The sequence below is a fragment of the Rhodococcus sp. NPDC003322 genome, assembly GCF_053589555.1.
Window position 1 is genome coordinate 575,518 of sequence record NZ_JBSFSC010000005.1, and the last position, 105,588, is coordinate 681,105.

General features: G+C 69.7%; 102 protein-coding genes, 1 tRNA gene, 1 rRNA gene, 1 pseudogene and 1 riboswitch (1 of these 106 only partly in view). Of the genes and pseudogenes, 39 read left to right on the forward strand and 66 right to left on the reverse strand.

Going from position 1 to position 105,588, the window contains the following annotated elements:
• The 13 genes from gcvP to ACWDUM_RS22060 all read right to left on the reverse strand — a co-directional run.
• On the reverse strand, positions 1–1,667 hold the 5' portion of the coding sequence (gcvP, locus tag ACWDUM_RS22000; protein WP_450135596.1) for an aminomethyl-transferring glycine dehydrogenase. The gene continues 1,192 nt to the left of window position 1, outside the view; 1,667 of the gene's 2,859 nt are visible here — the first part of the coding sequence; it begins with the start codon at positions 1,665–1,667; its stop codon lies off the left edge, out of view.
• A 158-nt stretch (positions 1,668–1,825) separates the two neighbouring features.
• Positions 1,826–1,922: riboswitch (glycine riboswitch) on the reverse strand.
• A gap of 114 nt (positions 1,923–2,036) precedes the next feature.
• On the reverse strand, positions 2,037–2,576 hold the full coding sequence (locus ACWDUM_RS22005; protein ID WP_450116556.1) for a MerR family transcriptional regulator: 540 nt from the start codon (positions 2,574–2,576) through the stop codon (positions 2,037–2,039).
• A gap of 302 nt (positions 2,577–2,878) precedes the next feature.
• A complete protein-coding gene (locus ACWDUM_RS22010) occupies positions 2,879–3,352 on the reverse strand; it encodes a bifunctional nuclease family protein (RefSeq protein WP_450116522.1) in 474 nt (157 codons plus the stop codon).
• A gap of 98 nt (positions 3,353–3,450) precedes the next feature.
• A complete protein-coding gene (ftsR, locus tag ACWDUM_RS22015; RefSeq protein WP_450116523.1) occupies positions 3,451–4,194 on the reverse strand; it encodes a transcriptional regulator FtsR in 744 nt (247 codons plus the stop codon).
• On the reverse strand, positions 4,194–4,673 hold the full coding sequence (gene garA, locus ACWDUM_RS22020) for a glycogen accumulation regulator GarA (RefSeq protein ID WP_450116524.1): 480 nt from the start codon (positions 4,671–4,673) through the stop codon (positions 4,194–4,196). The genes ftsR and garA overlap by 1 nt, the downstream gene beginning before the upstream one ends.
• Positions 4,674–4,839: 166 nt before the next feature.
• Positions 4,840–5,244: a glycine cleavage system protein GcvH gene (gene gcvH, locus ACWDUM_RS22025; RefSeq protein WP_450116525.1), complete on the reverse strand. Its 405-nt coding sequence runs from the start codon at positions 5,242–5,244 to the stop codon at positions 4,840–4,842.
• Positions 5,245–5,304: 60 nt separating this feature from the next.
• Positions 5,305–6,063, reverse strand: a complete 759-nt coding sequence (locus ACWDUM_RS22030; protein WP_450135597.1) for a DUF881 domain-containing protein — start codon at positions 6,061–6,063, stop codon at positions 5,305–5,307.
• Between the two features lie 15 nt (positions 6,064–6,078).
• On the reverse strand, positions 6,079–6,456 hold the full coding sequence (locus ACWDUM_RS22035; protein ID WP_450116527.1) for a small basic family protein: 378 nt from the start codon (positions 6,454–6,456) through the stop codon (positions 6,079–6,081).
• Positions 6,453–7,337 (reverse strand): DUF881 domain-containing protein, encoded by an 885-nt coding sequence (locus ACWDUM_RS22040; protein ID WP_450116528.1) that lies wholly within the window; start codon positions 7,335–7,337, stop codon positions 6,453–6,455. The genes ACWDUM_RS22035 and ACWDUM_RS22040 overlap by 4 nt, the downstream gene beginning before the upstream one ends.
• A complete protein-coding gene (locus ACWDUM_RS22045) occupies positions 7,334–7,987 on the reverse strand; it encodes a CDP-alcohol phosphatidyltransferase family protein (RefSeq protein ID WP_450116529.1) in 654 nt (217 codons plus the stop codon). Before ACWDUM_RS22045 ends, ACWDUM_RS22040 begins: the two co-directional genes overlap by 4 nt.
• A gap of 102 nt (positions 7,988–8,089) precedes the next feature.
• On the reverse strand, positions 8,090–9,127 hold the full coding sequence (locus tag ACWDUM_RS22050; RefSeq protein WP_450135598.1) for an SMP-30/gluconolactonase/LRE family protein: 1,038 nt from the start codon (positions 9,125–9,127) through the stop codon (positions 8,090–8,092).
• Between the two features lie 18 nt (positions 9,128–9,145).
• Positions 9,146–9,805: an NUDIX hydrolase gene (locus ACWDUM_RS22055; protein ID WP_450116531.1), complete on the reverse strand. Its 660-nt coding sequence runs from the start codon at positions 9,803–9,805 to the stop codon at positions 9,146–9,148.
• Positions 9,806–9,855: 50 nt separating this feature from the next.
• The gene (locus tag ACWDUM_RS22060) at positions 9,856–10,500 is read right to left on the reverse strand and encodes an NUDIX hydrolase (protein WP_450135599.1); all 645 of its coding nucleotides are present in this window, start codon (positions 10,498–10,500) and stop codon (positions 9,856–9,858) included.
• A 107-nt stretch (positions 10,501–10,607) separates the two neighbouring features.
• On the opposite strand from ACWDUM_RS22060, the gene ACWDUM_RS22065 reads away from it, so the two are divergent.
• Positions 10,608–11,447, forward strand: a complete 840-nt coding sequence (locus ACWDUM_RS22065) for an SGNH/GDSL hydrolase family protein (protein ID WP_450135600.1) — start codon at positions 10,608–10,610, stop codon at positions 11,445–11,447.
• An 11-nt stretch (positions 11,448–11,458) separates the two neighbouring features.
• On the opposite strand, the gene thiD is transcribed toward ACWDUM_RS22065, so the two are convergent.
• On the reverse strand, positions 11,459–12,268 hold the full coding sequence (gene thiD, locus ACWDUM_RS22070; RefSeq protein WP_450135601.1) for a bifunctional hydroxymethylpyrimidine kinase/phosphomethylpyrimidine kinase: 810 nt from the start codon (positions 12,266–12,268) through the stop codon (positions 11,459–11,461).
• A 180-nt stretch (positions 12,269–12,448) separates the two neighbouring features.
• Here thiD and ACWDUM_RS22075 point away from each other — a divergent pair, with 180 nt between their 5' ends.
• Together ACWDUM_RS22075 and ACWDUM_RS22080 are read left to right on the forward strand one after the other, a co-directional pair.
• A complete protein-coding gene (locus tag ACWDUM_RS22075) occupies positions 12,449–13,465 on the forward strand; it encodes a Rieske 2Fe-2S domain-containing protein (protein WP_450135602.1) in 1,017 nt (338 codons plus the stop codon).
• Positions 13,462–14,094, forward strand: a complete 633-nt coding sequence (locus ACWDUM_RS22080; protein ID WP_450135603.1) for a cysteine hydrolase — start codon at positions 13,462–13,464, stop codon at positions 14,092–14,094. Before ACWDUM_RS22075 ends, ACWDUM_RS22080 begins: the two co-directional genes overlap by 4 nt.
• Positions 14,095–14,175: 81 nt before the next feature.
• On the opposite strand, the gene ACWDUM_RS22085 is transcribed toward ACWDUM_RS22080, so the two are convergent.
• The 5 genes from ACWDUM_RS22085 to ACWDUM_RS22105 all read right to left on the reverse strand — a co-directional run bounded on the left by ACWDUM_RS22085 (position 14,176) and on the right by ACWDUM_RS22105 (position 19,362).
• On the reverse strand, positions 14,176–14,478 hold the full coding sequence (locus tag ACWDUM_RS22085) for a hypothetical protein (protein ID WP_450116537.1): 303 nt from the start codon (positions 14,476–14,478) through the stop codon (positions 14,176–14,178).
• A gap of 55 nt (positions 14,479–14,533) precedes the next feature.
• Positions 14,534–16,045, reverse strand: a complete 1,512-nt coding sequence (locus tag ACWDUM_RS22090) for a class I adenylate-forming enzyme family protein (protein ID WP_450135604.1) — start codon at positions 16,043–16,045, stop codon at positions 14,534–14,536.
• Between the two features lie 10 nt (positions 16,046–16,055).
• A complete protein-coding gene (locus ACWDUM_RS22095; protein ID WP_450135605.1) occupies positions 16,056–17,609 on the reverse strand; it encodes an aldehyde dehydrogenase family protein in 1,554 nt (517 codons plus the stop codon).
• Positions 17,610–17,620: 11 nt separating this feature from the next.
• Entirely contained in the window at positions 17,621–18,430 is an 810-nt protein-coding gene (locus ACWDUM_RS22100) for an NAD(P)-dependent oxidoreductase (protein WP_450135606.1), read from the reverse strand.
• Positions 18,431–18,573: 143 nt separating this feature from the next.
• On the reverse strand, positions 18,574–19,362 hold the full coding sequence (locus tag ACWDUM_RS22105; protein WP_450135607.1) for a TetR/AcrR family transcriptional regulator: 789 nt from the start codon (positions 19,360–19,362) through the stop codon (positions 18,574–18,576).
• A gap of 165 nt (positions 19,363–19,527) precedes the next feature.
• On the opposite strand from ACWDUM_RS22105, the gene ACWDUM_RS22110 reads away from it, so the two are divergent.
• The 8 genes from ACWDUM_RS22110 to ACWDUM_RS22145 all read left to right on the forward strand — a co-directional run bounded on the left by ACWDUM_RS22110 (position 19,528) and on the right by ACWDUM_RS22145 (position 28,210).
• Entirely contained in the window at positions 19,528–20,394 is an 867-nt protein-coding gene (locus tag ACWDUM_RS22110) for an enoyl-CoA hydratase (RefSeq protein WP_450135608.1), read from the forward strand.
• Positions 20,395–20,461: 67 nt separating this feature from the next.
• A complete protein-coding gene (locus ACWDUM_RS22115) occupies positions 20,462–21,664 on the forward strand; it encodes an amidohydrolase family protein (RefSeq protein WP_450116543.1) in 1,203 nt (400 codons plus the stop codon).
• Between the two features lie 58 nt (positions 21,665–21,722).
• The gene (locus ACWDUM_RS22120; RefSeq protein WP_450135609.1) at positions 21,723–23,393 is read left to right on the forward strand and encodes an AMP-binding protein; all 1,671 of its coding nucleotides are present in this window, start codon (positions 21,723–21,725) and stop codon (positions 23,391–23,393) included.
• A complete protein-coding gene (locus ACWDUM_RS22125; protein ID WP_450135610.1) occupies positions 23,390–24,274 on the forward strand; it encodes an amidohydrolase family protein in 885 nt (294 codons plus the stop codon). The genes ACWDUM_RS22120 and ACWDUM_RS22125 overlap by 4 nt, the downstream gene beginning before the upstream one ends.
• Positions 24,274–25,371, forward strand: a complete 1,098-nt coding sequence (locus ACWDUM_RS22130) for an acyl-CoA dehydrogenase family protein (RefSeq protein WP_450135611.1) — start codon at positions 24,274–24,276, stop codon at positions 25,369–25,371. The genes ACWDUM_RS22125 and ACWDUM_RS22130 overlap by 1 nt, the downstream gene beginning before the upstream one ends.
• An 82-nt stretch (positions 25,372–25,453) precedes the next feature.
• The gene (locus ACWDUM_RS22135) at positions 25,454–26,623 is read left to right on the forward strand and encodes an acyl-CoA dehydrogenase family protein (RefSeq protein WP_450135612.1); all 1,170 of its coding nucleotides are present in this window, start codon (positions 25,454–25,456) and stop codon (positions 26,621–26,623) included.
• Positions 26,624–26,632: 9 nt separating this feature from the next.
• Positions 26,633–27,400, forward strand: coding sequence for an enoyl-CoA hydratase-related protein (locus ACWDUM_RS22140; RefSeq protein ID WP_450135613.1), 768 nt, complete (start codon positions 26,633–26,635; stop codon positions 27,398–27,400).
• A gap of 33 nt (positions 27,401–27,433) precedes the next feature.
• Complete coding sequence (locus ACWDUM_RS22145) at positions 27,434–28,210, forward strand: SDR family NAD(P)-dependent oxidoreductase (RefSeq protein WP_450135614.1); 777 nt, start codon at positions 27,434–27,436, stop codon at positions 28,208–28,210.
• 9 nt (positions 28,211–28,219) lie between these two features.
• Here the strand turns inward: ACWDUM_RS22145 and ACWDUM_RS22150 are convergent, their stop codons facing one another.
• The 4 genes from ACWDUM_RS22150 to ACWDUM_RS22165 all read right to left on the reverse strand — a co-directional run bounded on the left by ACWDUM_RS22150 (position 28,220) and on the right by ACWDUM_RS22165 (position 33,135).
• The gene (locus ACWDUM_RS22150) at positions 28,220–29,764 is read right to left on the reverse strand and encodes a phospholipase C (protein ID WP_450135615.1); all 1,545 of its coding nucleotides are present in this window, start codon (positions 29,762–29,764) and stop codon (positions 28,220–28,222) included.
• Positions 29,765–29,867: 103 nt separating this feature from the next.
• Entirely contained in the window at positions 29,868–31,103 is a 1,236-nt protein-coding gene (locus ACWDUM_RS22155) for a cytochrome P450 (RefSeq protein WP_450135697.1), read from the reverse strand.
• A 44-nt stretch (positions 31,104–31,147) separates the two neighbouring features.
• Positions 31,148–32,332, reverse strand: coding sequence for an acyl-CoA dehydrogenase family protein (locus ACWDUM_RS22160; protein ID WP_450135616.1), 1,185 nt, complete (start codon positions 32,330–32,332; stop codon positions 31,148–31,150).
• Between the two features lie 131 nt (positions 32,333–32,463).
• Positions 32,464–33,135 carry a TetR/AcrR family transcriptional regulator gene (locus ACWDUM_RS22165; protein ID WP_450135617.1) on the reverse strand — a complete coding sequence of 224 codons (672 nt, stop codon included), beginning with the start codon at positions 33,133–33,135 and terminating at the stop codon, positions 32,464–32,466.
• A 295-nt stretch (positions 33,136–33,430) separates the two neighbouring features.
• Here ACWDUM_RS22165 and ACWDUM_RS22170 point away from each other — a divergent pair, with 295 nt between their 5' ends.
• Complete coding sequence (locus ACWDUM_RS22170) at positions 33,431–34,615, forward strand: amidohydrolase family protein (RefSeq protein ID WP_450135698.1); 1,185 nt, start codon at positions 33,431–33,433, stop codon at positions 34,613–34,615.
• 23 nt (positions 34,616–34,638) lie between these two features.
• On the opposite strand, the gene ACWDUM_RS22175 is transcribed toward ACWDUM_RS22170, so the two are convergent.
• Positions 34,639–35,229 carry a TetR/AcrR family transcriptional regulator gene (locus ACWDUM_RS22175; RefSeq protein ID WP_450135618.1) on the reverse strand — a complete coding sequence of 197 codons (591 nt, stop codon included), beginning with the start codon at positions 35,227–35,229 and terminating at the stop codon, positions 34,639–34,641.
• Between the two features lie 277 nt (positions 35,230–35,506).
• Between ACWDUM_RS22175 and ACWDUM_RS22180 the strand changes: the two genes are divergently transcribed.
• Both ACWDUM_RS22180 and ACWDUM_RS22185 read left to right on the forward strand, forming a co-directional pair.
• Positions 35,507–37,003, forward strand: a complete 1,497-nt coding sequence (locus ACWDUM_RS22180) for an acyl-CoA carboxylase subunit beta (RefSeq protein WP_450135619.1) — start codon at positions 35,507–35,509, stop codon at positions 37,001–37,003.
• A gap of 69 nt (positions 37,004–37,072) precedes the next feature.
• Positions 37,073–38,374, forward strand: coding sequence for an amidohydrolase family protein (locus tag ACWDUM_RS22185; protein WP_450135620.1), 1,302 nt, complete (start codon positions 37,073–37,075; stop codon positions 38,372–38,374).
• A 69-nt stretch (positions 38,375–38,443) separates the two neighbouring features.
• Here ACWDUM_RS22185 and ACWDUM_RS22190 read toward each other — a convergent pair whose 3' ends face one another.
• Positions 38,444–39,499: an LLM class F420-dependent oxidoreductase gene (locus tag ACWDUM_RS22190; protein ID WP_450135621.1), complete on the reverse strand. Its 1,056-nt coding sequence runs from the start codon at positions 39,497–39,499 to the stop codon at positions 38,444–38,446.
• A gap of 134 nt (positions 39,500–39,633) precedes the next feature.
• Here ACWDUM_RS22190 and ACWDUM_RS22195 point away from each other — a divergent pair, with 134 nt between their 5' ends.
• Positions 39,634–40,551, forward strand: a complete 918-nt coding sequence (locus ACWDUM_RS22195) for a TIGR03619 family F420-dependent LLM class oxidoreductase (RefSeq protein ID WP_450135622.1) — start codon at positions 39,634–39,636, stop codon at positions 40,549–40,551.
• A gap of 74 nt (positions 40,552–40,625) precedes the next feature.
• On the opposite strand, the gene ACWDUM_RS22200 is transcribed toward ACWDUM_RS22195, so the two are convergent.
• The 4 genes from ACWDUM_RS22200 to ACWDUM_RS22215 all read right to left on the reverse strand — a co-directional run bounded on the left by ACWDUM_RS22200 (position 40,626) and on the right by ACWDUM_RS22215 (position 44,701).
• On the reverse strand, positions 40,626–41,474 hold the full coding sequence (locus ACWDUM_RS22200) for a mycofactocin-coupled SDR family oxidoreductase (protein ID WP_450135623.1): 849 nt from the start codon (positions 41,472–41,474) through the stop codon (positions 40,626–40,628).
• Between the two features lie 24 nt (positions 41,475–41,498).
• Entirely contained in the window at positions 41,499–43,037 is a 1,539-nt protein-coding gene (locus ACWDUM_RS22205) for an aldehyde dehydrogenase family protein (protein ID WP_450135624.1), read from the reverse strand.
• An 87-nt stretch (positions 43,038–43,124) separates the two neighbouring features.
• On the reverse strand, positions 43,125–44,258 hold the full coding sequence (locus ACWDUM_RS22210; RefSeq protein WP_450135625.1) for a thiolase family protein: 1,134 nt from the start codon (positions 44,256–44,258) through the stop codon (positions 43,125–43,127).
• Positions 44,255–44,701, reverse strand: coding sequence for a Zn-ribbon domain-containing OB-fold protein (locus tag ACWDUM_RS22215; RefSeq protein ID WP_450135626.1), 447 nt, complete (start codon positions 44,699–44,701; stop codon positions 44,255–44,257). Before ACWDUM_RS22215 ends, ACWDUM_RS22210 begins: the two co-directional genes overlap by 4 nt.
• 205 nt (positions 44,702–44,906) lie before the next feature.
• On the opposite strand from ACWDUM_RS22215, the gene ACWDUM_RS22220 reads away from it, so the two are divergent.
• Both ACWDUM_RS22220 and ACWDUM_RS22225 read left to right on the forward strand, forming a co-directional pair.
• On the forward strand, positions 44,907–46,127 hold the full coding sequence (locus ACWDUM_RS22220) for a CaiB/BaiF CoA transferase family protein (RefSeq protein ID WP_450135627.1): 1,221 nt from the start codon (positions 44,907–44,909) through the stop codon (positions 46,125–46,127).
• 128 nt (positions 46,128–46,255) lie between these two features.
• On the forward strand, positions 46,256–47,002 hold the full coding sequence (locus tag ACWDUM_RS22225; protein ID WP_450135628.1) for a TetR/AcrR family transcriptional regulator: 747 nt from the start codon (positions 46,256–46,258) through the stop codon (positions 47,000–47,002).
• A gap of 88 nt (positions 47,003–47,090) precedes the next feature.
• Here the strand turns inward: ACWDUM_RS22225 and ACWDUM_RS22230 are convergent, their stop codons facing one another.
• From ACWDUM_RS22230 to ACWDUM_RS22265, 8 genes are all read right to left on the reverse strand, one after another.
• Positions 47,091–48,584, reverse strand: coding sequence for an MCE family protein (locus ACWDUM_RS22230; RefSeq protein WP_450135629.1), 1,494 nt, complete (start codon positions 48,582–48,584; stop codon positions 47,091–47,093).
• The gene (locus tag ACWDUM_RS22235; protein ID WP_450135630.1) at positions 48,581–49,738 is read right to left on the reverse strand and encodes an MCE family protein; all 1,158 of its coding nucleotides are present in this window, start codon (positions 49,736–49,738) and stop codon (positions 48,581–48,583) included. The genes ACWDUM_RS22230 and ACWDUM_RS22235 overlap by 4 nt, the downstream gene beginning before the upstream one ends.
• Complete coding sequence (locus ACWDUM_RS22240; RefSeq protein ID WP_450135699.1) at positions 49,735–50,994, reverse strand: MCE family protein; 1,260 nt, start codon at positions 50,992–50,994, stop codon at positions 49,735–49,737. Before ACWDUM_RS22240 ends, ACWDUM_RS22235 begins: the two co-directional genes overlap by 4 nt.
• 86 nt (positions 50,995–51,080) lie before the next feature.
• Positions 51,081–52,151, reverse strand: coding sequence for an MCE family protein (locus tag ACWDUM_RS22245; RefSeq protein ID WP_450135700.1), 1,071 nt, complete (start codon positions 52,149–52,151; stop codon positions 51,081–51,083).
• An 85-nt stretch (positions 52,152–52,236) separates the two neighbouring features.
• Positions 52,237–53,262 carry an MCE family protein gene (locus ACWDUM_RS22250; RefSeq protein WP_450135631.1) on the reverse strand — a complete coding sequence of 342 codons (1,026 nt, stop codon included), beginning with the start codon at positions 53,260–53,262 and terminating at the stop codon, positions 52,237–52,239.
• Positions 53,259–54,449 carry an MCE family protein gene (locus tag ACWDUM_RS22255; protein WP_450135632.1) on the reverse strand — a complete coding sequence of 397 codons (1,191 nt, stop codon included), beginning with the start codon at positions 54,447–54,449 and terminating at the stop codon, positions 53,259–53,261. The genes ACWDUM_RS22250 and ACWDUM_RS22255 overlap by 4 nt, the downstream gene beginning before the upstream one ends.
• 16 nt (positions 54,450–54,465) lie before the next feature.
• Positions 54,466–55,308, reverse strand: a complete 843-nt coding sequence (locus ACWDUM_RS22260; RefSeq protein WP_450116342.1) for an MlaE family ABC transporter permease — start codon at positions 55,306–55,308, stop codon at positions 54,466–54,468.
• A 14-nt stretch (positions 55,309–55,322) separates the two neighbouring features.
• A complete protein-coding gene (locus ACWDUM_RS22265) occupies positions 55,323–56,087 on the reverse strand; it encodes an MlaE family ABC transporter permease (RefSeq protein ID WP_450116333.1) in 765 nt (254 codons plus the stop codon).
• A gap of 370 nt (positions 56,088–56,457) precedes the next feature.
• Between ACWDUM_RS22265 and ACWDUM_RS22270 the strand changes: the two genes are divergently transcribed.
• The 4 genes from ACWDUM_RS22270 (at position 56,458) to ACWDUM_RS22285 (ending at position 60,812) form a co-directional block, all read left to right on the forward strand.
• Positions 56,458–58,161 carry an acyl-CoA synthetase gene (locus ACWDUM_RS22270; RefSeq protein ID WP_450135633.1) on the forward strand — a complete coding sequence of 568 codons (1,704 nt, stop codon included), beginning with the start codon at positions 56,458–56,460 and terminating at the stop codon, positions 58,159–58,161.
• 58 nt (positions 58,162–58,219) lie between these two features.
• Positions 58,220–58,657, forward strand: coding sequence for a Zn-ribbon domain-containing OB-fold protein (locus ACWDUM_RS22275; protein WP_450135634.1), 438 nt, complete (start codon positions 58,220–58,222; stop codon positions 58,655–58,657).
• Positions 58,654–59,799 carry a thiolase family protein gene (locus ACWDUM_RS22280; RefSeq protein ID WP_450135635.1) on the forward strand — a complete coding sequence of 382 codons (1,146 nt, stop codon included), beginning with the start codon at positions 58,654–58,656 and terminating at the stop codon, positions 59,797–59,799. Before ACWDUM_RS22275 ends, ACWDUM_RS22280 begins: the two co-directional genes overlap by 4 nt.
• 179 nt (positions 59,800–59,978) lie before the next feature.
• Positions 59,979–60,812 (forward strand): class I SAM-dependent methyltransferase, encoded by an 834-nt coding sequence (locus ACWDUM_RS22285; RefSeq protein ID WP_450135636.1) that lies wholly within the window; start codon positions 59,979–59,981, stop codon positions 60,810–60,812.
• Positions 60,813–60,913: 101 nt separating this feature from the next.
• On the opposite strand, the gene ACWDUM_RS22290 is transcribed toward ACWDUM_RS22285, so the two are convergent.
• On the reverse strand, positions 60,914–61,105 hold the full coding sequence (locus ACWDUM_RS22290; protein ID WP_450135637.1) for a ferredoxin: 192 nt from the start codon (positions 61,103–61,105) through the stop codon (positions 60,914–60,916).
• On the reverse strand, positions 61,102–62,307 hold the full coding sequence (locus ACWDUM_RS22295; protein WP_450135638.1) for a cytochrome P450: 1,206 nt from the start codon (positions 62,305–62,307) through the stop codon (positions 61,102–61,104). Before ACWDUM_RS22295 ends, ACWDUM_RS22290 begins: the two co-directional genes overlap by 4 nt.
• 211 nt (positions 62,308–62,518) lie before the next feature.
• On the opposite strand from ACWDUM_RS22295, the gene ACWDUM_RS22300 reads away from it, so the two are divergent.
• The 6 genes from ACWDUM_RS22300 to ACWDUM_RS22325 all read left to right on the forward strand — a co-directional run bounded on the left by ACWDUM_RS22300 (position 62,519) and on the right by ACWDUM_RS22325 (position 66,262).
• Positions 62,519–63,334 (forward strand): coniferyl-alcohol dehydrogenase, encoded by an 816-nt coding sequence (locus tag ACWDUM_RS22300; RefSeq protein WP_450135639.1) that lies wholly within the window; start codon positions 62,519–62,521, stop codon positions 63,332–63,334.
• Between the two features lie 36 nt (positions 63,335–63,370).
• On the forward strand, positions 63,371–64,657 hold the full coding sequence (locus ACWDUM_RS22305; protein ID WP_450116326.1) for a cytochrome P450: 1,287 nt from the start codon (positions 63,371–63,373) through the stop codon (positions 64,655–64,657).
• Between the two features lie 100 nt (positions 64,658–64,757).
• The gene (locus ACWDUM_RS22310) at positions 64,758–65,177 is read left to right on the forward strand and encodes a MarR family winged helix-turn-helix transcriptional regulator (RefSeq protein WP_450135640.1); all 420 of its coding nucleotides are present in this window, start codon (positions 64,758–64,760) and stop codon (positions 65,175–65,177) included.
• Between the two features lie 34 nt (positions 65,178–65,211).
• Positions 65,212–65,667, forward strand: coding sequence for a hypothetical protein (locus ACWDUM_RS22315; protein WP_450135641.1), 456 nt, complete (start codon positions 65,212–65,214; stop codon positions 65,665–65,667).
• Positions 65,664–65,930: a hypothetical protein gene (locus tag ACWDUM_RS22320; protein WP_450135642.1), complete on the forward strand. Its 267-nt coding sequence runs from the start codon at positions 65,664–65,666 to the stop codon at positions 65,928–65,930. The genes ACWDUM_RS22315 and ACWDUM_RS22320 overlap by 4 nt, the downstream gene beginning before the upstream one ends.
• Positions 65,927–66,262, forward strand: a complete 336-nt coding sequence (locus ACWDUM_RS22325; protein WP_450116322.1) for a rhodanese-like domain-containing protein — start codon at positions 65,927–65,929, stop codon at positions 66,260–66,262. Before ACWDUM_RS22320 ends, ACWDUM_RS22325 begins: the two co-directional genes overlap by 4 nt.
• On the opposite strand, the gene ACWDUM_RS22330 is transcribed toward ACWDUM_RS22325, so the two are convergent.
• The 7 genes from ACWDUM_RS22330 to ACWDUM_RS22360 all read right to left on the reverse strand — a co-directional run bounded on the left by ACWDUM_RS22330 (position 66,255) and on the right by ACWDUM_RS22360 (position 72,904).
• Positions 66,255–67,052 carry an SDR family NAD(P)-dependent oxidoreductase gene (locus tag ACWDUM_RS22330; protein ID WP_450135643.1) on the reverse strand — a complete coding sequence of 266 codons (798 nt, stop codon included), beginning with the start codon at positions 67,050–67,052 and terminating at the stop codon, positions 66,255–66,257. The two genes, ACWDUM_RS22325 and ACWDUM_RS22330, sit on opposite strands and share 8 nt — an antisense overlap.
• Positions 67,053–67,082: 30 nt before the next feature.
• A complete protein-coding gene (locus ACWDUM_RS22335) occupies positions 67,083–67,853 on the reverse strand; it encodes an SDR family oxidoreductase (RefSeq protein WP_450116320.1) in 771 nt (256 codons plus the stop codon).
• An 87-nt stretch (positions 67,854–67,940) separates the two neighbouring features.
• Positions 67,941–68,702, reverse strand: a complete 762-nt coding sequence (locus ACWDUM_RS22340) for a crotonase/enoyl-CoA hydratase family protein (protein ID WP_450135644.1) — start codon at positions 68,700–68,702, stop codon at positions 67,941–67,943.
• A 100-nt stretch (positions 68,703–68,802) separates the two neighbouring features.
• Positions 68,803–69,978 (reverse strand): thiolase family protein, encoded by a 1,176-nt coding sequence (locus ACWDUM_RS22345; protein ID WP_450135645.1) that lies wholly within the window; start codon positions 69,976–69,978, stop codon positions 68,803–68,805.
• Positions 69,979–70,098: 120 nt separating this feature from the next.
• Positions 70,099–71,004, reverse strand: a complete 906-nt coding sequence (locus ACWDUM_RS22350) for an enoyl-CoA hydratase/isomerase family protein (protein ID WP_450116317.1) — start codon at positions 71,002–71,004, stop codon at positions 70,099–70,101.
• Entirely contained in the window at positions 71,001–72,242 is a 1,242-nt protein-coding gene (locus tag ACWDUM_RS22355) for a CaiB/BaiF CoA transferase family protein (protein WP_450135646.1), read from the reverse strand. The genes ACWDUM_RS22350 and ACWDUM_RS22355 overlap by 4 nt, the downstream gene beginning before the upstream one ends.
• Entirely contained in the window at positions 72,239–72,904 is a 666-nt protein-coding gene (locus ACWDUM_RS22360) for a PaaI family thioesterase (protein ID WP_450135647.1), read from the reverse strand. Before ACWDUM_RS22360 ends, ACWDUM_RS22355 begins: the two co-directional genes overlap by 4 nt.
• A gap of 151 nt (positions 72,905–73,055) precedes the next feature.
• Between ACWDUM_RS22360 and ACWDUM_RS22365 the strand changes: the two genes are divergently transcribed.
• The 11 genes and pseudogenes from ACWDUM_RS22365 (at position 73,056) to ACWDUM_RS22415 (ending at position 85,595) form a co-directional block, all read left to right on the forward strand.
• A complete protein-coding gene (locus ACWDUM_RS22365) occupies positions 73,056–73,892 on the forward strand; it encodes an enoyl-CoA hydratase/isomerase family protein (RefSeq protein ID WP_450135648.1) in 837 nt (278 codons plus the stop codon).
• A gap of 80 nt (positions 73,893–73,972) precedes the next feature.
• On the forward strand, positions 73,973–74,776 hold the full coding sequence (locus ACWDUM_RS22370; RefSeq protein WP_450135649.1) for an enoyl-CoA hydratase/isomerase family protein: 804 nt from the start codon (positions 73,973–73,975) through the stop codon (positions 74,774–74,776).
• Between the two features lie 125 nt (positions 74,777–74,901).
• Entirely contained in the window at positions 74,902–75,702 is an 801-nt protein-coding gene (locus tag ACWDUM_RS22375; RefSeq protein ID WP_450135701.1) for an enoyl-CoA hydratase/isomerase family protein, read from the forward strand.
• Positions 75,703–75,719: 17 nt separating this feature from the next.
• Positions 75,720–77,270, forward strand: coding sequence for a class I adenylate-forming enzyme family protein (locus ACWDUM_RS22380; protein WP_450135702.1), 1,551 nt, complete (start codon positions 75,720–75,722; stop codon positions 77,268–77,270).
• Positions 77,260–77,937: pseudogene (locus ACWDUM_RS22385) on the forward strand (AMP-binding protein); the annotation flags it as partial. The gene ACWDUM_RS22380 and the pseudogene ACWDUM_RS22385, both read left to right, overlap by 11 nt.
• A 120-nt stretch (positions 77,938–78,057) precedes the next feature.
• A complete protein-coding gene (locus ACWDUM_RS22390) occupies positions 78,058–79,737 on the forward strand; it encodes a class I adenylate-forming enzyme family protein (RefSeq protein ID WP_450135703.1) in 1,680 nt (559 codons plus the stop codon).
• On the forward strand, positions 79,734–80,861 hold the full coding sequence (locus ACWDUM_RS22395) for an NDMA-dependent alcohol dehydrogenase (RefSeq protein ID WP_450116311.1): 1,128 nt from the start codon (positions 79,734–79,736) through the stop codon (positions 80,859–80,861). The genes ACWDUM_RS22390 and ACWDUM_RS22395 overlap by 4 nt, the downstream gene beginning before the upstream one ends.
• A 138-nt stretch (positions 80,862–80,999) precedes the next feature.
• Entirely contained in the window at positions 81,000–81,821 is an 822-nt protein-coding gene (locus ACWDUM_RS22400) for a mycofactocin-coupled SDR family oxidoreductase (protein WP_450135650.1), read from the forward strand.
• Positions 81,822–81,839: 18 nt separating this feature from the next.
• Positions 81,840–83,339 (forward strand): class I adenylate-forming enzyme family protein, encoded by a 1,500-nt coding sequence (locus tag ACWDUM_RS22405; RefSeq protein ID WP_450135651.1) that lies wholly within the window; start codon positions 81,840–81,842, stop codon positions 83,337–83,339.
• Between the two features lie 67 nt (positions 83,340–83,406).
• Positions 83,407–84,024, forward strand: a complete 618-nt coding sequence (locus ACWDUM_RS22410; protein ID WP_450135652.1) for a TetR/AcrR family transcriptional regulator — start codon at positions 83,407–83,409, stop codon at positions 84,022–84,024.
• The gene (locus ACWDUM_RS22415) at positions 84,021–85,595 is read left to right on the forward strand and encodes an MDR family MFS transporter (protein ID WP_450135653.1); all 1,575 of its coding nucleotides are present in this window, start codon (positions 84,021–84,023) and stop codon (positions 85,593–85,595) included. Before ACWDUM_RS22410 ends, ACWDUM_RS22415 begins: the two co-directional genes overlap by 4 nt.
• Before the next feature lie 69 nt (positions 85,596–85,664).
• Here the strand turns inward: ACWDUM_RS22415 and ACWDUM_RS22420 are convergent.
• From ACWDUM_RS22420 to ACWDUM_RS22455, 8 genes are all read right to left on the reverse strand, one after another.
• Positions 85,665–85,738, reverse strand: a tRNA-Pro gene (locus tag ACWDUM_RS22420).
• Between the two features lie 164 nt (positions 85,739–85,902).
• Entirely contained in the window at positions 85,903–87,339 is a 1,437-nt protein-coding gene (gene der / locus ACWDUM_RS22425; protein ID WP_450135654.1) for a ribosome biogenesis GTPase Der, read from the reverse strand.
• Positions 87,336–87,998, reverse strand: a complete 663-nt coding sequence (cmk, locus tag ACWDUM_RS22430) for a (d)CMP kinase (protein ID WP_450135704.1) — start codon at positions 87,996–87,998, stop codon at positions 87,336–87,338. The genes der and cmk overlap by 4 nt, the downstream gene beginning before the upstream one ends.
• Positions 87,999–88,030: 32 nt before the next feature.
• Positions 88,031–89,065 carry a pseudouridine synthase gene (locus ACWDUM_RS22435; RefSeq protein ID WP_450116305.1) on the reverse strand — a complete coding sequence of 345 codons (1,035 nt, stop codon included), beginning with the start codon at positions 89,063–89,065 and terminating at the stop codon, positions 88,031–88,033.
• 81 nt (positions 89,066–89,146) lie between these two features.
• On the reverse strand, positions 89,147–89,932 hold the full coding sequence (gene scpB, locus ACWDUM_RS22440) for an SMC-Scp complex subunit ScpB (RefSeq protein WP_450135655.1): 786 nt from the start codon (positions 89,930–89,932) through the stop codon (positions 89,147–89,149).
• Positions 89,929–90,765: a segregation and condensation protein A gene (locus ACWDUM_RS22445; RefSeq protein WP_450116303.1), complete on the reverse strand. Its 837-nt coding sequence runs from the start codon at positions 90,763–90,765 to the stop codon at positions 89,929–89,931. The genes scpB and ACWDUM_RS22445 overlap by 4 nt, the downstream gene beginning before the upstream one ends.
• A complete protein-coding gene (locus ACWDUM_RS22450; protein WP_450116302.1) occupies positions 90,766–91,731 on the reverse strand; it encodes a ParA family protein in 966 nt (321 codons plus the stop codon).
• 109 nt (positions 91,732–91,840) lie between these two features.
• Positions 91,841–92,251, reverse strand: a complete 411-nt coding sequence (locus ACWDUM_RS22455) for a hypothetical protein (RefSeq protein ID WP_450135656.1) — start codon at positions 92,249–92,251, stop codon at positions 91,841–91,843.
• 274 nt (positions 92,252–92,525) lie between these two features.
• On the opposite strand from ACWDUM_RS22455, the gene ACWDUM_RS22460 reads away from it, so the two are divergent.
• Positions 92,526–93,320, forward strand: coding sequence for a potassium channel family protein (locus tag ACWDUM_RS22460; RefSeq protein ID WP_450135705.1), 795 nt, complete (start codon positions 92,526–92,528; stop codon positions 93,318–93,320).
• A gap of 37 nt (positions 93,321–93,357) precedes the next feature.
• On the opposite strand, the gene xerD is transcribed toward ACWDUM_RS22460, so the two are convergent.
• The 12 genes from xerD to rrf form a co-directional block, all read right to left on the reverse strand.
• Complete coding sequence (gene xerD, locus ACWDUM_RS22465) at positions 93,358–94,281, reverse strand: site-specific tyrosine recombinase XerD (protein ID WP_450116300.1); 924 nt, start codon at positions 94,279–94,281, stop codon at positions 93,358–93,360.
• Between the two features lies 1 nt (position 94,282).
• Complete coding sequence (locus ACWDUM_RS22470) at positions 94,283–94,924, reverse strand: NUDIX domain-containing protein (RefSeq protein WP_450116299.1); 642 nt, start codon at positions 94,922–94,924, stop codon at positions 94,283–94,285.
• Positions 94,925–94,931: 7 nt separating this feature from the next.
• Positions 94,932–96,677, reverse strand: a complete 1,746-nt coding sequence (locus ACWDUM_RS22475; protein ID WP_450135657.1) for a CTP synthase — start codon at positions 96,675–96,677, stop codon at positions 94,932–94,934.
• 148 nt (positions 96,678–96,825) lie between these two features.
• Positions 96,826–97,770 (reverse strand): copper transporter, encoded by a 945-nt coding sequence (locus ACWDUM_RS22480; protein ID WP_450135658.1) that lies wholly within the window; start codon positions 97,768–97,770, stop codon positions 96,826–96,828.
• On the reverse strand, positions 97,767–98,951 hold the full coding sequence (steA, locus tag ACWDUM_RS22485; protein ID WP_450116296.1) for a putative cytokinetic ring protein SteA: 1,185 nt from the start codon (positions 98,949–98,951) through the stop codon (positions 97,767–97,769). The genes ACWDUM_RS22480 and steA overlap by 4 nt, the downstream gene beginning before the upstream one ends.
• 134 nt (positions 98,952–99,085) lie before the next feature.
• Complete coding sequence (recN, locus tag ACWDUM_RS22490) at positions 99,086–100,861, reverse strand: DNA repair protein RecN (protein ID WP_450135659.1); 1,776 nt, start codon at positions 100,859–100,861, stop codon at positions 99,086–99,088.
• Positions 100,851–101,795, reverse strand: coding sequence for an NAD kinase (locus ACWDUM_RS22495; protein ID WP_450135706.1), 945 nt, complete (start codon positions 101,793–101,795; stop codon positions 100,851–100,853). The genes recN and ACWDUM_RS22495 overlap by 11 nt, the downstream gene beginning before the upstream one ends.
• Before the next feature lie 161 nt (positions 101,796–101,956).
• Positions 101,957–102,772: a TlyA family RNA methyltransferase gene (locus ACWDUM_RS22500; protein WP_450135660.1), complete on the reverse strand. Its 816-nt coding sequence runs from the start codon at positions 102,770–102,772 to the stop codon at positions 101,957–101,959.
• Between the two features lies 1 nt (position 102,773).
• Positions 102,774–102,989: a hypothetical protein gene (locus tag ACWDUM_RS22505; protein ID WP_450116292.1), complete on the reverse strand. Its 216-nt coding sequence runs from the start codon at positions 102,987–102,989 to the stop codon at positions 102,774–102,776.
• 84 nt (positions 102,990–103,073) lie between these two features.
• A complete protein-coding gene (locus ACWDUM_RS22510) occupies positions 103,074–104,033 on the reverse strand; it encodes an HAD-IIA family hydrolase (RefSeq protein WP_450135661.1) in 960 nt (319 codons plus the stop codon).
• Positions 104,034–104,038: 5 nt separating this feature from the next.
• On the reverse strand, positions 104,039–105,415 hold the full coding sequence (locus ACWDUM_RS22515) for a tetratricopeptide repeat protein (protein ID WP_450135662.1): 1,377 nt from the start codon (positions 105,413–105,415) through the stop codon (positions 104,039–104,041).
• Between the two features lie 87 nt (positions 105,416–105,502).
• Positions 105,503–105,588, reverse strand: a 5S ribosomal RNA gene (rrf, locus tag ACWDUM_RS22520); the annotation flags it as partial.

The following is a 105,588-nucleotide window of genomic DNA, read 5'->3' on the forward strand; positions in this document are numbered from 1 at the left end:
ATCGACGACAACCACGACTCGAGGTCCGCGACGATCTGCCGGATGCCGGGGGTGTCGTCGGCGGGCGCGAACGGGTGCAGACCGTTGAATTGCGGCCAGGTGATGGCCTCCATCTCGGCGGCCGCGTTGAGCTTCATGGTGCACGAGCCGAGCGGGATCATGCTGCGGTCGAGGGCAATGTCCTTGTCGGAGAGCTTGCGCAGGTAGCGCATCATCGCGGTCTCGGTGCGGTGGCTGGTGAACGCCGGGTGGGTGAGGAACTCCGTGGTCCGGGCCAACGGGGCGGGCAACGATTCCGGTGCGTCCGCGGTGAGGTCACCCGCGACCCCGAACGCGGCGAGGACCGACTGCAGGTGCGCGGTCGTGGTCGCTTCGTCGCACGCGACGGCGACGTGGTCGGCGTCGACGAGGCGCAGGTTCACGTTCCAGCCCTTGGCCGTCGAGACGACGTCGGCGGCGCGACCGGGAACGCGGGCGAGGACGGTGTCGAAGAACGCCTCGTGCACGACCTCGACACCACCGGCACGCAGACCGGCCGCCAGGCTGCCGGCGGCGGCGTTGACGCGCCGCGCGATCGCGGTCAGCCCCTCGGCGCCGTGGTAGCTCGCGTACATCGCGGCGACGACGGCGAGCAGCACCTGCGCGGTGCAGATGTTGGAGGTGGCCTTCTCGCGGCGGATGTGCTGCTCGCGGGTCTGCAGTGCCAGCCGGTACGCCTTGTCGCCGTCCGCGTCGACGGACACGCCGACCAGCCGGCCGGGCAGCTGCCGGGCGTGCTTGGAGTGCACGGCGAGGTAGCCGGCGTGTGGGCCACCGAAGCCCATCGGGACACCGAAGCGCTGGGTGGTGCCGAAGCAGGCGTCCGCGCCCATCTCCCCGGGCGGGGTGAGCAGCGTCAGCGCGAGCAGGTCGGCGCCGACCGCGACGAGCGCGCCGCGCTCGTGCGCGGCGGCGATGAGGGACGAGTGGTCGACGACCCGGCCGGACGCGCCGGGCAGCTGCGCGAGCACGCCGAAGAACTCGCCGTCGGGCAGGCCCTGGGTGAGATCTGCCTCGACGAGTTCGATACCGAGCGGGGTGGCCCGGGTCTCGAGGACGGCCCGGGTCTGCGGGAACAGGTCCGTGTCGATCACGAACCGCGCGGACTTCGACCTGCCCGCGCGCCGCAGCAGCGTCATCGCCTCGGCCGCGGCGGTGGCCTCGTCGAGCATCGACGAGTTCGCCACCTCCATCCCGGTCAGGTCGGAGACCATCGTCTGGAAGTTCAGCAGCGCCTCGAGGCGGCCCTGGCTGATCTCCGGCTGGTAGGGCGTGTACGCGGTGTACCAGGCGGGATTTTCGATCAGGTTCCGCACCAGCACCGGCGGGGTGAGGGTGTCGTGGTAGCCCAGACCGATCATCGACGTTGCGACGGTGTTGCGCTGCGCGAGCGCGGTCAGCTCGGCGAGCACCTCGTGCTCAGACACCGGTGAGGGCAGCGCGTCGAGGCCGGTGCTCACCCCGTCGGTGACCGCGTCGAGAATGCTGGCGGGGACCGCCTTACCCGCGAGGGCGTCGAGGTCGTCGACACCGATCACGTGCAGGATCCGGCCGAGTTCGGCGTCGTCCGGTCCGATGTGACGCGCCGCGAACGCGGCACTGTCAAAGGCGCTGGTCTGGTCGTGCAAGGCAACTCCCGCGGTGAAGGATCAGAGGGCACACCGTTCGGTGCGTTCCTCCCCCTCTGTCGCCTGCTCGTCAGAGCGCCTGAGAGATTCGGGTCGGCGGGGTGACCGTCCCTTTCCCCGTGGGCGGGTGGGTGCTCCCACCGCTTTCCAGAGGCGCCGGTGCCCGCACGGTCCCTGTTGCCTGAGAGATTGACGGGGAGGTGCTGCTCCTTCGGCGTCCGGACAGGTGCTCCGGAACTCTCCCGTACGGCGACGACGCACCCTGAATTCTAGGCGACGTTCGCCGAAACGCCGATGCCGCGGCGCCGCAGTGTGGCGAGCGCCACGCACGCCGGAAGCCCCCGGAAACCCCGGGGGCCCACCTGCGGGTCAGCCGATCTTGCGGCTGCCCCGGGTGCGGCGACGGGACGCGAGTTCGTCCTCCGGGCTCTGCTCGCTCTCGCCGCCGTCGGCACGCTCGGCCGGGAAGTCGGCGATGGTGCCGGTCAGCTCCCGCATCGCGCCGCTGACGGCGATGCCGAACACACCCTGACCGCCCTGCAGCAGGTCCACGACCTCCTCCGGTGAGGTGCACTCGTAGACGGTCGTGCCGTCCGAGAAGAGGGTGATCTTCGCGAGGTCCGCGACACCGCGCTTGCGCAGGTGATCGACCGCGACCCGGATGTTCTGCAACGAGATGCCGGTGTCGAGCAGGCGCTTGACGATCTTGAGGACCAGGATGTCCTTGAACGAGTACAAACGCTGACTTCCCGAACCGGCCGCGCCGCGGATCGAGGGCACCACCAGCGAGGTGCGGGCCCAGTAGTCGAGCTGCCGGTACGTGATGCCGGCAATCTGGCACGCGATCGGGACGCGGTAGCCGACCAGCTCGTCGGGGACGGAGTCGTCGGGGAACAGTCCCGGCTGCACGTCGTCGACCTCGACGGCCGGCGCCTGGGCATCGACGCGCTGACGATCATTCGCGTCCTGCGGCTGATCTACCACTGACTGCTCCCTCTCACACGCAAATCCAAACCGTGGATTCATCGAAAAGCGTACGCCCACGTTGCTCAGTGGGCGTCCCGATGAATCACATGGTGCGTATTCATGACGGCCAGACGGTATGGGCCGACGGTCACACGGTCAACGCAACACGCCCAAAGCGATCCAAGCTTAGCTTGAAAATAGCTGGATTTGTGCAGGTGAGATGCTATCGATACCTGTGTCGAGACCTATCCGTCGGTGGCCTTGAAGTCGTCCGGGGAGACCGACTCGAGGAACTCCTTGAACTTCTCGACCTCGTCCTCGCGTTCGTCCGGCATCACCAGACCCGCCTCGGCGAGGACCGATTCCTCCGCGTAGATCGGCACCCCGGCCCGCAGTGCGATGGCCACCGAATCGGACGGCCGCGCCGAAACCGTGATGTTCCGGTCGAACACCAGGTCCGCGTAGAAGGTGCCCTCCTGCAGGTCCACGATCCGCACCTCGAGCAACCGGTGACCGAGCGCACCGATCAGGGTCGTGATGAGGTCGTGGGTCAGGGGCCGAGCCGGCTCGACACCCTGCTGTTCGAGGACGATCGCGGTCGCCTCGGTCTGACCGATCCAGATCGGCAGGTACCGGTCGCCGTCCGCCTCGCGGAGCAACAGCACGGGCGAGTTCTGCGGCTGCTCGACGCGGATTCCGATCACACGCATCTCACTCATCGCGCTCGCCTTCCGTGAAATCTGTTGCTTCGACCGATTCTATGCCGATGCGACGCACCGCGCCGATACCGATTCGGCGAGCCGCACCGCGCCGACGATCAGCGATCCAGTGCGCCTCGGACGGCGGACTTCACCAGGCAGGTGTGCAGGGTCAGCGACAGTGCGGCGAGCTCGCGGACCATCTCCTCGGCCCGGTCCCGCGCACCCGCGTCGCGCCCCTTCGCGACCGGCCCGGCGATCTGCGCGACGAGCCCCGCCTCTCGGTCGGCGGCGAGCTTGAACGCCCGCAGATGCCGCACCTCGAGGCCGAACCCCGACATCGCCTTCGCGGTGCGGGCGAGGGTGACCGCGTCCTCGTCGAAGAACCCCGCCGACCCGGGCACGATCAATCCGGCCCGGATCAGCTCGGTGAGGAAACCCTCGTCGACGCCGGACCTGGCCAGCAGGTCGGTCCGGCTGATCCGGACCTCCCGGTCGGGTCGGAACTCCTCGGGCGAGACCTCGCCGGGGGCCACCGCCAGCACCCGCGGACGCCGCGGCGCGGCGTCCGGGGCGCCGACGACGGCGACACCGCTGTCGATGGCCTCGAGCTGTTCCTTGATCACCTTGAGCGGCAGGTACTGGTCACGCTGCGCGGTGAGTACGTAACGCAACCGCTCGCAGTCGGCGATCGAGAACCGCCGGTATCCCGACGGTGTGCGTTCCGGACTGATCAGGCCCTCCGCCTCCAGGAAGCGGATCTTCGAGATCGTGACGTCCGGGAACTCGGGGCGGAGCCGATCGAGGACGGAGCCGATCGACATCCCGCCCGCACCCTGGCTCCGCTGCCCGACCGCGGTCATCAGCTACCCGCACCCGCAGGCGAGTCACCGGCCGCGCCGCGAGGACCGGTCAGGAAGACCAGGCGGAACTTGCCGATCTGCACCTCGTCGCCGTTGGCCAGCGTCGCCGAGTCCACCGGCTCGCGGTTGACGTAGGTGCCGTTGAGGCTGCCGACGTCGACGACCTGGAACTCGTGCTGCTCGCGGCGGAACTCGGCGTGCCTGCGGGAGACGGTGACGTCGTCGAGGAAGATGTCACTGTCCGGGTGCCGTCCCGCCGACGTGGTCGGGTGGTCCAGCAGGAACCGCGATCCGGCGTTCGGCCCGCGCTTGACGACCAGCAGGGCGGAGCCGGCGGGCAGACCCTCGACACCGGAGACGGCCTGCTCGGTCGGCGCGGCCGTGGCGCCGTCCAGTTCGCTGAGGAAATCCGCTCGGAAAACCGACGTGGTCTCCGCGGGCGTCTCCCCGTAGACCGCGTCGCTGTCGTTGTCGCTCACCGTTTCTCCTCCTCAGTCCGATCGATTCGGGACTCCCCGAACAAATCTGTAGACACAATCACAACCGATCCGGATCTGCGCCCCGACACGGCGAATGCCCTTCCCCACGACCGTACCCTGCTGATGCCGGTCCGCGTAGGCGCTCTCGCCATGGGGCGCGTCGGGGTTAACCCCCGGCTACCTCCTGGTATGCGGCCGCGTCGAGCATCCCGGCCAGCGCAGCGTCCAGAGCCGCCTCGTCGGCGACCTCGAGATCGACCAGCCAGCCGTCACCGTACGGCGCAGAGTTGACCAGCTCCGGGCTGGCCTCCAGGTTCTCGTTCGCCGCAACAACTTTCGCGGTCAGGGGCGCGTAGATGTCGGACACGCTCTTGGTCGACTCGACCTCGCCGAAGGAATCTCCGGCCGCCACCTCTTCGTCGACGGCGGGCAGTTGCACGAAGACGACGTCCCCGAGCTGGGACTGCGCGAAATCGGTGATGCCGACCCGTACGGTGGTCGATCCCGTCCGCTGCACCCATTCGTGCTCGGCCGTGTAACGCAGTTCGGCCGGGATGTTGGTGTCGCTCACCGTGTGGTCCTTTCGACGAGTGTCCGACGCCGTACAGAAGATCTGTGCGACAGCGGAACTTCAGTTTCCGGGCTGAGCGTATTGGCGAGGTTTCGCCTCTCGCAAGGCGGCGATCGTGACCTGCCCCGATTGTTCGACCGACACCCGGCCACCGCTGCGCGCGACGGTGTCCACGACACCACCCGGGATGTTCAGTGCGGCAGCGAGGGTCGGCGGGTCGCCGATCGCGGTGACGACGTACGGCGCGGCCAGCGCAGTGCCGTCGAGCTGCAGGTTCCCGGCCGTACCACTGACCCAGGAGTTGACGCCGACCCGGATCGGCGCGCCCTCGGCGCCCCGCACCTCGATCGCCTCGGCCCCCGCCGCCCGCAGCTCCTGAACCATGTCCAACATCACTTCCGAACCCACCCCGGAGGCGGGGTCGGTGACGGTCAGGACCACCCCGGGTCCGGTCGCCGCCGCCGCGCCGACCTGAATCGACAGGGCGGTCAGCCGGGCGTTCGCCTCCGCCAACGCGGCGTCGGAGCCGCCACCGCTGCGCTGCAGTGTCGAAAGGGTCTCCTGCAGCGAGGTGATCTCCTGCCGCAGCGCGGCCTCGCGCTGATTCAGGTTGTCGAGGATCACCAGCAGGTCCGCGGGGCGCGCCGAGTCCAGGGTGTCCCCCGACCCGGTGTCGCGGACCTGGGTGGCGATCGCGATGCCGAGCGCCGCCATCAGCAGCAGCGCCAGGAGTCCGAACACCACCTTCGATCGCCGCGCCGCGGCCGGTGTCGCGGTGTGCCACTCGTGCCTGCCCTCGGTCGCCACCTCAGTCCTCACCTCTCACGTCGACCCTCACGCCCCGAAGAGCCTGCGGCGCAAGGCCGCCGCGTTGCCGAAGATCCGGATGCCGAGCACAACGACGATCGCGGTCGAGAGCTGCGTTCCGACTCCGAGCTGATCACCGAGCCAGACGATCAGCGCCGCCACCAGCACGTTGAACACGAACGAGACGACGAACACCTTCGCGTCGAAGATCTCGTCGAGATACGCACGCAGACCACCGAACACGGCGTCCAGCGCCGCGACCACGGCGATCGGCAGGTACGGCTGGATCGCGTCCGGAACCTGCGGCCGGAACACGACGCCGGCCACGATGCCCACGATCAGTGCGAGCACCCCGTAGATCGCATAGCCGTTCTTGGCCACCTGCAGAGGTTTGACCGACTTCACTGACCCCTCACCTCTCGTGCACTGCGAATCTCCCTGGCCGTCGCGGCCGGGAGGCTGATCTCGTCGTCCTCGGCGACGTCGAATCCGGCACCGTACAGCTGCGCCACCCCGGACATCCGGAGGTAGGCGTCACTGACGACGAACCCGGTCTGCAACCTGGCCGGCGATCCGATCGCCGACACCACGTACGGCGACGGCACCGGCTGGTTGTCGACGAGCATCGCCCCGCCGGCCTGCCGGATCGTCACCCCGGGCCCGACCCGCACGTTCCCGACCGCGACCGCCTCGGCGCCGGCGCCCCACAGCCCGTTCACCACCGCCTGCAGGTCACGGTCGATGATCACCGGCTTCGCGCCTCCACCGGGACGGGAGCGGTCCGACAGGTCCGGCCGGGCGGCCGGGTCGGTCAGGGTGACGGTGATCCCGGGCCCGTGCACCGGGCCGAGCGCCGCGTCCTGTTCGAGGGCGGCGATCCGGCCCAGGACGGCGGCGCCCTGCGCGTCCCCGGCGAGCGCCTGGGTGCGCGCGGCGTCGGTGCGCGCGGTCAGGTCGTCCCGGGTGTTGGTGAGGTCGGTGCCGCGCGTTTCCGCCGCATCGACCTGAGTGAGGATGTCGCGGCGCACCTGCTCGGTGCCGGGGGCCCGGTCGGCCGCCTCGGCGAAGGCGATTCCGAAGATCAGGCCGAGAACCAGTGCGCCGCCCGCGCACCACACCCCGGCCCGCAGCGGCCGGTGCAGTGAGTGGCCGCGGGCGCGGTCCTCGGCGGCCGCGGCGTAGCCGGGGTCGAGCCCCTCCGCGAGCAGAGCCGTCAGCAGGGACGGCGTCGGATTGCGGCGCACCTGCGAGACCTCGGGCGTCACCGGAACGCCGCTGTCGTTCATGGTGATTCGACTCCCCGCCCGGCGCCGGCCACGACCGGCGTCACCTCACGGGCGACATTCCGGGCCGCCAGCAGGTACAGCAGCCCCGTCCACACGTAAAGTCCCGTCCCCCACGCGAGCAGCGCGTACCCCCAGGCGTGCGCGAAGGGCGCGACGGCCCAGTCGCCCTGGGCGGCGAGCACGAGCGGCAGTGCGATCATCAGCGCGAACGTCGCGGCCTTGCCCAGGTACAGCACCGATGGCGGCGGCAGGCCGCGGCGGCGATAGATCTGCAGCGTCGCGGCGAGCACGAGGTCGCGCCCGATGAGCAGCGCCGTCACCCACCACGGGATCATCCCGCGGATCGAGAAGGCCAGCAGGGTGGTGACCACGTACAGCCGGTCGACCAGCGGGTCGAGCAGCGCGCCGAGCTTCGAGGTCTGGTTCAGCAGCCTCGCCAGCTTGCCGTCGGCCCAGTCCGTGAAACCGCTGAGGATCAGGATCGCCAACGCCCAACCGTCCGCGTGCGGCACGAGCAACAGGTAGGCGAACAGCGGCACGCCGATCAACCGCACCACACTGAGCAGGTTCGGCACGGTCAGCACCCGGTCGGTCACGACCGGCTCGGCCGCCGCATCCGCCTGCCCGCGTGGCAGGTCTCCGCTGTCCATGTCACTCCCACAGTCACTCGCCGCTTCGCCGACGTCCCGATTCCCCCGGGGCTGGTTCACCGGGGACTGGTTCACGGGGCCGGGACGATCCGCTAAAGACTGTCACACGGGCGGGCGGGGTGCCGGGATGCGGGCCACCCCGTCGGCGGTGAGGCTGCCCAGATACAGCGACCCGCCCGACTCCCGCACACCGGTCACCGGCGAATAGCCGCCCTCGGGGCCGCGCAGGTTGTGCCGGATGCTCCCGCGGGCGTCGAGGCCGAGGACCCACGCTCGCCGCTCGGGATCCGGCTGCACCCGGTCCGGCAGGTTCGCTGCGAGGATCCGCAACGCGGGGTAGGGCGCCATCAGGTCGAGCAGGCGCATCCGGGGACTGTAGAGCGCCACCCAGAAGATGCCCGCGTCGGTCTGGGAGGTCACGTTGTCGGGCAGGCCGGGCAGGTTCTCGACCCAGGTCGACACCCGCCCCGCCGAGGGGCCGGTCAGGTCGACCCGACGGATCGCGTAGCCCCCGGTCTCGGCGACCAGGACGTACGACTCGTCGGCGGCGAGACCCACCCCGTTCGCGAACTGCAGGCCGTCGGCGAGCAGGTCCGTGTCGCCGGTGGCCGGGTCGAAGCGGATCAGCCGGCCGGTGCCGCGATGTTCGAGGACGTCGAGCCGGTGTTCGGGGATGGTGAACTTCGCGGACGAATCGGTGAAGTAGACCACGCCGTCCCGTCCGACGGCGGAGTTGTTGCACGCGATCAGCGGTTTGCCGACCGCGCGGTCCGTCAGTGTCTCGACCCGGCCCCGGTCGTCGACCCGCAGGACGCCACGCTCGGCGTCGCACACCAGGTACCGACCGTCCGCGAGGATCTCGATGCCCAGCGGGCGGCCGCCGGTGTCGGCGACCCGTGCGACGCGGCCGGGGCCGTCGTAGCGCCAGACGGCGCCGTCGACGGTGCCCGTGACGAGCCTGCCCTCGTGATCGACGGCCACGTCCTCCGGCCCCGCCGTGCCGGGTGTCGGCCACCGCTCGAGGTCGTCGAATTCCGGTGCCGGATCGGGGATCTCACGGGGCGGCCTCGGCGCCCGCCACGCGACGGGGTCGACGCCGGTTCGGTCGAGTCGGGCAAGGACGTCGCGTGCGAATCCCATGCACCCACGGTAATCGGGTCAGCGCGCCGCGAAGTCGGGTTGCGCATATCCGGCCACCCGGGTGTCACGGCCGTGGATGGCGACCTCCCGGAACTGGTGGATGATCGCGGCGGTCGGGGCGTGCATGGCGCCGCCGCGGAACGGCCAGCGCAGCATGGGCAGGGCGTCGGCCGGTGCGTCCGGCACCGGTTCCAGCAGCGGGTCGACGTCGACCTCGGCCATCGTCACCTCGAACACCGACGCGACCTCGTCCGGGTTCGGGGTGATCGGGCCGGGGAGCCCACCGACCCACACCACGACGGGGGTGATGACGTATCCGGACCGCGTCACGTAGTCGTCGAGGAGGCCGAGAACGCTCTCGGCGGGCGCCTGGACACCCAGTTCCTCGGCGAGTTCCCTGACCGCGGCCTGCTGCGGCGACTCCCCCGGATCGACCCCGCCGCCCGGAAGCGCGAACTGGCCTGCGTGCGCCCGCATCTTCGGGGGCCTCCGGGTGAGCAGCAGTCGCGCGCCTGCGCTGTCGGTGATCACGGCCAGCGCGACGGCGGCCCGTCGTCCACCGGTGTCCGGAGCGGCGATCCGGTCGAACGCCGCGACCCGGGCGGCACACCCCTCTCGGGTCAGGGCGGGCCCGTCGCCCGCCGTTCGTCCGTCGCCCTGTGGGATGCTCGCGTCCATCAGCCGACGGTAACCCCGAGACGGTGACATCCGCTCACCCGGCGCGCGTGTCATCGCGCCGCGAAGTCCGGCTGGGTGAACGCGGCGACCCTGGTGTCGCGACCGTGCAGGGCGACCTCCCGGAACTGGTGGATGATCGCCGCGGTCGGCGCGAAGAGTTGCTCGCCGCGGAACGGCCACCGGAACAGCGCCTCGGTCTCACCGGGCAGCGGTCGCCGCACCGGCTCGGTGTCCAGTTCGGCCTCGGTCACCTCGAACACCATCGCCACCTCGTCCGGGTTGGGCCGCAGCGGCGCGGTGAGCGCGCCGACCCACACCACGACGGGGGTCATCACGTACCCGGACCTGGTGACGAAGTCGTCGAGGACACCGAGCACCGCGTCCTCGCCCACCGCCACCCCGAGTTCCTCTTCGAGTTCGCGCAGCGCCGCCTGCTCGGGCGTCTCGCCGGGATCGATGCCGCCGCCGGGCAGCGCGAACTGTCCAGGGTGAGCGCGCATCCTGCTCGGCCGCAGTGTCAGCAGCAGGACCGGGCCGTCCGCGCGGTCGACGACCGCGAGGGCGACCGCGGCACGGCGGTCACCGGTGTCGGGCGCGGTACGGACCTCGAACCGCTGCAGCGCGTTCGCGCACCGGTCCCTGGTCAGCCCTGGCCGGGTGTCGTCCACTGCCGATCTCGCCGCGTTCGCCGTCATCGGTCGACAGTAGCCGGGCGGGACGCTTCGTCCGCCCGTTCCGCGGGCCGGGCAACGGGGGTACGTTGACTGTGCATCGCTCGTCGCCTCACGGAACCGAGATCGCAATGAAATCGGTTGCGGCGTTCGTCGCCGCCCTCGTCCTCGCCGGGATGCCCCTCGCCCGGGCCGACACCCCGTCGCCGCCCGCGGTGTACGTGGCGCTCGGCGACTCGTTCTCGGCCGGTCCCGGCATCGCGCCGAATCTCGCGGTGACCGGCTGTCTGCAGTCCGCGGTGAACTATCCGCACCTCGTCGCCGCGGCATTGCACGCCGCCGCGTTCCGGGACGTCACGTGCAGCGGGGCCACCACCGGCGACCTCTGGCAGAGCCAGTCCCCTTCGCGCCCGGCACAATTCGATGCACTCACCCCGGACACCACCCTCGTCACGGTCGGCGTCGGAGCCAATGACGTCGGCCTGGTGCCGCTCGCGGTGGGATGCCTGAATTTCGGGCCGCCGCCGTACGGCCGGTCGTGCGCGGCCGCGCGCACCCCCGACGGCGCCGACAGCCACGCGGAGCGAGCCGACCGGCTCGCCGCGACGTATGCGGCCGTGATCGGCGAGATCCGGAGCCGAGCCCCGCGGGCGCGGGTCCTGCTGGTCGGATACCCCACCGCGATCCGGCCGGGCGGCTGCCCGGGGATCCAGCCGGTGTGGCCGGTCGACGCCGACTACCTCGAGTCGCTGATCGTCCGGCTGAACGCGGCGATGGCGACCGGCGCCACGAACGCCACGTTCGTCGATCTCTTCCCGTCCACTCGCGGCCACGACGTGTGCGCGCCACCGCAGCAGCGCTGGATCGAGGGCGCGGTCCCGACCTCGGTCGCGGCGCCGATTCCGCTGCACCCGAACGCCGCCGGTCACGAAAATGCGGCGGCGCAGGTGCTCACGGCCGCGGCCCGCTGACGAACGGTCGCTCAGGCGAGGGCGTCGACGTACGCGCCCTGCCACACCGTGTCGAACGGGGTGCGCGCCGAGACCCGGCCTGTGATTCCGGCGGTGACGAATTCCTTGGCGAACTCGACCGCGGACGCCACCTCGACACCCTTGGCGAGTTCGGCGGTGATCGCGGCGGCGAGCGTGCACCCGGCCCCGGAGACCCGCTCCTGCCCGACCTTGGGGGCCCGCAGGACGGTCACCTCGGTGCCGTCGAAGAGCACGTCGACGGCGTCGTCGCCGGCCAGCTCGACGCCGCCCTTGGCGATCACGTAGCGCGGTCCGAGGTCGTGGATGCGGCGCGCCGCCTCGATGAGTTCGTCGACGGAGCCGATGGCGTCCATACCCGCAAGCGTGCGGGCCTCGAACAGGTTGGGTGTGACGACGGTGGCCAGCGGCAGAATCTGCTCACGCAGTGCAGTGTCGGTGTCGAGGGCTGCACCGGGCTCCTGACCCTTGCAGATCAGGACCGGGTCGAGCACGACGTGCCGCCAGGACTGCCGACGTAAACCGTCCGCGACGACCTCGATGGTGGCCGGGGTGCCGAGCATGCCGATCTTGACGACGTCGAGGTCGTGCGCGGCGGTCGCGGCCTCGATCTGGTCGGCGATGACCTCCGGTGCGATCGGAACGAACCGGTGCGCCCACCCCGCCTTCGGATCGAAGGACACGATGCAGGTGATGGTGCCGACCCCGTAGACACCGAGTTCCTGGAAGGTCTTCAGGTCGACCTGGAGACCCGCTCCGCCGGTGGCTTCCGAACCGGCGATGACATAGGCGAGGTCGACCACGAATGCTCCTTCGAGAACGAGTACGGCTGCGACTGGAGACAACCCGGGGGTCGCAGCGTTCGAGGATAGTCGCGCTCCGTTCTCCCGCAGGCGGGAGGTCCGGCGGCCGCACTCGACATCCCGCTATCGTAAGTATTACCGTATGTCCAACTACAACGATGTCGATCGGGAGGCGTGCGCGTGAAGGTTCCGTTCACCTGGAAGGTCACGGGATGGTTCGTGATCGGGTGGTCCGCCGAGTTCCCCACCGGCGAATCACGGGCTCTGCACTACTTCGGCGAGGACCTGGTCGCCTATCGGGACGAGGCAGGCGATCTGCATGTGATGACGGCCCACTGCAAACACCTGGGTGCTCATCTCGGCCACGGCGGCAAGGTCGTCGGCGACTGCATCGAGTGCCCGTTCCACGGATGGCGCTGGGGCCCGGACGGCTCGAACAAGTACATCCCCTACCAGCCGGACCGCCCCAATCGCACGCAGAAACTGCGCGTGTACCCGGTCGAGGAGCAGCACGGTGTGGTGTTCATGTGGTATCAGCCCCAGGGTGGAGCGCCGCAGTGGAAACTCCCCGACATCTTCACCAAGTTCCCGGAGTTCGAGAGCGGCCCGGACTCGTACTACCGGCCGTTCCCCGAGTTCTCCCGGCGCGCCGAACGGGAGCCGGTGCACCCGCAGGTCGTCGCGGAGAACGGCCCGGACAGTTCGCACTTCCGCTACGTGCACGGCGCGTCGGTGACCCCGGTGTGCCTGGACTGGGCAGCGGTCGACAACGAGTGGCGCTTCCTGACCGGGTGGCCGGATGCCCGCAGTGACGATCCCGACACGATGGCGTTGCGCATTCACAGCCACTTCTCCGGGCTGGGATTCGCGATGAGCGTCTTCGAGGGCGCCCAGAACCACCGGCTCATCTTCGCGTGCACACCCGTCGACGACGAGGTGTCCGATCTCTTCTACTCGATCTGGTGGCCACGCGTTCCCGGCGACGTCTCCGACGTTCCCCCCGAGGAGGTGCGCGCCGAGGTGGAGCGGCGGTTCCTGGTCACCGTGTTCGAGGACCTCGACATCTGGCGGTACCAGGTCTACGTGGAGAAGCCGCCACTGGCCGCCGTTGACGCCAAGCCCTATCGGGCCATGCGGGAGTGGGCCAAGCAGTTCTACGAGGTGGAACCCGAGCCCGCCGTGGCGAGCGCCCCGTGAGCCCGGCGCGCCCGGGCGTGACGGATCTGGTCACACCGGGCCACACCGCACTGGTCACGCAGGAGTGCCAGTGCGCGGTGGTCGGCCCGGACGCCGGCCTGCCCGCCCTCGCGGTGGAGGCCCGCCGGGAGGCCCTGCCGAACATCGCCCGCCTGCTGCCCGCGGCACGGGCCGCGGGCGTGCAGGTGGTGCACTGTCTGGTGCAGCGCCGGGCCGACGGCCGCGGTTCCAACACCAACGCGGCCCTTTTCGACATCGGGCGGGCGGGGGTCGACATCGAGCCGGGCGGCGCGGGAGCGTCGCTGCTCCCCGAGTTCGGCCCCGATCCGAGCGATCTCGTGCTCACCAGGACGCACGGTCTCGGCCCGATGGGCGGGACCGATCTCGACGCGGTCCTGCGCAACCTCGGGGTGTCGACGATCGTGGCGGTGGGGGTGTCCCTCAACGTCGCGATCCCGAACCTGGTGATGGACGCGGTGAATGCCGCCTATCGGGTCGTGGTGCCTCGTGACGCGGTCGCGGGTGTTCCGGCCGACTACGGGCACGCGGTTCTCGACAACACCCTGGCGGTGCTCGCGACACTCACGACGACCGACGATCTGGTGCGCACCTGGCGGGGCGGTTCCTGACCGGTGCGGCGGCGCGCCACGCGAGCGCCGAGACATCGCCGCGGATGCACCCGGCGGCCGGGGCATCCGCGGCGGCGCTCGTCAGTCGCTCGCCGGCAGCGCCTTCGCCGCCTTCAACTGCATCGGCGTCTCACCGACCGTGAGCGTGCCGTCACCCGGCTTCGTCACCAGGACCTCCGCCCCGGACTCGTCGACGTAGCGCTTGCCGAGGGCGTTGCCGGCGCGCAGGTGCTCGTCGATCGTCGCGCCGGCCGTCTTCGCCTCGCCGACCGCGACCATCGGGCTCCCACCGCACCGCAGGTCGTCGAACCGGTCCGTCGACCTGATCACGATCACCTGGGTGTCACAGACCTGGCTCTCGAATCGGGTACCGCTCTTGATCATCTCTCGCCTCCTGTGGTCATCTCTCGTGGTTCCGGGATGTGGTGCTTCCGCGGGCTCAGACCGGGGTCACGTCCGGCTCGGCCGAGCGCAACTCGTCGACCAGGGCACGGCGCAACACCTTTCCGGTGTCGGTGGTGGGCAACTCGGCGCGGAAGACCACCCGGTCCGGGGTGCGTGATCCCCGCAGTCGCTCGCGAACCCAGGTGCGCAGGGCCTCGGTGTCGGGTTCGACCGGCCCGGCGGGGACCACCACCGCGACGATGATCTGCCCCCACTGCTCGTCGTCGAGGCCGAGAACGGTGACGTCGCGGACGTCCGGGTGGTCGACGAGGACGTTCTCGATCTCGGCCGGTGCGATGTTCTCGCCGCCGCGGATGATCGTGTCGTCGGCGCGGCCGACGACATACAGGTACCCGTCCGCGTCCACTCTGGCGTGATCCCGGGTCGGGAACCAACCGTCCGCGTCGAGGACGGAGCCGATGCCCGTGTAGCGGCCCGACACCTGGGATCCTCGGACGAACAGTTCCCCCACCTCGCCGGCGCCGAGCACGGTTCCGTTCTCGGCCCGGATCTGCAGTTCCACACCGGGAACCGCGCGGCCCACCGATCCGAGGCGGGCGGCCAACGCGGGATCGGATCCCGCACTGCGGTGGTCGTCCGGTGTCAGAACCGCGATGGTCGACGACGTCTCGGTCAGTCCGTATGCGTTGACGAGCCCGACCTCGGGCAGCAGGTCCATCGTGCGACGCACCAGTGGCAACGGCACCCGGGATCCGCCGTACGCGAGGGTCCGCAGCGACGGCAACCCCGTGGGATCGTGCTCGAGTGCGGTGACGATGCGGTCGAGCATGGTGGGGACGACGGTTGCGCTGGTGACCTGCTCGCCTCGGACCAGCCGGACCCAGTCCGCTGCGTCGAATCGCCTCTGGTACACCATGGTTCGGCCGGCGTAGAGGTTCGACAGCGAGGCCCCGACACCCGCGATGTGGTACGGCGGGACGCAGATGAGCGCAGCGTCGCCGGGTTCGGCGGAAGCGAAGTCGACCGTACCCATGACGTAGCTGGTGAGGTTGCTGTGACTGAGTTCGACCGCCTTGGGCTGCGAGGTGGTGCCGGAGGTGAACAGCACGACCGCGGGCCGCTCCGGATCGACCGGCACCGCCTCGGCATTCGGCGCGTCGGCGGCCCTCGTGGCAGCGAGGAATTCGTCGGTGTCGATGATTCGCGCGTCAACGCCACCGAGGACCTCGCGGTACTCGCGGTCGGCGACGACCAGCGGCGAGGGCAGACGTTCGATCAGTTCGCACAGTCCGCGCTCGCCGAGCCGGTAGTTCAGCGGGGTCAGGGCGAGGCCGGCGCGCGCGGCCGCGAACAGCAGCACCGGAAGCACCGTTCCGCCGGTGCCGACGTGCACGACGTGCCGCACACCGGTGGACGCGATCAGCGCCGCGCCGCGGTCGGCCATCGCGTTCAGTTCCGCGACAGTCGTGCGGTCGCCGTCGCTGGACACCGCAATCCGGCCGGGATCCAGGTCGGCGGACATCTCGAGGAGCAACGAAATACTCACGGGCACAACCTCACTGCAGATGGTCGGTGAACACGGTGGAGTCACCGCGCCCGGCGGGGCGGATGGTGCGGCGGGCCCGAGCGAGCCGCCAGGCGACGCGCAGTCGCGCCGTCCACACCGCGGCTGATGCCCCGGAGCGCATGGCCCGGCCGAACGGCGGGACGGCGCTTCCGGTGGTCACCATGAACGGCAGATCGCTGGCGACGACGGTCCGGTGGTGGGTGAAGGTGTCGAACCCGGCCTTGCCGTGGTAGGCGCCCATGCCACTGTTGCCGACCCCACCGAAGGGCGCGCCGGCCGGCACCATCTGCAGGCCGAACTCGTTGCGCGCGACGCCGCCGCTGCGAGTCCGGTCCACGAAGCGCCGGAACTCGGTTCCGTCCGGACCGAACCAGTAGGCGACGAGGGGTGCAGGCCGGGCGTTGACATGGGCGATCGTCTCGTCGACGGAACGGTACGGCAGCACCACCAGCACCGGGCCGAAGACCTCCTCGTGGGCGATGGCCATCGAGTCGTCCACGCCGCGCACGATGGTGGGCGCGATCTTGCGTCGGTCACGGTCCGGCAGCACCTCACCGGCCGGAGCGGCGGTGTCCACGCGCGCCCCTCGTGCGCGGGCGTCCTCGACGAGTCCGATGACACGGTCGAAGTTCGCGATGTTCACGCTGGCGGGGTACTCGTCGTTGTCGACGACCGTGGGGAACACCTCGCCGAAGGTGCGCAGTGCCTCCGCGACGAACGCGTCGACGGCAGCTTCCGGCACCAGGACGTAGTCGGGGCAGATGCACACCTGTCCGCCGTTGACCATGCGCGCCCGCGCGATTCGGGAGGCGGATCGGGTGATGTCCGCGTCCGGCGCGACGACGACCGGGTTCTTTCCGCCCAGTTCCAGGGTGACGGGGACCAGGTTCTCGGCGGCCGCCCGCTGCACCAGCCGGCCCACCCGAGGAGAGCCGGTGAAGAAGAGGTGGTCGAAGGGCAGGGCCGCGAACTCGGCCGCCACCCGCGCGTCGCCGGTGACCACGGCGAGCTCGGAGTCGTCGAAGTAGCGCGGCGCCAGGGAGGCGAACAGTTCCGCGGTGTGTTCGGTGACCTCGGACATCTTGATCATCACCCGGTTGCCTGCGGCCAGCGCGGCCGCGGCGGGCAGCACCACCAGGTGCAGCGGGAAGTTCCAGGAACCAACGATGCCGACCACGCCGAGCGGGGTGGGCCGGACCCGGGCCCGCAGCCCGACCGGGCCTGCGGCCCGCATGTGCGTCTCGTCGCGCATCCACCGCGGCAGGTGGGAGCGGGTGTGTTCGATCACCGACAGCATCCCGATGATCTCGGTGAACAGCGTCCCGGTCCGTGACCGGCTGCCGAAGTCGGCGACCAGGGCCTCGACGAAGGCGTCCGCGTTGTCGAGGACGAGGGCGACCAGCCGGTCCATGCGGTGGCGGCGCACCGCGAGTGTGGGCGGACCTTCGGCCAGGAAGGCGCCCCGCTGACGTTCGAGGATCGGGCGCAGAGTGGTGGCACCGTCGCGTTCTGCGGTGACGGTCCGTTTGTCGGTGGTGGTCATGATTCCGCCGATCAGGAGAGGGACAGCGGACCGTCGGCAACGACGGTCCGCAACCAGCCGAGCTCCACTCCTGCGTCGTCGGCGGCGTCCACGCAGGCCGCGACGTCCTTTCGCAGGAATGGGCCGGCGACCTTGCCGAACTTCTCCAGGCTGCCGAGCAGCCGGACCGAGGAGGATGCATGGCTGCGTCCGCTGCAGACGGTGAGCGCGTCGAGGAACGCCGCGTCCTCGACGCCCAGTCGCGCGCCGAGATCGAGTGCGGCCGCGACGAGTTGGGCGTTTCCGGCGAAGAGCAGGTTGTTGACGAGCTTGAGGGACAGTGCGGTGCCGAGGCCGCCGGTGTGGATGACGTTGCTGCTGTAGGCCTCGAGTACCTTCTGGGCGCGCTCGGCGGCCGCGGTGTCCCCGCCGAGAAGGACCGTCAACCGGCCCTCCGCGATGTCCTCGGCGGAACCGCTGATCGGGCCGTCGAGCAGGACCGGACCGTCCGGATGCTGCGCCGCCAGCCCGGTCACCGTGCCGATGTTGCCGGTGGTGTGGGACACCACCACCGCACCCGGTTCGGCATTGGCGAGAATCCCGTCGGGCCCGCCTGCCACGTCCAGGAGTTGCTCGTCGGAGAAGAGGCAGGCGATGACGATGTCACTGCGCCGGGCCAACTCTGCCGGGCTGTCGACAAGCGCCACACCGCGAGCACCGAGCCGTTCCCGCACCTCCGGTCGCCGCGCGTAGAGGTTCACCTCGTGCCCCGCATCCAGGAGCCGAACAACCATCGGCTCCCCCATCTGACCTGCTCCGACGAAACCGATCGTCTCCGCCACCGCTGCTCCCCTCACTGCTCCGGCCGTGGCTGTCCACCACGGCAACAGTCGGCACCACCCCTCGCGCCCAGATGCCGAATTACTTACCGTAAGCCAGACCGTAACAGACCGGGAGGCGGCGCGGAACGGTTCACCGGACTGGCTCAGGCGCGCACACCCACCCGACCCCGAACCGGCCCGCTCGGCGCCCCCTGCGCACCGAGCAGACCGGCAGCACGGTCGAGGATGCAGACGAGTCCGTACTCGAAGTTCCGATCGTCCGGCGCGGCGCCGGTCCGCCCCTGCGCCGCAGCTTCGGCGAGCAGCGGTGTGCCCTCCGGCGTGATGTCGAGATCGTCGTAGTACGCGTGCGAGTCGGGGTCCGCCTCCTTCGCCTTGTCGCCGAGCCGGGTGAGCACGACCGAACCGCGCACGTGCAACTGGACCGCCGCGACGGTGTCGAAGGCGTCCGCCAGCGACAGGCCGGCGTCGACCAGATCGGCGACGATCGTCTCGATGTAGCGGGCACCCAGCTGGCCGTGGACGGGACTGAGCGTCGAGCGGATCAGGATCAGGTCGATCAGGATCGGGTTCGCCAGGAAGGTGGCGCGCATGCCGCGAGCGAAGCCGGTCAGCACCCGACGCCAGCCCCCCACGTCGGAGGCCGCACCATCGCCGGCCAGAGCCGGGGCCACACTCAGGTACTGACGGACGGCCCGCTCGGTCATCGCGTTGAGAAGGTCGTCCTTCTTGCGGAAGTACCAGTAGATGCTGGTCACCCCGACGCCGAGGTGCTTGCCCAGCATCGGCATGCTCAGGTTGTCGATCGACACCCGCTCGGCGAGCTCGAACGCGCCCGCGATGATGTCGTCCGGGTCGATCGAACCCCGTTCCCGGCGTTGCCTTTTCGGCGGCCGGCTCTGCCGCGCCGACCCGGAATCACGCTTGACCATACTCTTCACACCTCCGCCGCGCCGTCGTGTCCGGCACGTAACATGCAGTTACCGTAAACCATACGGCATAACCTTCGGCACAATCTCGGGGGACGCGTCGACACCCCTCCCCGAGGCCGCCGGAATTGCTTGCGGAATGCTCTACCGATAGGTATACAGTAGGGCATGGCCGAACGAGCTGGGAATACCCCGCGCCAGGGCGCGGGAGACGGCGACGCGGTGCTCTACGACCGCACGGACGGCGGCGTCGCGGTGTTGACCCTGAACCGGCCCGAGCGCCTCAATTCCTGGGGACGCGACATCGCCGCCGCGTTCTACGCCGCCGTCGACCGGGCCGAGGCCGATCCCGACGTCCGCGTGCTCCTGGTCACCGGGAAGGGCCGCGCGTTCTGCGCGGGCGCCGACATGGGGTCGTCCACCGACATCGGCGACGCGTTCGAGTCGGACGCACCGGTCGACGTCACGGCCCTGATGGGCGACCGGCCCCCGCACTTCCTGACCTCGGTACACAAGCCGGTGGTGGCCGCGATCAACGGCCCGTGCGTGGGCATCGGCCTGACCTACGCGCTGATGTGCGACGTCCGGTTCGCCGCCGACGGGGCCAAGTTCGCCGCCCCGTTCGCCAGGCGCGGACTGATCGCCGAGCACGGCATCGCCTGGATACTCCCCCGGCTCGCCGGATGGGGCGTCGCACTGGACCTACTGCTCAGCGGACGCACCTTCCTCGCCCGCGAGGCAGCCGACCTCGGCCTTGTCGCGGCGGTGCTCCCGCCCGAGGATCTGTTCGACCACGCCCTCCGGTACTGCGAGGACATGGCCGCGAACTGTTCGCCCGCCTCCCTGCGGTGGATCAAGGACCAGGCATACGCGGTGACTTCCGGTGACGCGGAGGACGCGACCACCCGCGCCGCCGAACTGATGGCCGAGTCGCTGACCCGTCCCGACGTGATCGAGGGCGTGACCGCGTTCCTCGCCAAACGGCCCCCGGCGTTCCCGCCCCTGGATGTCCGGAAGGCGCGGGCCGGGCGGTGATCCCGCACTGCCCGCCCCACCCACACGACCAGAAGACACACGACGTGCCGAACCGAAGGAGGAGACCGTGACCGCACTCGACTACCGCGCGATCGACGTCGACAACCACTACTACGAGCCCATCGACGCGTTCACCCGCCACCTCGACCGGAAGTTCACCCGGCGTGGCGTGCAGATGCTGAAGGAGGGCAAGCACACCGTCGCGGTGATCGGGGACCGCGTCAATCGTTTCATCCCGAACCCGACCTTCGATCCGATCATCGTCCCGGGCTGCCTCGACCCGTTCTTCCGCGGCGAGATCCCCGACGGCATGGACCGGTCGACGATGATGCAGGTCGAGGAACTCGAACTGCGACCCGAGTACCAGAACCGCGACGCCCGCGTGAACGTCCTCGACAAGCAGGACATCGAGACGGTGTTCATGTTCCCGACCTTCGGCTGCGGGGTCGAGCAGGCCCTGCGCCACGACATCGACGCCACCATGGCATCGCTGCACGCCTTCAACCTCTGGCTCGACGAGGACTGGGGCTTCGACCGGGCCGACCACCGGGTGTACACGGCGCCGATGATCTCGCTCGCCGACCCGGTCGCCGCGCTCGCCGAGGTCGACTCGGTGATCGCGAAGGGCGCACGCCTGGTGCACATCCGGCCGGCCCCCGTGCCCGGTGCGAGCAAACCACGCTCGCTCGGCCACCCGTCCCACGACCCGGTCTGGGCACGCCTGGCGGAGGCCGGTGTCCCGGTCGCCTTCCACCTCGGCGACAGCGGCTACCTCAAACTGTCGGCGATGTGGGGCGGCAAGGAGAACTTCGAGGGCTTCGGCACGGTGGACCCCTTCGACAAGATCGTCACCGACGACCGTGCCATCCACGACACCATCGCGTCGCTGATCGTCCACGGCGTCTTCAACCGGCACCCGAACCTGCGGGTGGCGAGCATCGAGAACGGCTCGGAGTGGGTGCATCGCCTCGCCAAGCGGCTGACCAAGCTGGCGAACCAGTATCCGAAGTCCTTCCCCAACGACCCGGTCGAGCAGCTCCGCCATCACGTCTGGGTCGCGCCGTACTACGAGGAGGACGTCAATGCCCTCGCCGACCGCATCGGGGTGGACCGGATCCTGTTCGGTTCGGACTGGCCGCACGGTGAGGGTCTGGAGAACCCGACCTCGTACGTCGGCGATCTGGCCGGACTCGACGACGCCGCGATCCGGAAAGTGATGCGCGACAACGCCGTCGAGTACCTCGGTCTTCCCGTCCGCAGCGCCGCGTAGCCGCCGTGCACCCCAATCGAGCGCCCCTCACGACAGTCGGCGGGAAGGGCGGACCACGGTGACCGAATGGACGCTGGGCGACATCCTCGATGTCGTCGCCGATGCGGTTCCGGACCGGACGATGACGGTCTGCGGCGGCCGCCGCAGCACCTTCGCGGAGGTCCGGGATCGCACCCGACGGCTGGGGAATTTCCTGGCCGACCAGGGGTTCGGCCGGCACGACGGCCCCGATACCGGGAACAGCGAGACCCCGAACGACGCGGCCCCGAACAACTGGGAGTGCGCCCAGGACCGGATCGCCCTGGTCATGCGCAACGACCTCTATCCGGACGTGATGATCGGATGCCTCAAGGCCCGGGTGGTTCCGGTGAACGTGAACCGGCACTACACGGCGGGCGAGATCCGGGATCTGCTCGAGTACGTGGGCCCACGCGGCATCGTCTACCACCGCTCGCTCGGCGGCTCGCTGCGGGAGGCCGTCGACGCGGTGCGTCCGGACCTGCTCGTCGCCGTCGACGACGGCAGCGTCGACGAACTCCTGCCGGGTTCGATCACCCTCGACGAGGCCCTCGCCCTCGGCGATCCGGACCGGGTGATCCCCACCAGCCCGGACGACCTGGTGATGATGTGCACCGGCGGAACGACCGGACGGCCGAAGGGCGTGTTGTGGAGACAGAGTGACATGTACGTCGCGGCCATGTCCGGAGACGACCACTCGGCACAGACGCTGCGCGACATCGCCACCTCGGGTGGCCAGGTGTGGTTCGCGGTCTCGCCCCTGCTGCACGCCGCCGGTGTGTGGACCGCGCTCGCCGGGGTCCTGGGCGGCCAGACGGTCGTCCTCTACGACGACCGGGAACCCTTCGACGCCCGCACGGTGCTCGAGACGATCGAGCGCGAGCGGGTGTTCCTGATGACGATGGTCGGGGACGCCTACGCGGGTCCCCTGGTGGAGCAGATGCGTTCCGGCCGGTACGACCTGACGTCACTGTTCGCGATCGGAACCGGCGGGGCCGCCACCAATCCGGTCCACAAGCAGGCGATCATCGACCACCTGCCGCAGGTGACCGTCATCGACGGATACGGATCCTCGGAGACCGGCGGGCTCGGGTTCGGCAACACCGGCCAGGCGTCGCGGGCCGAGACGTTCCTGCCCAGGCCCGGCGGCACCGTGGTGTCGAAGGACCGCCGCCGTTTCCTCGCCCCTGGCGAGGACGAGATCGGCTGGGCGGCCCGGACCGGACGCATTCCGCTCGGCTACTACGGGGATCGCGAGGCCACCGAGCGCACCTTCCCCGTGATCGACGGCCGGCGCGTCGCGGTGCCGGGCGACCGCGCGACGCTGGACGCCGACGGCACGATCCGGCTGATCGGACGCGATTCCCTGGTGATCAACACCGGCGGCGAGAAGGTGTTCGTGGAGGAGGTCGAGGAGGTCCTGCGCACCCATCCCGAGGTCGCCGACGCACTGGTGGTCGGCCGCCCGAGCGTGCGATGGGGGCAGGAGGTCGTCGCCCTGGTGCAGCGTGCGCCGGGTGGCGGGGTCGACGACACCGACCTGCGAGCGCAGTGCAGGACCCGCCTCGCCGCCTACAAGGTACCGAAGGCCGTGTTCTTCGTCGATGCGGTCGGCAGGCTCGGCAACGGGAAGCCGGACTATCGGTGGGCCCGGGACACCGTTGCCGCCATGACCGATGAATCCACCTCTCTCACAACGGAGATCGCATGAGCCACGCGAGCGGAGATCGCCCCGGGCACCGTGTCATCGACTGCCTCGTGAACGTCCACTTCGGTGAGACCGAGCAGCAGCCGGGCTGGATGGTCGCGGTGCGGGACAACTACTTCAAGGGCCCCAAGTCGATGTTCGCCCCGGTCGACCTTGCCGAACTGATCGACGAGATGGACGAGCAGGGCGTGCAGCGCGCCATCCTGATGGACTCGCTGACCAAGCCGTCGACCACGGCACGCAAGTTCGTCGAGGCACACCCGGACCGGTTCGCCCTGGCGCTGGGGGGCCCCAATCTGCTCCGCCCGGTCCCAACGCTGCGCGAGCTGGCCGCGGTGGCGGCCGATCTCCCGGTGGCCTACGCCGCTGTCGGACCGAGCTTCTGGGGCGACGGACAGTACCCGCCGAGCGACGCGGTCTACTACCCGCTGTACGCGAAATGCGCCGAACTCGGACTGCCGCTCTGCATCAACACCGGCATCCCGGGCCCGCCGATCCCGGGCGAGGTGCAGAACCCGATCCACCTGGACCGGGTGTGCGTGCGGTTCCCCGAACTGAAGCTGTGCATGATCCACGGCGCCGATCCCTGGTGGGACGTCGCGATCCGGCTCCTGATCAAGTATCCGAACCTGCGGCTGATGACCTCCGCCTGGTCACCCAAGCGGCTGCCGGAGTCGTTGCTGCACTTCATGCGCAGCCGGGGCGCGGGCAAGGTCATCTTCGGGTCGGACTGGCCGGTCCTGCCGATGCGCCGGGTGATCCCGGAGGCCGCGGCACTCGACCTTCCGGACGAGGTGCGCGACCGCTACCTGTACGAGAACGCCCACGAATTCTTCTTCGACCAGCACGCGCCGGCAGGCGCGCACGACACAGGAGTGAAGTGATGGACCGGTACGAATTGCGCCGTGAGGACTACAGCCTCACGTCGGACCACACCGACCTGCAGGCCGCATACGTGAAGTTCTTCCAGACGTACAGCCCGATCGAGGTGGTCCGCGCGGCCGAGGCCACCGGGTTCGACAAGGGCCTGTGGGAACGACTGGCCGGCACCGGCGCCATGTCGATGGCGGTTCCGGAGTCCGCGGGCGGCGACGGCGCCACCCTGGTCGACCTGACGCTGGTCGCCGAGGAGATCGGGCGCAGCCTCGCGCCGGTTCCGTGGACCGACCACGTCACCGCGACCCGGCTGCTGGCCCGTCTCGGCGACGGCTCGCTCCTCTCGGCGGAGGCCGTGGGCGGCGCCGAACCGGTGGCGCTCGACGTGAGTGCCACCGGAGCACCGGGCCCACGGCTGGTGCCGGCGGGCGCGGTCGCCGACCACGTGGTCACCCTCGACGGTGACCAGGTGGTCCGCCTCGGTTTCGCGACGCGACCGGCACACGTGGACAACCTCGGCCGGCTGCCGCTCGCCTGGGTCGATCCCGCCGACGCCACCACCCGGGAGGTCGTCGCAGCCGGCCCCGAGGCCGTGCGGGCCTTCGAACGTGCCGTCGACGAATGGCGGTTGCTCACCGCGTCGGCCCTGGTCGGCCTCGTCGAGCAGACGATGCGGATCGCCGCCGAGTTCGCCACCACCCGCTACACCTTCGGGGTCCCGATCTCGACGTTGCAGGGCATCTCGCATCCCCTCGCAAACATGGCGATCACCGTCGAGGGCGGCCGAAACCTGGTCCGCAAGGCCGCCTGGTACCTCGAGTACGAGCCACGGGTGCGCCCCGAACTGGCGGCAGCGGCCTTCGTGTTCATGACCGACGAGGCCAGTCGCGCGGCCACGATGGCCGTGCACGTCCAGGGCGGTCTCGGCGTGTCGACGGAGTCGGCCGCGACCTCCTACCTGGTGCGGGCGCGCGGGTGGACCCTCGCCGGCGGCGATCCCGCCGCCGCGGCCCGCCGCGTCGCCGAACTCGTCGTCGCTCGCGACGGTGCCGAACCCGTCGCTCGCGACGGTGCCGAACTCGTCGCTCGCGACGGTGCGGCGTAGCGCCCGACCGATCCTCGGGCCGCCGAACCACTCCCCCGAATCACTCCCCCGAATCACTCCCCCGAATCACCAAGGACGACAGATGGATTTCTCACGGGTCGAGCTGTCCAAGGAACATCACGACTTCCTCGAGGAGGTCCGCTCGTTCCTCGCGACACACGTGACCGACGAGGTGCGCCGCCGCGACCGCGAGACCGGCGACAACTTCGACGAGGGCGTGCACCTGGCGATGGGCGCCGCGGGCTACCTCGAGCGCGAGTACCGCTCGGAGACCGAGGGCGGTTTCGACCGGATCCAGCGCCGGATCTGGGAACAGGAGAAGCGGCGCGTGCACGTGCCGTGGGTGACCTGGGGTACGACCTCGATCGTGGCGCGGTCGGTGGAGCGATTCGGCGGCCCGGAACTGCGCGAGGAGGTGCTGCCCGGCGTCTTCAGCGGCCACGTGCGCCTGTGCCTGGGCTACACCGAACCCGAAGGCGGCTCGGACGTCGCGACCTGCAAGACCCGCGCCGTCCGGGACCGCGACAGCTGGGTGATCAACGGCTCCAAGATGTTCACCACCGGCGCGCACAACAGCCGGTACGTCTTCCTCATCACCAACACCGACCCGGACGCGCGCAAGCACAAGAGCCTGACCATGTTCCTGGTCCCGCTGGACACCCCGGGCATCGAGATCCAGGGCCTGCGCACCGTCGACGGTGACCGCACCAACATCACCTACTACAGCGACATCCGGGTCGACGACAGGTATCGGCTCGGCGAGGTCAACGAGGGCTGGGCCGTGCTGCGCGGCCCGCTGGACACCGAGCACGGCGTCGTCGACGCCGACACCGACGGACTGCAGGACGTGTCGATCCTCCAGCACCAGGGCCTGGAGATGGCGGCGGTCGTGGACCGCGCCGCGGGTCTGCTGGGCCTGCCCGATCCGGCGGGCCGCCGGGGCCTCGACGACAGCTCGGTCGCCCAGCGGTTCGGCCGATCCGCCGCCCGCGTCGAGGCCGCGCTCGCGACTCCGAACATGTACGGCCGGGTGGCACTGGCCCAGGCGATGCGGGACGTGGCCCCGGACCTGATGGACGTGCTCGGCACCGCGGCACTGCTGCCGATCGACGCCGAGGGTGCCGCCGACGCCGGCGGCGCCGAGCACCTCTACCGCTGGGCGCCGCTGTGCGGCATCTACGGCGGCACGCTCGAGGTCTTCCGGAACATGATCGCCCAGCACGCGCTCGGCCTCGGTCGAGCGCACTACTGAGGATCGCCGATGAGCGTCCGGGTGCAGCGCGACGGGTCGGTGCTGGTGGTCACGCTCGACCGCCCCGACCGGCACAACGCCCTCGACTCGGCGACGGTGACCGGCCTGGGCCTGGCGCTGGCCGCCGCGGAGTCCGACGACGCCGTGGCGGCCGTCGTGCTCACGGGAGCCGGCGAACGCACCTTCTGTTCCGGTCTGGACCTCGAGGAGTTCGCCCGGACCCGTTCGGCGCCGCGGGCCACCGACGGCCCGGGCCTGGCGACGCTGCTGAACCGGACGTACCCGAAGCCGCTGATCGCCGCCGCCAACGGCAGCGCCTTCGCCGCGGGCCTCGAGCTCCTGCTCGCCTGCGACCTGGTGGTCGCCGCCGAGCACGCCGAGTTCGGGATCCCCGAGGTCCGGCGCGGCCTCGTCGCCGCGGGCGGCGGCATCGTCCACCTGGCCCGTCGGCTGCCCCTGGCGATCGCCCTGGAGATGGGGCTGACCGGCGCCTCGCTCGACGCCGCCCGCGCCTGCGCGCTCGGACTGGTGAACCGCGTGGTGCCGGCCGCCGAGGTCGGCGCGGAGGCTCTCCGGTTGGCGCGCGCGGTCGCCGCGAACGCGCCGCTCGCGGTCCGGTTCACCAAGGAACACATGTACGGCGCCCTCGACAGCACCCCGGACGAGGCGCGGCGGGCGATCCAGCAGGGTCTGACCGCGATCGTGTCGAGCGCCGACGCCGCGGAGGGCGCCCGCGCGTTCGCCGAGCGGCGCCCGCCCGTCTGGGCGGGCCGATGATCACCTGCACCAGCGTCGAAAGGTCCTGAACCAGTGAAGAGCCCGTTGGACATGTTCGATCTCACCGGCCGGGTCGCGCTGGTGACCGGATCGACGCGCGGCTTGGGCCGAGCGATCGTCGAGGGATTCGCCGGCGCCGGGGCGTCGGTGGTGGTGAGCGGCCGTGACCAGGAGCGGTGCGACGAGGCCGCCGCGGCGGTCCGGGACGCCACCGGGGCCGCGGCGTTCGGTGTGGCCTGGCATGCGGGAGACTGGGACGGCGGGCAGGACGTGGTCGACCGGATCGTCGACCGGTTCGGCCGGATCGACGTGCTGGTGAACAACGCGGGCATCAACCCGGCCGGTCAGAGCGCCGCCGACGTGTCGCTTCCGTTGTGGCGCAAGGTGTTCAGCGTCAACGTCGAAGGTCCCCTGCGGATGAGCCAGTGCGTCGCGCCGGTGATGCGGGAGGGCGGCGGGGGCAGCATCGTGAACATCGCCTCGATGTCGGCCTACGCCTCGGACTCCACGTCCGTCGCGTACGGCGCCTCGAAGGCCGCTCTCAAGCACCTGACCGTGACGATGTCGCGCGAGTGGGCACCCTGGCGGGTCCGGGTGAATCTGCTCAGCCCCGGGCCGTTCGCGACCGACATGATGCGCGGCGCCGAACGGCACAAGCCCGGCTTCATCGCATCGATCGCCCGGTCGATCCCCCAGGACCGGGTCGCCGACGTCTCCGAGATCGTCGGTCCCGCGCTGTACCTGGCGAGCGACGCGTCGTCCTATGTCACCGGCGACGACATCATGGTCAGCGGCGGCATGCGCAAGTGACGTCGGGCCCTAGGTCGTGACCGGGCCGGACGGCGCAGGGCGCGTGCCGGGTTCCTGGGTCGGTATCCGGTTCGGCGGCACCGGGTAGGGAAACCCCTTGCCGAAGCTGCCTGCCGCCATGTTCGGCCCGCACTGCGCGATCGCGTTCTGCGCTCCGGGACGCGGGTCGGCCAGCGCCGGCTTGCCCACGTCCGGCGGGGCGGCGAAGTTGAAAGCCGAGGTCATGTCGCCGACGGTGGCGCGCCGCCAGGGCGTGAGGTTCGGTACCGGCGCACCGAACCGTGTCTCCAGCAGCCGCAACTGGGAGGTGTGGTCGAACACCTCCGAGGCGATCAGCCCGCCACGGCTGTACGGCGACACGACCAGTGCGGGAACGCGATAGCCCAGCCCGATCGGTCCCGCGACGCCATTCGCTGATGACACGGAATCCAGTGGAACGGTCAGGAACTCCCCGGGCGTCCCCGGCGGGGGCGTCGGCGGCGTGACGTGATCGAAGAAGCCGCCGTGCTCGTCGTACGAGATGATCAGTGCGGTCTTCGCCCAGACGTCCGGGTTCGACGTGAGGATGTCCAGCAGTTCCACGAACCCGGCGGCGCCGAATGCCGGCGGCAGTGCCGGATGCTCACAGTTGAGCAGGGACGGAATCACCCACGACACCGCGGGCAGGGTTCCGGCCGCCACATCGGCTCGGAAGTCGTGCGGATAGGTGGGTGCGATGCCTTTCCGCGCCAGTGCGGAATTGGGGTCCCGAGCCTGCGTGAAGCAGCCCATCATCCCGTCCAGCGCGACCGAGGAGGCCGGGCCGAGGTCCCTGTTGTTGTAGATCTTCCAGCTCACGCCGGCCTCTTCGAGGCTCTCCGGGTACGTCTTCCACGAGTAGACGAACTTCGGGATCACCGTCGGTGTCTCCACGAGCGGTCCACCGGCCAGCCCGTCCGGATCGATGGTTCCGCTCATCCAGTACAGCCGATTGGGGTCGGTCGGGCCGAGAACGGAGCAGTGGTAGTTGTCGCACAGCGTGAACGCGTCGGCGAGTTGGTGGTGGATGGGAATGTCGGCCCTGGTGTAGTGGCCCATCGCCGCCGCGGCGTTGCCGACCCCAACCGAGGCGATGGACATCGGCATCCACCGGTCGTTGGCTCCGTTGTTCCACGCCTGGTGCGTGCCCGCCCACGAGTGGTCGGGATCGTTGATGCACTCGCCGTCCAGGGACGTGCCCCGTGTCGTGTCGAGACGGAACGGATTGACGAATCCGTTCGGGTCCTCGCCGCGTCCGGGCGAGTAGCCGTACTGATTCCACGCCGCCGACGGTTCGTCGAATCCCCGTCCGCCCGAGAGGGTGCCGAAGTAGTGGTCGTACGAGCGGTTCTCCTGCATGAGCAGGACGAAGTGTTCGATGTCGTTCAGCGATCCGCGGCCGCCGCCGGACAGGTCGTGGGCCTTCGCGATGATGGGTCCGGCCCACGAGCTGAGCATCGCGACCGAACCCACGGCGGTCGCCCTGGCGAGGAATTCGCGACGGGTCAGACCAGCGAACGGGCTTCCGTGCACCATGTCGAGATGCTCGCACGCGCAGTCGCGGCCCGCAAACCGAAGAGCCGGAAACTTCTTTGGCGCGCAAAGGGTTCGGTCCGAACAGTCCGATTCGGGCCGGCCCTCAACGGAGAGTGAACCTTGTCGGGAGATGCTTGAGGCCGCCGACGAAGGTGGTCGAGGTCAGCTCGGGCTCCCCGGTCAGCTCGATGTCGTCGAGGCGGGGCAGCAGTTCGGTGAAGAAGCTCGCAATCTCCATCCGGGCCAGTGCGGCTCCGAGGCAGAAGTGCACGCCGAATCCGAAGGCCACATGCTTGTTCGGCCTCCTGGTGATGTCGAACCGGAACGGGTTGGTGAAGATCTCCTCGTCCCGGTTGGCGGACGCGTAGGACAGGAGCACCGACTCACCGGCCGCGATGGGCACGCCACGTACCTCGGTGTCCGCGGACGCGGTTCGCATGAATGCCTTGACCGGCGTGACCCACCGGATCATCTCCTCCACGGCGGACGACATGAGTCCAGGTTCTGCCTGCAGTAGCCGGCGCTGGTCGGGATGGTCGATCAGGGCACGCATGCCACCGGAGATGGTCGAGCTGGTTGTGTCGTGGCCGGCGGTGGCGATGATCGCGTAATAGGACACGATGTCGATGTCGCCCAGCAGTTCGCCGTCGATCTTCGCGTTGGCGATGGTGGAGGCCAGGTCCGAGGTCGGCGTCTCGCGCCGGGACGCCGTGAGTGCGGTGAAGTACGCGAACATGTCCAGCAGCCCGGCCATCTGCTCCTCGGGGCTCGCGCTGCGCTGCATCTCCGCGTCCTCCGAGCCGACGAGCTCCTGGGTGAGCTTCAGCATCCGGGGGAAGTCGTCCTCGGGCAGACCGAGCAGCGACATGATCACGTACAGCGGGTAGTTGACCGCGATCTCCTGCACGAAGTCGCATTCGCCGCCGGTGTCGCGCAGCCGGTCGACGTGGATCCGCGCGAGTTCGTCCACCCGGACCTTCATCTCGCGCAGCGCCTTCGGAGTGAACCAGTCGGCGGCGACGGCACGCATCAGTCGGTGCTCGGGGTCGTCCATGTGGATCAGCGTCCGGATCTGCGCCTGTTCCTGCAGTTCGTCCTGCTCGGCGCGCATCAGCACCGGCCGGGGTGAGTTGGTGAACAGCTCGTTGGCCCGTTCGACCGCCATCACGTCGTCGTGCTTGGTGATCGCGTGGAAAGGCCGGTAGGCGGGCGCCTCGACCCGTGCAACGGGGTCGTGGGCGCGCAGGTACGCAAGTGCCCGGTGCAGTCGGTCCTCGTCCGCGTACGCGGTGGGGTCGGCGACGGTCAGTGCGGCCGACAGCCCCTCCGCGGCGTTCACTTCTTCCGCCGGCGACGCGACGGGATCGTTGGTGGTCGGCGTGCTCACTGTCGGCTCCCTGGGAATGTGGCGCGTCCGAGTCCGAGGACGTGCTGGGCGATCATGTTCCGGAACACGTCGACGGTCCCGCCGTAGATGCCGACCAGCGGCGCCCAGCGGTACAGGTGTTCGGTGGCTCCGTCATCGGCGGCGCCGTCCGCGCCCGAGGTCAGTGCGGCCGCCGGGCCGAGGGCGTCCATCAGCTCGGGGACGCTCTCACGCATGGTTTGCGCGATCGCGACCCGGCCGAAGATGCCGGGTGTGCTCAGTGCGGCCTCGATCCGCGCGTGGGCCCGGCCGAGGCGCGCGGCGGTCGCCGCGTCGTCCAGCGGCCGGTGACCGTCCGGACCGGGGCGGGACGCGACACCAACGGCACCGTCGGCGGCCGCAGCCATCCTCACCCCGAAGTTGGTCATGGTGGTGATGTCGGACAGTCCGGGCGAGTCGGCCTCCGCCGCACCGTGTTCCGCCGCGAGCGGCCCCATCAGTACCTGCCACCCACCGTCCACCTCTCCTAGGCGGTACCGGTCGGCGAGCCGGATGCCCTCGTAGAAGGTGATGTTGGTGCGTTCGCCGTCGACGGTGCGCAGGCCGTCGACACGGAGACCCGGTGTGTCCGTGGGCACCAGGAACATCGTCAGGTTCCGGTGCCTGCGCCCGTCGGGATTCGTGTTGGTCAGCAGGAAGATGTACCGGCTGTTCTGCGCGCCGGTGGTGAACATCTTCTGTCCCGTGATCACCCAGTCGTCGCCGTCCCGGACTGCGCGGGTACGGACCGTCGCAATGTCGGAGCCGCCCTCGGGCTCGGTGTATCCCATCGCGAACAGGATCTCTCCGGCGTAGACACCGGAGAGGACCTCGTCGAGCAGTTCGGGAGATCCGAACTGACGCACCGCTTGCAGGATCATGACGGTCGCGCCCCAGTTCTCCATGGGCAGGTGGGCGCGGCGCCGTTCGAGATCCCAGATTCGACGTCGGATCTGCGGGTATCCGCCCTCACCCGGGCTCAGGGTCTCGGGTTCGAGCCAGCCCTGTGCGCCGAGCGCACGGTGCACCTCCTCGATGTGGCCGTCGCCGGTCGCGAGTTCGGCGTGTAACCGTTCCTCGGTCACGTGCGCGGAGAGGAACGCGCGCGCCCGATCACGGAACTCGCGATCGGGCGGTGCCAGGTCGACCAGGGAGAAGTCCATACTGCTCCGTCCACGTCCGACGCCGCCGAGGCATGGATTGGGCTCGTGAAACTACGGCGTTTTCTTACAGTGAGCCTTACCGTACCGCTCTCCGGTCATGCCGACAAGACGCGGCCACCGATCGTGCTCCCTCAGCTCGACTCGACGGAACCGCTTGCATTCCAGTCCATCCCGGCAGGGACCGCCATCCGGTGGATCATTTCGACGACCAGGTCGACCATCTCCCCTGCCGCGACCGCGACCGTCTGCGAGGCCGCCGCATACCAGGCCCGATCGAGCAGGCCCAGGGCCGCAACCCCGACCACCTCGGGTGAGTGCACCGCCTCCGCCGAGTTCGCGGAACTGCCCAGCAGCGCCTGCCCGAGAATCCACGCCACCCGGGTCTGCATGCGGGTGTTGCCGATCCGGAAGTCGTCGTCGTCCGGCGCGGAGACCGTGGCCGACATCGCGAAGGCGCCGTGCCGATCCATGTACGCGAAGTACGCCTCGACGAATCGGCGAACATCCTCGATCCGACGCGGTTCGGGGAAGTCGTTCCACAGGGCGAGGACCGCGCGCAGGTCCCGGTACGCATTGTCGCCGAGCACCCCGAAGATCTCGCGCTTGTCCTTGAAGTAGGTGTAGAAGCCGGCGCGGGAGATCCCGCACGCATCGGTGATCGCACCCACGGCCGTGCCGGCGTAGCCGCGTTCGAGGAACAGCTGACGGCCGGCGTCGAGGATGGCCGCCCGGGTGCGCTCGGCCCTGCCCCCAGGCTCGGACATACCGGGCTCGGGCATGCCGGATCCGATGGCGTGACTCATGACCGAAGCATACTTGACAGAAGTGTCAAAACACTGGGTTCAGTGTTGTCTTTGACTGAAAATCAGCTTGTCACAGCCGTTGACAGTTGTGTCAAGTCATGTCAGCCTGAGGGGGCGGACACGGCCACGCCCCGCGTCCCCGAGCACCTTTCGAAACTCCGGATCCCACACCCCACACGTCACGCAAACCGACGTGTCGCACAGGAGAATTCCGTTGACCCAGATCCCCACTCCGTCCCAGTCCGCCGGTCCGTCCCAGTTCACTGCGGCGCCGATCTTCGACGCAGACCAGCACATGTACGAGACCGCGGAGTCGCTGACCAGGTACCTGCCAGAGCGCTACTCGCAGGCCGTGCAGTTCGTGACCGTCGGCCGCCACACCCGCATCGCCATAAACGGCCGGATCACGGACTTCATCCCGAATCCGACCTTCGACCGCGTCGCCGCCCCCGGCGCTCACGAGAAGTTCTTCGCCGGCGAGAACGTCGAGGGCCTGACGTTGCGCGAGATGCAGGGCAAGGCGATCGAGGCACCCGCGGCAACCCGCAATCCGGAGGACCGGCTCGCCGAGCTCGACCGGCAGGGCGTCCGGGAGGCCCTCGTCTACCCCACCCTGGCCAGCCTTGTCGAACACTCGGCCGCCGACGATCCCGAGCTCACCGTCGCGATCATCCACGCGCTCAACCGCTGGATGCTCGAGCACTGGACCTACGCCTACCGCGACCGCGTCTTCAGCACACCGATCATCAACTGCTCCGAGGTGGACGCCGCCCGACGTGAACTGGCGTTCGTGCTCGAGAACGGTGCGCGTGCGGTGCTGATCAAGCCGGCTCCGGTCAAGGGTCTGCACGGCTGGCGCTCTCCCGCGCTGCCCGAGTTCGACCCGTTCTGGCGCGAGGTGGAGGAGGCGGGACTGCCCGTCGTGCTGCACGCCAGCCAGCCCCCGCTCACCGAGTACGTGAACATGTGGGAACCCCCGCACACGACGAACTTCATGGCGATGAGCGCCTTCCGCTGGCTCGCCCTGGGCCACCGCGAGATCTCGGACATGATCGGCAGCCTGATCTGCCACGGCACCCTCACCCGGTTCCCGAAGCTGCGCGTCGCCAGTGTCGAGAACGGCAGTTCCTGGATCCATCCGCTGTTCCACGATCTCGAGGATCTGACCCGCAAGATGCCGCAGAACTTCGAGGAGAACCCACTGGAGGTCTTCCGCCGGAACATCTGGGTGAGCCCGTTCTGGGAGGGCTCGGTGTCCGACGTCGTCGACACGGTCGGCTGGGACCGAGTGCTCTTCGGATCGGACTACCCGCACCCCGAGGGCCTTCCGGAGCCGAAGGGCTACTGGAGGTACGCCGAGGGCATGGACGAGCGCCGGACCTACGACTTCATGGGCGACAACGCCCGGCGCTTCATGGGTCTGCCGATCGCCAATCCCGATCCCGGGGCCGTGCGTCCGCCCGCCGTTGCCGCGCACTGACCCGAACCCCGCCGGGGGCCCGCTCAGGGCGGCGCGTCGGAGCTACCGGCAGAGGCTCCGTCCGAGCAGATCCGGACCCCGGCCAGGATCCAGCCGATGGTCATCGCCAGGTTGCCCGCCATCCCGGCCGCCTCCTCGGAGACCTCGGGCGCCGGGTCGCGCATCGCGCGCACCTCGACGATCGCGTGGTTGACCGTGACGTTGGCGAGCGAGCGGCAGCACTCGACCGCGATGTCCCGCGGAATTCCTTCACGCAGAGCCACTTTGACGAGCTCGTTGACATAGTCCACGATGACACGCCGGTCGGCGAAGGTCATCAGCTCGGTCAGGAAGGGGTGTTCGCGCAGTGTCTCCCGCAGGGCCAGGCACCACTGCAGCGCCGTCTCGTCCCAGCTCTCGCACTGGCGGAACTCGAAGGTCAACTGCGAGAAGTGCCGGGCGACCAACGCGCGGATCAGCGCGTCCCGGTTCCCGACCTGCTGGTACAGGGTGCGGGTGGAGATCCTCAGGTCCGCGGCGAGACGGCGGATGCCGAGGGCGTCGACACCCTCGGCGTCGAGCAGTTCGAGAGCCCGGTCGAGAATCGCCTCCGCCGGGATCAGCGGTTTCGCCATCGCTCGGTTATACCGCACGTGGCGACGCCGGCGGCCCCCGTCCAGCGTCCGCCTCTCCGAATCACCCTTCACGACAACCGATCCGGACCGTGTCCGCCAGAGGCCACCCTTGTGCCCGCGTCGCGGCCCTGGTACAACCACGGTAAAACCACACCGTTTTCTCAATCCCGAACCCGCCGGAACACCGTGCCACCGGATCGACGGGATCCGCGTGTCACCGGCCACCGGCACCGCCGGATCACACCGTGGTCCGCTCCCCTCGTGAGGAAGGGCGATCGTGAGCAACGCGCACACCTGGGACGACACCCTCGACGACCTGAACCACCGGCGCCGCCGCAGCTACGAGATGGGCGGACCGGAACGGGTCGCGAAACACCACGCGAAGGGCAAACTCGACGCCCGCGCGCGGATCGACCATCTCCTCGACGACGGGTCTTTCCAGGAGTTCGGCACCCTGGTCGGCGGCGACGTGCCGGCGGACGCCCTGGTCGCCGGATCCGGCCTGATCGACGGACGGCCGGTGCTCGTCGGCGCCGAGGACTTCACCACGATGGCCGGAACCATCGCCCCGGGCAGCAATTCCAAGCGTTACCGCCTCGCCGAACTCGCCGTTCGCACCAAGTCACCGCTGATCATGCTGCTCGAGGGGGCGGGCTTCCGTCCGACCGGAAGCCACTACGGGCGCACCCCCACCGACCTGCTGGCACAGGCGCGCTGCTCCGGCAAGGTGCCCACGATCGCCGCGGTGCTCGGACCGTCGGCGGGTCACGGCGCACTGGTCGCGCCGGTCAGTGACTTCTCGGTGATGAGCAGGCAGGGGGCCATCTTCACCGCCGGCCCGCCGGTGGTCCGGGAGTCGACCGGCGAGGAGGTCACCAAGGAGGATCTCGGCGGACCGGGGGTGGCGCTGCCGAGCGGCGTGATCCACAACCTGGCCGAGGACGACGCCGCGGCCCTGGACACGATCCGCCGGTACCTGTCGTACTTCCCGTCGAGCGCCTGGTCGTACCCGCCGTCCTTCCTGGCCGACGAGGACGCCGCCCCGCGCGAGACGCCGGAGTTGCTCGACATCGTCTCGCGGGACAACCGTTCCGTGTACGACATGCACACCGTGATCGACGCGGTCTTCGACACCCCGGACTGGCTGGAGATCCAGCCCGAGTTCGGCCGCGCGGTGATCTGCGGACTCGCGCACCTGGGCGGGCACCCGGTGGCGGTGGTGGCCAACCAGCCGACCGTCCTCGCCGGCTCGATCGATTCGGATGCCGCCGACAAGGCCGCCCATTTCATCACCGTGGCCGACGCGTTCCACCTGCCGATCGTGTTCCTCACCGACAACCCGGGCATGCTGCCCGGCAGCGACTCCGAGCGGGCAGGCGTGCTGCGCAGCGGCGCCCGGATGTTTGCCGCGCAGACCTGCGCGACGACCCTGAAACTGCACCTGACGCTGCGCAAGGCCTACGGCTTCGGCTCGATGGTGATGTCCCTGCTCGGGTACGACGACCAGGTCGCCACCTTCGCCTACCCCGGTGCCACCATGGGCGCGATGAGCGCGGCGGCGTTGAGTCTGTCCTCGAAGGCCGAGGACGACGTCGCCGCCTCCCTGCGGGAGATGGAGCTGCAGGCGTCGTACTTCTCGGCCGAGCACATGGGCTTCGACGAGATGATCTCCCCGGTCGAGACCCGGAACCGCCTGCTGGCCGCCCTGCAGCGGGGCCTCTACAGCAGGCAGGCGGCCGCCGAACCGGTGGCCCGCACGGTCATCACGCCGTAACGCCTTCCCCGGCACCACCAGAAGCGTTATCGTAAGGTCTACAGTATTGGACTCGCGAAGGAGCTCAGTGTGGACAAGAACGACATGATCCTGATCAGCGTCGACGACCACATCATCGAACCGCCGGACATGTTCGAAAACCACCTGGCGGCCAAGTACAAGGACGACGCCCCCCGCCTGGTCCACATGGAGAACGGCACCGACGTCTGGAAGTTCCGTGACCGGGTCATCCCCAATGTGGCCCTCAACGCGGTCGCCGGCCGCCCCAAGGAGGAGTACGGCCTCGAACCCGAGGGACTCGACGAGATCCGTCCCGGCTGCTACGACGTCCACGAGCGGGTCAAGGACATGAACGCGGGCGGCGTGCTCGCATCGATGAACTTCCCGTCCTTCCCAGGTTTCGCGGCGCGCCTGTTCGCCACCGAGGACAGCGACTTCTCCCTGGCACTGGTGCAGGCCTACAACGACTGGCACATCGACGAGTGGTGCGGGGCCTACCCGGGCCGGTTCATCCCGATGGCGCTGCCGGTGATCTGGGATGCCGAACTCTGCGCGCAGGAGGTGCGCCGGGTCGCGAAGAAGGGCGTCCACTCGCTCACCTTCTCCGAGAACCCCGCCGCGCTCGGCTACCCGAGCTTCCACGACGAGTACTGGAATCCGCTGTGGAAGGCCCTCGTCGACACCGACACCGTGCTCAGCGTTCACATCGGCTCGTCCGGCCGGCTGTCCATCCCGTCGACCGACTCGCCGCCGGACGTGATGATCACCCTCCAGCCGATGAACATCGTCTCGGCGGCGTCCGACCTCCTGTGGTCGCGCCCGGTCAAGGACCACCCCGACCTGAAGATCGCGCTCTCCGAGGGCGGCACCGGGTGGATCCCCTATTTCCTCGAGCGGGTCGACCGGACCTTCGAGATGCACTCGACGTGGACGCTGCAGGACTTCGGCGGCAAGCTTCCGAGCGAGGTCTTCCGGGAGCACTTCCTCACCTGCTTCATCAGCGATCCGCTCGGCGTGGCTCTGAGGCACCGCATCGGCATCGACAACATCGCGTGGGAGATGGACTACCCACACAGCGACTCGATGTGGCCGGGAGGGCCCGAGGAACTCGGCGAGGTCATGAATGCCGAGTCCGTACCGAAGGACGAGGTCGACAAGATGACCCACCTGAACGCGATGCGCTGGTACAGCTTCGACCCGTTCAGCCACATCCCGCGGGAGCAGGCCACCGTCGGCGCCCTGCGCGCGGCGGCCGCGGGCCACGACATCAGCGTGCAGGCCCGCAGCCACCACCAGACGGACGCCGCGGACAAGGTTGCCGCGTTCCAGACCCAGATCCGGGCCGCCGTGGGCCACAGCGCGTCCAAATAGCAGCGGAGCCGCGGACACAGCACCTGAGGAGCGGCGGCCGGTCCGAGACAGGACCGGCCGCCGCCTCGTTCAGCGCAGGCCGGCGAGGATCCTGTCGATTGCACTGTCGGACAGCGACTTCGGCAGACTGGGGACCACGCGATCGTAGAGCCCCTCGCAGCGCCGGCGCAGCAGCGCGGGAATCTCGTCGACCGGACCCACGACAGCGATGGTCGCCAGTATGTCGTCGTCGATCAGCCCGGCCATGGCCTCCCAGCCGCCCTGCTTCGAGAGGGCGTGCAGCTCGGCGTGCAGGTCGCCCCAGCCGTGCAGGTCGAGCACGCCGCGGTACGCGGGGGTCGAGCCGTAGAACGCGATCTGGCTGCGCACCGACGCCGCGGCCGCCGCGTACTCGGCCTCATCCTCGCCGGTCACCACGAACACCGGTCCGGCCAGCTCGAACTCGTCGCGTGTCCGACCGGAGCGCTCGAGCCCGCCGTCGACCGTCGGGCGGGTCACCTCCTCGAGGTACCGCCGTGTGCCGAAGGGGTGCACGAGCAGCCCGTCGGCGATCTCGCCGCACAGCCCGGTCATCGCCTCGCCCACGGCCGCAAGCAGGATGCGTGGCGACGGCTGGGCGGACGGCTCGGGAGTGAACATCGGCGTCATGATCTTGTGGGTGTAGTACTCCCCCTCGAAGTGCAGCGGCGTCCCGTCCCGCCAGCAGTCCCAGATCGCGTGCAGCGCTTCGACGAATTCGCGCATCCTGCCGACCGGCCGGCTCCACGGCATGGAGAAGCGCTTCTCGATGTGCGGTCGGATCTGCGTCCCGAGGCCGAGACAGAAGCGGCCCCGGGAGTAGTCCTGCAGGTCCCAGGCCAATCCGGCGATCGTCATCGGATTGCGGGCGAACGCGACGGCGATGTTGGTACCCAGGCTCAGGCGCTCGGTGTGCTCGGCGGTCAGGACCAGCGGCAGGAAGGGATCGTGGTTGGTCTCCCCCACCCAGCACCCGTCGTAACCCCGCCGCTCGAGTTCCACGGCCTTCGCGGGCACCTCCGCCAATCGGTTCGGGATTCCTCCGTCGATCCGGAGTGTGCGCGGGGCGCTCGTCTCCGCCTCGGTTCCGGCCAGGTCCGTGCTCATGGCTCGCCTTCTTCCGTATGTCTGCCGCAATGCGTCGCGGCTTCTTACTGTAGGTATTACCGTATGTCACCACAGCCTGTTGGCCTCGGGCCCACTTCGAGTGTCCCCGGCCCCAGATACGAAAGGTCCGAGCGTTGAGATACGTCCTCGAATACCCCAGCGAACTGCCCTCGGCGCCGGACGATTTCCTGCGTCCCGACGTCATCCGCGCGGTGGCCACGGCCGCGGAGTCGGCCGGATTCTCGGCGGTCGCCCTCAGCGAGCATCCCGCCCCCTCGCTCAAGTGGCGACGGAACGGCGGGCACAACACGCTCGACCCGGTGGCGGCGCTCGCGTTCGCCGCGGCGGTCACCACCTCGATCCGGCTGATGACGAACCTGTACGTGCTGCCCTTCCGCAACCCGTACCTGTCCGCGAAGGCCCTCGGCAGTCTGGACATCGTCTCCGACGGTCGCCTGATCGCCGGTGTCGGCGCGGGCTACCTGCGGTCGGAGTTCTCGGCCGTCGGCGTCGATTTCGATGGCCGTGCGGAACTGTTCGACGAGGCGCTGGCGGCCCTGCACGCCATCTGGACCGACCCGCAGACCCCGGTCAGCGGAAAGGGATTCGCCGCCACCGGCCCGTTGTGGCTGCAGGGGGCGCACCAGCGGCCGCGTCCGCCCGTCTGGATCGGTGGGAACTCTGACGCCGCGCTGCGCCGGGTCGTCGAGTTCGGCAACGGCTGGATGCCACTGATCACGGACCGGGCGATGGCCGCCGCCATCCGTACCCCGGCCATCGAGAACGCGGACCGTTTCAGCGAGCGACTGGGCCGGTTGCGCTCCGCCCTCGAGGCCGCCGGACGCGATCCGGAGACCATCGACGTCCAGGTGGTGTGCCCACCCGTCGACTTCGGTGACGCCGACTCGGTGCGCGCCGCCCGCGACTTCCTCCGGGACATGTCCGAGCGGGGCGCGACCTGGGCGGTCATCCACGCCGACGGGTCCACCCCGCGGGCCGCACTGGACTTCGTCGAGACGTTCGGCCGCCGGTTCGTCGACGACACGCCGTAACGGGTACGGACCGTTCGGGTTCGCTGCCCTCCACCCGAACGAGCGGCCCGAACGGTCCGTACCCGTCCCGAGGCCTACCCCTTCCAGGGCACGTTCTTGACGTACCCGCCGGCGTCGATGCGCAACTGGGTGCCGGTGATGAACTTCGACGCATCGCAGGCCAGGAAGACGACCGCGTCGGAGACGTCCTGCGGCGAGATGTACGGCACCGGCATCGCCTGCATCGCGGGGAACGCCAGCTCCGCCTCCTCGCGGGTGGGTGCCTCCAGGTCGGGCCGGAACACCTTGTACATGCCCTCGTTGTGCAGCATGTCGGTGTCCACGTTGGTCGGGTGCACGGCATTGACGCGAATCATCCTGCGTGCCAACTGGATCGACAGATCGTTGACGTAGCGGGCGACCATCTGCTTGGCCAGGCTGTAGGCGGATCCGCCCGGACCCTGGTTCGTCGCACTGCCCAGCTGGGCGGCGAGCGAGCCGGTCGCGATGATCGAGGAGCCCTCCTTCAGGTGCGGCAGGCTGCCCTGGATGACGTTGAACACGCCGCCGAGGTCGGTGTCGATGGTGTCCGACCAGGACTGCAGCGTCTGGCCCTTGCCCATCGGGCAGATGCCCGCGTTGGCCACCACGATGTCGAGCCCACCGAGTTCCTCGACGCCTTTCGCGATCGCCTTCCAGACGGCGCCGCGCTCACGCACGTCGACGATCGCGGTGTGCACCCGCACACCCTCCTTCTCGATCAGCCGGGCGGTCTCGTCGAGATCCTCCGGGCGGGCCAGTGGATAGGTGTTGCCGTCGAGGTCCGCGCAGATGTCGAGGGCGATGATGCTCGCCCCTTCCGCGGCGAGGTTCACCGCGTGCGAACGTCCCTGGCCTCGTGCCGCTCCCGAGACGACCGCGATCTTGTTGTCGAGCTTTCCCACCTGTTCCGCCTTTCTGTGACGAGGTCACCGCCTGGGTGTCCGCCAGCCGATGGTCTTGGTTTCCGTGTACTGCGCGAATCCCTCGATGCCGCACTGACGTCCGAGGCCGCTGTTCTTGTAGCCGCCGAACGGCGCGTCGGCGCCGTAGAACATGCCGCCGTTGACGCCGAAGGAACCGGTCCGGATCCGCCGGGCGAACGCCATTCCACGCTCGTTCGACCCCGACATCACCGCGCCGGCGAGACCGAAGGCGCTGTCGTTGGCGATGCGTACCGCGTCCTCGTCGTCGTCGAACGGCACCACCACGAGGACGGGGCCGAAGACCTCGTCCTGTGCGATCGCCGCGCCGTTGTCGACGCCGACCACGACCGTCGGCGTCACGAAGTGGCCGCCGGACAGGTGCGCGGGCAGCCCGGTCGCGGGTCCGCCCCCGGTGGTGATCTCCGCGCCCTCGCTGCGGGCCCGGTCGATCATCTCCAGCACCCGCTGCTGCGCGCGGGCGTTGATCAGCGGCCCGACGAAGGTGCCCGGGTCGGCGGGATCGCCGACGGGAACCACGGAGAACGCCGTGGTCACGTCGGCGACCGCCTGGTCGAACAGGGAGCGGTGAACGAGCAGGCGGCTGTTGATCGCGCAGCCCTGCCCGGCGTGCGAACAGGCTCCGATGGCGCCCATCACGATCTTCGACGGGTCGGCGTCCTCGAGAACGACGAGCGCCGACTTTCCGCCGAGTTCGAGGAAGGTGCGCTTCATGGTGCCGGCGGCGTCACGCATGAGGCGGCGGCCCACCTCGGTGGAGCCCGTGAACGAGATCAGGTCGACCCGGGGGTCCACGGCCAGGCGTGCCGCGACCTCGTTGTCGGGCGTGGTCACCACGTTCACCACGCCGGCGGGGATGTCGGTGCGCTCCGCGATCAGGCGACCCAGCCGGGTCGCGTTCCACGGTGTGTTCGGATCCGCCTTGAGGACGACCGTGTTGCCGGCCGCCAGCGCGGGGCCGAGCTTGTTCAGGATCACCTCGACCGGATAGTTCGACGGGGTGATCGCCGCGACCACACCGGCCGGTTCCTTCACGACGGTGCGCTGGGTGTGTGCCCCGAACAGGGCACTGCCGCCGAGTTCACGCTCCCACTCGAACTCGCCGATCAGGCGCGCCGGGTAGCGCAGCGCGTCGGCGAGCGGCCAGTCCAGCTGGGCGTTGGTGGTCGACATCAGCGGGGCTCCGACCTCGGCGACGAGTTCCTCGCGCAGGTCTTCGCGTTCGGACTCGAGGGCTTCCTGCAACTGCTCGAGGCAGCGTGCGCGTAGCGCCCGGTCCGTCGCCCAGACACCGTCGTCGAAGGCGCGCCGGGCCGCTCCGATCGCCCGGTCCATGTCCTCGGCGCCGGCCGCCGCCGCGTCGCCGAGCACCAGCCCGGTTGCCGGGGAGACGTTCGGGTAGGTGGCGCCGGAGGCGGCGCCGACCAGGTGTCCGTCGATCAACATGCGGGGCTCGGCCCGGCCCGCCGCCCGCTCTCCCAGCGCGACGCTGGGGGCGGCGGCGTCCGACACGACCTCACTCACGATTGCTCCTCACGTTTGCTGGTGTCGATCTCGCGGTTTCGGTGCGGCAGGTCGCCGCGGTGTGCGCCGTCGTCGCGGCGGTCCGGATCATCGGGTGAGCACCATCGACGCGCACTGCGGTCCGAAACCGTTTGCGACGACGGCCACCTCGGCACCGGGCACCTGCCGGGCGCCGGCCTGGCCGCGCAGTTGCACCACCGCCTCGGCCAGGAAGCTCAGTCCGTGCAACCGGCCCTCGGCCAGCTGCCCGCCGGTGGTGTTGAGGGGCAGGCGACCTCCGGGCGCGATGGTCCGGCCCTGGTCGACCCATTCGCCGAACTCGCCGATGCCGCACAGGCCCATCGCCTCGACCCAGGAGATGGTGATGTGGGTGAATCCGTCGTACAGCTCGGCGACGTCCACGTCGGCCGGGCCCACGGATGCCTTGCGCCACATGTTCTCCGAGCAGCGCCGGGTTCCACCGAAGACGAAGTCGGGGGTGAAGGTCCAGTCCGGATGGGCGCCGGTGCCCATGGAGCTCGAGTCGATGGTCACCGGAACCTGCGCGAGGTCGGCGGCCCGTTCGGCCGTGGTCACGACCACCGCGCAGACACCCGTCACCGGATAGTCGCAGTCCAGCAGCCGCAGCGGCTCCGCGACGAAACGCGAGGCGTGGTAGTCGTCGAGGGTGATCGGATCGCGCAGCACGGCACGATCGTTGAGTGCGGCCCACTTGCGGGCGCCCACCGACAGGTGTCCGTAATCGTCCTCGCTGCCACCGAATTCGGCCAGTCGGCGCTGCTTTCGCATGCCCATCACCGGGATCACACCGCCCATGACCCCGTACGGGACCTCGAACTGCGATCGGCCGACCGCCGCGGGCACGGCGCGTCCGCTCTGGGTACCCCACTCCCGGGTCACCGAACGCACCACCAGCGCCACCTCGCACGCTCCGGAGAGCACCGCCATCTCGGCACCGAGTGCGGCGGTGATCGCCGAAGGGCAGCGCGCCGTGTAGTCGGCGTAGGTGACGAGATTGTCGACGCCGAGCATGCGCGCGACGTCGTGGGCGCCCTCGTCGCCTGCGTACTCGAAGATTCCGTCCACGTCGGCCACACTCAGCCCGGCGTCGTCGAGGGCGGCGCGGGCCGCGTCGACCACCAGTGGCCGGCAGTCGACTCCCCGCTCGCGATGGATGGTCGAGTAGCCGACCCCGACGACTGCGGCGCGGGCGCGGCTCACGAGGCGGCTCCGGCCGCGACCGAGGTGGTGCCGCCGGCAGGCCGGAACTGCGGGATGCTCCACTCTCCTCGGGGTTCGAAGGTGACCTCGAGGGGCATGTCGATCCGCAGCTCGCCGGGATCGGCGCCGACGATGTTGGTCAGGATCCGCACGCCGGGCGCGTCGTCGAGTTCGGTCAGCGCGATGATCAGCGGCCCTTCACCGACGTATGCGGGATGGAAGGCCTGGTGCAGCACCGTGTACGCGTAGAGGCGACCGCGTCCGCTCACCGGAACGGCCCGGCTCGGGCCCACCGGCCCGGGATGCCCCTCGGCGACCGGTTCGGGCGGGTACTGCAGGTGGTCGGTCCCCTCGAATCCCTGGACGACGAGTTCGCCTCGGGCGGCCGCCTCCCAGTAGAACGCCGTCACGGGATCCGGTACCGGGCGCGACTTCTCGGCCACCGGACTTCCGCCGGCCGGGCTCCCGGCCGGCGACTCCTCCGCGGTCCTCACCGTCCTCATCCCACTCCCATCCACACCGATTGGGTGACTCACTGTAATTCTTACAGTACGCTCCATCGCAAGGGCCACGCCAGCGATTCCGCCGGCGTCTTCCCTCTCGAACTCACAACAGACACGCACACTCACAGCAGAGAAGGGAACGCGGATGTCCGGACTGATGGACGGTGTCACGGTCGTCGAACTGGCCTCCTGGACCTACGTCCCCAGCGCAGGCGCGGCCCTGCACGACTGGGGCGCCGACGTGATCAAGATCGAAGACCCCCACGGCGGCGATCCGTGCCGGTACCTCACCGTCGGCGGGCTGACGCCCCAGGACTCGCGCGTGCGCGCCAACTTCATGATGGAGATCGGCAACCACGGCAAGCGCAGCATCGGTCTCGACATCAAGACCCCCGGCGGCCGGGAGATCTTCGCCAAGCTCGTCGCGAAGGCCGATGTGCTGCTCACGAACTGGCTCCCGGGTCAGCTCGAGCGGGCCGACCTCTCCGTCGACATCATCCGCGAGATGAACCCGAACATCATCATCGCGCGCGGCAGCGGACAGGGCAGCCGTGGACCGGACCGCGATCGCGGCGGTTTCGACGGGTCCTCGTACACCGCCCGCGCCGGCGTCGCCTACGCACTCACTCCGGACGGGCAGGAGTTCCCGTTCGCCCAGGGCCCGGCCTTCGGCGATCTCCAGGGCGGGATCACCCTCGCCGGCGGCATCGCCACGGCACTGTTCCACCGCGAACGCACCGGGCACGCCGCCATCGTCGACAGTTCCCTTCTGGCACAGGGCATGTGGGCGGTGGCACCGGACATCGCCGCCGCCGACTACTACGGCATCGACCGCATCCCCCCGTACGCGCCGGGAGATGCACCGAACCCCGCGGTCAACCGGTACCGCACCCGCGACGACCGCTGGGTCCAACTGATGTTCCTGCAGGCCGACCGCTACTGGAAGGGCTTCTGCGAGCGCATCGGGCGTCCGGACCTGGGCGTGGACCCGCGCTTCACGCCGCTGGCCAACCTGACCCTCAACAAGGACGAGGCCACCGCGGAACTGCGCGCGATCTTCGCCGAACGCGACCTCGCCGAGTGGCAGAAGATCATGGCCGACGAGCCCGGCGTGTGGGCCACGCTCACCTCACCGGCCGACGTGCTCGAGGACCCACAGGTCGAGGCGAACGGCTACCTGATGACCCTGACGGACGACGCGGGCAACCTGTACCGGACCGTCAGCGCACCGGTGCAGTTCGACGAGTCTCCGGCCGTACCGTCGCGCTCCCCCGAGCACGGGGAGCACACCGAGGAGATCCTGCTGGAGCTGGGACTGGACTGGGACGCCATCATCGCCGCGAAGGAGTCCGGCGCCGTCCTCTGACAGCTCGGGCTCCGGCTCGCCGCCGCGGCCGCACCCGGCCGTCGTCCCCGCGACACCCTTACCGGGCCGCTCACGGTAAATCCGTGCGAACCGATAGGATCGCGGGGACACAACGGAGGTGCTCGGGTATGGCCACGCAGGACACGCAACCGAAACGGCAACGCCGGGAGCGGGGTTCGATCGATCCCGAGGACATCATCGCCGGTGCGTTCGAGCTCGCCGAGCAGGTCTCGCTCGACAACCTGAGCATGCCGATGCTCGGTAAGCATCTCGGAGTCGGCGTGACCAGCATCTACTGGTACTTCCGCAAGAAGGACGACCTGCTCAACGCGATGACGGAGCGGGCCGTCGCGCGGTACATCGGCGCCGTCTCGGTCCCCGAGGACGGCGACTGGCGCGACCGGCTGACCGCGTTCGCCCGCGGCATGCGAGCCACGTTCCTGGCCAACCCGATCCTGATCGACCTGATCCTGATCCGCTCGACCCTGAGCCCGACCCATGGCCAGCTCGGCGCCCGCTACATCGAGCGGATCGTCGCCGACCTCGTCGACGCCGGCCTCCCCCTGCCCGAGGCATTCGACACCTTCGCCGCTGTCCAGCTGCATGTGCGCGGATCCGTCGTCCTCGCCCGACTGGGCGACAAGGCGAAGGCCGCCGACCCCAATTCGCATGCCTACTACGAGGACCTGAGGATCACCGCGGAGGACACCCCGCTCCTCGCGGAGGCCGCCGCCCAGGGACGCAGCGGTGCCGCCCCGGACGACAGCAACTTCGAGTACGGCCTCGAGTGCATCCTCGACCACGCCGCATCGGCGATCGGCGCCCAGCGGCCGCCGTCGAAGGCAAGCCGGCGCCCCGCGCGCAAAGCGAAGTAGCCCGCTCACCCGAAGCGGGCTCGGCCGCAAGGCTTCCCGACTCCACGCCACGCCGGTCCCTCATCCCGCACACAACCCTGCTGTGCGATCAACCCTGCTGCGCGGTCATCAGGTCCTGCCAGGCGGGAGCCTCCCGAGCGGCTCCGCCGGGGGCGATGCCCGGCTGCGTGTAGCGGCGTCCGTCGGGGCCGACGTAGACACCCGTCTGCGGGTCGTACAGTCGCGCCGCGGGCTGGGATCCACCCGACTCGCCGTACGAGGACGGCTGCACCTGCACCTGCACCCCGTCCGCGGCGCGGCCACCTTCCACGCCGGACGCGGCGCGGCCACCTTCCACACTGGGTGCCGGATGAGCCGAACGCCAGGGGTTGTCCCCTTCGGGGACGTACGGCTCACCGCTGCGGCACTCCGCCACCGTCGCGGCGCGCCTGCCCGGGTACTCCATGCAGGGCGCGTTGCGTGCGCCGCGCACCACCATCGGACTGTCCTGCGGAACCTTGCAGAACAGGTTCGACGGTGTGTCCGGCACCGACAGGTCGTCGGGTGATCGCCACTGCGTGGACGACAGGAACCCGGTGGTGCACGCCGGCGGGTCGCCGAACTGCAGGTGGAAGTCGACCAGGGCACCGTCCTCGAGCGGTCCGCGCACGACGGTGCCGAGGGCCGCGATCAGCGGTGGGAAAACGACCAGGACCTGTTCGATGCTGGGGTTGTAGATGCTGGTGACCTGACCGACACTGACCAGATTCGCCAGCAGCAGCGGCAGCGTCGGCTTCAGTTCGGCGAACAGCCGGTCGGCCTCGTGCACCGCGGCGGGACCGTACTCGATCAGCGACCGCAGCTGTGGTTCGCTCTCCCGCAGTTGGTCGGTGACGCGTGCGAGGTCGGCGGTCCAGGACCGGATCGCGTCGGCGCTCTCGACCTGGGTGTCGAGCAGTGGACCGGCCTGCTCGATCAGGGTCCGCGTCGGCTCCGCACCGTCCAGGGCCTCCTGCACCAGCAACTGCGCGGAATCCAGCAGCCGCTGCAGGTCCGGCCCCGTGCCGTTGAAGGCCTCGAACGCCCCCTCGACGAGTTCGTGCAGTTTGGTGTCGGCGATGCCGTCGAGCAGCCGGTCGGCCTGATCGAGGATCGCGCCGACATCCTGCGGGAGCTCGGTCCGCTGCACCGGGATCACGGCACCGTCGGACAGATCCCCGGTATCGCTCGCGGCGCCCGGATCGCCGGCAGTGCCCTGCGGCGGGACGAGGTCGACGTACTGCTCGCCGATCGCCGACACACTGCGGACCCGCGCCAGCACGTCGGCGGGGATCGGGTGGTCACGGGAGATCGTCAGGTGGGCGTCGACGCCGCCCGGGCCAAGCACGACGGAGTCGACCGTGCCGACGTTCGTACCGAGATAGGCGACGTTGGCGTGGGGGTACAGACCGCCGCTCGCCTCGAGTTGCACAGTGACCCGGTAGCGGCCGATGCCCACCATTGCGGGCACCCGGACGTAGGAGGTCGCCATGACGACGAGGCCGATGACGGTGAGGACGGCGAAGACGACCAGCTGGCCGCGCACGAATCGGGTCAGGGTCACGGTGCGCCTCCGGGGGTGGCACCGCCCACGGGCGCGCGCAACGGATCGGTGGCGTGGCCGGCAACGCCGGCCACGGTGCCGAGAGCACCCTCGACCCCGCCGAGGGTCCCACCCAGCGGGGTGCCGATCAGGAAGTTGTTGTCGAGCCGGGCGTTCGTCAGGTCGAGGTTGATGTCCAGGTTCGCGTAGTCACCGAGCAGCCACTTGTCCATGTTCTTCGTCGAGAACGGGAAGGTCGGCAGGAGCGACATCACGCCGGCGAGGTGCTCCCCGGTACCCGCGAGCGTCTGCAGGACCGGCGCCAGGTGCTTCAGGTCCGCCTGCAGGTCTGCGCCGCTGGTGTCGAGGATCTGGTTCGTCACCGCGGCGAGCCGCCCCACGGAGGTGACCGCCGTGGTGATGTCCTGCCGTTGTCCGACCAGCACGTCCAGCGCCGGAGGGAGCCCGTCCATGGCGTTCGTCAGCACCTGCCGGTCTTGGTCGAACTCGCCCGAGAGGCGCTCCAGTCCGTCCAGGGCCGCCACGATGTCTCCGCGCTGATCGTTCAACCCGGAGGTGAGCGAGTTCAGTTGCACCAGCACATCTCTGGTCGTCTCACCCCGACCACCGAGAGCGGTGTCGAGCTCACGGGTGATGTCCTGCAGCTGCGCCAGGCCACCGCCGTTGAGCACGACGGACAGCGCCGAGAGGGTCTGCTCCGTGGTCGGGAAGGCACCGGCCCGCTCCAGAGGGATGACGTCACCGGCCTCCAGACGCCCCTCCGGTGCGACGTCCGTGGGCGGGGCCAGCTCGAGGTGGTTGGAACCGAGCAGACTGGTCTGCCCGATCCGCGCGGTCACGTTCGCCGGGAGCACCACGTCCGCGTCGAGACCGATGGTGACCATTGCATGCCAGCCCTCGGCGGCGATCCTCCGGACCGACCCGACGGTCACGTCGTCGACCCGCACCGGCGAGTTCTGCGTCAGCGTGGTGGCATTCGGCAACTGGACGGCGACCTCGTAGGAGTCCTCGCCGGTCCCCCGCGCCCCCGGCATCGGCACCGAGTTCAGGCCGTCCCACTCGCAGCCTGACACCGACAGCGCCACCGCGATCGAGGTGGCGAGTGCGAACACACCCCGGCGCAGCCTCGGCATGGTCGTGATCCGGACGTTCATCGGGTACCTCCGGGGAGGAGCAGAGCACCGAGATCGGTGGGAGCAGTGGCATTTCCGGCCACGGGCCGGGTGATGTCTCCGGCCGCGCCGGGGGCCGTGGCCCCCGCCGCCGTGGTCTTCGAGGCCACTTGGGCCTCGACGCTCGGCGGCTGGAACTCCAGCTGATCGGGGAAGGCGGTGATGCCGCTGACCGGGTTGGTCATGATCGGCGGGTAGTTCACGATCATCCCGTTCATCAGCGGCGCCAGGTATTGACGACAGAGCTCGCCGGTGCGTTCGGTGCCCTCGTTCGCGGTGCCCTCGATGGCACCGCACAGCAACGCCGCCGGATTGGCGACCTCGTTGAGGCCGAACACCCCGGTCAGGGTGCCCTGGGCGGGCTGGTACAGGTTGTAGAAGTTCACCAAGGCGGTCGGGGCGATGTGCAGGACCTGCTCGATCTCCGGACGCTTGTCCGCGAGAACCTGTGTCGCGGTGGCGAGTTCGGAGACGCTGTGCGCCAGCTGGTCGGTGTTCGCACCGAGGAAACGCTGCACGTCCCCGACTGCCGTGTCCAGGTCGGTCAGTGCGGTCCCGAGCTGATCGGAGCTGGACGCGAGGACGTCCCCGACGGTGGCCAGCCGTCCCCCGAACTGGACGATCTGGGAGTTGCTGTTCGACAGTGCGGTGACGAACGTCTGCAGGTTGCGGATCGTGCCGAGCAGGTCTGTGCGACCGTCCGAGAGCGTGCTCATCGTGTGCGACAGTTCGCGCAGCGCGACGTTCAGCGCCGGACCGTTGCCGTCCAGGTTGTCGGCTGCGGTGTCGACGAACCGGCCGAACGAGCCCTGCGGATCGTCGGCCTGGGGACCGAGAGCGTCGGTGAGTTTGTCGAGCTCGTTCTTGATCTCGTCCCACTCGACCGGAACGGCGGTGCGTTCGAGGGGGATCTCGGTGCCCGCGGCCAGCGTCACTCCTCCGGTGAAGGCCGGGGTCAGCTGCACGAACCTCCCGGACACCAGGGACGTCGCCATGATCACGGCCTTGGCGTCCTCGGGAATCTCGACACCGCGGTCGAGCGACATCGTCACCACCGACGAGTCCCGTCCCGGTTCGATCCGCTCCACCGTGCCAACCCGTACTCCCATCACACGCACGTCGTCGCCCTGGTAGAGGCCGGTGGTGGACGGGAACCGGGCCGACAGCCGGTAGTGCGTGGTGCGGTCGACCACCAGGTACCCGGCCACGGCCAGTGCCGCGACGAGCACGGCGACCATCCCCCAGCGCAGGACGGTCCGGCTGGGACGCAGCGAGGTCAGCGCACTCGAGGACGGCTTCGCCGTCGGTCCACTCGTGAACGGTTTCATCGCGGGTTCACCCCCTGGTACTTCTCGATGCTCGGCGGCGGGTCCATCAGTGCCTGCAGGTCCTTCGGCAGCTGGCCCGGATTGACCAGGGAACTCATCAGCGGGGCCAGGAACTCGCCGGCCGCGTAGTTCTGAACGAAGGCCTGGAAGTAGGGCCCGCTGCCCACCGCCTCGCCGAGGGCGGTCGAGTACGGGCCGAGCCCGTCGAGGGCGCCGACGAGGCTGTCGCGGTTGCGGATGAGCAGGGCGGTCACCTGGTCGAGCTTCTGCAGGGTCGGACCGAGCTGTGCCTCGTTGTCGTGGACCACCCCGCTCAGCTGCCTCGAGACCGCCGACACGCTCGAGATGAGTTCGGTGATCGCGTCCCGGCGCCGCTCGAGTTCCCCGAGCAGGTCGTTGCCGTCGAGCAGGAGGGCGTTGATCTGGTCACCTCGCTGCGCGAGCACCGTCGTGACCGAGTGCGCCTTCGCCAGGAGTTCCTCGAGTCCGGCGTCCCGCTGGTTCAGGGCGGTGGTGAGATCGGTGATGCCGCGCACCGCCTCCCCGAGGGGCTGCGGTGTGCCGGACAGCGCACCCGACATCGCGTCGAGGGCCGAGTTCAGCTGCACGGTGTCGAGGTCGTGCACCGTGCCCGTCAGATCGCCGAGCGCATCGGTCAGCGAGTACGGCGAGGTGGTGCGGTCGTCGGAGATGGTGCCCCGCGCAGGCAGCCGACCCGCGCCCTCGGGAACGACGGCGAGGGACTTGCGTCCGAGGATGGTGTTTGTCTTGACGGCCGCGGTCGTCCGGTCACCGAGGGCGACGTCCTCGGCCAGGGTGAACGACACCACGATCCGGTCGCCCTCGATGTCGATGCGGTCGACCGATCCGGAGGTGATCCCGGCGACCTCGACCTTGTCACCGGGCAGCAGTCCGCCGGCATCGACGAACACCGCACGGTACTGCAGTCCAGAGTGCAGGAACGGCAGCTTGGCGTACTGCAGGGCGGCGAGCACCACCGCCACCGCGAGGACGATGCCCACCGTCCCGCGACGCAGCAGGCGCCGCCCCGCGGCGTCGGGGTTCATCGGCCGCCCGCTCACCCGATCCCCCCGCTTGTTCTCACTGGTACGGACGCCATTTCGGCCACGCAGCGAAAGTCCTCGGGTCGGCTCATTTCGGTCCGCACCTTCCCTCGTTGCTCGATCCGGGCACCTTGATCTTGATGGTCTGGCCGTCGCCGGCGCTGAAGCGCAACGAGGCGGTGCAGATGTAGAACTGGAAGAAGGAGCCGTACGCGCCGAGGCGGCTCAGCCGGCGGTAGACATCCGACAGGGCCTGCAGGTTCTCCTCCAGCGTGCCGCTGCTCGCATCCAGATTGCCCGCCAGGATGCCGGTCTGTTCGATGGTCTTCTGCAGGTCGGGGCGGCCGGCCTGCAGCAACTCGGCCAGTCCCGATGTGGCGTCGGCGATCCGCGGAATCGCGTCGCCGATCGGGTCCCGGTCGGCGGAGAGTCCGCTGACGAGTTGCTGGAGCCGGTCGAGGGTGCCGGAGAACTCGTCACGTTTGCCGTCCAGGGTCGCCAGGACGGAGTTCAGGTTGTCGATGACCTCACCGATCACCTGGTCTCGCTCCGCCAGTGTGGAGGTCAACGACCCGGTGCTGCCGAGCAGGGGGACCAGGGTGTCGCCCTGCCCCTGGAACACCTGGACCAGCGCCTCGGACAGGCTGTTGACCTGATCCGGATCGAGTCCGCGCAGCAGCGGCTTGAAGCCCCCGAGCAGCAGGTCGAGGTCCAGCGCGGGTTCGGTCTGCGACAGCGGGATGGTGTCGCCGGCGGCCATGGGCTCCGTCGATCCGGGCCCCTCGCCCAGTTCGAGATAGCGATCCCCCACCAGGTTCTCGTAGCGGATCGTCGCGCGTGTCGCGGCGGGCAGCGAGTAGGTGTCCTCCACATCGAAGGTGACGTGCGCGAGATTGTCCCGCCCGCGGTCGACGCCAGTGACGGTGCCCACCTCGGCGCCGGCGATGCGAACCTTGGCACCGGAGTGCATCCCGGACGAATTGGTGAACACCCCGTGGTAGGTGGTCGTGGACGCGAATCGGGCCTCGCTGAAGACCACAACGAGCCCTGCGAAGATCAGTGCCATCACCGCCGCGAAGACGGCGAACTTGACGATCGTCGCGTTCCTGCTCACTGTCCCATCCCCGGGTAGAGGCCGTCGAAGAACACCTGGAAGAACTTGGGTGGATTGGTGATCGACGTCGTCCGCGGCGCGTACGGCACCGGCGCGTTGTCGGTGACCACGAACGGTGGCCGATCTCCGGGTCCGGGCACGTGCGGCAGGTCGGCACAGTTCGGTCCGCCCGAGGCGTTCACGCGCGGCAGGCTTTCCGGATAGGTGTAGGGCTCGACGCCGTAGGTCATACCCACGCTCAGCGCGAAGCCCTGCGACATACCGCCTTCCACCGCCTCGGCTTTCGGCCGGAGCAGGTCGAGACCGATCAGCATGCACGAGATGGACGGCGAGTACTCGTCGAGCAGTTCCGCGGTCGGGCGCAGCAGGCCGATCGCGGACGTCAGGTCGCGCTGGTTGTCGGTGAGGACCCCGGTGGCGTTGTCGGCGAGTCCGGTGACATCCAGCAGCAGGGTCTGCAGGCCGCTCGCCTCCTCGGTGACCATCCGGCCGGTCGAGGTCGCGTTGTCGACCGTGCGCAGCAGGTCGTCGGCGGTGTCGGCGTACACCCCGGTCACCGTTGCGGCCGCGGACAGATCGTGTTGCAGCGCGGGCAGACTCGGGTTGATCTGCCGCAGGAGTGCATCGGTGTCGTCGATCAGGGTGCCGATCCGCTCGCCACGCCCGCGCAGTGCGGTGGAGATCGCGCCGAGCGTTTCGTTGAGTTTCTCCGGTTCCACCCGGTGCAGGACGGTGGCGAGATTCTCGAACAGGGTGTTGAACTCGACCGTGACGGATTCCGCGGAGAGGGTCGTTCCCGCCTGGAGGTGACCGGCGGTCGGCGTCGCGGGCGGTGTGAAGTTGACGTACTTCGCGCCGAACACGGTGGTGGACCTGATGTCCACCGTGGCGTTCGCGGGGATCTGCTCGAGTCCATGCGGATCCATGTCGAGTGCGATGACGGCCTCGTCCCCGTCGTAGTCGATGGAGGCCACCCGGCCCACCTCGACACCACGCATCATGACCTTGGCCTGCGGTTCCATCACCAGGCCTGCGCGCGGGGACACCACGGTGACCCGCTCGGCGCGGCTGAACCCGCCGAGGAAGGCGGTCAGCGCGGTGGCCACGACGAGGACCAGCGCGGTGGCGAATGCCACTGCCACGATCCGGCGAGGCACGGGCCGGTCGAACAGTTCGGTACCTGACATCGCCACGCGCCGCCGCCTATCCGGTGAGGTGGAAGTTGCCGGACATCCCGTACACCACCAGCGAGATGAGCAGGGTCACCGTCACCACCACGATCAGGGAAGCGCGCACCGCGTTGCCCACCGCCAGGCCGACCCCGACGGGGCCACCGGAGGCGTGGAAGCCGAAGTAGGTGTGGATGAGCATCACCGCCAGTGCCATCACGATCGCCTGGACGAAGGACCAGAGGATGTCGGTGGGTACCAGGAAGGTGGAGAAGTAGTGGTCGTAGAGGCCCGGCGACTGCCCGTACATCCACACGGTGGCGAACCGGCTGGCGACGAAGGACGCGGCCACCGCGAGTGCATAGAGCGGGACGATCGCGATCATCCCGGCGACCACTCGGGTGCTGACCAGGTACGGAACCGACGGGATCGCCATCGTCTCCAGTGCGTCGATCTCCTCCGAGACCCGCATGGCGCCGAGCTGGGCGGTGGATCCGGCCCCGATCGTGGCCGCCAGCCCGATGCCGGCGATCACCGGGGCCGCGATCCGGACGTTGACGAACGCCGCGAAGAATCCGGTCAGCGCCTCCACGCCGATGTTCCCGAGCGAGCTGTACCCCTGCACTGCGATGGTGCCGCCGGTGAACAGCGTCAGGAAGCCGACGATCACCACGGTGCCACCGATCACCGCGAGCGCACCCGTTCCCATGCTGATCTCCGCGACCAGACGCACGGTCTCACGGGGATAGTGTTTGATCGCCTTGGGCGTGTGCCACAACGCTTTTGCGTAGAAGACCGCCTGGCCACCGAAGCCGTCCACGGCATTGAGCGAACGGCGGTACCGGCGGCGGGCGATCGGATACCTGCTGCGAACCACGTCGACCACGGCGGTCACCGCGCCGTCAGGGAGATGCCGACCGCGGTCACGACGATGTTGACCACGAACAGCGCCATGAAGGCGAATACGACGGTCTGGTTGACCGCATCCCCCACGCTCTTGGGACCGCCGCGAACGTTCAGTCCGAGGAAGCAGGCCATCAGACCGGCGATCAGCCCGAACAGTCCGGCCTTGACCTGGGAGATGAGCAGTTCACCGAGTCCGGTCAGCAGTGTGATCCCGTTGACGAAGGCGCCCGGGTTGACGCCCTGGAGCAGCACGGAGAACAGGAATCCACCGGCGATGCCGATGGTGCACACCAGCCCGTTGAGCAGGAGCGCGACCGTGGTCGAGGCCAGGACGCGGGGCACAACGAGCCGCTGGATCGGATCGATGCCCAGTACGCGCATCGCGTCGATCTCCTCGCGGATGGTGCGCGCGGCCAGGTCCGCACAGATCGCGGTGGCGCCGGCACCGGCCACGATGAGCACCGTGACCACCGGACCGACCTGGGTCACCGATCCGAGCGCCGCACCCGCACCGCTGAGGTCGGCGGCGCCGATCTCACGCAGCAGGATGTTGATGGTGAAGCTCACCAGCACGGTGAACGGCACGGCCACCAGGACGGTGGGGACGATCGAGACGCGGGCAACGAACCACGACTGCTCGATGTACTCGCGCCACTGGAACGGCCGGCGAAACGATGCGCGGGCCACGTCGACCACGAGATCGAAGAAGCCCCCTGCCGCCCGTAACGGGACTGCCACAACACTGTTCATCGCGCCCCCAAGTCGGCCCAACGGGAAATGCGGTCTCGCCACGCTCCGGGAACCTCGGAACGGGCCACCGGACGCACTCCATTCGCGACGCGTTCGGTGTCTCGAACCACCCGGGGCACCAATCTGATTCGCCTCCGATACGGCGTCACCAGAGCCTCGTAGGCGCCGATGCTAGCAGATACCGCATGGCCAACAGTAGATGTTCCGATAGCCTTCCGTGAGGCATGGACGCGCCTCCCCGGCACATCCGGTCCACCCCACCGAATCTCCTGGCACTTTCGCCCGCGGCGCTCTATCGTAATGGTTTCAGTAGTGCTTACAGTGAACCCTGAACCGAGTGCCGTACCCGTATACGACCCGAGGAGCAGCGTTGCCCGACCCCAAGACGGAAGCCGCACCGACGATTCCGCAGTTCACCCTTCCCGCCGTCGCGGACGCCGTCGCCGCCGCGATCCCCGATCGCGAGCTCATCGCGTTCGGCGACCGCCACCTCACCTACGCCCAGGTGGCCGACCGCTCCCGGCGGCTTGCCACCTACCTGCGATCACGCGGACTCGGTTGCCGGACCGAGCGGTCGCAACTGGCCGCGCACGAGACCGGCCAGGACCTGATCGGCATCTACGCGTACAACGGCAACGAGTACGTCGAGTCCCTGCTCGGCGCGTTCCGCGCCCGGGTCGCGCCGTTCAACGTCAACTACCGATACGTCGAGAACGAACTGCGCTATCTGCTCGGGGACGCCGGCGCGAGCGCACTGGTCTACAACGCGAGCTTCGCCCCGCAACTGCAGAAGATCCGCGACCAGCTGCCGCAGCTGTCCGTGCTGGTCCAGATCGCCGACGAATCCGGCAACGCGCTGCTCGACGGCGCCGTCGACTACGAGGAAGCGCTCGCGAGCGTCGACCCGCTCGACGATCTTCCGGAGACCTCTCCGGAAGACCTCTACGTCCTCTACACCGGTGGCACCACCGGCATGCCGAAGGGCGTGTTGTGGCGTCAGCACGACATCTTCATGGGCGCCTGTGGCGGCAAGGACTTCTACAGCGGTATCCCGGTCGGCTCCTACGAGGAGATCGCCGACCGCGCGCGGTCGAATCCCGGATTGAAGGTGTTCGTCGTGCCGCCACTGATTCACGGCGCCGCCCAGTGGGCCGCGCTCACCGCCCTCACCACCGGGCAGACGCTGGTCTTCCCGCCGGCCTCGGATCGTCTCGACGCCGAGGCGGTGGTGAGCACCATCGAACGCGACCGTCCGAACGTCGTGATGGTCGTCGGGGACGCCACGGCCCGTCCCCTGCTCGCCGCCTTCGAGCGGGGAGACGCCGACACCTCGTCGCTGAACATCGTCGCCAACGGCGGCGCCCAGCTGACACCCGGGATCAAGCAACGCCTGCTCGACGCGTTGCCGGGCACGATCGTCATGGACGGCGCCGGCTCGTCCGAGACCGGTGCCCAGATGATGCACGTGTCCTCTGCGGGCGCGGTGTCGACGGGCACGTTCAACCCGAGCTCGTACACCTGTGTCCTGTCCGAGGATCTGACCGCCGTCGCCGAGCCCGGGCACGAGGGCATCGGCTGGCTGGCGCAGCGGGGCTACGTTCCGCTCGGCTACAAGGGCGACGAAACCAAGACGGCGGCAACCTTTCCGGTGATCGATGGGGAGCGCTACGCGCTGCCCGGCGACCGGGCCCGGCACCTGGCAGACGGCAGCTTCGAACTGCTCGGTCGGGACTCGGTCACCATCAACTCCGGTGGCGAGAAGATCTTCGTCGAGGAGGTCGAGTCGGCCATCGCCTCGCACCCCGCCGTCGGGGACGTGATCGTCGCCGGACGCCCGAGTGACCGGTGGGGCGAGGAGGTCGTCGCGATCGTGCAACTGGCCGACGGCACACAGGCCACCGAGAACGAGATCGTCGACCATGCTGCGGCGTCGGTCGCGCGGTACAAGTTGCCGAAGTCCGTGCTGTTCCGCGACCGGATCGAGCGCAGCCCCGTCGGCAAGGCCGACTACCGCTGGGCTCGCGAACAGGCCGCCGCCGCACCCCGCCCCGAGACCGCGCCCAGTCCGGCGTGACCTCCGGGCACGCACGCCCATCCCATCCGAACCCGGCAATCGGCACTCTGGAGGCCCCATGCCCACAGTCATCTCACCCGAGATCTCGACCTGGCCCGACCCCGAACCGCACCTGCTCGGCAGCCGCTGCGACGCCTGCGCGGCGACCGTCTTCCCGGTCCAGGCGCAGTGTCCGCGCTGCAGCGCGGCATCGATGACGGATGTGGAGTTGCCCAGACGCGGCACTCTCGTCTCCTGGACCACCCAGGGATTCCTCCCCGGGCCGCCCTATCTCGGCAAGGAGACCGCGAAGACGTTCACCCCGTTCGGCGTCGGGCTCGTCCAACTCGGTGACGTGATCCGCGTCGAGAGCCGGCTCACCGAGAACGACCCGGCCGCACTGCGATTCGGAATGGAGATGGAACTGACGATGATTCCGCTGAGCACCGACGAATCCGGCGACGAGATTCTGACCTTCGCGTTCGAGCCGGTCCCGACGGCGGGAGGTGCCGCATGAACGACGTGGCCATCATCGGCGTGGGCATGCACCCGTTCGGCCGGTTCGAGGGCAAGACCGCCATGCAGATGGGCGCCGACGCCATCCGGGCCGCGCTGACCGACGCCGGGCTCGAGTGGCGCGACATCCAGTTCGCGGTCGGCGGCAGCTGGGAGGTCGCCAATCCCGATGCCATCGTCGGCCTGGTCGGGCTGACCGGCATTCCCTTCACGAACGTGTTCAACGCCTGCGCCACCGCAGCCAGCACGACCGAGGCCTGCGCCGACGGGATCCGCCTCGGTCGCTACGACATCGGCATCGCGATCGGTATGGACAAGCATCCCCGCGGCGCCTTCACGGTGGATCCCACGCTGGTGGGGATGCCGAAGTGGTACGGCGAGAACGGCCAGTACCTCACCACCAAGTTCTTCGGAATGAAGGCGAACCGGTACCTGCACGACCACGACATCTCCGAGATGACCCTGGCACGGGTGGCGGCGAAGAACTACCGCAACGGCGTGCTCAACCCGAACGCCTACCGACGCAAGCCGATCCCCGAGGAAGAGATCCTGGCGTCGCCGATGCTCAACCACCCGTTGACGCACTACATGTTCTGCTCCCCCGACGAGGGCGCCGCGGCGGTGATCATGTGCCGGGCGGACATCGCACACCGGTTCACCTCCAAACCGGTCTACCTGCGATCGGTCGAGGTCCGGACCCGCAGCTACGGCGCGTACGAGGTGAACACCACCTACGCGCCGGTCGAGGAGGATGCCTCCCCCTCGGTGTACGCCTCGCGCGCGGCCTTCGAATCGGCAGGCATCGCCCCGGGGGACATCGACGTGATCCAACTCCAGGACACCGACGCCGGCGCCGAGGTCATCCACATGGCCGAGGCCGGGTTCTGCGCCGACGGGGACCAGGAGAAGCTGATCGCCGAGGGCGCCACCGAAATCGGCGGATCCATGCCGGTCAACACCGACGGCGGACTGATCGCCAACGGTGAACCGATCGGCGCATCCGGGCTGCGTCAGCTGCACGAACTGGTGCTGCAGTTGCGTGGCGAAGCGGGGCCACGTCAGGTGGCGGGCAACCCGCGGGCCGGGTTCGCGCTGCTCTACGGTGCGCCCGGCACGGCCGGCGCCACCGTGGTCAGCACCTGATCGATCCCCGAACCCGAGCACTACCGGCGGGGCCATCGTGCGCGTCCGACGGCGATGCAGTCGGCCTGGCAGGCATCGGCCCCGCCGCCTTCTCGAATCACGCCAATACTGTTGATTTACAATTCTTTTCGTGCTATGATTCCCTTTCGCTGATTGCCCGCTTGCGGTACACATGCGGTGTGACCACATCAGCCTTCTCTTCGGCGTTGCTGTCCGCGGCGGCGCGGGCCGCGCACCTACTGGTCGATGACGAACCCCACATCCTCGTCGACTCGTATGCGCAGCCGATTGTCGAATCCCAAGACCCGAAACCACTCGGGTTCCACCATGCCTACCCGAGCGAACCGGTGCTGGCCGGTGCCCGGCTCTCGACAGTCGTTCGGAGCGCATTCGCCGAGAATCGTCTCGAGGAGTCCGGGTGCCGGCAGTACGTCGTCCTGGGCGCGGGCCTCGACACGTCTGCGCTCCGCGTCGCCACCCGGCTCGAAGCGAACACCTTTCATGTCGACACCCCCGACACCCTCGAGTGGCGACGCAGCGTCCTGGAGGACGCGAAGGTGCGGCCGGCCGGAATCGACGTGCCGCACGACTTTGCCTCGGGCGACCTCCTGTCCGCCCTCGCGGCAGCCGGGCTGGACCCCCGGGTACCCACCTTCGTCAGCTGGCTGGGGGTCACGATGTACCTCCGAGACACTGTGGTTCGCAACGTAATCCAGAATCTTGCGCTTCTCGCCGCGGGCTCGGAACTCGTGGCCGACGCCATCCTGCCCGAGATCGACCGCGACGACGCGGGAAACCGCTATGCCCATGCCGTGTCGAAGGTGGCCGGGGAGGGTGGAGAACCCTGGCGCACCACGGTCGACCGCGACGAGTTGCGAACGTGGCTCTCCCGAGCCGGTTGGCGCACCATGGAGGTCGTCGATGACCACGAAGCCGTCCCACCTGCACTCGATGCTCGCCAGGACGCGCTGCAACCTCGGCGACTCGCCATCCTGGCCCACGCTCGCCGCTGAACCATCACTCTCGACGGATCGGACGTGCAGGCGTCAGGAACGGCGTCGGCCCGTTTCACGACAATGAGCCGTGGAAACGGGCCGACAAGCAGGAGCAGGCCTCAGTCGACGATGGTGATGGCCTGCCTCGGACACTGCCGCGCCGCCTCGCGGATCCCCTGCTCGTTGTCCGGGGTCACCTCGGGCTGCAGCACCGTCAGGTAGTCGTCCTCGCCGAGGTCGAAGACGTCCGGTGCGATGCCGACGCACACCGCGTTGCTCTCGCAGACACCGAAGTCGACCTCGACCCTCATCGGAGCATCCGGACCGGCACGGTGTTCCAGCCGGCGACGTTCTGCATGGTGACGCGTGTGCACCGGTCGAAGTCCACCTCGAAGCGCGGCATGAAATCGAGCAGACGACCTAGCGCGATCGCGCTCTCCATCCGGGCCAGCGCCGCGCCGAGGCAGCTGTGGATTCCGTAGCCGAAACCGAGGTTCGGTGATTCGGAGCGATTGCGGTCGATGTCGAAGACGTCCGGATCGCTGAACGCCTCGGGGTCCCGGTTCGCCGATCCCAGCATCAGGAAGACGGGCTTACCCGCCGGGATCGTGACGCCGTGCAGTGTCACGTCCTTCATCGAGTACCGCACGTTGTACTGGTTCGGGGACTCGTAGCGGAGCAACTCCTCGACGGCCGCAGGAATGCGGCCGCGATCCTCGAGCAGCTTCTCCCACTCTCCGGGGTTACGAGCGAACAGCACACCGGCGTTGCCGATCAGCTTCGCGACCGTCTCGGCACCCGCACCGCCGAGGAGAGAGGCGAAGGCCGCGATCTCGAGCGTCGACAGCTTGGTCTTCTCACCGTCTTCCCGCTCCACCTCGGCCTGGACCAACTGGGTGATCATGTCGTCGCACGGGTTCTCCCGGCGCTCGTTCGCCAGCCCGTAGTAGTACCGGGTCATCTCGACGACCGCCTGCCGGCCGCGCTCGGACATGTCGACCTGTCCGATCTCCCGGTGCAGCAGGTCGTCGGTCCACAGCCGGACCTGGAGACGCATCTCCTCCGGAACGCCGAGCATCCGGGAGACCACCTCGATCGGGAACAGCACCGAGAAGTCCTGCACCAGATCGAATCCCGCGGGATCCACCTGGCCCAGGTAGTGGTCGACCAGTTCGGTGACGACCGGCTTGAGCGCCTGGATGGCGCGCGGCGTGAACACCCGGCTGACCAGGCTTCGCATGTGACGGTGTTCGGGCGGATCGAGCACGATCACCGACTTGAGCACCGGCGGCTCCCCGGTACGCACCATGGACAGGTCCATGCCGCGTGAGGAGGAGAAGGTCTCGAAGTCCCGGTACGCGGCCGACACGTCCTCGTGGCGGGTCAGCGCGTAGAAGTCGTACTCCTGGCTGTAGTAGACCGGCGCTTCCTCCCGCATGCGCCGGTACAGCTCGTACGGTCCGCCGAAGAACTCCTCGGAGAACGGGTCGAACACGAGCCTCGTCTTGGTCACTGCACCCTCCTGTCATCCCGCCATCCGGCCGGGCAGGACAGCTCGAAGTAACTTACCGTAAGGCATACTATAATTTCGTCGGTCCGTTCGCCACACTCCCACGAGGACCCCTTGCCGGAGCAGCCGGAAATTATTACAGTCGCGTTTACAGTACGAACATTCCAGGGGTGTCCCGACACCCGAACCGCAACACAGGACGGTGGCGTCGCCAGTGGAATCCGAAGAGCAGAACTCCGGGAAACAGACGTCCGGGAAGCAGAAGATCGTCGTGGTCGGCGCCGGCTCGGGAATCGGGGCGGCCACGGCCGCTCATTTCCACCGGCAGGGACACCACGTCCTCGCGGTCGACGCTCGCGAGAACACCACTCCCGCAAGCGAACACCGCCGGTGCGACCTCCGAGACAAGGCGTCGGTCGACGCTCTGCTCACCGACATCGGCGACGGCTGGGACCTGCTGGCGCACGTGGCCGGGGTCCCCGGCACCGCCCCCGCCGGGGACGTCCTGCTCGTCAACTACCTCGGAGTCCGGCTGATGACCGAGGGGATGCTCCCCCGACTCAACCAGGGCGGCGCCATCGTCGTGGTGGCCTCCACCGCGGCACTCGGCTGGCAGGACCGCACCGCCGAACTGGCCGGGCTCCTCGAGGCCACCGACGCCGACTCGGTTCTCGCCTGGCAGCAGACGCAGGACCCGAACTACCCGGTGTACAGCACCTCGAAGCAGGCGGTGCTCCACTACACGCGCCGGCTCAGCGCGCCGGCATGGGCGAAGTACGGCGTCCGGGTCAACACCGTCAGCCCCGGCCCCACCGAGACGCCGATCCTGACCGACTTCGAGCAGACCATGGGCAAGGACGTGCTCGACATGGCCCGCGGCACCGTCGGACGACACGCCACCGTCGACGACATCGTCCCGGTGATCGAGTTCCTCGGTTCCCCCGGTGCCCGCTGGGTCGTCGGCCAGGACGTCCAGGTCGACGGCGGCTTCATCACCTCGATGCTGGCCGGCGCGCCGATCGCACTCTGACCTCACGACACCCATCCGAACGACGACCGGAGCGCAATGACCATCGCCGAACCCCCGACGGAACAGCCGTCGACGTCCGACCGCCCTTACCACCCGCTGGACATCTCCGCGGGCACCTTCTGGGACAGCGACTTCCGCAGCCGCGACGAGACCTTCGCGCAACTCCGCGCCGAACCGGGCCTGACCTGGCACCCACCGTCCTCGGCGATCTTCCCGCACGAGGAGACCGGCTACTGGGCCCTCACCCGGCACGCGGACATTCGCCACGCCAGCCTCACCAACGACGTCTTCGTCTCCGGCCTGGGGATCACCGTCGATCCGATGCCCGCGGAGATCCAGCGGACGATGAGCTTCTTCCTCGCAATGGACGCGCCCGAGCACACCCGCTACCGGCGACTGATCGCCATGTCGTTCACGCCACGGCAGATCAAGCGCATCGAGGACCAGATCCGGGCGAACGCCCGCACGATCGTGGACGACCTGCTCGCCGATCTGCGGGCGAACGGGTCCGTCGACTTCGCTGCCGACTTCTCCGGACGGCTGCCGATGCGCACGATCTCGGAGATGATCGGCATCGCACCCGAGAACCACGAGGTGGTCGCGCACGCCGTCGAATGCCTGTTCAGCACCGGCGACGACGAGTACGCCTCGCTCGAGGATCGGGCCACCCATTCGATGACCCAGCTCGGCCTGCTGATGAATGCCGGCATCGAGCTCGCCCAGCTGCGCCGAGTCGAGCCGCACGAGGACCTGATGACGGGCATCGTCGAGGCCGAGGTCGACGGCCACCGGCTCACAGACACCGAGGTCGGCGCGTTCATGGTGCTGATCGGCTCGGCCGGCAACGACACCACCAAGCAGACCAGCTCGCACGCGCTCAAGGCACTGATCGATCACCCCGAGCAGCGGGACTGGCTCCTCGCGGACTTCGACAACCGGATCGACACCGCGATCGACGAGTTCGTCCGCTGGTCCACGCCGGTACTCAACTTCGCCCGGCACGCGTCGGTGGACACCGAGATCGCAGGCACGCCGATCGCGGCCGGCGAGAAGGTCGCCCTCTTCTACTGCTCCGGCAACCGGGACGAGTCGGTCTTCGATCGTCCGCACGAGTTCGACATCTCACGCTCCCCGAATCCGCACGTCGGGTTCGGGGGTGGCGGCGCACACTTCTGCCTCGGCGCCCAGCTGGCCCGGATGGAGCTGCGGCACCTGTTCCGCGAACTGCTCACCCGGCTGCCCGAGGTCGAGATCGGCGAACCCGAGTACCTGCACAGCAACTTCGTGCACGGCATCAAGCGGATGCGGCTGACGGTGCGCTGACACAGCGCCACCGGCGCTGCATTGGTTGAACGCAGACCGACACGTCCGGCTCGTGGAGCGCGCGACCGGTCGCGGGCTTCGGCGTGGGTAGCCTTCTCACATGTCCGAACCACCACCCTTCAGCCCCACGGTCACGCTGCTCACGGTGGGCCGGGTGTGGGAGGCCGCATTCACCGAGGCGCTCAAACCGCTCGGCCTGACCACCCGCAAGTACGGGTTGCTGGGCCACATCCGCGGCACCCCGGGGATCTCCTTCAGCGAACTCGCCCGCCGCTCCCGCATCACCGTGCAGAGCGCCCACACGGCGGTCGCGGCATTCGTCGAGGCCGGGCTCGTCGATGACGGGACCGCGCACGCCGGGGCGGCGTCGACCCTGACGATCACGGCCGACGGTGAGTCGTTGCTGGCCCGGGCCGCCGAGGTGGTGGCCCGTCTCGACGCGGATTTCGCCGCGCAGCACCCCGAACTCACCGAGGCGTTGCGGGCGCACATGATTCGGGTGATGTCGGCCATCAACTGACACCCGACCGCAACCTTCAGTTAGACTGAAGGTCATGGAATCACTGCTGCTCTCCCTTCATGTGGTGGCGGGCATCCTCTTCGTGGGTCCCGTCGCGGTGGCCACGAGCCTGTTTCCCCGCCATGCGCCGGTGACCGCCGGGCCGAACGGGGCGAGACAGGCCGAGCGAAGCGTCGACATCGCCCGTGTGCTGTACCGCATCACCCGCATCTACGGCGCCGTGGCGATCGGAGTGCCGGTCGTCGGCCTCGTCCTCGCCACCGTGCAGGGGCGCACGGGCGACGCCTGGGTCGTGGTCGCGATGGTGCTGACCGCCGCCGCCGGCGGACTGCTCGCCCTGCAGATCACTCCACTCCAGCAGGAGGCGCTCACCTCCCCCGATGACGGCGCCCGGCTCCGACGCCTGAGCATGACTGCGGGCGTGTTCAACCTGCTGTGGATGATCGTCGTCGTCCTGATGATCGTGCGCCCCGGATCGAGCGCCGCATGACCGGGCAGCTGCGCGGTCTCGCTGCGCTCTCGGCACTCGAAACCGTCAGCCTCCTGGCACTCCTGACCAACCTCGGCACCGTGCACAACAGCACGGTCGCGAGCATCCTCGGTCCGATCCACGGCGCGTTCTACCTCGCCGTCGCCGCCGTGGCACTCCTCGGTCGCGGGCTGGCGCCGAGGACCCGGACGTGGGCTCTCGTACCCGTGCTCAGCGGCCCGATCACGATGGTCAACCTGCGACAGCAGGCGCGTGACGCATGAGCCTGCGACACTACTTTCGCCGACCACCGGCCGTGACGGCCGCCGAGGCGGTCCGTCTCGTCGAAGACGGCGCGCTCGTCGTCGACGTCCGCCGCGAGTTCGAGTGGAATCGGGTACACATTCCCGGCGCCGTCCACGCACCTCTCGAAGTACTGCTCGACCGCTGTCCGGAGTTCCCGGACGATCGCCTCCTCATCACCTTCTGCACCGGGGGAATCCGGTCGGCCGGGGCGGCGAACCTGTTGGTGGAGAACGGCTTCGACGCCGTCAACATGAGCGGCGGACTCGTCCACTGGCGCGCCGCCGGCGGACCGCTCACACAGGTCAGGTGAAGTCCGTGCCGCCGTCGACGTTGACGTCGGCGCCGGTCATGTAGGAGTTGCGCCGAGAGCCGAGGAACGCCACCACCGCGCCCACCTCGTCGGGCAGACCCACCCGCGGCAGCTGGGCCGGATGCCCGAAGTGCTCGGTGATCGCCTCCATCAACCGGTACGGATCGTCGCTCTCGACTCCCACGGAGCGTGCCCATCCGGTCAGCGACGGCGAGGCCACGCTGCCCGGGGACACCACGTTGACCAGGATCTCGTCCTTCGCCAGCAGGAGGGACAGGTTCTTCGAGACACTGGTCACCATCGACTTCGCCGCCGTGTAGGCGACGAGCGAAACAGTCTGCCGCTGGGTCGAACTCGCGGAGAAGTTGACGATGCGGGCCCACTGCGCCGTGCGCAGCAGCGGCAGCGCCGACTGCACGCAGTGCACCATGCCGAGCACACCGTCGTCGACGGCCGTCCGCCACTGGTCGTCGGTGAGGTCCTCGACGGTGCCGTGCACGTTGGGCCCGGCCGCGTTGACGAGGACGTTCAGTTCGCCGTTCCAGCGCAGGCCCAGTTCGGCGAACACATCGACGATCCGGTCGCAGTCGCGCAGGTCCGCCTCGAGACCCACGGCGTCGGGGCTTCCGAGTTCGGTCAGCTCGGACACCGCGGCATCGAGGTCGTCTCGGGTACGGGAGAGCACGGCCACCCGAGCGCCGTCCGCGGCGAAACAGCGCGCGGCGGCCAGGCCCATGCCCCGGCCGCCGCCGGCCACCACGACGGTGGCATCCCTCAGTCCCAGATCCACTTCAGTTCCAGATCACTCGCGTCTGCGAGGTCACTTCGGCTGGAATCGCTGTGCGCCGTCGATACGGACGACCTCACCGTTGATGTACGGGTTCTCGAGGAGGTACGCCGCCAGGCTCGCGTACTCGTCCGGGGTGCCGAGGCGCTTCGGGAAGGGCACGCTGGCGGCGAACTTCCCGAGTGCCTCCTCCCCGAGGAACTCCATGATCGGAGTGCGCATGGTGCCGGGCGCGATGCTGTTGAGCCGGATCCCGACCGCACTGAGATCACGCGCACCGGTGAGCGTGAGGGCGATGACGCCGCCCTTGGCGGCGGAGTAGGCGGACTGTCCGATCTGTCCCTCGTAGCCGGCGATGGAGCTGGTCATCACGATCGAGCCGCGCTCGCCGTTGTCCTTCGGTTCGTGTGTCGCGACCTTCGCGGCCACCAGCCGGAGCACGTTGTAGGTGCCGGTCAGGTAGAGCGCGATGGTGTCGGTGAAGCCCTTGAGGGTGTGCGGGCTGCCGTCCCGGTTGACAACCTTCTCGAGGACGCCGAATCCGCCGTGCGCGATCACCGCGTGACGGAGCGTCCCGAGCTCACCGGCCGCCTCGATCGCGGCGGCCACGGAGTCCTCGTCGAGAACGTCGGTGCGCACGTAGACGGCCTTGTTGCCCAGTTCCTCAGCGAGGGCCTTGGCCTTGTCGTCGGCGAGGTCGGCGATGACGACCGCCGCACCCTCCGCGTGAAGCTTGCGTACGGTGGCGGCACCGAGTCCGCCGGCACCACCGGTGACCAGGGCCACCTCTCCTTCGAATGACACTGTGACTCCCCTTCTCTCGTGTTCCGCGCTACTCGTGTGCATGTACGGCCGCATCGGCCGGCCGGGTGGGTGGTGAACGGAGCCCGGTCAGGAACCGGTCCACCGGGGGGCGCGCTTCTCCGCGAACGCCGCTGCGCCCTCCTTCGCGTCCTGGGTGCCGAAGACCGGCGCGACGAGTTCCATCTGCTTCTGCCACTTCTCGTCGTCGCTCCAGCTGCGGGCCGCCGCGATGACCTTCTTGGTGACCGCCACCGCAATCGGGCCGTTCGCGGTGATGCGCGCGGCCAGTTCCAGTGCCGCATCGAGCGCCCCGCCCGGCTCGGCCAGTGTGTTGACGAATCCGAAGGAGGCTCCCTCCTCCGCGGTGAACGGGTCACCGGTCAGCGCCAGCTCCAGTGCCTTCTGGTACGGAATCCGCTCGGGCAACCGCAACAGTCCGCCGCCACCGGCGACCAGACCGCGCTTGACCTCCGGGATGCCGAAGGTGGCGTCCCGGGCGGCGACGACCAGATCGGTGGCGAGCACCAGTTCGGTGCCGCCGGCAAGGGCGTTGCCCTCGACCGCGGCGATCAACGGTTTGACCGGCGGCTTCTCGGTGAATCCCATGCCGCGGCCCGCGATGTACGGGAACTCGCCCTTCGCGAAGGCCTTCAGGTCCATCCCGGCACTGAAGTTCCCGCCCGCCCCGGTGAGCACCGCCACGGACAACTCCGGATCGGCGTCCAGTTCATCGAGCGCATCCGCGAGTCCCTGGGACACCGCCAGATTGATCGCGTTGCGGACCTCCGGACGGTTGATCGTGATGACGAGAACGCGACCACGGCGTTCCGTGAGTACTGCGTCGGACATGTTCCTCCCGGTTTCTGCGGGCCGGGCACACGGATGACGCGTGCCCGGCCGGGCACGTGGCGGGCACGCGACCCACCGCTGGACTTCTGGACCTGGCCTTCTAGACCTCGATGACGACGGCGCCACCCTGACCGCCGCCGGCACACATGGCGGCCACACCGATTCCACCGCCACGGCGCCGCAACTCGTGGACGAGAGTGGTGACCATCCGCGCACCCGAGGCGGCGATCGGATGGCCCAGGCTGCAGCCGCTTCCGGAGAAGTTGACCAGCTCCGGGTCGATCCCGTGTTCGCGGCAGGCGGCGATCGGCACGGACGCGAACGCCTCGTTGATCTCCCACAACGCCACGTCGGCAACGGAGATGCCGGCCCGGTCGAGCACGACCGGAATCACCTTCACGGCGCCGAGTCCGCAGTCCCGGGGTGCGACGCCCACCGCGCCCCAGGCGCGGACCTTGCCGAGGACCGTCAGACCCTCGGCCGCAGCCAGGGACTCCTCCGCGAGGGTGACCGCGGCAGCGGCGTCGTTGATACCGCTGCTGTTGCCCGCGGTGATCGAGAATCCCTCGATCTCGGGATGCAGAACCGGCAACGAGGCGAGCCGCTCGAGGGTGGTGTCCCGGCGGGGATGCTCGTCGATCGCGAAGTCGACCACCGAGCCGTCGGGCAGTTCGACCTTGAGTGGGATGATCTCGTCGGCGAACTTGCCCGCGTCCTGGGCGGCGACCGCCCGCAGGTGCGAGTTCAGCGCCCACTCGTCCATCTCGTGCCGGCTGATCCCTTTGGCCTTCGCGGTGTTCCACCCGACGGTGACGGCCATGTCCAGGACCGGCGCGTCCGGCGTCTCGGGATGTGTCGGCGGCATCCACGGCTCCTGGAAGGCGAGTTCGGGGCCGGGGATGCGCCACTTCATGAGCGGACCGGTCGAGAGCGACTGCACGCCACCGGCGACGAGCACCCGTTCCATACCGGACCCGATCTGGGCCGCAGCGTTGCCGATCGCGGTCAGACTGCCGGCGCAGTGCCGGTTCACGGCCTGTCCGGGTACCGACTCCAGCCCGGAGGCGGCTGCGGCATATCGCGCGAGATCACCTCCGCCGTAATGCGATTCGGCAAGGATGATGTCGTCGATCACGGCCGGGTCGACCCCGGCGCGGCGAATCGCCTCGGGGACGATCGTGGTGGCCAGGGTCTCGGCCGGAGTGTTCACGAGCGTCCCCTTGAAGGAACGCCCGATCGCGGTGCGGACGGCACTCACGATGACGGGTTGTGGCATCTTCTCGACCTCGTACTGGCGGGCTGCGCAGCGGGCAGCGGTGACGGACGGTTCGGATCGCGGGTTGATGGTAGCACTTACCGTAGTGGCAACAGTAGATAATTCTGGCGGCGCCGGTCTCTAGCGCAAATCGGGCTCGGGCACGTCGAAGTGCGCGTCACGCAGCCGGAAGGCCTCCCTGGTGCCCACCTCGGCACGGGTCTTCACGAAGTTGAACTCGCCCGGCGCGAACTGCAGATTCGTGCCGAAGGCGTGGAAGAGATAGCTCGCCACCTCCTCCCCCTGGTAGGCCTGACTCTGCTCGACCAGGCGGAACGCCTCCTTCGCGATCACCACACCGTCGGCGGGCATACGCGCCGCCTTCTCGGCCCAGTACCTCGCTCGCGCGGTCACGACGTCGCCGGCGCAGGTCTCGGTGAACACCCCCAGGTGCTCGACCGCGGCCGCCTCGACGATGTCGCCGGTCAGCAACAGCCGGCGCGCGAGCACCGGGCCGAGCCGATGGAAGAACATGTGCAGGCTGCCGAGCGCAGGCCCGAGAAACCTGGTGGCGGGCATACCGATCCGCGTGTCCCGGGCAATGACCGAGATGTCGGTCATCAGCGCCATCTCGAAGCCGCCACCGAGCGCATAGCCGCTGATCTCACCCACCGTCACCTTCGGGAACCCGAGAAAGTTGTGATAGAAGTCGAACGACCTGCGATCCACCGTCAGCCGCCTGCGCTGGCTCGGCCTGCTCTTGACGGTCCGTGATCCGGCAGGCGAGTCGCCGTTGCGTTCGCCGTACCACCCGTACGCGTTGTTCATGTCCGCGCCGGTGCTGAACACCCCCTCGGCGCCCCGCAACAGCACCACCGTCAGGTCGTCGTCGTCCGCGACGGCGTCGAGGCATCGCGCGAGGCTGTCACGCATGGCGGCATCGTAGGAATTGCGCTGCTGCGGATTGTTCAGCGTGATGGTGGCAATCCTGCGATCCCTGTCGACGTCGAAGAGAATGCGCGGATCGGACGGGGTCGGACCACTCATGAGTCGGATACCTTCCTGTTCGACAGGCCGAGTTCGGCCAGGATGTGTTCGGTGTCGGCACCGAGCGCGGGAATCGGCCCGAGCGCGACGTCCCAGCCCGAGCTGGGTGCCGGCGGAAGAAGGGTCGGCACGACCCCGACCGGGGAGTCGACCTCGACCCATCGATGCCGCTCGACGAGCTGAGGATGATCGACCAGGTCGCGGACCGAATTGATCCTCGCGCAGGCGATTCCGGCGCCGGTCAGTTCCTCGACGGCCTCCTCGAAACCCAGCGGCGCCAGATGTTCGCCGACCAGGGCGTCGACCAGCCCCCGGTGGGCGACGCGCGCGGCGTTGGTCGCGAACCGTGGATCGTCCACCAGTTCGTCGCGGCCGAGCACCAGGCGCGCCAGGCGTGCCCACTCCCGATCGTTCTGCACACTCAGCGCGACCAGACCGCCCGCCGCCACCGGGTAGGCGTCGTAGGGCGCGATCGCCGGATGGCTCATGCCCGCGTTCATCTTCGGAGTGCCGCCGTGTTTGGCGACGGTCAGGGGATAGCCCATCCACTCCGCGACCGCGTCGAGCATGCTGACCTCGATGACGCAGCCGCGACCGGTGCGGTGCCGGGCGAGCAATGCGGCGAGGATCGAGGAGTACGCGTAGCTCCCGGCGGCGATGTCGGCGACGGCGATTCCGGGTTTGATCGGCGCTTCGACCGTGCCGGTCACCGACACCACGGCCGCCTCGCATTGCACCAGCAGGTCGTAGGCGCGCCGGCTGTCGTACGGGCCGCCGGTGCCGTAACCGGAGATCTCACAGACGACGAGCTGTGGGTGAGCCACCGTCAGGTCCGCGGCGGCCAGCCCGAGATCGGCGGCCGCTCCGGGCGCCAGGTTGTGCAGGAAGACGTCGGCGCCGCTCAGCAGCGACCCGAGGACCTGCCGCCCGAACTCGGACTTGACGTCCAGGGCGAGCGACTCCTTGGTGCGGTTGAGCCAGGCGAAGTGCGCCCCCATCCCGCCGGCGGCGGTGTCGAAGCCTCGAGCGAAGTCGCCTCCGTCGACCCGCTCCACCTTGATCACGCGGGCACCCAGGTCGGCGAGGTGACGGGTGGCGAAGGGGCCCGCGACCGCCTGCTCCATCGCGACGACGAGCACGCCCTCGAGCGGACGCTCGCCGACCACGCCGGGCGGACGCTCGCCGGTCACGCCGGGCGGACGCTCGCCGGTCACGCCGGGCGGATGGTCGCCGGTCACGGCGCGCCCCCGTCCGCACGCCGGCCGTCGAATCGGAAGCCGGCGAGCTTGTCCGGCGAGAGCGCAACCGCGTCGACCTCTCCCGTGCACAACAGTTCGTCGCCGTGGAGCAGCCGAACCGTCGACAGGACGCCACGCTCGGTCGGCTGCCGGGCGATGTCGAAGGCCAGGTCGGTCAGGAGTGGTGTGGGCCGCCGGTAGCGGATGTTCATCGAACGGGTCTTGCCGGACGCCCGCACCGCGCAGTTGTGATGCTGCGCCACGCAGTCGAAGAACACCCCGAGGAACCCGCCGTGCACCAGTCCGGGCGGCCCCTCGTACGGCACGGGAAAGCACACGGTCCCGGATGCGGAGTCGGCTTCGATCCGGTCGAAGCGGTATTCGGGGAAGCTCGGATTGAATGCGCCGATGTCGAAGGCGTGGTCCAGGTAGATGCGTCGACCGGGATCGGGGTTCGGACCGATCCGCGGCGCCGGGTCGCGCGGCGCGGAGGGTGCGATGGCTCGCTCCCATTCGGCCAGCCGCGCCAGCATCTCGTCCACCGCCGGATGGTCTCGCTCGAGCGCCAGCAGCAGCCCGGTCATCCGCCGCATCGCCGCTGCGGCCGCCATCGTCTGCCCGAGCGGCTTCTCGCCGAATCGGGCGTCGTCCTGCTGCGCCATGGGCCACCTTCCTCGGCAGCGTGGTTCCGTCCGCGGCCGATCCTTGCTAACTTGTGTCAGCAATAACGGTATCGCCTACCGTATAGCTAACAGTATCTGTCTGGGAAGAACGGATTCACCGAAGAGTGGACGCAGAAGATGGGAGCCGGCGGTGACCACGGACATCGACTCGGCGGGCGCGACCGCCGCCGTCAGGACACATCGGGAGGGCGCCCTGCTCGACGTCGTCCTCGACCGCCCCCGAGCGCGCAACGCACTCAGCCACGCGATGATCGACGACCTCGTCCGCACGCTCACCGACGCGGCCTCCGACGACACCCTGCGCGCGATCCACATCCGCGGCGCGGGCGAGAACTTCTGCGCCGGCGCGGACTGGGTCGACACCAATTCGCGCTCCGGCGACAACCCGGAAGCCGTCCGCCCTCGCGCCGGAAATCTCGTCCGGCGCGTTCCCCACGGCGCGCATCGCGTCATCGAACTCGTCCACACCATCGCACTGCCGGTCGTCTGCAGCGTCCGAGGCTGGGCCGTCGGACTCGGCTGCAACCTCGCCCTCGCCGCGGATTTCACCCTCGCCGCCGACGACGCCGTCTTCTGGGAACCCTTCCTGAGCCGCGGATTCAGCCCCGACTCCGGGTCCACCTGGCTGCTGCCCCGCCTCGTCGGACTCGCCCGGGCGCGCAGGATGCTTCTCCTCGGAGAGAAGGTCAGCGGCACCCGGGCCGCGGACTGGGGCCTCGTCCACGACAGCGTGCCTGCGGCCGATCTCGACCGGGCCGTGGAGGACCTGCTGCACCGGCTGGCCACCGGGCCGACCGTCGCACTCGGCTTCGCGAAGCAGGCACTCGCGCACGCTCAGCACGCCACGCTGGAGCAGGCGATGACCCAGGAGCTCTACAACCTCGAACTCGCGTGTCGCACCGGCGATTTCAAGGAGGGACTGGCGGCATTCACGCATCGCCGGAACCCCGCATTCGAGGGCCGATGAACAACGCTGAGACAACCCGCACCGAGACACCCCGCACCGCGACGACCCGAACCGCGACAAGCCGCACCGAGAGGACCCGCATGTCGTACGACACGATCAAGTACGAAGTCGACGGCCACACCGCGACCATCACGCTCAACCGCCCCGACGCGCTGAACGCCCTGAGCCCTCACATGATCACCGAACTACGCGCCGCGTACGCCGAAGTCGAGAACGACGACCAGGTGTGGCTGCTCATCGTCACCGGCAGCGGCCGGGCATTCTGCACCGGCGCCGACGTCAAGGAGATCCCCGGTGACGGCAAGGTGATCAACGAGAAGCCCTACCTGTCCACCTACGAGCAGTGGGAGGCACCGCAGGAAGGCACTCCCCCCTTCCGCACGATGGCGAAACCCGTGATCACCGCGGTCAACGGACTCTGCTGCGGCGCCGGACTCGACTGGGTGACCACCGGCGACATCGTGATCGCATCGGCGAACGCCACATTCTTCGACCCCCACGTCTCGATCGGGTTGGTCGCCGGCCGTGAAGTGGTACGTCTGGCTCGCGTGCTCCCCCGCTCCGTCGCGCTGAGAATGGCACTGATGGGCAAGCACGAACGCATGCCGGCGCAGCGGGCGCGCGAACTGGGGATGATCAGCGAGGTCGTCGAACCCGACCGTCTGCTCGAGCGCGCACACGAAATCGCCGACATCGTCAACTCCAACGCACCCCTCGCGGTCCGCGGAACCCGGCTCGCCATCCTCAAGGGACTCGACCTGCCCCTGCACGAAGCCGAGATGCTCGCCGAATCCTTCCGCGAACGAGTGACCCGAACCGAGGACGCACTCGAAGGCCCCCGCGCCTTCGTCGAGAAGCGCGCACCGGATTGGCAGTGCAGATGACCGGCTCGCCGGAAGGGCAGATGACGGGCTCGCCGGAAGGGCAGATGACGGGCTCGCCGGAAGGGCAGACGCCCGGCTCGCCGGAAGGGCAGACGCCCGGCTCGACGGGAGGGCGGACGCCCGCCCTGCGGACCGATTGGGAAACGCTCCTGGTCGAGGTGGACGCGGCGACCCACGTCGCCACCGTCACCCTCAACCGCCCGGACCGCCTCAACGCGTTCGACCGGACCATGTGCGAGGAGATGGCCCGGGTGTGGCAGGACGTCAAGCTCGACGATCGCGTCCACGCCGTGGTGCTGCGCGCAGCGGGCGACCGGGCATTCAGCGCGGGCCTCGACGTCAAGTCCAGCTACGGACAGCCCGACAACATCTGGAGTCACGAGGACCCGGGCGAACTGCTCAGCCCGAAATGGCAGAAGATGTGGAAACCGGTCGTGTGCGCCGTCCAGGGCATGTGCACCGCCGGCGCGTTCTACTTCGTCAACGAGGCCGACATCGTCATCTGCGGCGCCGACGCGACGTTCTTCGACTCTCACGTCTCGGCCGGCCTCGTCTCCGCACTGGAACCGGTCGGTCTGATGCGCCGCGTCGGACTGGGCGAGACACTGCGAATCGCGTTGATGGGCAACGACGAACGGATCTGCGCCGACACCGCGCTCCGCATCGGACTCGTCTCGGAGGTCCTCCCCGCCGCCGACCTCTGGGCCCGCGCCCACGAGATCGCCGCGACGATCGCCGCCAAGCCACCGGCCGCCACCCAGGGAACGGTCAAGGCCATCTGGGAGTCTCTGGACAAGCCCTACCGCGCGGCGCTCGACCACGGCCTGATCTACACCCGCCTGGGCAATCCGATCGGTACTGCGCAGCTGGCGCAGCAGCGCGCCCGCTCGGGGAACCACGGCCGGACCGCCCCGAGAATTCGATAGGAACGGCAGTGACCACGATGAATGCCCCCGCCACCACACCGGATCACGTCCTCTCACGTCGCATCGCCGACGTCCTCCGGATCGAACTCGACTCCGCAGCAATCGAATACGGCGGCAACTGGTGCACCTGGCGGCAACTCTCCGACTGTGCCGAGCGGATCCGGGAGACCGTCGGCCGGATCGCTCCCGGCAGGGCACCGCGGGTCGGGATCCTGCTGCGCAATCGGCCCGTCCACGTCGCCGCACTGCTCGGAGTCCTGCTCGGCGGCGGCTGCGTCGTGGTGGTCAATCCGTCCCGCGGCGACGACCGGACCCGCGCCGACCTGCGCGCCCTGGCCCTGCCCGTCGTTCTCGGCGAAGCCGACGACCTGGCGACGTTCGTCGCCCCCGATGTCACCACCGTGTCCGTCACCGACCTGACCGAGGCCCCCGTCGTGCACCCTGCGACCGGCACGGTCCCGGCCCCTGCCACGCAGAGCGGTTCCGGCAGGGTCGATTCCCCCGAGAGTGATCCGAAGGTGGCCGTCCTGATGCTCACCAGCGGCACCACCGGGCCGCCGAAGCGGGTCGCCCTGACCTACGACATGCTCGCCCGAAGCGTTCTCGGACCCGAACCGGGCCGCTGCCCGGAGAAGCTCAGCAGTGGCGTCGGGATCGTCAACGCACCCCTGGTCCACATCGGCGGCGTGTTCCGGGTGCTGCAGTGCATCGTGGCCGCACGACCGTTCGTGCTGCTCCCCCGTTTCGAGATCCGGGCCTGGGCGGACGCGGTGCGGCGGTACCGTCCACGCGCGGTGTCGCTGGTCCCCGCCGCAGTGCGCAGCATCCTGCACTCCGATCTCACCCGCGAGGATCTCGACGGCATCACCGTCGTCACCTCGGGCACCGCACCGCTGTCCGCCGACGACGCCGACGCGTTCACCGAGCGGTTCGGGATCCCCGTCCTCACCTCGTACGCCGCAACCGAGTTCGGGGGCGGCGTCGCCGGCTGGACCCTGCCCGACCACCGACGCCACTGGGCCACCAAGCGGGGCAGCGTGGGCCGCGCCCAGCCCGGATCCCGGCTGCGGGTCGTCGACGAGGGCGGCAACGAACTGCCGACCGGCGAGGTGGGACTGCTCGAGGTCAAGCCGGGTCAGCTCGGCGCCGACGCCGACTGGATCCACACCACCGACCTCGCCCGCCTCGACGGAGACGGATTCCTCTGGATCGTCGGGCGGGCGGACCAGGCCGTCATCCGCGGCGGATTCAAGGTGCTCCCCGAGGACGTCCGCGCCGCACTGGAATCCCACCCCGACGTTCTCGGCGCCGCCGTCATCGGCCGCCGCGACGACCGGCTCGGCGAGGTGCCGGTCGCGATGGTCGAACTGAGCGCCGGCGGGACCGCCGACGCGACGGCGCTGACCACGTATCTGTCGGCACGACTGGCCCGCTACGAGATCCCCACCGAGATCGCCGTGGTCCCGGCGCTGCCCCGAACCCCTTCCGGGAAGGCCGATCTGGCCGCCGTCCGTGCCCACTTCGACAGCCTTGCCGATCACGACCCCGGGGTGGGCGATGTCCGCTGACGAACAGCCGACGGCGACGCCTGCGACCGGGCCGCGTGACCGGGAGACCCCCGACGCGCGAGCAGCCCGTGCCCTGATCGCGCTCGGCGCGGGCAAGGGCACCCGCGTCGGCATTCACGGCGGAGCCCGGTTCGCCGAGTGGGCGCCGGCGGCGCTGCGGGTCGGTGCCGTCGTCGTTCCGCTGCCCGACCCCGCCGACGACGCCAGCGGCACCGAGACCCGCCGCCGCCTCTCCGACGCCGAGGTGGAGATCGTGCTCGGTCCGCCCGACGACGCTCCGGCACCGGGCACCGACCTGCCGCACCTGCGGCACGTGATCGGCACCGGCGAGGTCGAGGGGTTCCTGCGGCACGGGAACACGATCCCGGTGGATCTGCTGGAGGCGGTGGAGGCCGACGTCGCCGACGACGACCTGGTCGCGGTCCTGTACGGACCCGACCGCCACACCCCGGGCGCGCTGCACACCCGTGCCGGAGTGGCCGCCGGGCGGTCCGCCGAGTTCCTCGTCGAACACCTGCGCAGGTTCTGCGCACGCGAGGGCGGCGGACCGGGGCACGCCGAGACCGCAGGCGCGACGGCGGCGGGCACGGAAACCAGGATCGTCGACCCCGACACCGGGGACGACACCGCCCCGGGGTCGGTCGGCGAACTCTGCGTCCGCGGCGCCGGGGTGATGCTGCGCCACGTCGGGCACAGCCGCGAACAGTGTTTCGACCCGGACGGCTGGTGGCACAGCCCGGACCTGGTGCAGAGGTCCGCCGGGGCCACGGTGGCCGACGTACCGACCGTGACGGGACGCCGCGATCGACCGCGCTGCCGCCACGGCCGCACCGCCGGGGTCACGGTGCCTGCGCTGCTCCGCAGCCACAGCGCCGCGCATCCGGACCGGCCGATGGTCATCGACACCCGGGATCGGCTGAGCTACCGCGAACTCGACGCGGCGACGCACACCGTCGCGGCGACCCTCGTCCAACACGGCATCGGCAAGGGCACCCGCGTGGGCGTGCTGATGCCGAACAGCACCCGCTGGCTCACGATCGTCCTGGCGCTGGCCCGGATCGGCGCGGTCGCGGTCCCGCTCAGCACCCTGCTCACGCCCCGCGAACTGCGCGCGCAACTGGCCACCGCCTCGGTGCGGTTCCTGGTGGCGGTCGAGGAGTTCCGCGGACGCCGGCACCTGGACGGCCTCGCCGCCGAACTCGGCTCGGCGCTGCCGACCGGGAAGGAGCCGCTGCTGAACCCGGCGCTCCCCGCGCTGCGCGGGGTGTGGACACCGGAGTACCTCGCGCTGCACCGGCCGGCCCCCGAGGCGCTGGCCCTCGTCGATCCGCTGTCCGACCGGGTCACCGCCGCCGACGACCTGGTCGTCATCTTCACCTCCGGAAGCAGTGGGAGCCCCAAGGGCGTGATCCACTCCCACGGCAGCGCCCTCGCAGCGGTAATCGCCACCCTCGCGGACCGGTGCATCGGACCGGACACCCGCCTGTACCTGCCGATGCCGTTCTTCTGGGTCGGCGGATTCGGGGCGGGCATCCTGTCCGCGCTGGCCGCCGGGGCGACACTGGTCACCGAGGAGGTCCCGAGCCCGGAATCGACCCTGAAACTTCTCGAACGCGAACGCGTCACCCTCTTCCGGGGCTGGCCGGACCAGGCGCAGGCGTTGGCCGCCGAGGGCGCGCGCGCCGACCTGTCGTCGCTGCGGCCGGGCAGCCTCGAGGCGCTGTTGCCTGCCGAGTTGAGGTCCGCGCCCGGTGCCCGGGCCAACCTGTTCGGGATGACGGAGTCCTTCGGTCCGTACAGCGGCCACGCGGCCGACACCGACATGCCCCGGACCGCGTGGGGCAGCTGTGGCCGGCCGTTCGACGGTGTCGAGCTGCGGATCGTCGACACGCGCACCGGCGAGACCGCGCCGGTGGGCACCGTCGGCGAGATCCGGCTGCGCGGCACCCATCTGCTGCGCGGAATCTGCCGGCGCCGCCGGGAGGACGTGTTCACCCCCGACGGGTTCTACCGCACCGGCGACCTCGGCCGGGTCGACGAGGACGGATTCCTCTTCTACCAGGGCCGTTCGGACGACATGTTCAAGGTCAGCGGCGCGACGGTGTACCCGAGCGAGGTGCAGGCCGCGCTGCGCACGCTGCCCGGCGTCCGCGCCGCCTTCGTCACCAGCCTGCCCGGACCTGCCGGCGACCGGGTCGCCGTCGCGGTCGTCGGAGGTCCGGAGCTGACGTCCGAGACGCTCCGGCGGGGTGCGCGTGCCCTCCTGTCCGCGTTCAAGGTCCCCTCTGTGTGGCGGATCGTCCACGACGATGCCGACATCCCCCGCGGCGCCACCGGGAAGGTCGACCCGTCCCGGCTGCGCGAGCTTCTCGCCGACACCGGCGACAACCCTCGTCCCCACACCGGATCTCCGCTCGCGGCGCCGGTACCCGCAGGCACTGCAACGAAAGTCGAGGTGAACCCGTGAAGACGAAGGGCGCACTCATCCACGGCGCCAACCAGCCGTGGTCGATCGAGGAGATCGAGATCGGCGAACCCCGCCGCGGCGAGGTCCTGGTCCGCATGGAGGCAGCCGGGCTCTGTCACTCCGACCACCACCTGGTCACCGGGGACGTCGAGATGGCGGGCTTCCCGGTCCTCGGCGGTCACGAGGGCGCCGGCGTGGTCGTCGAGGTCGGCGCCGGCGTGGACGACCTGACGGTCGGCGACCACGTCGTGATGTCGTTCATCCCGTCGTGCGGCAGGTGCCCGTCCTGCCAGTCCGGCAACCGGAACCTGTGCGACATGGGCGCGAACCTGCTCGCCGGGGCGTCGGTGTCCGACGGCTCGTTCCGGATCACCTCCGGGGGCCGGAACGTGTACCCGATGTCGCTGCTGGGCACCTTCGCCCCGTACGCGGTGGTTCACCAGACCTCGGTGGTCCGCATCGACCCGACGATCCCGTTCGAGGTCGCCTGCCTGGTCGGCTGCGGAGTCACCACCGGTTACGGCTCCGCGGTGCACACGGCCCGGGTCCGGCCCGGGGACGACGTCGCGGTCGTCGGGGTGGGCGGCGTGGGGACCGCGGCACTGCAGGGCGCGGTGATCTCCGGTGCCCGCAGGGTCTTCGCGGTGGACCCGGTGGAGTGGAAGCGCGAGCAGGCGGCGAAGTTCGGGGCCGACGAGGTGTTCGCGGATCTGGACGCCGCGCTGGCCGGGGTGACCGCGGCCACCGAGGGGCGCATGTGCCGGAAGGTGATCGTCACCGTCGGCCGGTGCGACGGACGCGATGTGGAGAGCTGGCTGCGGCTGACCGCGAAGAACGGCACCTGCGTGGTGGCAGGCATGGGCAGCGTCACCGCCACCGACGCCTCGCTCAACCTGTCCACCCTCACGCTGCAGCAGAAGAAGCTGCAGGGCAGCATCTTCGGCGGCGGCAACCCGCATCTCGACATCCCCGAGGTGCTCGCGCTGTACAAGCTCGGCGATCTTCGGATCGACGACATGGTCACCCGCGAGTATCGGCTCGACCAGATCAACGACGGCTACCGGGACATGCTCGAGGGCCGAAACATCCGCGGAGTCGTCCGGTTCACCGACGAGGATCGGTGACCGGCCGCCACGGTGGGCGCGCGGATTCCCGGAATCCCGCCGCCCCGGAAGCCGAACACACTTCGCGCACAATCCGATACGAGACGAACGAGGGTGCCCGGCAGGCGGGCGGCCGCGGTTCGGAAGGGGAACGGCACGATGTGTGATCGACTCGCAGGCAAGGTTGCCTTCATCACCGGCGCCGCACGCGGCCAGGGTCGTGCCCACGCGGTCCGGATGTCCGCCGAGGGCGCCGACATCATCGCCGTCGACGTGGCGGGCAAACTGCCCGACTGCGTGCCCTACGACTCGGCCACACCGGACGACCTCGCCGAGACGGTGCGGCTCGTCGAGGCCAACGGCAGGCGGGCGATCTCCGCGCCCGTCGACACCCGGGACCTGGACGGCCTGCGTGAGGCCGTGGACGCCGCGGTGTCCGAGCTCGGGCGGCTGGACGTGATCGTCGCGAACGCCGGGATCGCGTCCCCGCAGCCGTGGGACGAGATCACCCCGGAGGCGTTCCGGGACGTGATGGAGGTCAACGTCACCGGCACCTGGAACACCGTGATGGCCGGCGCCCGTCACATCGTCGACGGCGCGCGCGGCGGCTCGATCATCCTGATCAGCTCTGCCGCCGGCGTGAAGATGCAGCCGTTCATGGTGCACTACACCGCCAGCAAGCACGCGGTCACCGGCCTGGCCCGCGGGTTCGCCGCCGAACTGGGCAGGCACTCCATCCGCGTCAACAGCGTCCACCCCGGTCCGGTGAACACCCCGATGGGCAGCGGGGACATGGTCACCGCGGTCGGGCACGCCACCGAGAGCAATCCGCAGCTCGCGCACATGCTCACCCCGTTCCTTCCGGTCTGGATCGCCGAACCGGAGGACATTGCCGACACCGTGCTCTGGCTGGCGTCCGACGAGTCGAAGAACGTGACCGCCGCCCAGATCTCGGTCGACCAGGGATCCACGCAGTATTGACGAGAGGTCCGCCGCATCATGGTCAAGCAGCACGCCGAGCCGGACGACGGCGCCCGGTTCGCCGCCGAACTCGCCGACCACCTGGCCGGATACGGGCATCGCCCGTTCATCGAGTTCGAGCACCGTTGGTATTCCGGCGACGAGGTCGCGGCCCGGATCGACAACCTCGCGGCGGCACGGGACCGCGCCGGGGTACCGCCGGACGCACCGATCGCACTGGTGGCACGCAACCGGCTTCCGCACGCGGCGGCGGCGCTCGGCCTGGTCGCCGCCCGCCGCCCGCTGGCGATGGTCTACTCGTACCAGTCCCCGGCGTCGATCGCCCGGGACATCGAGACCCTGCGGGCGGCCGCGGTCGTCGCCGACCGAACCGACTGGACCGAACCGGTACTCGAGGCGTGCCACCGCGCCGGAAGCGCAGCGCTGGCGCTGTCGACGGACTCGCCCGACCCGCGAGTGCTGGCGCCGTACCGACCCGGGGATGCGCAGCACACCGACTCGGAAGCCGTTGCCGGCCTGCACATCCTGACCAGCGGTACCACCGGACCACCTCGGCGCATGCCGTTGCGGACCGCGGTCCTGCAGCACACCGTGCTCACCATGACCGGCGGACTCACGGCCTCACCGGACGATCCCCCGGAACTGGTGTTCTGGCCGTTCGGCAGCATCGGCATCTGCCAACTGCTCGCGGCGCCGTTCCAGGACAAGCGGATGGTCCTGCTGGAGAAGTTCACGGTCGACGAGTGGGTGCGCGCCGTCAAGACTTACCGGATCCGGCGGACCGGCGTGCAACCGGCGATCCTGCGGATGCTGCTCGACGCGGACGTCCCACGCGAGGATCTCGCGTCCCTCGAGTCGCTGCCCGGCGGCTCCGGCCCCCTCGACCCGCAGCTGCGTCGCCAATTCGAGGACCGGTACGGCATTCCGCTGTTGTGGGCCTACGGGGCCACGGAGTTCGCGGGTTCGGTGTGCGCCTGGACCCCCGAGCTGCACCGGCAGTTCGGAAAGAGCAAGCCCGACAGCGTCGGTCGACCGTTGCCCGGAGTGCAGGTCCGGATCGTCGATCCCGAGACCGGCGCGCAGCTGGGCGTCGGCGCCCGCGGCGTGCTGGAGGGCCGGGTCGAGGTCATCGGACCGGAATGGATCCGCACCACCGACCTGGCGTCGATCGATGCCGACGGGTTCGTGACGCTGCACGGACGGGGCGACGGCGCGATCAATCGCGGCGGTTTCAAGGTGATCCCCGAACGCGTCCGCGCCGTGCTGCTCGGACACCCCGCGGTTCTGGACGCGTGCGTCGTCGGTGTTCCCGATCGCAGGCTCGGGCAGGTGCCGTTCGCCGCCGTCGAACTCCGCCGCGGGGCACCGGCACCCATCGAGGGTGATCTGCTCGGCCTGGTCCGCGACGCCCTGCCCAGCCACCACGTGCCGGTGGCGGTCGCGATCGTCGACGGCCTGCCACGCAATGCCGCGATGAAGGTGACCGTGCCGGAGGTCGCGGCCCTCTACTGCACCTGAGCCGGGACCGGGGTCATTCCTCCGGTTTCGCCACGTACTGGTGTGCACCAGTGCAAATATTGCCCGGGTGAATGATTCTCGGACCACGCTGCGCGCCCGTCACCGAGCACGGACCGCCCTGGAACTGCATGCGGCCGCGATGTCCCTGGCGCGCGAACACGGTCTGCCCGCCGCGACGATCGACGCGATCACCGATCGGGCGGGCGTGTCGCGGCGCACGTTCTTCAACTATTTCGCGTCGAAGGAGGACGCGATCCTGGGCACCTCGGCGCCGTCGGCACCCGAGGACGCGCTGTCGCGCTACTTCGACTCGGGCGACGGGGACCGGTTCACCCGCACCATGCGCCTGATCGTCGCGGTCGTGCAGTCCACGTTCGGCCCCACCTCGGCCACGGACGTGCCGGCCCTCGTCCGTGAGTTCCCGATACTGCGCGAGCGCCTGTCCGAGCACGTCTCGGCCGCCGAGAAGCTGGTCGGCGCCGCGCTCGACGAGCACGCCGCCGGTGGAGCGGGCGGGGCGGGAGGCCACCGGTCCGCGGAATCCACCCGGGCACTGGTGATGCTGGCGGGCACCGTGCTCCGGTTCGCCTACACCCGCGACCCGAGCGCGCTGAACTCCGCGCACTCCGATGCGCTCGAGTCCGCAATCTCCGTGTTCCGCAACGCAATCGAGGAGATCTCGTGACCACCGTGAAGACCGACGGACCGGACACCACGGACAGCACCACCGGTTCGGGCAGCATCACGCTCCTCTTCGCCGGACTGATGGTGACGATGCTGCTGGCGTCACTGAACCAGACCGTCCTGTCCACCGCGCTTCCCACCATCGTGGGTGAGCTGAACGGCGTGGACCACATGACCTGGGTGATCACCGGCTACATCCTGGCGAGCACCATCATGATGCCCGTCTACGGCCGCATCAGCGACCTCCTGGGCCGAAAGCCGGTGCTGATCTTCGCCATCGGAACCTTCGTCGCCGGATCGGTGGTCGGCGCGCTCGCCGGTGACATCGAATGGCTCATCGCCGGCCGCGTCGTCCAGGGCATCGGCGGCGGCGGGTTGATGATCCTCTCGCAGGCCGCGATCGCGGACGTGGTGCCCGCCCGCAGCCGAGGCAAGTACATGGGCGTGATGGGCGCCGTCTTCGCCGTCTCCTCCGTCGCGGGGCCGCTGCTCGGCGGATGGCTGACCGAGGGGCCGGGCTGGCGATGGGCGTTCTGGATCAACGTGCCACTCGGCGCCCTCGCGGTGCTGGCTACCGTGCTGCTCCTGCGACTGCCGAAGGTCCACCGCGAGCACCGCCCGAGCATCGACTACCCCGGCATGGCCCTGGTCGCGGGCGCGACCACCGCGATCGTGCTGGTCTGCACCTGGGGCGGCAACCAGTACGAGTGGGGTTCGCCCACGATCATCGGCCTGATCGTCGCGGCGGTCGTGCTCGCGGTCGCATTCGTGTTCACCGAACTCCGGGTCGCGAACCCGGTGATCCCGATGTCGCTGTTCGCGGACCGGAACTTCGTCCTCACCGTCGTCGCCGCACTCATGTTCGGCATCGCCATGTTCGGTGTCATCGGCTACATGCCCACCTACATCCAGATGGTCTCCGGTGTCGACGCCGCCCAGGCCGGGCTGCTGATGATGCCCATGATGGGTTCGTTACTGGTCGCCTCGACCGCCTCGGGCGCGCTGGTCACGCGGACCGGTCGGTACAAGATGTTCCCGATCGCCGGCGCCGCCGCCATGGGCGTCGGGCTCGCCCTGCTGTCCACCCTGCACATCGACAGCCCGCTGCCCCTGCTGTGCCTGTACCTGGGCGTCTTCGGCTTCGGTCTCGGTCTGAGCCTGCAGATCCTGACCCTGATCGTGCAGAACTCGTTCCCCGGCAGCATCGTCGGCACCGCGACCGCGTCGATCAACTACTTTCGCCAGGTCGGCGCCACCGTCGGCTCGGCGATCGTGGGGTCGATCTTCGGGGCCCGTCTCACCGACCTGCTCGGCGACCGGTTGCCGGGCCCGGGCGAGGCCGGCGCCGGGGACCTGAACTCGCTGACCCCGGCCACGGTCAACGCGCTGCCCGACACCGTGCGGGTCCCGGTGCTGGAGTCCTACAACGAGGCGCTGCTGCCGATCTACGGATACATGGTGCCGCTGGCCGTCATCGCCCTGGTCGCACTGGTGTGCCTGGTCGAGAAGCCGTTGGCGACCACGGTCGAACGTGATGTCCTCGATCCGGACGCCGCCCCGGCCGGGAGCTGACCGATCAGCCGCGGTGGCCCGCACACGAGTAAGGCCCCGGCGAGACAATTCGCCGGGGCCTTACCTCTGTCGGGCTGACAGGATTTGAACCTGCGACCACCTGACCCCCAGTCAGGTGCGCTACCAAGCTGCGCCACAGCCCGTCCACGTCCTTGCGGGCGCTTGAGAAGATTACAACAGTGACACTCCCAACCGCGAATCGGCTGGTCAGCGCTTCACGATTACCGCCGGAGGCGGTGGGGCGTCACGATCTACGCCCGTGCGGTGGCGCGCCCTCGGTGACCGAGGGCGCGCCGCCCGCCCGCGTCTAGCGCTTCTTGCGGTCCCGCTTCTCCCGCACCCGCACGGAGATCCGCACCGGGCTGCCGTCGAAGCCGAACTCCTCACGCAGCCGGCGTTCGAGGAACCGGCGGTAGCCGGCCTCGAGGAATCCGGTGGTGAACAGCACGAACGTCGGCGGCCGGGTGCCCGCCTGCGTGGCGAACATGACCCGGGGCAGGCGTCCACCGCGCATCGGCGGCGGGGTCGCGGCGACGACCTCCTTGAGCCAGGTGTTGAGGCGACCCGTCGGCACCCGCTTGTCCCACGACTCCAGTGCCGTCTCCAGCGCGGGAACGAGCTTCTGGACGGCCCGGCCGGTGTGGGCGGAGATGTTGACGCGCTGCGCCCACGGCACCCGCACCAGTTCCCGGTCGATCTCCTTCTCCAGCATCAACCGGCGGTCCTCGTCGACGAGGTCCCACTTGTTGAACGCCAGGACCAGCGCGCGGCCGGTCTCGGCGACCATCGACAGCACCCGCAGGTCCTGCTCGGTGATCGGCAGCGACGCGTCGATCAGCAGGATCGCGACCTCGGCGGCCTCGATCGCCGACTTGGTGCGCAGCGAGGCGTAGAACTCGTGCCCGCTGGCGTGGCTGACCTTGCGGCGCAGCCCGGCGGTGTCGACGAAACGCCACACCTTCCCGCCGAGCTCGACGAGCGAGTCGACCGGGTCGACGGTGGTGCCCGCGACGTCGTGCACGACGGACCGTTCGTCGCCGGACAGCTTGTTGATCAGGCTGGACTTGCCGACGTTCGGCTTGCCGACCAGCGCGACCCGGCGCGGGCCCTGCCCGCCGGTGCCCTCGCGCGGCGTCTCCGGCAGCACGGCGAGCACCTCGTCGAGCAGGTCGCCGGTCCCGCGGCCGTGGATGGCGCTGACCGGGTACGGCTGCCCCAGCCCGAGCGACCACAGCGCGGCCGCCTCGGCCTCGGTGCGTTCGTCGTCAACCTTGTTGGCCACCAGCAGAACCGGCGTCTTGGATCGGCGCAGCACCCTGGCGACCGCCTCGTCGGTTGCGGTCGCGCCCACCACCGCGTCCACCACCAGGATGATGGCGTCCGCGGTCTGCATCGCCAGTTCGGCCTGCCGGGCGACGGACTGCTGCAGTCCCTTCGCGTCCGGTTCCCAACCACCGGTGTCCTGAACCATGAATCGGCGTCCGGCCCAGTTCGCGTCGTAGGAGACGCGGTCCCGGGTGACACCGGGAATGTCCTCCACGACGGCCTCACGGCGGCCGATGATCCGGTTCACCAGGGTGGACTTGCCGACGTTGGGTCGGCCGACGATCGCCAGCGTCGGGACGGCGACGTGTTCCTCGCCCTCCTCCTCGCCGATGAAGTCGGCCATCTCCCAGTCGGTTTCCTCGTTCCAGGTGCCGTCGCCGGCGTACGCGTCTCCGCCGAATTCGAATGCGTCGCTCACTGCACCACTCCAGTCCTGTCGCGGACCACCAGCAGCAGCCGGCCGATCACGTCGTCGATTCCGATCTCGCTGGTGTCCACGATCACCGAGTCCTCGGCGGGCCGCAGCGGGGACACCGCGCGGGTCGAGTCCAGGTGGTCGCGACGCTGCACGTCCGCGAGCACGGCCTTGTAGTCGTCGCCGCGGCCCTCCGCGACGTTCTGCGCGTTGCGCCGCAACGCGCGGGCCTCCGCGGAGGCGGTGAGGTAGATCTTCACGTCCGCGTCCGGCAACACGACGGTGCCGATGTCACGGCCCTCCACCACGATCCGCGGATGCTGCGAGATGAACGCGCGCTGCTTGTCGACGAGCAGTTCCCGCACCCGAGGCACCGCGGACACCGCGGACACCGCCGCGGTCACAGCGGCGCCGCGAATCTCGTCGGTGACGTCCTCGCCGGCGAGCAGCACCCGATCCGACGCCGGGTCGGTGCCGATCGACAGGTCGAGCGCGTCGGTGGCCGCGGCGACCGCGTCCGCATCGTCGACGTCGACACCCGACCGCAGCGCGTGCAGCGTCGCGATCCGGTACATCGCACCGGTGTCGAGGTACCGGGCGGCGAGGGCGTCGGCCAGCCGCCGGGACACGCTGGACTTGCCGGTTCCGGACGGGCCGTCCATCGCCACCACCAGGGGCACGATCACGTCGTCGCTCACAGTCCGACCGCCTTGTACAGACTGCCGACCTCGCCGCGGCCGAGCACCCGCAGGGTGCCGGGACGCCCGTCGCCGAGGGAGACGGCACCGATGTCGGTGCGGACCAGGCGCACCACCGGGTGCCCGACTGCGTCGAGGAGACGGCGCACGATGTGCTTGCGACCCTCGTGCAGCACGACCTTCACCAGCGACTGGCCGCCGTTGATGTCGAGGAGCGTGAACGAGTCGACCTTCGCGGGCCCGTCCTCGAGCTCGACGCCGGCCTTGAGCTTCTTGCCGAGGCTACGGTCGACGACACCGTGGACGGTCGCTAGGTACGTCTTCGGCACCTCGAACGACGGGTGCATCAGCCGGTGCGCGAGGTCGCCGTCATTGGTCAGCAGGATCAGTCCCTCGGTGTCGGCGTCGAGCCGGCCGACGTGGAACAGTCGCTGCCCCGCGGACACCCGCTCGGAGACGATGTCGCCGATGCACGGCCGGCCCAGGTCGTCGGACATCGTCGACTGCCAGCCGCGCGGCTTGTTCAGCGCGATGTGCACCAGGTCCTTCTTGACGACGACGCGGATGCCGTCGACCCGGACCACCGCGTTCTCGGGGTCGACACGCAGTCCCTGCTCGACGACGATGCGGCCGTCGACCTCGACGCGGCCCTGCTCGATGAGTTCCTCGGCGGCGCGGCGCGAGGCGACGCCGGCCTGCGCGAGCACCTTCTGCAGCCGCACGCCCTCACCGGCGGGCAACTGCGTCGGCGCCACGCTCTCGGTGTGCTGGTGCCGGGCGGGTTTGGCGTTGCTGATCTTCGGGGTGACCGGCACCTGCTGGCGCTGCGGCTTGGCCTGCTTCGGCTTGCCCCGCTTGTTGGTCGCGCCTGCGGCCCCTGCGCCCCGGGTTGCGGCTGCGGCCTGGCCGCGGTGCGGCTTCTTCGGACCGCCAGCACTGGTGCGCGGGGCGTCCTTCTTGCCTGTCGTCTTGCGGGCCGGGTTTCCCCTGCCCCTGTCCGGTGTGCCATCTCGGCGAGCGGATCTGTTCACTTTTCTTCCTGTCACTTCTTCTCGTTCGAGTGAACGGATGCGTTCACTCGATCAGATCGAATGAATGTTGTCGTTCATCGATCAGTTGTGCTCGTCGTCGACGCCGGTGTCGACGACGGGTTCGGTGTCCGTCCGCGCAGCTCGCAGCTTCGCGAATCGCGGGTCGGACTCCATGTCCTCGCTGATGTCGTCGATCACGTCGACATCGGGCAGCAACGGTGCCAACGGCGGCAGATCCGCCAGCGAAGCCAGCCCGAGCCGTTCCAGGAACAGCTCGGTCGTCACGTAGGTTGTCGCGTTCGTCCCGGGGTCCGTCCCGGCCTCAGCGATCAGTCCCCGGGCGATCAGGGTGCGCATGACGCCGTCGACGTTCACTCCGCGCACCGCGCTCACCCGTGCACGGGTCAAAGGTTGACGGTACGCAACAACCGCCAAGGTTTCCAACGCTGCACGTGTGAGCTTCGACCGGACCCCGTCGAGGAGCAGTCGTTCGACATACGGCGCGTACTCGTTGCGGGTGTAGTACCGCCAGCCGTCCCCGGCGTGGCGGAGGTCGATCCCGCTGCGGCGCGCGGTCAGGGCGGCCGACATACGGCGGAGCATCTGCGCCACCCGCTTCGGCGGTTCGCCGACCGCGGTCGCCAGGGCCTCACCCGGCACGGGAGTGTCGATCACCAGCAGCATCGCCTCCAGCGCGGACTCGAGCTCGTCGTCGTCGAGCCTGTCCTCGGCCCCTTCCTCGACGTCCAGCCGGTCCGCGCCCGGCGGCGCTCCCAAGCCCTCCGGTGGCACCGTGGCCTGCTGAGTCACCGTGTCGTGCGGTGTCCCCGCGTCCTGCGATGCCTCGGCGCCCTCGAGCTCACTCATCCGTAGTCCTCCGCACTCACCAACGCACGACCGTCGGTCGATCCTTCCCCGGTCCAGCTGACCCGCAGCTCCCCGAGCGGCTCGGGCTGGTCGAACGCCACGGCCCGCTGCCGGTACAGCTCGAGCAGCGCCAGGAATCGTGCCACGATCTGCACGGTCACCTCGCAATCGGCGACGAGCTCACCGAAACCCGACCACTCCCCCGGCCCGCGTTCCCGGAGCAGGTCCAGGAGCAGCGCCGCCTGTTCCGGCACCGACACCGTCGACGCGTGCAGGTGGTCGAGACCGACGGTCGGAACCGGCCGCGGGACGAACGCGGCGGCGGCGATGTCCGCGAACGCGGCCGCATCGACGCCGAGCAGCACCTCGGGCAGCAGCCCGACGTAGCGGTCCTCCAACGCGACCGAACGGGGGTAGCGGCGCAGCGCGACCGATTCGAGCTCGGCGAACAGTTGCGCGACCTGCTTGTACGCCCGGTACTGCAGCAGGCGCGCGAAGAGCAGGTCCCGGGCCTCGAGCAGGGCCAGGTCCTCGGGATCCTCGACCTCGCCGGACGGCAGGAGCCGCGCGGCCTTGAGGTCCAGCAGGGTTGCCGCGACGACCAGGAACTCGGTGGTCTGGTCGAGGCCCATGTCGGCGCCGAGTTCCCGCGTGTAGGCAATGAAGTCGTCGGTGACCTGGTGCAGCGCGACCTCGGTGACGTCGAGGCGACGCTGGCTGATCAGCGTCAGAAGGAGGTCGAACGGTCCCTCGAAATTGCGCAGCCGAACCCGGAATCCGCCGCTCTCGGCACCGTCCTCGGGCTCGGTCGCGGCGGTGGTTTCCGCGTCCATCTACCGACCGGACCTCGCGATCACCTCGCGCGCGAGCGCCCGATACGCTTGCGCACCACCAGATTTCGGAGCCCAGGTGGTGATCGGCTCACCGGCGACGCTGGTCTCCGGGAAGCGTACGGTGCGGTTGACGACGGTGTCGTAGACGAGGTCCCCGAACACCTCCACCACGCGGGTCATCACCTCGCGGGCGTGCAGGGTGCGCGCGTCGAACATGGTCACCACGATGCCCGACATCTGCAGGCGTGGGTTGAGCCGGTCGCGGACCTTCTCGACGGTGTCGTTGAGCAGCGCCAGCCCGCGGAGGCTGAAGTACTCGCACTCCATCGGAATGATCACGCCCTCCGCGCAGGCGAGCGCGTTGACGGTGAGCAGACCGAGGGAGGGCTGACAGTCGATGAGGATGTAGTCGTAGCGGTCGAGCACCGGGTAGAGCGCGCGGCCGAGCGTCTGTTCCCGACCGACCTCGGTGACCAGCTGGATCTCGGCGGCGGAGAGGTCGATGTTGCTGGGAAGCAGGTCCAGTCCGTCGACGCGCGTGCGCATCAGCACGTCGTCGATCGAGACCTTCCGGTCGACGAGCAGGTTGTGCACGGTCAGGTCGAGGTCGTGGTGTGCGACGCCGAGGCCCGCCGACAGCGCACCCTGCGGGTCGAGGTCGACGAGCAGGACCCGGCGTCCGTACTCGGCGAGGGAGGCACCGAGGTTGATGGTCGAGGTGGTCTTGCCGACGCCACCCTTCTGGTTGCACATCGCGATGACCTTGGCGGGGCCGTGGGAGGCGAGGGGCTGCGGTTCGGGAACCTCCCTCAGGGGTCGGCCCGTCGGGCCCAGTTCCGGCTCACCGCCGGCGCCCGCAACGCTGTCCACGCCGGGTGTGCCCGACAGGTCCGGTTCCCGCGGAACCGGACGCGTTTCGGCGATGTCGTCGTGCGCCGTCGCCGAGGGCGGCTGAGGTGTCATCACAGTCCGATGGCCCCCTTCCTCGCTCGTGCATGCTCGCCACAGACGCTACCGTCTGGCCGCCCGAACCCCTCACGGACACGCGCGCCCAGCCCGGTCACGTCCGGCGACTTCAGCGCAGCGACCCCGTCAACACTGGCCGGGAGCTGCGCAGTTCGTCGTTCCGGTAACCCCACTTGTGCGTGCCCACCGGTCGCAGATTCATCGTGTGCGCGATGCCCTGCCCGGCGAGCACCGATCCCGTCGTCGCCGGGCAGACGAGGGAACCGAACTCCCCGGACACGCCGGTCTCCATAGGCGGGTCGGCGAGCAGCTGCGCGCCGGCGACGGCGTTGCCCCCGTGCGCGCAGTCGATCGGTCGCGGCAGCTCCCGAGTGAGAAATGTCTCGTAGGCCGGCCCGCCCGTCACCGGATCCGCCGCCTGCCAGCCGGTGTGGGTGTGCGCGCCGCCGACCGGCGGCACCACGTTGACGTTCTCGGCCGCGGCGACCGAGCGGGCGGCGGTACGGAATCGGGTTCGCATGGAGCTCCTCGGGTCCGGTTGCGAACATCCAACCACCCGAATGCCGACTCGGCCCGCCGACTCACCGCGGCCAGGCCGCTCGGCTGGGCGACCGGTCCCACTGACGGGTCGCCGTGTTCCTGTCCCCCGCCTCCGGCCCCGACGGCCGGAGGCGTCGACGTCGCGGCCCACCGGCCGCAATCGCGGTGGGCCCACCCTCGAGCCGCTACCGTTCTCCCTCGTGGTGAGCGCGAACGGCGGGGAGAACCGCGGCCAGTGGTGGCAGCGACCGAACATCGATTCGACCGTCGGAGCGACCCGGCTCGAACGGTGGGAGCGGCGAGCCGAGTGGCCCCTCGCGCTGGTCGCTCTCACGTTCCTGGTCGCCTATTCGGTGCAGGTACTCGCTCAGCCCCGCACGTGGACGGACGCGGCACTGGACGTCGTCGTCGTCCTCTCCTGGGCGGTGTTCGCCGTCGACTACGTAGTCCGACTGGCCATCGCGCCCGACCGCGGACGCTGGTTCGTACTCCATCTCGTCGATCTGGCAGTGGTGGCGCTTCCCCTGTTGCGTCCGCTGCGGATGCTGCGCCTGCTGGTGCTGGTTGCGGCGCTGCAGCGGGCGCTCGGCGGCGCCATCCGGGGACGCGTCGTCGTCTACACGGTCAGCAGCGCGGTCCTGTTCATCTATGTCGCCTCACTGGCCATGCTGGAATCCGAACGCGGACACCCCGACGCCGTGATCTCGTCGTTCGGCGAGGCGCTGTGGTGGTCGATCACCACCGTCACCACGGTGGGTTACGGCGACTACGCGCCCGTCACCACGAGTGGCCGGATCATCGCGGTGCTGCTGATGGTCGGCGGGATCAGCCTCATCGGTGTGGTGACGGCGACCGTCGCGTCGTGGATCGTGCAACGGGTCGCCGAGGAGGACGACGGCAACCGCGCCGCGACCGCACAGCAGATCATCTCGCTGCACGCCGAGATCGCCGAACTGCGCGACGCGGTGCGCGCCCTCACCGCCGGCGGGGGCGACCCGAGCGCCCTGCACGCGAACGGGGACCGCGAGAAGGCCCCGGTCCGCCCCTGAGGCGCGAGCGTCCCCAGGGGCGGATGGGGCCGGAGGATCACAGGGCGCGCGGATGCGCGCCGGCCCACACCTCGCGCAGGGAGCCGATGGTCACGAGGGTGTAGATCTGCGTGGTGGTCACGGACGCGTGCCCGAGCAGTTCCTGCACGACCCGGACGTCGGCACCGCCGTCGAGGAGGTGCGTCGCGAACGAGTGCCGCAGCGTGTGCGGGGAGACGCCGTCGGCGAGACCGACCCGGTCCGCCGCCGACCGCAGCACCTGCCAGGCGCTCTGCCGGGTCAACCGGCCTCCGCGGGAGTTCAGGAACACCGCCGGACCGCCCCGGGAGACGAGTGCGGGGCGACCGCGCACCAGATACGCCTCGAGGGCGGCGAGGGCGGGACGCCCGATCGGAACGATGCGGTCCTTGCCACCCTTGCCACGGAGCAGCACGGCACGGTCGACGGCGTCGATGTCGTCGAGGTCCAGCCCGACGGCCTCCGAGATGCGGGCGCCGGTGGAGTACAGCACCTCGAGCAGCGCCCGGTCCCGCAGGGCGCGAGGCTGGTCCCCGGCGTCCTCCCCGCCGGTGGACTCGATCAGGGCGAGCACCTGGTCGACGGGTAGCGATTTCGGCAGTCGCCGGCTCGGGGACGGCGGTTTGACGGCGTGCGCGACGTCGGCGCGGGTGTATCCCTCGGCGGTGGCGAACTTGTGCAGCCCACGGACCGCGATCAGGGCCCGGGCCGCGGACGCGGGCGCAAGCGGGCGGACGCCGTTCCCGGAGTCGCCGCGGCGCAGCACCACGACGAAGTCGGTGATGTGCCGTTCGGCGACCCGGTCGAGGTCGTCGATGCCACGGGACGTGAGGTACTCGCTGTATCGCTCCAGGTCGCGACGGTAGGACGACAGGGTGTTCTTGGCCACCCCACGTTCGACCGCGAGGTGGGCCAGGTACCCCCCGACCTGTTCGGCGAGCACGTCAGGCGCCGTGCCTGCGCCGGTCCAGTGCGGTGGGCCGGTCCACCCAGGCGGCGTCGGTGGGACGACCGACGACGTCCGCACCGTCGCGGGCACGGGCCGCGGCGAGCGCCAGGATGCCCGACAGTGCGGTCGCGTTGACGATCTCCCCCGACAGGGCGCGCTCGACCGTCTCGGCGACCGGGACCCGCACTATCTCGAGGTCGGCCTCCTCGTGTTCGGGGTCGGGCCGGTCCACTTCCGACAGGCCCGTCGCCAGGTACACGCGGATCGCCTCGTCGGTGAATCCGGGTGAGACGGCCACGTCGACGAGCACCGACCAGTGCGCGGCCGCCAGCCCGGTCTCCTCGACGAGTTCACGCCGGGCCGCGTCGACGGGGTCCTCCCCCGCGGCGTCGAGGAGACCGGCGGGCAGTTCCCAGAGCCGGCGCCCGAGGGGATGCCGATACTGGTTGATCATCACGAGCCGGTCCTGGTCGTCGACCGCGACCACCGCGACCGCGCCGTGGTGTTCGACCACTTCGCGGCTCGCGATGGTGCCGCCCGGCATCGCGACCTGGTCCACCCGCAACGCGACGATCGCACCCTCGTAGACGGTGCGGCTGGCGAGGGTGTCGAAGTCGTGTTCTCCCGGGCGGCTCATCGCGGGATCAGCCGGCGCTGGGGGCGTCGGCGGCGGCGGTCTCGACCGTCTCGACGGCGTCCTCGGGGTGCACGTCGACCTCGAGCCGCTCGGCGGCCTTGTACTTCAGGGCCGCCCCGACGAACGCCGCGAACAGCGGATGCGGGCGGGTGGGCCGGCTCTTGAGCTCCGGATGTGCCTGCGTCGCAACGAAAAACGGGTGCTTGTCGGCCGGCAGTTCGACGAACTCGACGAGGTGCCCGTCCGGGGAGGTGCCGCTGAACTTCAAGCCGGACTTCGCGATCCGGTCCCGGTACGAGTTGTTCACCTCGTAGCGGTGACGGTGCCGCTCGGACACGGTTTCGGAGCCGTACGCGCGGGCGACGACCGAGCCCTTGTCCAGCACCGCCGGGTACGCGCCGAGGCGCATGGTGCCACCGAGGTCGGCTTCGCCGGCGACGATGTCCTCCTGGTCGGCCATCGTGGAGATGACGGGATGCTTGGTGTCGGGCTCGAACTCGGCGGAGTTGGCGTCGGTCAGCCCCACCGAGCGGGCGGCCTCGATCACCACGGCCTGCAGGCCGAGGCACAGTCCGAGCAGCGGGATGCCGCGGGTGCGGGCGTAGGTGATGGCGCCGAGCTTGCCCTCGATGCCGCGGATGCCGAAGCCGCCGGGGATCAGCACCGCGTCCACCTCGCCGAGCGCCTCCTGGGCGCCGGCCTCGGTCTCGCACACGTCCGACGGCACCCAGTCGATCTCGACCTTGGCGCGGTGTGCGAATCCACCGGCACGCAGTGCCTCGGTGACGGACAGGTAGGCGTCGGGCAGGTCGACGTACTTGCCGACGAGGGCGACGCGCACCGTCTCGCGCGGGTTGTGGACGCGCTCGAGCAGGTCGCCCCACACGGTCCAGTCCACGTCCCGGAACGGCAGGCCGAGCTGACGCACCACGTAGGCGTCGAGGCCCTCGCTGTGCAGCACCTTCGGGATGTCGTAGATGGACGGGGCGTCCGGGGTGGAGATGCAGGCGTCGACGTCGACGTCGCACATCAGCGCGATCTTCGCCTTCAGTGCCTGCGGCACGTCCCGGTCACAGCGCAGGATCAGCGCGTCCGGCTGGATGCCGATGTTGCGCAGCGCCGCCACCGAGTGCTGGGTGGGCTTGGTCTTGAGCTCACCGGACGGGCCGAGGTACGGCACCAGCGAGACGTGCAGGAAGAACACGTTGTCGCGGCCGACGTCGTGGCGCACCTGGCGGGCGGCCTCGAGGAACGGCTGCGACTCGATGTCGCCGACGGTGCCACCGATCTCGGTGATCACGACGTCCGGTTCCTGGCCCTGCGCGTCCGGGCCCGCCATCGCGAGGATGCGGGACTTGATCTCGTCGGTGATGTGCGGGATGACCTGGACGGTGTCGCCGAGGTACTCGCCGCGGCGCTCCTTGGCGATCACCGAGGAGTACACCTGCCCGGTGGTCACGTTCGCGAACGCGTTGAGGTCGCGGTCGAGGAACCGCTCGTAGTGGCCGACGTCGAGATCCGTCTCCGCGCCGTCCTCGGTGACGAAGACCTCACCGTGCTGGAACGGGTTCATGGTGCCCGGGTCGACGTTGAGATAGGGGTCGAGTTTCTGCATCGTCACCCGCAGTCCACGGGCGGTGAGCAGCTGCCCGAGGCTGGACGCCGTCAGGCCCTTGCCGAGCGAGGACGCGACGCCCCCGCTGACGAAGATGTGCTTGGTGGCGGTACGCGTGTGACTGCGTGACAGTGGCAAGAAGGGCTCCCGTGACGACTTGCAGGACTTGATCAATGGTAGAGCTGGGGCCTGCCGACCCACGGGTCTTCACGGTAACACCTGTGCGCCGGAACCTCCGCACCGCGCGCCGCTTCCCGCAATTTCACGATGGGTCGCCGTGTGACGCTCAGCCGATCGGGGCACCGACCGTGACGGCCGTCGCATTCGGTCCGGTGCCGTAGCGGCCGGATCCGCCCCCGAGCTGTTCCTGGAGGGCGAGCACGGTGGTGATCCGGCCGGATTCCCGGTCCGCGTTGTCGACGGTGCTCACTCCCGCGGACAGTGCGGTGTCGGAGCGGACGACGGCGATCGGACCGTTGCCGTGGGCTGCGTCGGAGCGGCCGACGAGGACGGTGCCCGCGCCGCGGCCGTCCAGTGCGCCCGCGAACCGGGCGACGATCGAGCCACGGTTTCCGCCGTCGCCCGCGTTGCCCGCGCCGGTGAGGACCACTGCGAGCTGCGCAGGCGCCACCGAGTCGTTGTCGTACGCGACGAAGCCGCCGGCCCGCAGCGCGTCGAGCGCCAGTGCCAGCTCCTCGGGCGTGCTCTGCGGCTGCGCGGACTGCGCGTTGAGCAGCAGCACCGATCCGAGCAGGTCGCCCGCGAGGCTCCCCTGGTCGACGGCCCCGGTGCGCAACTGGATCCCGGCGGGGATCACGTTCGTGACGGTGGTACGCAGCTGGTCGCCGTTGGCCGCGTCGACGAACGCCTCGGTCAGCGCGACCCGGCCGGTGACGGTGCCACCCGCGGCGCCGATCAGCCGGGTGACCCCGTCGAGGTCGCCGGGGTCGGCGTCGGGGGTGGTCACGACGACGACGGTGCGTTGCGCGAGCGTGTCGCGCACCACCCGGCCGGCGACCGCGGAGTCGAAACCGTCCGCCGCGGAGAGCTGTTCACCCAGTTGGTTGTTCGTCTCGTGCAGGTCGTTGATCTGGTTCTGCAGTTCGGACTTGTCGTCCCGCATCCCCGACAACAGGGAGTCGGAAAGGGTGCCCGATCCGAGCACCACACCGATGGCCAGGGCCAGGAAGATCGCCGCGATCGAGATCGCGTGTTGACGCGCAGAGATCACTTGAAGAGCCCCTGCACCCAGAGCGCGAAGCTGTTCCACGTCTGCACGGCCCAGTCGAGGGCCTCGCCACCGATGTTCGACACCACCAGTGCCACGATCACCGCCGTCAACGCGGCCAACACGAGCAGGGCGATCGCGGCGCCGGAGACCCGGCTGCGGTACAGGGTCGCGACGGCCTTGGCGTCGACCAGCTTCGGCCCAACCTTGAGGCGGGTCATGAACGCGGCCGGGTTGGCGTCCCGCCGGCCACGGTCGAAGAACTCGTCGAGCGAGACCGTGCTGCCGACGGTGACGATCAGCGACGCGCCGTGATGATCGGCGAGCAGCAACGCCAGATCGGCGGGAGCGCAGGCAGCGGGGAACGTCATCGCTCCGATACCGAGGTCCTGGATGCGCTCCAGGCCGGGCGCGTGCCCGTCCGGGTCGGCGGGCAGAACCACCTCGGCACCCGACTTGAGGGTGTCCGCGGTGACCTCCTCCGGGTCGCCGACGATCAGGTCGGGCCGGTAACCGGCGGCGGTCAGGGCGTCCGCGCCCGCGCCGACACCGACGAGGATCGGCGAGTACTCCTTGATGAACGGCTTGAGGTTCTTCAGGTCCTGCGCGTGGTCCGGGCCGTCCGCGACGACCACAACGTGCCTATCCCGCAGATCGACGTCGACGTCGGGCACCCCGACCCCGTCGATCAGCAGGGGACTCTCGGTGCGGATGAACTCGATGGTGTTACCGGAGAACGCCTCGAGGTGGTCGACCAGGCCGGTCTTCGCCTCGATCATCAGGTCGGAGATCTCCGCCTCCGACTGCTCGACCCCCGTCACCAGGCGGCGTTCACCGGTGTAGACGCCGCCGTCGTGCAGACGGACCTTGGCCCCGTCCTTGACCTTCTTGAACGCCTCTTCGCCAACGGAGTCGACGAGGACGATCCCGTTGGCGACGAGCACCTCGGGGCCGAGGTTGGGGTACCTGCCGGAGATCGACGGGGAAACGTTGACGACGGCGGTGACGCCGGCCTCCACCAGCGTGTCGGCGGTGATCCTGTCCAGGTCGAGTTCGTCGAGGACGACGATGTCGCCGGGGCCGACGCGGCGAAGCAGCTTCGCCGTGTTGCGATCAACCCTGGCGATGCCGGTGACTCCCGGCAGCGATTCGGTGTTTCGTGACAACAGAGCGGGCATCTTCATGCCCACGATGATGACGCCGACACGTCCCGCCGTTCGGGAGGCGCGCCGAGTCTCTTACCTCACTTTTCACTCGTACACCACCAGCGACACGGCTGCAGGCGCCGCGAACCTGTCACATGTTGCGCGTGACGGCCTCAGGAGTTCCGCTCGGCACCCGCCGTCGCAAGCAGTTCCTCGGCATGCGCGCGACCGGTCTCGGTGTCCCCTAGACCTGCGAGCATCCGTGCGAGCTCCCCCACCCGTTCGTCGTCGGTGAGGGTGCGCACTCCGGAGTCGGCACTGCGCTTTCCGTCCACCTTGTCGACCACCAGGTGGGTGTCCGCGAACGCCGCGACCTGCGGCAGGTGCGTGACGACGATGACCTGGTGGGTGCGTGCCAAGCGGGCCAGCCGCCGGCCGATCTCGACCGCCGCGCGGCCGCCAACACCCGCGTCGACCTCGTCGAAGACCATCGTCGCGCCGGACTGCGCACCGGCGAGCACGACCTCGAGCGCAAGCATCACCCGGGACAGTTCACCTCCCGAGGCACTCTTGCCGAGTGGCAGCGGCGCCGATCCGCTGTGTGCGGCGAGCCGGAACTCCACCTCGTCGACACCGGCCGATCCGGCGTGCAGCACGCGTCCGCCGACCTCGAGCGGGGCGGAGTCCTCCGCGGTCGCAGGTACCGGGTGCACCGCGATGTCGAGTTTCGCCTTCCCCATCGCGAGCCCGGCGAGTTCTGCGGAGACGGCCTTGCCCAGCTTGACGGCGGCCTTCGCCCGGGCCTTGCTCAGCGCGTCCGCGGCGACGGCGAGCGCCCCGGCGGCCTCGTCGACGCGGGCCGCCAACGCGGCGAGGGCGTCGGCGGACACGTCGATCCGGCCGCGCCGCTCGCGCGCCTGCGCCGCCCAGTCCAGGACACCGTCCACGTCGGCGGCGTACTTGCGGGTCAACGTCTTCAGCTCGGCCTGCCGGCTCAGCAGGGTGTCCAGCGCACCCGGGTCCGAGGGCAGGTCCTCGAGGTAGCCCGTCAGGTCCGAGGAGACGTCGGTGAGGATCGTGATCGCCTCGGCCAGCCGCGGCGCCAGGACGGTCAGCGCCTGGTCCTCGGACGACTCGACCCGGGACCGGGCGTCGCCGAGCAGGTCCAGGGCACCGGCAGCATCGGACGCCATGTCCGCGCCGAGGTCGGCAGCGCCGACGAGCGCGGCCTGCGCCGCGGCGGCCGCGGACCGCAACGAGTCCAGGTCACCGAGCCGGCGAACCTCCGCAACGATCGCGGCGTCCTCACCCGGTTGGGGGTCGACGGCGTCGATCTCGTTGAGCGCGAACTCGAGCCGGTCCACCTCCTGCGCGAGTTCGCGACTGCTCCGGGTGCGTTCGTCGAGTTCGGTGCGTGCCTCCAGCCAGCGCGCCCGCAGGTCCCGATACTTGTCGAGCAGGGAACCGATTGTGGCGCCGCCGAATTCGTCGAGAGCCTGGCGCTGCTGGTCGGGTCGCTGCAGCCGCAGCTGGTCGTTCTGACCGTGGACGGTCAGCAGCGGGGTGGTCAGTTCGGCGAGCGCCCCGGCGGGAACGCTGCGGCCCCCGAGATGGGCGCGGGAGCGCCCGTCCGCACCAACGGTCCGAACCGCGATGACGGTGCCGTCCTCGTCGCGTTCGGCTCCGGTGGACTCGAGCAGACGATCGACCTCGGCCGCCGCCTGGGCTCCGACGTTCGTCGTGGCGAAGCGGCCCTCTACCACCGCCCGCTGCGCGCCGACCCGGACCCGACCGGCATCGGCGCGGGCGCCGCTGAGCAGGTGCAGGCTCGTCACGACCATCGTCTTGCCCGCGCCGGTCTCACCGGTGAGCACGGTCAGGCCCTCATGGAACTGGGCTCCGGCCTTCGAGATCGCGCCGAGGGAGTCGATGCGGATTTCAGTGAGCACGCCTGCTGTCCCCTTCCCCACGGCCGCCGCGGCCCCGCCATCCCCGCACCGGCAGATCGAACTTCCGCACCATCCGGTCCGCGAACGGCGCCGAGTCGAGGCGGATCCACTTGACCGGGTTCGCGCCCCGCACCACCTCGACACGTCCGCCCGCCGGCAACGACAGGGTGCGGCTGCCGTCGCAGAACACCAGCCCGTCGTGGCCTCCGGAGAACGTCTCGACCGCGATCAGCGACTCCGGGCTGGTGACCATCGGCCGGGCGAAGAGTGCATGGGCGTTGCTCGGAATCACCAGCAGCGCTTCGAGTTCCGGCCACACGATCGGGCCGCCGGCGGAGAACGCATACGCCGTCGATCCGGTCGGTGTCGACACCAGCACGCCGTCGCAGCCGAACGACGACACCGGCCGCCCGTCGACCTCGAGTACCACCTCGAGCACCCCGAGCCGGGAGACGTTCTCGATGCTCGCCTCGTTCAGCGCCCACCCGCGGTCGACGATCACGTCGTCCACCCGGACGGCGATGTCGATGGTCATCCGGCGCTCGACGCGGTACTCCTGGCGCACCAGGTGTCCGAGCGCCTCCTCCAGATGCTCAGCCTCCGTCTCTGCGAGGAACCCGATCCGGCCCAGATTGATGCCGAGCACCGGAATGTCGGCCGCCCGGGCCAGGTCGGCGCCGCGCAGGAACGTGCCGTCGCCGCCGAGCACGAGAACCAGTTCGCACCCCTCCGCCGCGGCGGGGCCCGGCGGGACGACGGTCAGGCGCACGCCGTCGAGGTCCGCGCGGGCGGGCTCGACCGCGAGCGGCGGAGTGGTGTGGTCGGCCTCGGAGGCAAGCACCCGCAACCCGATCCCGGCCTCGGCGAAGACCCGCGCGATCCGTCGGGTGGTGTCGGCGATCTCGGTGTGGCCCGTGTGCGCCACGACGAGGATCTCGCGCCCGGCGGCGGTGCCGCCCGCACGCCCGGCGGCGGTGCCGCCCGCACGCCCGGCGGCGGTGCCGCCCGCACGCCCAGCGGCGGTGCCGCCCGCACGCCCAGCGGCGGTGCCGCCCGCACGCCCGCCGGCAGTGCCTCCCGTACCTTCGGCGCCCGTCACTGGGGACCCTCCTCGACGGCCTTCCGGACGAGGGCCTCGACGTCCTCGGCACCCGGTCCGGCCTGCTTGCGCAGCCACAGGAAGAACTCGACGTTGCCGGACGGTCCGGGTAGCGGGCTGGCGACCACTCCGAGGGTGCGCAGTCCCAGTTCGTCCGCCGCACGCGACACCTCGAGCACGGCCTCCGCGCGAAGGGCGGGTTCTCGGACCACGCCACCGGATCCGACCCGCTCCTTGCCGACCTCGAACTGAGGTTTGACCATCGGCACCAGGTCGGCGCCGTCCGCCGCGCAGGCGACGAACGCCGCCAGCACCAACTTCAGCGAGATGAACGACAGGTCCGCGACCACGACCTCGACCTGGCCGCCGATCTGTTCGGGTTCCAGGGAACGCACGTTGGTCCGGTCAACGACGGTCACGCGATCGTCGGACTGCAACCGCCACACCAGCTGGCCGTATCCCACGTCGACGGCCACGACCCGGGCCGCGCCCCTACTGAGCAGGACATCGGTGAATCCGCCGGTGGAGGCGCCGGCGTCGAGACAGCGTTTACCGGACACCGACAGTCCCTGCGGTTCGAACGCCTCGAGTGCGCCGAGCAGTTTGTGGGCGCCGCGCGACGCCCAGGAGACCTCGTCGGTCTCCTCGGTGACCAGCAGCGGTGTCCCGGCCTCGACACCGGTGGCCGGTTTGACGGCGACCGACCCGTTGATCAGGACCCTTCCGTCCGCGATCAGTTGAGCCGCATGTTCCCTGGAGCGAGCCAGACCCCGCCGAACCAGTTCGGCGTCGACTCGTGCACGCCTGGCCACCTCAGATCTTGTCCACTGTCGCCAGCGCCTGCACGAGTACGTCGTGCGCGCGCTCGAGAATGTGTGCCTGCCGGGGTATCGCCTGATGACCGTCCGGCATGTCGCTCGCGGTCAGGCCCGCGAGGAGCGAGTCGACCTCGGCGTGAATCTGTGCGGGGTCGACGGTCGGTGGTGGTCCCGGTAGGTGCTGGCCGGGCTTGGGTGTCGGCGTACTCATCGCCGACAACGCTAGTCGATCGACGCGACAATGCGCGCCTCGCGCCCGCAAGCGATTCTCACCCCGGGTACGGGTGAGATGCACTCACAGGTGCGGAGCGCCACGCACCTCGGTCACCTCGGGAGCCGCCCAGGCCGCGGCCAACGCGGCACGCAGGACGGTCGCCTCGTCGACAGACGCCGACGGATCCGTCCGAACGGTGAGTGTTGCGCCGTCCAACGACACCGACACGTGCGGGTGCGGAGCGATCGCAAGGGACTCGGGGGCCTCGTCGAGCGACGCCAGCGAGTACGCCAGGTAGGTCGGGCGCTGCGACGGCGGCGCCGTCACCAGGTCGAGCGGCGTGCTGACACCGGTCAGCACGAGCAGGGAATCGAGCCCGGCGGCGTTGGCGCCGGCGATGTCGGTGTCGATCCGGTCCCCGACCACGAGTGGACGGCCGGCCGCGCTGCGGCGAACGGCATCGTCCATCAACGGACGGGCCGGCTTGCCCGCGACATCGGGTTCGCACCCGGTCGCGGTACGCACCGCCGCCACCATCGAACCGTTCCCGAGGCAGAGCCCACGCTCGGTGGGCAGGGTGGTGTCGACGTTCGTCGCCACCCAGTACGCGCCTGCCCGGACGGCCAGTGTCGCCTCCGCGAGCATCCGCCACCCGGTGTCCGGCGAGTGGCCCTGCACGACCGCGACCGGCGCATCGTCGAAACTGCGCACCGGATGCAGGCCGACGACGCGGACCTCGTCGGCGAGCGCCTCGGTGCCCACCACGAGCACGGGAGAACCGGGGGGTACTCGATCCGCAAGCAGGCGCGCGGCCGACTGTGAACTCGTGACGACCTCGGATTCCGTTGCAGGGAAACCGAGGTCGTTGAGATGCCCGGCTACCTGGGCGGGACTACGGCTGGCGTTGTTGGTGACGTAGAACAGCCGCGGCCCGCCGTCGACGACCAGAGCCTCCCGTGCACCGGGGATCGCGTGCGGGCCGGCATACACCGTGCCGTCCAGGTCCAGGAGCAGCACGTCGTGCCGCTCCCGCAACGTCATTTCACTCACTGGTCGCCGGACAGTTCGGCAGCGCGCTCCTCGGCATCGGTGTCGCCGTCGAGGTCGGCAGCAGCCGAGTTCAGGAACCACTTCAGGCCGTCCTCGCGACGTCCGGCCGCAACCAGTGCGTCTGCGTAGGCGTAGAACAGCCGCGCCGCGGTCGGACCGGACTTCGACGCATCCAGTTCCGGGGTCTGCAGCGTGACCACAGCCTGGTCGAACTGGCCGAGGTCCATCCTCGCGCCGGCGACGACGATCCGAAGCTCGGTGGCCTCGTCACCCTTCAGCGCGCGGGCCTCCTCGCTGCGGCCGAGCTCGATGGCCCGCTCGGGGCGGCCGAGGCCGCGTTCGCAGTCGGCCATCACGGCGAGCAGACCCGGACCACCGGCCATACGGCGGGCAGCCCGCAGTTCGGACAGGGCTTCCGCCCATTCGCCGGCGTGGTAGGCGACGATGCCCGCGGTTTCGCGGACGACCGCGACACGGCCGGCGCGTTGCCGGGCGGCGCGGGCATGCGCGAGCGCCAGCTGCGGATCGTCCTCGAGCAGCTTGCTCGCCATCACCAGGTGCCGGGCGACCGTGTTTGCATTCGACTTGTCGAGGCTGAGCAGGTCACGCCGGACCGCGGGATCGAGCTCGCCGGCCTGGATGTCTTCGGGCAGGTCCGGCTCGTCGGGACGCGGTGCACGCCGTTCCGGAGATGCGCCGCCGTCGCGAGGCCGCGGCGCGAAACCGCCCTCGCCGCCACGTCGCTGCGGGCCTCCACTGCGGCGGTCCCCACCCCGGCGCTCACCGCCACCGCGACGATCGTCGCCGCCACTGCGATCGCCTCGGTACTCGCCACCACGATGGCCGGAGCCGCCCTCGCTGCGCCCTTCGCCGCGGTATCCGCCGCCGCGATGCTCACCGGAACGCCGATCGTCGCCGGCACGCCGATCGTCCCGCCCGCGGTATCCACCACCGGAACGCTCACCACCGGAACGCCGATCGTCACCGCCGCGGAATCCGCCGCCACGATGCTCACCGGAACGCTCACCACCGGAACGCCGATCGTCACCGCCGCGGTATCCACCGCCACGGTGCTCACCGGAACGCTCACCACGGCGATCGTCGCTGCGCCGTTCACCACGCTGTTCTCCGCCGCTGCGGAAACCCCCGCCCTCTCGGCGGTCACCGCCACCACGATGTTCGCCACCGCGGCGATCGTCACCACGGTGACCACCACGGGGTCCGTCACCGCCACGACCTGCACTGCTCTGACCGTCTCGCCGTTGCCCGCCCTGCCTGTGGCCGCCGCGAGCGTTCCCGCCCTGCGAGGCGCCACCGTGACGCCGATCCGGATCACCGCTTCCATACGGACGGCGATCTTCGTTGTTGTCCACCACAACATCTCCTTCGAAGACAACACTGGCATGACCATGAAAACACGAAAGGGGACCCAGTAGAATGGGTCCCCTTTCGGATGTTATGTACGGCGGTGTCCTACTCTCCCACACCCTGTCGAGTGCAGTACCATCGGCGCTGGAGGGCTTAGCTTCCGGGTTCGGAATGGGAC

Bases quoted from the DNA above. Each gene is read 5' to 3' on its own strand.
- ACWDUM_RS22275 (WP_450135634.1), top strand. From the start codon at position 58,220: ATGCCCACAGTCATCTCACCCGAGATCTCGACCTGGCCCGACCCCGAA.
- ACWDUM_RS22060 (WP_450135599.1), bottom strand. From the start codon at position 10,500: ATGACGGCGAACGCGGCGAGATCGGCAGTGGACGACACCCGGCCAGGG.
- ACWDUM_RS22360 (WP_450135647.1), bottom strand. From the start codon at position 72,904: ATGGCGCAGCAGGACGACGCCCGATTCGGCGAGAAGCCGCTCGGGCAG.
- ACWDUM_RS22165 (WP_450135617.1), bottom strand. From the start codon at position 33,135: ATGAGTCACGCCATCGGATCCGGCATGCCCGAGCCCGGTATGTCCGAG.
- ACWDUM_RS22235 (WP_450135630.1), bottom strand. From the start codon at position 49,738: ATGAACGTCCGGATCACGACCATGCCGAGGCTGCGCCGGGGTGTGTTC.
- ACWDUM_RS22085 (WP_450116537.1), bottom strand. From the start codon at position 14,478: ATGATCAAGAGCGGTACCCGATTCGAGAGCCAGGTCTGTGACACCCAG.
- ACWDUM_RS22010 (WP_450116522.1), bottom strand. From the start codon at position 3,352: ATGAGTGAGATGCGTGTGATCGGAATCCGCGTCGAGCAGCCGCAGAAC.
- ACWDUM_RS22305 (WP_450116326.1), top strand. From the start codon at position 63,371: ATGACCATCGCCGAACCCCCGACGGAACAGCCGTCGACGTCCGACCGC.
- ACWDUM_RS22350 (WP_450116317.1), bottom strand. From the start codon at position 71,004: ATGAGTGGTCCGACCCCGTCCGATCCGCGCATTCTCTTCGACGTCGAC.
- ACWDUM_RS22510 (WP_450135661.1), bottom strand. From the start codon at position 104,033: ATGACGTTGCGGGAGCGGCACGACGTGCTGCTCCTGGACCTGGACGGC.
- steA (WP_450116296.1), bottom strand. From the start codon at position 98,951: ATGAAGATGCCCGCTCTGTTGTCACGAAACACCGAATCGCTGCCGGGA.
- ACWDUM_RS22065 (WP_450135600.1), top strand. From the start codon at position 10,608: ATGAAATCGGTTGCGGCGTTCGTCGCCGCCCTCGTCCTCGCCGGGATG.
- ACWDUM_RS22050 (WP_450135598.1), bottom strand. From the start codon at position 9,127: ATGGGATTCGCACGCGACGTCCTTGCCCGACTCGACCGAACCGGCGTC.
- ACWDUM_RS22400 (WP_450135650.1), top strand. From the start codon at position 81,000: ATGTGTGATCGACTCGCAGGCAAGGTTGCCTTCATCACCGGCGCCGCA.
- ACWDUM_RS22105 (WP_450135607.1), bottom strand. From the start codon at position 19,362: ATGGTCAAGCGTGATTCCGGGTCGGCGCGGCAGAGCCGGCCGCCGAAA.
- ACWDUM_RS22135 (WP_450135612.1), top strand. From the start codon at position 25,454: ATGGATTTCTCACGGGTCGAGCTGTCCAAGGAACATCACGACTTCCTC.
- ACWDUM_RS22130 (WP_450135611.1), top strand. From the start codon at position 24,274: ATGGACCGGTACGAATTGCGCCGTGAGGACTACAGCCTCACGTCGGAC.
- ACWDUM_RS22370 (WP_450135649.1), top strand. From the start codon at position 73,973: ATGTCGTACGACACGATCAAGTACGAAGTCGACGGCCACACCGCGACC.
- ACWDUM_RS22175 (WP_450135618.1), bottom strand. From the start codon at position 35,229: ATGGCGAAACCGCTGATCCCGGCGGAGGCGATTCTCGACCGGGCTCTC.
- ACWDUM_RS22315 (WP_450135641.1), top strand. From the start codon at position 65,212: ATGGAATCACTGCTGCTCTCCCTTCATGTGGTGGCGGGCATCCTCTTC.
- ACWDUM_RS22310 (WP_450135640.1), top strand. From the start codon at position 64,758: ATGTCCGAACCACCACCCTTCAGCCCCACGGTCACGCTGCTCACGGTG.
- ACWDUM_RS22240 (WP_450135699.1), bottom strand. From the start codon at position 50,994: ATGGTCGCCGTGCTCGTCGCGGCACTGGCCGTGGCCGGGTACCTGGTG.
- ACWDUM_RS22325 (WP_450116322.1), top strand. From the start codon at position 65,927: ATGAGCCTGCGACACTACTTTCGCCGACCACCGGCCGTGACGGCCGCC.
- ACWDUM_RS22220 (WP_450135627.1), top strand. From the start codon at position 44,907: ATGTCCGGACTGATGGACGGTGTCACGGTCGTCGAACTGGCCTCCTGG.
- ACWDUM_RS22225 (WP_450135628.1), top strand. From the start codon at position 46,256: ATGGCCACGCAGGACACGCAACCGAAACGGCAACGCCGGGAGCGGGGT.
- ACWDUM_RS22280 (WP_450135635.1), top strand. From the start codon at position 58,654: ATGAACGACGTGGCCATCATCGGCGTGGGCATGCACCCGTTCGGCCGG.
- ACWDUM_RS22110 (WP_450135608.1), top strand. From the start codon at position 19,528: ATGGCCGAACGAGCTGGGAATACCCCGCGCCAGGGCGCGGGAGACGGC.
- ACWDUM_RS22340 (WP_450135644.1), bottom strand. From the start codon at position 68,702: ATGTCCGACGCAGTACTCACGGAACGCCGTGGTCGCGTTCTCGTCATC.
- ACWDUM_RS22140 (WP_450135613.1), top strand. From the start codon at position 26,633: ATGAGCGTCCGGGTGCAGCGCGACGGGTCGGTGCTGGTGGTCACGCTC.
- ftsR (WP_450116523.1), bottom strand. From the start codon at position 4,194: ATGACCGCGGTCGGGCAGCGGAGCCAGGGTGCGGGCGGGATGTCGATC.
- ACWDUM_RS22095 (WP_450135605.1), bottom strand. From the start codon at position 17,609: ATGACCACCACCGACAAACGGACCGTCACCGCAGAACGCGACGGTGCC.
- ACWDUM_RS22320 (WP_450135642.1), top strand. From the start codon at position 65,664: ATGACCGGGCAGCTGCGCGGTCTCGCTGCGCTCTCGGCACTCGAAACC.
- ACWDUM_RS22470 (WP_450116299.1), bottom strand. From the start codon at position 94,924: ATGAGCCGCCCGGGAGAACACGACTTCGACACCCTCGCCAGCCGCACC.
- ACWDUM_RS22290 (WP_450135637.1), bottom strand. From the start codon at position 61,105: ATGAGGGTCGAGGTCGACTTCGGTGTCTGCGAGAGCAACGCGGTGTGC.
- ACWDUM_RS22455 (WP_450135656.1), bottom strand. From the start codon at position 92,251: ATGCGAACCCGATTCCGTACCGCCGCCCGCTCGGTCGCCGCGGCCGAG.
- ACWDUM_RS22125 (WP_450135610.1), top strand. From the start codon at position 23,390: ATGAGCCACGCGAGCGGAGATCGCCCCGGGCACCGTGTCATCGACTGC.
- ACWDUM_RS22265 (WP_450116333.1), bottom strand. From the start codon at position 56,087: ATGAACAGTGTTGTGGCAGTCCCGTTACGGGCGGCAGGGGGCTTCTTC.
- ACWDUM_RS22245 (WP_450135700.1), bottom strand. From the start codon at position 52,151: ATGAACCCCGACGCCGCGGGGCGGCGCCTGCTGCGTCGCGGGACGGTG.
- ACWDUM_RS22190 (WP_450135621.1), bottom strand. From the start codon at position 39,499: ATGAGCACGGACCTGGCCGGAACCGAGGCGGAGACGAGCGCCCCGCGC.
- ACWDUM_RS22505 (WP_450116292.1), bottom strand. From the start codon at position 102,989: ATGAGTACGCCGACACCCAAGCCCGGCCAGCACCTACCGGGACCACCA.
- ACWDUM_RS22170 (WP_450135698.1), top strand. From the start codon at position 33,431: ATGTACGAGACCGCGGAGTCGCTGACCAGGTACCTGCCAGAGCGCTAC.
- cmk (WP_450135704.1), bottom strand. From the start codon at position 87,998: ATGGACGGCCCGTCCGGAACCGGCAAGTCCAGCGTGTCCCGGCGGCTG.
- ACWDUM_RS22380 (WP_450135702.1), top strand. From the start codon at position 75,720: ATGAATGCCCCCGCCACCACACCGGATCACGTCCTCTCACGTCGCATC.
- ACWDUM_RS22255 (WP_450135632.1), bottom strand. From the start codon at position 54,449: ATGTCAGGTACCGAACTGTTCGACCGGCCCGTGCCTCGCCGGATCGTG.
- ACWDUM_RS22160 (WP_450135616.1), bottom strand. From the start codon at position 32,332: ATGGACTTCTCCCTGGTCGACCTGGCACCGCCCGATCGCGAGTTCCGT.
- ACWDUM_RS22345 (WP_450135645.1), bottom strand. From the start codon at position 69,978: ATGCCACAACCCGTCATCGTGAGTGCCGTCCGCACCGCGATCGGGCGT.
- ACWDUM_RS22040 (WP_450116528.1), bottom strand. From the start codon at position 7,337: ATGAACGACAGCGGCGTTCCGGTGACGCCCGAGGTCTCGCAGGTGCGC.
- ACWDUM_RS22150 (WP_450135615.1), bottom strand. From the start codon at position 29,764: ATGGTGCACGGAAGCCCGTTCGCTGGTCTGACCCGTCGCGAATTCCTC.
- scpB (WP_450135655.1), bottom strand. From the start codon at position 89,932: ATGAGTGAGCTCGAGGGCGCCGAGGCATCGCAGGACGCGGGGACACCG.
- ACWDUM_RS22055 (WP_450116531.1), bottom strand. From the start codon at position 9,805: ATGGACGCGAGCATCCCACAGGGCGACGGACGAACGGCGGGCGACGGG.
- ACWDUM_RS22045 (WP_450116529.1), bottom strand. From the start codon at position 7,987: ATGGACAGCGGAGACCTGCCACGCGGGCAGGCGGATGCGGCGGCCGAG.
- ACWDUM_RS22405 (WP_450135651.1), top strand. From the start codon at position 81,840: ATGGTCAAGCAGCACGCCGAGCCGGACGACGGCGCCCGGTTCGCCGCC.
- ACWDUM_RS22445 (WP_450116303.1), bottom strand. From the start codon at position 90,765: ATGGACGCGGAAACCACCGCCGCGACCGAGCCCGAGGACGGTGCCGAG.